We start from the raw sequence: 115,343 nt of genomic DNA on the forward strand, positions 1-115,343 counted from the left end.
GCCCCGTCCCCCTCCGTCTTCCCGCGCCCCGCCACCCCACCCTCTGGGTCCCCACCACACCCCCCCCCCCCCCCCCCCCCCCTTCCCCCCCGGGTTCCCCCCCCCCCCCCCCCCCCCCCCCCCCCCCGGCCGGGAAAGCCCCGAGGAGGAGCTGTCACGCCGCTCTGCGGCGTCGGCACAGTCTGGGTCGGCCGGCAGGAACTTGGCGAGAGTTGCATACCGTTGCAACCCTCTGGGGCGTGAGCCGTCCACCGGGGTGCGACAGGGGCGGCCGGGGGCTGCCGCGGCGTGCGCGGAGGACCCGGACGGGCCCGCCCGGGGGGCTCGCGCACGTTCTGGCACGTCCTGTTCCGCACGGGGAGGTTCCGGTGGCCGACACCGCTGGCAGCACGGTCGATGTGGCGCGCATCTCGGCCATGGACCCGCGGGACGCGACGCGCCTGCTGAAGGGCGTACGGGCGGCCGCGCTGGCCGGCGAGCGGCCTCCTGCCGAGCCGCGCCCGGAGATCGCCGCGTCGTGGCGGCGGATGCTGGCGTCGGGGGTGCACCCGGACCGGGACGCGCGGTCGCGGCTGCTGTCGGCGGCGGAGACCGAGGAGCGCCGGCAGGGCTCGCCGCTGCGGGAGGTGCTGCCGGTGCTGCGGGAGGGGCTGCTGCCGACGCTGGACACCGCCCTGCACATCATGGTCGTCGCCGACTCCGACGGGCGGCTGCTGTGGCGGGAGGGCGCGGCCCCGGTGCTGCGGGCGGCGGACCGGCTGGGCTTCGGGGTGGGGGCGGACTGGGCCGAGGCGGTCGTCGGCACGAACGGGGTGGGGACGGCGCTGGTGGCGCGGCGGCCGGTGCAGGTGTTCTCGGCGGAGCACTTCGTCTCCAGCCACCACGCGTGGACGTGCGCCGGGGCGCCGCTGCACGACCCGCGGGACGGGCGGCTGCTCGGCGTGGTCGACGTGAGCGGGCCGCTGGCGACGATGCACCCCGCGACGCTGGCCTGGGTGAGCGCGGTGGCCCGGCTCGCGGAGCGGGAGCTGCGGGTCCGGCACCTGGAGTCCCTGGAGCGGCTGCGGGCGGTGGCGGCGCCGCTGCTGGCCCGGCTGCCCGGGCGGGCGGTGGCGGTGGACCCGCACGGCTGGACCGCGGCGGTGACGGGGCCGGCGCCGGCGGAGCGGATCGCGCTGCCGAAGGGCTTCGGGGCGGGGCAGGCGTGGGTGCCGCAGCTGGGGCAGTGCGCGGTGGAGCCGCTGCCGGGCGGCTGGCTGCTGCGCGTCGCGGAGGCGCCCGCGGCGGGGGCCGGGGCGAGCCGGGTGGTGCTGGACCTCAGCCGGCCGCGGTCCTGGACGGCGACGGTGTACGGGGCGTCCGGCAGCTGGTCGCTGGACCTGACACCGCGCCACGCGGAGCTGCTGTTCCTGCTGGCGGAGAGCCCGCGGGGCAGGTCGGCGGCCGAGCTGGCGCAGGAGCTGTTCGGCGATCCGACGCGGACGGTGACGGTGCGGGCGGAGCTGTCGCGGATGCGGCGGCACCTGGCGGGGGTGCTGGCGCACCGGCCGTACCGGTTCGCGGAGGGCGTGGAGGTGGAGCTGGTGCGGCCCTCGGACCCCGCGGGACTGCTGCCGCACTCCGCGGCGCCGGCCGTGGCCCGGGCCCGCCTGGGCCCGGCGGCGCCGGGCATGGTTCCCTGACGTGCATGAGCACCATCACACTGACCACCTGGTCCCTGGAGATGACCTCCCCGGACGACCTCTCGCCCTCCGCCGTCCCGGGATCCGAGATAGCCGTCCGACGGGCGGAAGTCCCCTCGCCGGAGTTCAGCCGCTTCCTTTACACGGCGGTCGGCGGTGACATCCACTGGACGGACCGGCTGTCGATGACCCGCGCCGCGTGGTCGGAGCACCTGGGGCGGCCGGGCGTGGAGACCTGGGTGGCGTACGAGCGGGGGACGCCGGCCGGGTACGTGGAGCTGGACCCGCAGGACGACGGCGTGGTCGAGATCATGTACTTCGGGCTGCTGCCGGACTTCCGGGGCCGCCGCATCGGCGGGCACCTGCTCTCCGTGGGCGTGGCCGCCGCATGGTCGCTGGCCGAGCGCTGGCCGGACCGCGAGCCGACGCGCCGGGTGTGGGTGCACACGTGCAGCCAGGACGGGCCGACGGCCATGGACAACTACCTGCGGCGCGGGTTCAGGGTCTTCCGGACCGAGACGGAGGAGAAGGAGTACGCCCCGACGCCCGGCTCCTGGCCCGGGGCGTAGCACGCCGGGCGAAGCCGCCGTCCGCACCGGCCCCGGACGGCGGCACCCGCACGGCCGGCGCGGCGCGCCCGACGCACCGGCCACACGGGCCGGACGATCAGGCCCGCCGGAACCATGCGTCCCGCCCGTCACTCCCGCACGTGACCGCCGTCACGTCGTCCCGCGATGCGAGACCACTTCGTCCGCATCATGGACAGTGGTGGACTCCTCCAATCGCCGCATGACACGCTTCGGCCATGAATGGAGCTGGAACAGCCTTGGTGAGTCGGCGGCACGTCGACCTCGGCCGCATGTCCAGCGCCATCTGTCCGGCGAGCTGACGGAACCAGCCGACGCCGCACAGCGCGCACCGCACAGCGTCGTCGCGGTCGCGCCGCACACCGCCAGTCCCCTGAAGGCCCGACACCGCCCCGCACCCCGGCACAACCGGCGCGGGGCGGCGATCAGCCGCACCTGCTCAGTGTAGGCAACGTCACGGGGGCCGCGCCGCCGACTCCCCATGCCCTTTGCACCGAGCCGCCGAAGAAGGACGTACCGCCATGGCCGCCACCCCCGCAACACCCGCAGCCGCGCGCCGCAAGCCCGGCCGTCACCGCGGCGAGGGCCAGTGGGCCGTTGGACACCACACCCCCCTCAACGGCAACGAGCAGTTCAAGAAGGACGACGACGGTCTCAACGTGCGGACACGCATTGAGACGATCTACTCGAAGACCGGGTTCGACTCGATCGACCCCAACGACCTTCGCGGCCGCATGCGCTGGTGGGGCCTCTACACCCAGCGCAAGCCCGGGATCGACGGCGGCAAGACCGCGATCCTGGAACCGGAGGAGCTGGACGACAAGTTCTTCATGCTGCGCGTCCGCATCGACGGCGGCCGGCTGACCACCGAGCAGCTCCGCGTGATCGGCGAGATCTCCGAGGAGTTCGCCCGCGGCACCGCCGACCTCACCGACCGTCAGAACGTGCAGTACCACTGGATCCGCATCGAGGACGTACCGGAGATCTGGCGCCGCCTGGAGGCGGTCGGCCTGTCCACCACCGAGGCCTGCGGTGACACGCCCCGCGTCATCCTCGGCTCCCCGGTCGCCGGCATCGCCGAGGACGAGATCGTCGACGGCACCCCCGCCATCGAGGAGATCCAGCGGCGCATCGTCGGCAACAAGGACTTCTCCAACCTGCCCCGCAAGTTCAAGTCCGCGATCTCCGGCTCGCCGCTCCTCGACGTGGCGCACGAGATCAACGACGTCGCGTTCGTCGGAGTGCACCACCCCGAGCGCGGCCCCGGCTTCGACGTGTGGGTCGGCGGCGGCCTGTCCACCAACCCCAAGCTCGGCGTCCGCCTCGGCGCCTGGGTCTCCCTCGACGAGGTCCCGGACGTCTACGAGGGCGTCATCTCCATCTTCCGCGACTACGGCTACCGCCGGCTGCGCAACCGCGCCCGCCTGAAGTTCCTCGTCGCCGACTGGGGCGCGGAGAAGTTCCGCCGCGTCCTGGAGGACGAGTACCTGAAGCGCAAGCTGACCGACGGCCCCGCCCCGCAGGAGCCCGCCGGCCGGTGGCGCGACCACATGGGCGTGCACCGCCAGAAGGACGGACGCTTCTACATCGGCTTCGCCCCGCGCGTGGGCCGCGTCGACGGCGCCACCCTCACCAAGATCGCCGAGGTCGCCGAGCAGCACGGCTCGGGCCGGCTGCGCACCACCGCCGACCAGAAGATGATCCTGCTGGACATCGAGGAGGACCGGGTCGACTCGGCGGCCTCCGCTCTCGAGGCGCTCGACCTCCAGGTCACGCCCTCGCCGTTCCGGCGCGGCACGATGGCCTGCACCGGCATCGAGTTCTGCAAGCTCGCCATCGTCGAGACGAAGGCGCGCGGCGCCTCCCTGATCGACGAGCTGGAGCGCCGCCTGCCGGACTTCGACGAGCCGCTCACCATCAACATCAACGGCTGCCCCAACGCCTGCGCCCGCATCCAGGTCGCCGACATCGGCCTCAAGGGCCAGCTCGTCCTGGACGACGACGGCAACCAGGTCGAGGGCTACCAGGTCCACCTCGGCGGCGCCCTCGGCCTGCAGGCCGGCTTCGGCCGCAAGGTCCGCGGCCTGAAGGTCACCAAGGACGGACTGCCCGACTACGTCGAGCGGGTCGTCCGGCGCTTCCAGGAGCAGCGCGAGGACGGCGAGCGCTTCGCGACCTGGGTGGGGCGCGCGAGCGACGAGAGCCTGTCATGAGCGAGCGCGCCGCACCGTTCTTCTGCCCGTACTGCGGCGACGAGGACCTGTTCCCGAACGACCAAGGCCACGGCGCGTGGGAGTGCAGGTCCTGCAACCGGGCCTTCCAGCTGAAGTACCTCGGCCTGCTGTCCCGCGGGCTGCGGTCGCAACCCACGGGAGGGGAAGGGATATGACGGCCGACCAGGAGCCGCGCGCCGGACGCGACCTGAAGGCGCTCGCCGAGCAGGCCGGGCGGGACCTGGAGGACGCCTCCCCACTGGAGATCCTCCGCTGGGCCGCCGACACGTTCGGCCCGCGGTTCTGCGTGACGTCCTCCATGGAGGACGCCGTCGTCGCGCACCTCGCGTCCCGAGCGTTCCCCGGCGTGGACGTGGTCTTCCTCGACACCGGATACCACTTCGAGGAGACCATCGGCACCCGCGACGCCGTGGAGGCGGTGATGGACGTCAACGTCATCACCCTCACCCCCCGGCGGACGGTCGCCGAGCAGGACGCCGAGCACGGCCCGCGCCTGTACGAGCGCGACCCGGACCTGTGCTGCGCCCTGCGCAAGGTCAGGCCGCTGGAGGAGGGCCTGACGGCGTACGACGCGTGGGCGACCGGCCTGCGCCGCGACGAGTCCCCGACCCGGGCGGGCACCCCGGTGGTCGGCTGGGACGAGAGGCGGCGGAAGGTCAAGGTCTCCCCCATCGCGCGCTGGACGCAGGACGACGTGGACGCGTACGTCGCCGAGCACGGCGTGCTGACCAACCCCCTGCTGACGGACGGCTACACGTCCGTCGGCTGCGCCCCCTGCACCCGCCGCACCGCGGAGGGCGAGGACGCGCGGGCCGGCCGCTGGGCCGGCCGGGCCAAGACCGAGTGCGGACTGCACGGCTGATGACGGCGCAGACGACCCACGCACCGCAGACGACGCAGACGACGCAGACGACGCAGACGACGACGGAACCGGACGGGAAAGAGAACGGGATGAGCGTGACCGGCCAGGGAGCCACCGTGTGGCTGACCGGTCTGCCCAGCGCGGGCAAGACCACCATCGCCTACGCGCTCGCCGAGCGGCTGCGCGGCGAGGGCCACCGGGTGGAGGTCCTCGACGGCGACGAGATCCGCGAGTTCCTCTCCGCCGGCCTCGGCTTCGACCGCGCGGACCGCGACACCAACGTGCAGCGGATCGGCTTCGTCGCCGAACTCCTCGCGAGCAACGGCGTCAAGGCGCTGGTCCCCGTCATCGCCCCGTACGCCGACAGCCGCGAGGCCGTGCAGAAGCGCCACGCCGGCGCCGGTACCGCCTACCTGGAAGTGCACGTGGCCACCCCGGTCGAGGTGTGCTCCGTACGGGACGTGAAGGGCCTGTACGCCAAGCAGGCCGCGGGCGAGATCTCCGGGCTGACCGGCGTCGACGACCCGTACGAGGCCCCGCAGTCGCCGGACCTCCGCATCGAGTCGCACACCCAGTCCGTGCAGGAGTCGGCCGACGCCCTGTACGCGCTGCTCACCGAGAGGGGTCTGGCATGACCGCCACCGCCGCGCACCCGCACACCGAGTCGGACGCCGACGCGCCGTACGCGCTGTCGCACCTGGACTCCCTGGAGTCGGAGGCCGTGCACATCTTCCGCGAGGTGGCGGGCGAGTTCGAGAAGCCGGTGATCCTCTTCTCCGGCGGCAAGGACTCCATCGTCATGCTGCACCTGGCGCTGAAGGCGTTCGCGCCGGCGCCGGTGCCGTTCGCGCTGCTGCACGTCGACACCGGGCACAACTTCCCCGAGGTCATCGACTACCGCGACCGCACGGTCGCCGCGCACGGCCTGCGCCTCCACGTGGCGTCCGTGCAGGAGTACATCGACGCGGGGAAGCTGAAGGAGCGCCCGGACGGCACCCGCAACCCGCTGCAGACGGTCCCGCTGACGGACGCGATCCGGGAGCACCGCTTCGACGCCGTGTTCGGCGGCGGGCGCCGCGACGAGGAGAAGGCCCGCGCGAAGGAGCGGGTGTTCTCCCTGCGCGACGAGTTCTCCCAGTGGGACCCCCGCCGGCAGCGGCCGGAGCTGTGGCAGCTCTACAACGGCCGGCACGCCCCCGGCGAGCACGTCCGCGTGTTCCCGCTGTCCAACTGGACCGAGCTGGACGTGTGGCAGTACATCGCCCGCGAGGGCATCGAGCTGCCGGAGATCTACTTCGCGCACGAGCGCGAGGTGTTCGCCCGCAACGGCATGTGGCTGACGGCGGGCGGCTGGGGCGGCCCGAAGGACGGCGAGGCGGTGGAGAAGCGGCTGGTCCGCTACCGCACCGTCGGCGACATGTCCTGCACCGGCGCCGTCGACTCCGACGCCGACACGCTCGACGCGGTGATCGCCGAGATCGCCGTCTCCCGCCTCACCGAGCGGGGCGCGACCCGGGCCGACGACAAGCTCTCCGAGGCCGCGATGGAAGACCGCAAGCGCGAAGGGTACTTCTAGCCATGACCAGCACCACCGAGCAGCTCAGCGCGACGACGCTGCTGCGCTTCGCGACCGCGGGCTCCGTCGACGACGGCAAGTCCACCCTGGTCGGCCGCCTGCTGCACGACTCCAAGTCGGTCCTGGAGGACCAGCTGGAGGCCGTCGAGCGCGTGTCCGCCGACCGCGGGCAGGACACGCCCGACCTGGCGCTGCTGACCGACGGCCTGCGGGCCGAGCGGGAGCAGGGCATCACCATCGACGTGGCCTACCGCTACTTCGCGACCGCCCGGCGCCGGTTCATCCTGGCCGACACCCCCGGGCACGTGCAGTACACGCGGAACATGGTCACCGGCGCCTCGACCGCCGAGCTGGCCGTGGTCCTCGTCGACGCCCGCAACGGCGTCGTCGAGCAGACCCGCCGCCACGCCGCGGTCGCGGCCCTGCTGCGCGTCCCGCACGTGGTCCTGGCCGTGAACAAGATGGACCTCGTCGGCTACGAGGAGTCCGTCTTCGCGGCGATCGCCGAGGAGTTCACCGCGTACGCCTCCGAGCTGGGCGTCCCGGAGGTCACCGCGATCCCGATCTCCGCGCTGGCCGGGGACAACGTGGTGGAGCCGTCCGCCCACATGGACTGGTACGGCGGCCCGACGGTCCTGGAGCACCTGGAGACGGTCCCGGTCAGCCACGACCTGACCGCCTGCCCGGCGCGGTTCCCCGTCCAGTACGTGATCCGCCCGCAGACCGCCGAGCACCCCGACTACCGCGGCTACGCCGGCCAGATCGCCTCCGGCGTGCTGCGCGTCGGCGAGCCGGTGACGGTCCTGCCGTCGGGGCGGACGTCGGTCATCGAGGGCATCGACGCGCTCGGCGGGAGCGTCGACATCGCGTGGGCACCGCAGTCGGTGACGGTCCGCCTGAAGGACGACATCGACATCTCGCGCGGCGACCTGATCGCCCCGACCGCGACGGCCCCGGCGACCACGCAGGACGTCGAGGCGACCGTGTGCCACGTCGCGGACCAGCCGCTGGAGGTGGGCGCGCGGGTGCTGCTGAAGCACACCACCCGCACCGTGAAGGCGATCGTCAAGGAGATCCCCTCCCGCCTGGCCCTGGACGACCTGTCGCAGCACCCCGAGCCGGGGCGGCTCGTCGCCAACGACATCGGCCGCGTCGTCGTCCGCACGGCCGAGCCGCTCGCGCTCGACACGTACGCCGACTCGCGCCGGACGGGTTCGTTCCTGCTGATCGACCCGCAGGACGGCACCACCCTGGCGGCGGGCATGGCCGGCGAGTCCTTCGCCTCCCCCGCGGAGGCCGCCCCGGCCGCCGACGACGAGGGCTGGGACTTCTGACGTGCTCGGCGACATCTACTCGACCTTCGCGAAGGAGGGCGGCCGCGTGGGCAGCGGCGCCCTCGGCAGCGGCCAGGGAGGAGTGGCGCGATGTGCGCGATGACGTACGCGCACTGCCTGCGCGCCCCCTCCCCGCGTGACCGCCGCGAGCCCGACCCGGCCTCGCTCCACAGACGAAGACGTACGTCCTGAGACGACGTCACGAGAGGAAGCCCTCCCGTGCCTGCCACCACCCGCGCCACCGCCCGCAAGGCCCTGCGCCGCGGCCTCGCCGCCGCCTCCGCGCTGCCGCTGCTGATCGGCGCGCTCGCCTCCTGCGGCTACGGCTCCCAGGCCGAGGCCCCCGACGACCGGAAGGCGGGCGCCGCATCGGGATCCGGCGCGGCGCTGTCCGCCGCCGAGGTCCGCATCGGCTACTTCCCGAACCTGACGCACGCCACCGCGCTGGTCGGCCTCCAGGAGGGCCTGATCGCGAAGGAGCTCGGCGGCACGAAGCTCAAGGCCCAGGCGTTCAACGCGGGCCCGTCCGAGATCGAGGCGCTCAACGGCGGCTCCCTCGACATCGGGTTCATCGGCCCCTCGCCGTCGATCAACGGCTACGTCAAGTCCAAGGGGCAGAACCTGCGGATCGTCTCCGGCTCCGCCTCGGGCGGCGTGAAGCTCGTCGTGAACCCCGACCGGATCAAGACGCTCGACGACCTCAAGGGCAAGCGGATCGCCACCCCGCAGAAGGGGAACACGCAGGACGTCGCGTTCCTCAACTGGATCTCGGAGAAGGGCTGGAAGGTCGACCCGGAGTCCGGCAAGGGCGACGTGTCCGTCGTCCGCACCGACAACAAGGTGACTCCGGACGCCTTCAGGCAGGGCTCGATCGACGGCGCCTGGGTGCCCGAGCCGACCGCGTCCAAGCTGGTCTCCGACGGGGCGTCGGTCCTCCTCGACGAGACCGAGCTGTGGCCCGACAGGAAGTTCGTCATCACGAACGTGATCGTGTCGCAGAAGTTCCTCAAGGAGCACCCGGACGTCGTCGAGGCCGTGCTCAGGGGCACCGTCAGGACCAACGAGTGGATCAACGCCAACCCGGACAAGGCCAAGGCCTCCGCGAACGCGGCCCTGAAGGCGGAGACCGGCAGGGAACTGGACGCGAAGATCATCGACCCGGCGTGGAAGAGCATCCTCGCCACCGACGACCCGCTGGCCGGCACCCTCAAGGCGCAGGCCGAGGACGCCGTGGCGGCCGGGCTCATCCAGCAGCCCGAACTCGCCGGCATCTACGACCTGACGCTGCTGAACAAGGTCCTGAAGGAGTCAGGCAAGCCCGAGGTCTCCGACGCCGGCCTCGGCGCCAAGTAAGCCCGCAACGAACCCCCAGGAGGTGACGACCATGGCCACCACGCTTGCCACGGCCGCCGAGGGCGCCGTCGCGGCGGCCGCCCACGCCGCCCGGATCGAGCACGTCTCGAAGTCCTTCCCCGGCCCGGCCGGATCGCAGCTCGTGCTGGACGACATCAGCCTCGACGTCGCCCCCGGCGAATTCGTCACCATCCTGGGGGCCTCGGGCTGCGGCAAGTCCACCCTGCTCAACCTGGTCGCCGGCCTCGACCGGCCCACCTCCGGCAGCATCGAGACCGCCGGCCGGCCCGCCCTGATGTTCCAGGAGCACGCCCTCTTCCCCTGGCTGACCGCCGGGAAGAACATCGAACTCGCCCTGCGGCTGCGCGGCGTCCCCAGGTCCGACCGCAAGACGGAGGCCGAGCGCCTGCTGGAGCTGGTCCGCCTCGGCGGGGCGTACGGCAAGCGCGTCCACGAGCTGTCCGGCGGCATGCGCCAGCGCGTCGCCATGGCCCGCGCCCTCGCCCAGGACAGCCGGCTCCTCCTCATGGACGAGCCGTTCGCCGCCCTGGACGCCATCACCCGGGACGTCCTGCACGGCGAGCTGACCCGCATCTGGGAGGAGACCAGCCTCTCCGTCCTCTTCGTCACCCACAACGTGCGCGAGGCCGTGCGCCTGGCCCAGCGGGTCGTCCTGCTCTCCTCCCGCCCCGGCCGGGTCGCGAAGGAGTGGACCGTCGGCATCCCGCAGCCGCGCCGCATCGAGGACGCGGACGTCGCGGAACTGTCCCTTGAGATCACCGAGCACCTGCGTGGGGAGATCCGCCGCCATGGCCAGCACTGACACGAAGGCGAAGGCGGACGACCTCGCCGGCCTCGAAGCCGGGCTCGACGCGCTCGACGCCGTCGAGATCCGCCGCACCCCCGTCCGCGAGGTCCTGTTCCGCAAGGTGCTCCCGCCGGTCCTGGCCGTCACGCTGGTCCTGGCCGTCTGGCAGGTCCTCGTCTCGGCGGGCATCACCGACGAGGCCAAGCTGCCGCCGCTGTCCGCGGTCGGCGACAGCCTGGCCGACATGTGGCTCAAGGGCACCCTGTTCGAGGTCATCTGGACCTCCGTCTCCCGCGGCCTGCTCGGCTTCCTGCTGGCCCTGGCCATCGGCACCCCGCTCGGCCTGCTCGTGGCCCGGGTGAGGTTCGTGCGCGCCGCGATCGGGCCGATCCTGTCGGGCCTGCAGTCCCTGCCGTCCGTGGCGTGGGTGCCGCCGGCCGTGCTGTGGTTCGGCCTGAACGACGCCATGATGTTCACCGTCATCCTGCTCGGCGCCGTCCCGTCCATCGCCAACGGGCTCGTCGCCGGCGTCGACCAGGTGCCGCCGCTGTTCCTGCGGGCCGGCCGCACCCTCGGCGCGACCGGGTTCAAGGGCGTGTGGCACGTGGTGATGCCCGCCGCGCTGCCGGGCTACCTCGCCGGCCTGAAGCAGGGCTGGGCGTTCTCCTGGCGCTCCCTGATGGCCGCGGAGATCATCGCCTCCTCCCCCGACCTCGGCCTCGGCCTCGGCCAGCTGCTGGAGAACGGCCGCAACAACATCGACCTGCCCGGCGTGTTCCTCGCGATCATCCTGATCCTGGTCGTCGGCATCGCGATCGACCTCCTGGTCTTCAGCCCGGTCGAGCGGTGGGTGCTCCGCAGCCGCGGCCTGCTGGCGCGGAGCTGACCGGCATGCCCCCCGCCCCCGCCCTCCTCGTCATCGCCCACGGCAGCCGCGACCCGCGGCACGCGGCGACCGTGCACGCCCTCACCCGGCGCGTACGGGCGCTGCGGCCCGGGCTGCGCGTGGAGACCGCCTTCCTGGACTTCAACGCCCCCCGCGTCGAGCAGGTGCTGTCCGCGCTGCACGCCGACGGCGTCCGCGACGTCGTCGCGCTGCCGCTGCTGCTCACCCGCGCCTTCCACGCGAAGGCCGACATCCCGGCGGTGCTGTCCGAGGCGCAGGCGCGGCTGCCCGGGCAGACGGTGCGCGTCGCCGACGTCCTCGGACCCTCCCCGCTGCTGACGGCCGCGCTGGAGCGCCGGCTCGCGGAGGCGGGGATCTCGGCCGCGGACCGGGCCACCACCGCAGTGGTGCTCGCGTCCGCCGGCTCCTCGGACCCGGAGGCGATCGCAGTGATCGCTGAAATCGCGCGGGAGTGGCGGCACACCGGTTGGTGCGCCGTGCGGCCTGCGTTCGCCTCCGCCTCCCTTCCCCGTACGGAGGACGCCGTACGGGCCCTGCGCGCCGAGGGGGTGCGGCGCGTCGCGGTGGCGCCGTACGTGATCGCCCCGGGGCGGCTGCCGGACCGGATCGCGGCCGGCGCCGCCGCAGCCGGCGCGGACGTCCTGGCCGGCGTGCTCGGCGCGGCCCCCGAACTGGCACGCCTGCTGCTGGCCCGCTACGACGGGGCGGCCGCCGCCGACCGCCGACCGCGCGCGCTGTCGGCGTAGGCCGCCGCACGCGGGAATTCCGGGGCGGCGCGTCGCCGCTGCCGCGTAGGGTGGGGCCGCGGGCCCGCGCGCGGGGCCGCAGGGTGGGGGGTTGTGGCAGAGCGGGCTATTGCAGCCCGTGGTGCGGGAGGTCCCCCGCATCGCGGTCTAGCGGCCCCGGCAGCCGGACCTGGCGCCGGGCCCCGCGGGTTCGAATCCCGTCGGCCCCCCACCCGCACTCCTTCGCCTTCACCCGCGGGCGGCGGCCTCGTCGGCCAGGGCCGTCAGGTCGGCGATCGACATCGAGCCGGGCGGGAGGCCTTCCCGGGCGAAGATGTTCGCCGCGTGCCGCAGCGTCTCGTTGACGGGCGTCGGCACGCCGTGGAGACGGCCCAGCAGGCACACCTCGCCGTTGAGGTAGTCCGCCTCGATCGTCCCCGTCCCCCGGTACAGGGACTGCCACGACGATCCGCCGCGCGGCGCGTCCGGCTGCCGGACCCGGCCCTCGCGGGCCTCCGCCTCCTCCGCGTCGGAGGCGTACGGGATGCCCGCCGCCAGGAGGGCCTCCCGCCCCTCGCGCCGGGCCCGCAGCACCAGGGCGGCCTTGGCCGGGTCGGGCTCGGGGCCGGTCGTGGCCTGGACGGCGTTGCCGAGGTTGCCCAGCAGCTTGGCGTACTTCCACCGCATCACGTCCGCGGTGACGGGCGCCCCGAACCCCGCCCGCTCCAGGTCGGCGGAGATCCGCCGGGCCCGCTCGTCCGCGCCGCCGGCGGCGAGCCCGAGGTGCAGGACGCCGGTCAGCGGCTCGCACAGGGCGCTGACGGCGCCCGGCTCGGTGAAGGTGGCGGGCAGCCACACGCACACCCCGTACACGCGGGCGAAGCGCCGCAGGGCGAGGCGCTCGCTCTCGACGCCGTTCTGCGCGCACAGCACGGGCAGCCGCTGCGCGGCGGTGCCGCCGCCGGCGACCTCGGCGGCGCCCCAGGTGTCGAGGGCGGCGATCGCGTCCTGCGTCTTGACGGAGAGCAGCAGGACGTCGTCGGGGCGCAGGGCGCCGAGTTCGGCGGGGCCGGTCACGACGGGCAGCCGGTGCACCCGGGCCCCGTCCGCCGTGGTGAGCCGCAGGCCGTCCGCCGCGAGGGCCTCCGCGTGCGCGCCGCGCGCGACGAGGACGACCTCGCTGCCCGCTTCCGCGAGCCGTCCGCCGATGGTCGCGCCGATGGCACCGGCGCCGATGATGAGGTAGCGCATGACGGGGAAGCCTGGCACATCCGCCGGGCGCCGTGCGACGCGGTCCCCGGATCCCGCGGTTCCGGACTTCCGGCGGCGGACGGGAGGTTGACGCCGCAACCATCCATGTCGGCTGTGCGGCAAGGGGAGTTCCCGGCGCGCCGGGCCCGGGCGGCCGCCGTACGCTGGAAGTGCACGTGCGGCGCGGGGAGCCCCCGCCGGTGTGCGACCGGACCGTCCGCCTCGGGGCTGCGTCTTCTTCCCGGCAGGGTCCGGCAGGGCTTCCCACGTCCGAACTCCCCGTGCGAAGGGAGCCCGACGATGGCTGCCACGAACCACGCACCCGCCCCTCCCCGGCCGATGCACCCGGAGTCGGGGGTCGCCGCAGGCTACGATCCCGGGTTCCTGGCGGTGGCGGTGACGCCGCCGGAGCTGGACCCGTCGATCAAGGACGACGCGGTCCTGCTGGACGGCTCCGAGGTCGTCCCGTACACCCACTTCTCGCTGGCGCTGAGCCGTTCACGGCGGTTCGCGCGGTGGGTGGGGTGGAACATCGACGGCGGCAGCCTGAAGCGGCTGGACCGGCGCGGGATCCGCTTCCGCCTGGACCCGCGGCTGCCGGCGGCGGCGCAGGTGGACAACGATCTGTACCGGGATCGGGACGGCATGCCGAACCGGCTGGACCGCGGGCATGTGGCCCGCCGCGCCGACCTGGTGTGGGGGCCGCTGGAGGAGGCGCGGCAGGCGAACCGGGACTCGTTCTTCTACACCAACATCACGCCGCAGATGGACGACTTCAACCAGAGCCCGAGGGCCGGCGTCTGGGGCCGCCTGGAGGACGCGGTGTTCGAGGAGGTGGAGGTCGACGGACTGCGGGTGACCGCGTTCGGCGGGCCGGTGTTCCACGAGGACGACCGCCCCTTCCGCGGGGTGCGGATACCGCGCGAGTTCTGGAAGGTGCTCGCCTACTGCGACCGGGGCGCGCTGAAGGCGAAGGCGTTCCTGCTGACCCAGGACCTGGTGCTGACGGAGGCCCTCGACCTGGACGAGTTCCGGGTGTTCCAGGTCACGGTGGGCGAACTCCAGGACCGGACCGGGATCGGGTTCGGCGCGGCCCTGGCCGCCGCGGACAGCCTGGAGCTGCCGGAGTCGGCGGCGGTGCGGACCCCGCTGGAGGGCCTCGCCGACATCGACTGGAGCTGACCGGGCCCGACCGGCGGCGCGGATCAGCCGGACGCCGTCCCGGCGGAGGTCATCTCGACCAGCTTCACGACGGTGTTCCAGTTCCGGGTCGTCGCGTCGATGCCCTTGAGGAGGGCGGGCCGGGCGAGGGCCTCGGCGAGCTTGGAGCGCCCGAGCCCGTCGGGAGCGTACAGGTAGAGGACGCGGTCGCCGAGGCGGAACTCCTCGGGCAGGTGGGCCTCCCGGTCGATCCCGTCGAACCGGGAGGCGTCGGGCTGCTCCGACAGGAACACGGCGTGCAGCTGCCTGCCCTCCAGCTCCGCAGCCGGGAAGGGGCAGGCCTCTGCGACGGCGCGCAGCCGGGTGCCGTCGAGGACGAGGCAGGCCACCGCGAAGCCGAAGCGGGCCGCGAGGGCCCGCTCCAGCTCGCGGGCCAGTTCGCCGGGGTCGGTCCGCGCGCTGGTGAAGACCGCGTTCCCGCTCTGGAGGTAGGTGCGGACGCCGTCGTGGCCGAGTCCTTCGAGCACCTCGCGGAGTTCGGCCATGGGCACCTTGCGGCTGCCTCCGACGTTGACCCCGCGGAGCAGGGCGGCGTACCTCTTCGTCGTGGTCTTCGTCGTCCGGGTGGTCATCCCCGCACCATAGTCCCGATGAGGTCCGCGGCGCGCCGGGTGCCTCCTTCGGCGGCCATCTGCGCGCGGATCGCCTCGGCGCGGGCCGCGACCTCCGGGTCGGCGACGAGCGCGAGCACGGCCTCCCGCAGGGTGGCGGCGTCGGCCTCGTCCATCGGGACGTGCCGGGCGACGCCCAGCGACTGCAGCATGTCGGCGTTGCCGAACTGGTCGACGGCCTGCGGGACGGCGACCATGGGGGTCGCCGTGGCGAGGCCCTCCTGGCTGCCGCCCGCGCCGGCGTGGGTGATGAAGGCGTCGGCCTGCCGGAGGATGTCCAGCTGGGGCACCCAGCGGTGCACCTCGACGTTGGCGGGGATGTCGCCGAGGTCGGCGGGGTCGGTGAACCTGCCGATCTGGAGGACGACGTGCCAGTCGGGGAGGTCCCGGAAGGCCTCGATGCACTCCCGGTAGAAGCCGGGCTGCTTGGTGAACGCCGAGCCGAGCGACACGAGGAGCACCTTCCTGCCCGCGGCGGCCGCCGGGCGCTGCCAGGTGCCCTGGTCGGCGCGTTCGCCCTGGCAGGAGCCGACGAAGGTGTGGACGGCGGGGTCGACGCGGTCGGCGTGCGGCTGGAGGGCGCGCGGGATCAGGACGATGCTGCGGCGGGGCCGGCCGACGAACCGGTCGGGGTCCTCGTCGAAGCCGTTCTCGGCGAGCCAGGCGGAGAAGCGGGCGTAGTAGGCACGCCCGCGCTCGGAAGCGCGCAGCTCGGCGGTCATGGGGGCGGCCACCTCCTCCTCGTAGCCCTCCCAGGCGACGAGGTTCGGGGAGAGGGAGACGGCGGGGACGCCCCACCGGCGGGCGAGGACGGGCGCCGGGTAGGCGGTGATGTCGTGCAGGACCAGGTCGGGCTCGTCGCCTTCGAACGCGGCGGCGAGCTGGGGCAGGGCCTGGATCGCGTCGTCCAGGAAGGGCTCGACGTGGTCGATGAGCTCGGTGCCCCAGGCCTCGGGCTCGTCGTCGGTGGGGAGGGTGGAGGTCCACACGACGGGGGTGGCGCCGGTCTCGGCGACCTTCTCCGCGAAGGACGCGGGGACGGCGTAGCTGACGCGGTGGCCGCGTGCGACGAGCTCCCGGATCACCTCGATGCTGGGATTGACGTGCCCGTGGGCGGCGATGGAGAACATGGCGATGTGGGCGGGCTTCGCTGCGGTCATGCACCCCACCATAGCGAGACGAGACGTCTCGTTCAACTGTTGGGGCGCACGGCGCTCCCTGGCCGGGCGTGCGAGACTGGGCCGCCTGATCCGGCCGTACGGACGACGGCCGGCCGGGACGCGAGAAGGACGACGACACCGCATGGACGAGGCGCTGGCCCGGGACGTGTTGGAGGCGGCCGGGTTCACCGGGGGCGAGCCGGCCCTGCTGGCGCTCGGCGAGAACGCGGTCTTCCGCGCGGGCGACCTGGTGGTCAAGGTCGGCCGCGAGGCGGCCCTGCTGGAGCGGGCCGAGCGCGAACTCGCCGTGGCCGGCTGGCTGGAGCGGGCCGGGATCCCGGCCGTACGGGCGGCGGAGCCCGCGGCGCGGCTGGTCGCCGGCCACCCCGTCACGGTGTGGCACCGGCTGCCGGACGCGGACCGCCCGGCCGGCCCCGCCGACCTCGCGCGGCTGCTGCGGCAGCTCCACGCCCTGCCCGCGCCGCCCTTCGCGCTGCCCGGACGGGACCTGCTCGGCGGGGTCGAGCGGTGGCTGCGGCTCGCCGGGGACGCGGTCGACCCGGCGGACGCGGCCTACCTGCGGGCCCGCCGCGACGCGTACGCCGGCGAGGTGGCGGCGCTGACCCCCTGCCTGCCGCCGGGGCCGATCCACGGCGACGCCCTGCCGCGCAACGTGCACGCGGGCCCCGACGGCCCGGTCCTGGTCGACCTGGAGACCGTCTCCGCCGACCTGCGCGAGCACGACCTGGTCGTGATGGCCCTCTCCCGCGACCGGTACGGCCTCCCCGCGGCCGCCTACCGCGAGTTCACCGCCGCGTACGGGTGGGACGTACGCGACTGGGAGGGCTGCGCGGTCCTGCGCGGCGCCCGCGAGACGGCCAGTTGCGCATGGGTGGCCCAGCACGCCCCGGCCAACCCCCGCGCCCTGGCCGAGTTCCGCCACCGGGTGGCCTCCCTGCGGGACGGGGACACCGGCGCCCGCTGGCACGCCTTCTGATCCCGCGCCACCGGCGCCGCCGCGGGCCGGACCCCCGGCGTCAGGCCGGGGCGGGGACCGCGCCGCGCAGCGGCCAGGCCGGGTCGACCACCGCGTCCGGCGTGCCCTGGCGGCGCAGGTAGGACTGGAAGTCACGGGCCCAGCGCTCGTGCCAGGCGCCCTGCCGGGCGTGCAGCGCGTCCGGGCTGAGGGCGGCGACCTGCGGGTGCCGGGCGGCTATCGCCCGGGCCACCTGCACCGCCGCCAGCGCGTCGGCCCCGGCGTCGTGCGCACGGTCGAGCACGACCCCGTACACCGCGCAGGCGGCCTCCAGGGTCCGCTTGCCCCGGCGGTAGCGGTCCACCGCCCGGTCGATGGTGAGCGGGTCGACGACGGGCCCGGTCGCCGGGCCGCCGAGCCGCTCCGCCAGCGACGGCAGCCCGTACCTGGCCAGTTCGGCGGAGAGCAGGGTCAGGTCGAACGCGGCGTTGTAGGCGACGACGACGGCCCCCCGCCGCCAGTGGCCGACGAGGGCCTCGGCGACCTCCTCGGCGACCTCGCGCGCCGGGCGGCCCTCCGCGACGGCCCGCTCCGTGCTGATCCCGTGGATCGCCGCGGCCTGCTGCGGGATCGGTATGCCCGGGTCCGCGAGCCAGCAGCGCCGCCCGAGCACCTCGCCGGCCCGGACCTCGACGACCGCGGCCGTGACGATCCGGGACTCGCCGGGCTCCGTCCCGGTCGTCTCCAGGTCGAACCCGATCAGCACACCGCCGTGCCAGTCCCCCATGACGCGCCCCTCCCCCGCACCCGTACGCCCCCACGCGGCGGCGTCCCTCTTCGGTCAACGGCTTTCAGCCTGCCACGGGGGACTGACAGCTCACGACACCGGCCGCGAATCCTGCCAAATCGACTCGAACTCCTCCCGATACGTGGGGAAAAGTCCGCTTTCGGTGTCGCGTGCGGCGTCCGGTGCGCCGCCACCCCGCAAGACCAGCACCGGCGCCTCCATGCCGCGCGCCCGCCGCAGGTACGACTGCACGACGGCGATGCCGGAGCTCTCCCCCTCCACCAGGTAGGCCGTGAAGCGGGGGGTCTCGTCGAAGACGTGGATCTCGAACCGGGAGGGGTCCTTGAGCCCCGCCCGCACCCGCCTCACGTGCAGGATGTTCATCTCGACCGACCGGCTCAGCTCGCCCTTGCGCAGCCCCAGCTCGCGCTCGCGCCGCTTGACGGCGCTGCTCGCCGGGTTGAGGAAGAGCAGCCGGACCCGGCATCCCGCCTCGGTGAGCCGGACGAGTCTTCGGCCGGAGAAGTTCTGCACCAGCAGGTTGAGCCCTATGCCGATGGCGTCGAGCCGCCGCGCCCCGCCGAAGAGGTCCTCGGCGGGCAGCTGCCGCTGGAGCCGCACCCGGTCGGGGTGGACGGAGACCACGTCCGCGTACCGGTCGCCGACGAGGTCCTCCACCGCGTCGATGGGCAGCCGGTCCGCGGAGGGCGAGCCGGCCCCGCCGCCGAGGACCTCCAGCAGCCTGGCCGACGCCCGCTCGGCCTGCTCCAGCACCGCCCGCGACAGGGCCCGGTTGCGGGAGACGACGTTGCGCGTGACCTCCAGCTCGTCCAGCGCGAGCTCGATCTCGCGCCGGTCGTCGAAGAACGGCTCGAAGCAGGGCCAGTGCTGGACCATCAGCTCCCTGAGCTGCGGCAGCGTCAGGAAGCTGAGCACGTTGTCGTCGGCCGGGTCGAGCAGGTAGCCCTTGCGCCGGCTCACCTCGCGCACCGCCACCGCACGGTGCACCCACTCCTGGCCGGCCGGGCCGGCCGCGGCGACGACCCAGTCGTCCTCGCCGTGCACGGGCTCGTAGATGGGCCGCAGGACGGCCCCGACGACCGCCCGCAGCCGCTGCTCGATGAGGTTCAGCCAGATGTACGCCCGGCCCGCGCGCTGGGCCCGCGTACGGACCTCGCTCCACGCGTCGGCGCCCCAGTCCAGCTCTGCCCCGGCCCGGATGACGGCCGCCCCCGCCCCGGGCGCCGGCGCCGCCGGGGACACCGGGCCGGACTGCCCGCCCCCCGGCCCGCCGGGCCCGGCCGGCCCGCCCTGCCCGGCCCCCGCCGACCCACCCGGAACCCCACCCGGCACCCCGCCGGACGCACCCCCGGGTGCGCCTCCTGGGGCGTCCGCCGGGCCGCCCTCGTGACCGCTGTCACCAGGGGGCAGCTCCAGACCTCCCGAGCTCACCCGTGCACCGCCTTCTGCGTCTGGAACGCCCGTCTAAGTGATCACGGAAGACTACTCCGAGCGCGGCGCCCGGTGCAGCCCGATGACGCCCGACGGACCGTACACCGGTGATCGGTTGACCCATTATCGGATGCGCAGACAGTCCGCCGACCCGCATATCGCCCCGCGGGGTCACCCGTTCGGAGCAGTCGCAAGTCCCCGCCTCGGGGCCCTCTTTCGGGGAAGATCCAGGCAGTGACGCGGTCCACGCCGGATCAACCCCACACCTCCGTCCGTCACCGAGGGGAAGAGTCGTTGTCCATGCAGGTCTGGCCGGGACAGGCGTATCCGCTCGGAGCCACGTACGACGGCGCGGGCACCAACTTCGCGGTCTACTCCGAGGCGGCGCGGCGCATCGAGCTGTGCCTGCTCCACGACGACGGATCGGAGACCGCCGTCGAGCTCCGCGAGACCGACGCGTTCGTCCGGCACGCCTACCTGCCCGGCGTGATGCCGGGCCAGCGCTACGGCTTCCGGGTCCACGGGCCGTACGAGCCCGAGCACGGGCAGCGCTGCAACCCGGCCAAGCTGCTGCTGGACCCGTACGCGCGGGCCATCGCCGGGTGCGTCGACTGGGGCGAGGAGGTGTACGGCTACCACTTCGGCCGGCCCGACTCGCGCAACGACCTCGACTCCGGTCCGCACACCATGACCTCCGTCGTGGTGAACCCTTACTTCGACTGGGGCGACGACCGGCCGCCCCGGCACGACTACCACCGGACGGTGCTGTACGAGGCGCACGTCAAGGGGCTGACGATGCGCCACCCCGAGCTGCCGGAGGAGCTGCGCGGCACGTACGGGGCGCTCGCGCACCCGGCGGTCATCGGCCACCTGACCCGGCTCGGGGTGACGGCCCTGGAGCTGATGCCCGTACACCAGTACGTCCACGACCACCGCCTGGTCGACGACGGGCTGACGAACTACTGGGGCTACAACACCATCGGCTTCTTCGCCCCGCACAACGGCTACGCCTCCGGCGACCGCGGCCAGCAGGTGCTGGAGTTCAAGTCCGCGGTGCGCGCGCTGCACGAGGCGGGCATCGAGGTCATCCTCGACGTGGTCTACAACCACACGGCGGAGGGGAACCACCTGGGGCCGACGCTGTCGTTCCGCGGACTGGACAACGCCTCGTACTACCGGCTGGCGGACGACCCCCGGCACTACGTGGACACCACCGGCACCGGGAACTCGCTGCTGATGCGCTCGCCGCACGTCCTCCAGCTGATCATGGACTCGCTGCGGTACTGGGTCACCGAGATGCACGTGGACGGGTTCCGCTTCGACCTGGCGGCGACGCTGGCCCGGCAGTTCCACGAGGTGGACCGGCTGTCGTCGTTCTTCGACCTCGTCCAGCAGGACCCGGTGGTCAGCCAGGTGAAGCTGATCGCGGAGCCCTGGGACCTGGGAGAGGGCGGCTACCAGGTGGGCAACTTCCCGCCGCTGTGGACCGAGTGGAACGGCAAGTACCGGGACACGGTGCGGGACCTGTGGCGCGGCCAGCCGCGCACGCTGGCCGAGTTCGCGAGCCGGCTGACGGGCTCCTCCGACCTGTACCAGGACGACGGCCGGCGGCCGCTGGCGTCCATCAACTTCCACACCTGCCACGACGGCTTCACCCTGCACGACCTCGTCTCGTACAACGAGAAGCACAACGAGGCCAACCGGGAGGGCAACCAGGACGGCGAGGCGCACAACCGGTCCTGGAACTGCGGCGCCGAGGGCCCCACGCAGGACCCGGACGTCGTCCAGCTGCGGGAGCGGCAGATGCGCAACTTCACGGCCACCCTGATGCTGTCCCAGGGCGTCCCGATGCTCAGCCACGGGGACGAGTTCGCGCGCAGCCAGGGCGGCAACAACAACGCGTACTGCCAGGACAACGAGCTGGCGTGGGTGCCCTGGCCGGAGCCCGGCAAGCCGGCGCCCTCCCTGCTGGAGTTCACCCGGCGCATGGTGTGGCTGCGGCGCGACCACCCGGTGTTCCGGCGGCGCAGGTTCTTCCACGGCCGCCCCGTGGAGGGCACCCACGACGAGCTGTCCGACATCGCCTGGTTCACCCCGTGCGGGGAGCCGATGCGGGCCCGCGACTGGCAGGCGCAGCAGGCGCGCGCGCTGACGGTGTTCCTCAACGGGGAGGCGATCTCCGAGCCCGGCCCGCGGGGGGAGCGGATCACCGACGACTCGTTCCTGCTGATGTTCAACGCCGGAGCGGAGCGGCAGGAGTTCACGATCCCGGCCGGGCACGGCGCGCAGTGGCGGCTGGTCGTGGACACGGCGCGGCCGGAGGTGCAGCCGCCCGGCACCGGGCCGCAGTACGCGGCCGGCGACCGGGTGGCGCTGGTGGGGCGGTCGCTGGCGGTGCTTCAGCGGCCGGCGTAGCGGACCGGGGCGGTCGCGGGTGGCGTCGCGGCGGGCCGGGCCGGTCGGGCGTCCGGCCGGGGGCCGCCGGGGCGCGGGTGGCGCAGGCGGGGGGCGAGGGCGGCCGCCGCCCCGGCGGCGGGGGAGCCGCCGGTCGCAGCGACGAGCAGGAAGCGTTCCGGACACCGGTCGGCGCTGACGGGGTGTCACCCGGATGCACGGGGCCATGGCACGGAACCGGGGAAGCTGGGTACGTACGTTCTCATGAGCCGGCCTGAGAAGCAGTCGACCGTCCGATCCGGCGCCAGGGCGGGGGCCGTGCCCGCGGCGCCCTCCTCGACGTACCGCCTCCAGCTGTCCCCGGAGTCCCCGTTCGCCGCGGCGGCGGCCGCCGTGCCGCACATCGCCTCGCTCGGCGCCTCCCACCTGCACCTCTCCCCCGTCCTGGAGGCCGTCCCCGGCTCCCTGCACGGGTACGACGTCACCGACCACACCCGGGTGCGGGAGGAGCTCGGCGGGGAGGCCGGGCTGCGGGCCCTGGCCGCCACCGCCCGCGAGCACGGCCTCGGCCTCGTCCTGGACATCGTCCCCAACCACATGGCGGTGCCCTTCCCGCTGCGGCTGAACCGGCCGCTGTGGGAGGTGCTGCGGGAGGGGCCGCGGTCCCCGTCGGCCCGCTGGTTCGACATCGACTGGGAGGCGGGCGGCGGCAAGGTGCTGCTGCCTCTGCTCGACCGGCCGTTCGATCCGGCGGACTGCACGGTCGACGGCGAGGTGCTGCGCCACGGCGCGTGGGAGTTCCCGCTGCGCCCGGGGACGGCCGGGCTGCCGCTGCCCGAGCTGCTGGCGGAGCAGTGGTACCGGCCCGCCTTCTGGCGGGCGGCGCGCACCGAGCTCAACTACCGGCGGTTCTTCACCATCGCGCAGCTGATCGGGGTCCGGGTGGAGGACCCGGAGGTGTTCGCCGCCTCCCACGCGAAGGTGCTGGAGCTGGTGCGGGACGGGGTGGCGGCCGGTCTGCGGATCGACCACGTGGACGGGCTCGCCGACCCGGAGGGCTACCTGCGGCGGCTGCGCGCGGGTGTCGGCGGTGACTGCTGGGTGGTGGTGGAGAAGATCCTCGGCCGGCGGGAGCGGCTGCCTGCGGGCTGGCCCGTCGCGGGGACCACGGGCTACGACGCCCTCCACCGCGTCGACGGCGTGTTCGCCTGCCCGGACGGCACCGCCGAACTCGACCGGCGCTTCCGGGATGCGACGGGCCTGACGGGCTGGCGGGAGACGGCCCGCTCCTGCACGCGGGAGGTCCTGGAGGGCGACCTGGCCGCCGAGCTCGCGGCCCTGGAGCGGGCCGCGGGGCCGGAGCTCGCCCCGGCCGTGCGGGAGCTGCTGGTCGCCTACCCGGTCTACCGGCCCTACCCGGGCGACGGGCAGCTCGATCCGCGGGCCGCCGCGGAGGCGGCCCGGCAGGCCGGCGCCGCGGCGGTGGACGGCGTACGGGAGCTCATGCGGGCCGATCCGGCCTTCGCGGCGCGCTTCTCCCAGACGTCGGCGGCGCTGCGCGCCAAGTCGCTGGAGGACCGGGCGTTCTACCGGTACGCGCCGCTGCTGTCGGCGGCCGAGGTGGGGGCGGATCCCGGGCGGCCGGCCGTGTCCGCGGGGGAGTTCCACGCGTACTGCGCCGCGCTGGAGCGCGACTGGCCCCGTACGGGGACGGTGCTGTCCACGCACGACACGAAGCGGAGCGCGGACGTGCGGGCGCGGATCTCCGCCCTCTCCCAGGACCCGGGCCTGATGGGCCGGCCGGGCGGCGCGGACCCGCAGCTCGCGTGGGTGGCGCGGCAGACCGCCCTCGGGCTGGGCGAGGTGCCGGAGCGGGAGGAGCGGCTGTCCGGGGCGCTGCTGAAGGCGGTCCGGGAGGCGGCGCTGCGGACCAGCTGGACCGAGCCGGACGAGGCCTACGAGGAGGCGGTCGCCGCCTGCGTGCCGGAGGCGGAGGAGCTGCCGAAGGAGGCCGCGGAGGCGGCGCGGGCGAACCTGCTGGGGATGGCCCTGCTGCACCTGGCGATGCCGGGAGTCCCGGAGGTGTACCAGGGCGCGGAGTCGGAGTACCGGGCGCTGGTGGACCCGGACAACCGCCGGCCTGCCGTCTTCCCGCGGGAGGCACTGGCCCGGCTGGACGCGGGAGCCGCCCCGCGCGGCCAGGCGGAGGAGAAGCTGGCCCTGACGGCCGCCCTGCTGCGGCTGCGGCGGGACCGGCCCGCCCTGTTCACCGGGTACGCGCCGCTGGCCGCCCGGGGCCCGGCGGCCGCGCACTGCCTGGCGTTCGCCCGTACGGGTGGTCTGGTGGCGGCGGTGACCCGGCTCTCGCTGCGGCTGGCCCGCGCGGGCGGCTGGCGGGACACGGCGCTGCCGCTGCCGCCGGGGCGGTGGGTGCCGCTGCTGCCGCCGGCGGAGGCGGACGGGGAGGCGGCGTACGAGGGCGAGGTCCGCCTGGCGGACCTGCTGGCGGCCCGGCCGGTGGCGGCCCTGGTCCGCGCGGAAGGGACGGGCTGACGGGCGGCGGGGGCGCGGAGGGGTGGCAGCGGCGGAGGGGTGGCAGCGGCGGCGGGCGGGCAGCGGGCTCACGGCGGCCTTCCGGCGGCGAAGCTCTGGCCAATGCCCTGGCGTTGGCCAGGGCATCCCGTGAAGTACGGGCCCGGAGGAGCAGTAGCGGGCGTGCGCGGCGGGCATTGCATCTCAAGTGACCCACCTCCGTGACATGCGCTACCCCACACCGCGCGAACTCGCTCAGGCCGCCCGTGCACTGGCGGACGGACACCCCCGCCGGGCGCGGCTGCGCCGGGCCGGCTCCTCCCGGTCCGGGGAACCGCTCTGGCTGCTCTCCGTCCACCCCCGCGGCCTCGGCACCGCCCCGGACGGCGGCGAGGTCCTCGTCGTCGCCGGGGCCCACGCCAACGAGCCCGTCGGCGGCGCCACCGCCCTCGCCCTCGCCCGGCACCTGGCCGCCGGGCACCCGGCCCCCGGGACCGGGCTGCGGGCGGGCGGCGGCTGGCACTTCCTGCTGTGCGCCGACCCGGACGGCGCCGCCCTGCACCGCACCCCGCAGCCGCAGTCGGTACTCGACTACCACCGCGGCTTCTACCGTCCTCCGGGCCCCGAACAGCCCGAGTGGGCGCCGTCCCTGCTGCCCCCGGACCGGCTCCCGCCGGAGAGCCGGATCCTGACCGGGCTCATCGACGAACTCCGGCCGGTGCTCCAGGTCTCCCTGCACGCCACCGACCTCGGCGGCTCCTGGGTGCAGCTCACCCGCGACATACCGGGCCTGGCAGAGCCGTTCGCCAAGTCCGCCGCGGAGCTGCGGATCCCGGTCGAGACGGGCGCCTCGGACGCCGCCGGCTGGCCCTCCCCCGGCCCGGGCATCTTCGTCCTGCCGCCGGCGGGGCCGGACGCCCCGCGCTCCTTCCACCCCGAGGACACCCGGCTCAGCACCTGGTACCGGGTCCACCGGCACGCCGGCACCACCGCCGTCGTCGAAGTCCCCATGTGGGCCTCCGACCTCGTCGACGACCCGGCCCCGCACCCCGACCCGCGCGGCGCCCTGCGCATGCTGGCCGACCGCCTCTCCCGGGACGCCGCCCTGGTGGCCGCGGTCCGCCGCCGCTCCGGCGGCCCGCCCGCGGAGGACGGCCCGGGCGCGGCGGCCCTGCTGCGCGCCGTCGACTGGACGCTCGGCCTGATCCCCGGGATCACCGCCGAGTGGACGGGCCCCGCGTCCCCCTCCGACGCCAGCGCGGCCCGCATCCACAGCATCGACGCCTTCGGCCGCCGCCTCCCCCTGCGCGCCGCCGCGATGCTCCTGCGCGTCCTGCGCGGCCGCGGCCACCCCGCCGCCGCGGAACTGGACCGCCTGGTGACGGGCTGGTGCACCGACTTCGCGGCCCGCTTCCAGGCCCGCCCGCTCCCGATCCCCACGCAGGTGGAACACCAGTCCCGCACGGTCCTCACCACCTACGCCCACCTCCTCGACCCGCCCCGACCCGCCGACGGGTGATCGGCCGCCCCGTGCCTCCGCGTGCTGTTGGATGGCACCGCGGCCTCGGACGCGTACGCGCCGGGACGGCTCGAGAAGGAGACGGAATGACCGACGACCTGTCCGCGGTGGCGCGCTTCCTCTACGAGGCGGGCACGCTCAAGCACGCCCGACGCACGGGCTGGTGGATGGCCGGTGTCAGGGATCCGGAGAGCGTGGCGGAGCACTCGTGGCGGACCTCGCTGATCGCGTCGGTCATCGCGAGGCTGGAGGGCGCGGACCCGGCCCGGGCGGCGTTCCTCGCCGTCTGGCACGACACCCAGGAGAGCCGCACGGGGGACGTGAACCACCTCGGGAAGAGGTACGCCGCCGGCGCCGACCCGGAAGCCGTGACCGCCGACCAGACGGCCGGCATGCCCGAGGTCCTGGCGTCGGCCGTCCGGGACCTGGTCGCCGAGTACGAGGCGAAGGACTCCCCCGAGGCGCTGTGCGCCCGCGACGCCGACAAGCTGGAGTGCATGCTCCAGGGCGTCGAGTACAGGGCGCAGGGCCACGCGGCGGCCCAGCGCTGGATCGACAGCAGCCGAGCACGCCTCACGACGGGCACGGCCAGGCGGCTGGCCGGGGAGCTCCTCGCCCAGGACCCGCTCGACTGGCTCCGCACCGCGATGGGCGAGAAGGACCAGCCGGGGTGACTTCCCGGCCCCGTCGGCCTCCCCGGTCGCGGCACGGGGTCAGGACGACGAGAGGCGGAAGGACATGCGGCCGAATCCGATCTGGTCGCCGTCGCGGACGGCGATCGAGCCCGTCACCCTGCGGCCGTTGACGGTGGTGCCGTTGGACGAGCCGAGGTCGGTGAGGATCCACATGCCGTCGCGCAGGGACAGTTCGGCGTGGACGCGGGAGACGGTCTCGTCGGTGAGGCGCAGGCCGTTGCCCGGGTCGCGGCCGATGCGCAGCGGCTGGGCGCCCGGGTGGGGCAGCAGCAGCTTGGGGAGCCGTTCGGCGGTCCAGGCGCGCCTGACCCCGGCGGAGACGGCGGAGATGCGGCCCACCCAGCCGAACAGGCGCCGCGCCCAGGCGGTTTCGCCTTCGCGGCCGTCGAGGTCGGCGACGAGGACGGCGAGTTCCTCGGGGCGGCGGGCGACGAGGGCGAGCTCCATGCGGCGCAGGAACGTGTCGTGGGACAGCTTGCCCGCGGCCGCGCCCTCGCGGAGCTTGCCCAGGGCCCGGTCGCGCTCCGCGTCGGACAGGCGCGGCGCGGGGTAGGCGGGGAACTCGAAACTCGACGTCACAGGGTGATTGTCGGCCCGTCGGGGGCGGAGTGTCCAGAACGGGCCCGGCCACCCGGCGATGATGGGTGCGGCACATGGCACAGCACACGTTCCGGTACGCCGAAGACGAGGGGACCGCCCGTGCAGTTCGAGGTGTGGGCACCGCTGACAGACCGGGTCGCGCTGCGGCTCGGGCAGGCCGCACACGACATGGAGCGCGACCCGGACCGGCCCGGCTGGTGGGTGGTGCGGGCCCCGGCCGCCGACGGCGACCGGTACGGGTTCCGGTTGGGCGGCGATCCGGCGGTGCGGCCCGACCCGCGCGGCCGGCGCCTGCCGGACGGCCCGGACGGCCTGTCCGCGGTGGTCGACACCGCCGCCCTGAAGCCGCAGGCGCCGGGGCCCGGCACCCGCCTGCAGGACGCGGTCCTGTACGAGCTGCACGTCGGCACGTTCACCCCCGAAGGCACCTTCGACGCGGCGGCCGCCCGCCTCCCGCACCTGGTCCGGCTCGGTGTGACCCACGTCGAGCTGATGCCCGTCTGCCCGTTCCCCGGCCGGCACGGGTGGGGGTACGACGGGGTGGCTCCGTGGGCGGTGCACGAGCCGTACGGGGGCCCCGCCGGGCTGGCCCGGTTCGTGGACGCCGCCCACCGGGCCGGGCTGGGGGTCGTGCTGGACGTCGTCCACAACCACCTGGGGCCGTCGGGAAACCATCTGCCCGCCTTCGGGCCGTACTTCACGGACGCGCACCACACGCCGTGGGGCGCGGCGGTGAACCTGGACGGCCCCGGCTCCGACGAGGTCCGCGCCTACTTCCTCGGCAGTGCGCTGGCCTGGCTGCGGGACTACGGGATCGACGGGCTGCGCCTGGACGCCGTGCACGCGCTGGCCGACGGGCGGGCGCTGACGTTCCTGGAGGAGCTGTCCGCCGCGGTGGACGCGCTCGCCGAGGAGACGGGCCGGCCGCTGTTCCTGATCGCCGAGTCCGACGCCTGCGATCCTCGGACCACGACGCCCCGCGCGGCCGGCGGGCTCGGCCTGCACGCCCAGTGGAACGACGACTTCCACCATGCGCTGCACTGCGCCCTGACCGGCGAATCGCAGGGCTACTACGCGGATTTCGCGCGGGCGCCGCTCGCCGCGCTGGCCAAGGCGATGACGCGGGCGTTCTTCCACGACGGGACCTGGTCCTCTTTCCGGGGGCGCACGCACGGCCGGCCGGTGGACCGCCGCCGGACGCCCGCGCACCGGTTCCTCGGCTACGGGCAGACGCACGACCAGGTCGGCAACCGGGCCCAGGGCGACCGGCTCGCCGCGTCGGTCTCGCCGGGGCTGCTGGCGTGCGCGGCGGCGCTGGTGCTGGCCGGGCCGTTCGTGCCGATGCTGTTCATGGGCGAGGAGTGGGGTGCGGGCACGCCGTGGCAGTACTTCACCGACCATCGGGACCCGGAACTCGCCCGGGCCGTACGGGAGGGCAGGCGGCGGGAGTTCGCCGGCCACGGGTGGCGGCCCGAGGAGGTGCCGGACCCGCAGGACCCGGGCACCCGGGAGCGGTCCTGCCTGGACTGGGCGGAGCCGGAGCGGGAGCCGCACGCGCGGCTGCTGGCCTGGTACCGGACGCTGGTCGCGCTGCGGCGCGGGCATCCGGACCTGCGGGATCCGGACATGGCGGCGGTGCGGGTGGCGTACGACGAGGAGCGGCGCTGGCTGACGTTCCGCCGGGGCGACGTCCGGGTGGTGGTGAACCTGGCCGCGGAGCCCGCGACGGTCGCGCTGGGCCGGAACGGGGTGCGGGTCCTGGCCGCGTGGGAGGAGGTTCCGCATCCGGACGGGGAGGGGCGCGTCCACGTCCCGGCGGAGTCGGCGGTAGTCCTCGGCCCGTGACGCCGGCGCGGGGAGGGCGGCGGCGGGGAATTCGTGGCGGCCCGGGCCCGGCTCAGGCGGCCGCCGTGAGGCGTGCGGCCAGGGCGGCCGCGGCAGGGGCGGGCGTCCGGGGGGTGATCAGCTCGGTGCGGTGCACCAGCCGGGTGCCGGCCAGCGGTACGGCCGCGCCGGCCGCGCCCGCAGCGGCGGCTTCGGCCACGCGGCGCGGCAGCAGGGCCAGCCCGTGTCCGGCGGCCGCCAGGGCGCACAGGGCGTGCAGGTCGGTGCCGTCGTACCGCAGGGCGGGGGCGGTGCGGGCGGCCGCGGGCGGGGCGAGTCCGACGTGCGGGGCGTCGAGCCAGCGCGCGTCGGCCAGGTCGTCCAGCCGCAGCGCGGCCCGCCCGGCGAACGGGTGCCCGGCCGGGAGGAGGACGGCGAGCTGCTCCTCGGCGACGCCGGTGACGGCCAGCGGTGCCACGTCGGGCAGCCGCAGCGGGTCGCTGGGCGCGGCCGTGCCGTCGGTGAGGCCGAGGTCGCAGCCGCCGGTGGCGACGGCGGCCGGCACCGCGGCGGGTGGGACGACCCGCAGTTCGACGCCGGTGGCGGGCAGCGCGGCGAGCAGCGCCGGGCCGACGGCGAGCGGGGACGCGGCGAGGGTCAGGCGGTCGGGCGGGGCCGCCGCCAGCCGCCGGACGTCGGCGCGGGCGGCGTCGATCCGGAGCAGCAGCGGCGCGGCGTGTTCGAGGAGGCGGTGCCCGGCGGGGGTGGGGGCGACGGGGCGGCGGGTCAGCAGGCCGGTGCCAAGGTCGGCCTCCAGGGCGGCGATGTGCTGGGAGACGGCCGACTGGGTGTAGCCGAGTTCGCGGGCGGCGGCGGAGAAGGACGCCAGGCGGGCCACGGCGGCGAAGGTGCGGAGCAGGTGCGGATCCATGGCCATCAGCATTGCTTATCGATCATGCTGGAACAATCGTTGGCGCTGAACGGGGGATGGGCCCCAGGATGATCCGCATGACCACCGAGACACCCGCCCGCACCCCCCGCCACACCCGGCCCGCGCGCATCGCGCTCGTCGGCGACCGCTCCCCGCACGCCGAGTCCCACGTCCGGATTCCGCGCCTCCTCGACGCGCTCGCCTCCCGCGACGGGCTCGTACTCGACGCGTACTGGATCCCCACCTCCGACGCCGCGGCCGAGGCCGCCTCCGGCTCGCTCGCCCGCTTCGACGCGGTCTGGGTGCTGCCGGGCAGCCCGTACGCCAGCGAGGCCGGGGCGCTCGCCGCGATCCGGACCGCCCGGGAGGAGGGCATCCCCTTCCTCGGGACGTGCGGGGGCTTCCAGCACGCCCTGCTGGAGTTCGCCCGCTCGGTGTGCGGTCTGGCCGTCGGGCACGCGGAGAACGACCCCGCCGCCGACGACCTGCTGATCGCCCCGCTCGCCTGCTCGCTCGTCGGGCACGAGGGCCTGGTGCGGGCGGAGCCCGGCTCGCTGGCCGAGGCGGCGCTGGGCGCGGAGCGGAGCCTGGAGCGCTACCACTGCAGCTTCGGCCCGGACCCCCGCCACCTGCCGGTGCTCGCCGCGCACGGGCTGCGGCTGTCCGGGCACGACGAGGACGGGCAGCTGCGGATGGCGGAGCTGCCGGGGCACCCGTTCTTCCTGGCCACCCTGTTCCAGCCGGAGCTGTACGGCGACGGGACCCGCCCCCACCCGGTGGTGCAGGCCCTCGCCGCGGCGGCCGTGGCGCACGCCGGGGCCGCCGGCTGACGGGCGGCCCCCCGGCCGGCGGACCGCGGCGGACCGCATCGGACCGGAGGGACCGCGGCGGACCGCGGCGGCGGGCGGGGGCGGGCGGGCGCGTCGCGGGACCGCCCCGCTGATCGGCTATGCTGTGCGTGCACATCGAACGGGCGGCCCGCCGCCCGTCGTGGTGGGTGTAGCTCAGTTGGTAGAGCACCTGGTTGTGGTCCAGGTGGCCGCGGGTTCGAGTCCCGTCACTCACCCTTTCACCCTGTGGGGCGCGAGATCACTCGCGCCCCACAGGCATGTCCGCGCGGCTTCGGGCAGGTCAGCCGCGCAGGAAGTCCTCGACCTCTGTGACGAACGCCACCGGCGTCTCGTGCGGCGGGTAGTGCCCGGCGCCCGGCAGGGGCACCACCCGGCAGTCGGGGTACGCGGCCTGCCACGTGTCCCGCATCACGGCGGGCGTGAGCGCCAGGTCGTACTCCCCCACGAGCACCAGCACCGGGACGCCGTTCCCCTTCACCGCGGCCGACAGGTCCGCCGACCGCCAGCTCTCCAGGTAGGCGGCGAACGCCTCCGGGCGGGAGACGGCCATCGAGTGCGCGACCATCCGGTCCAGCCAGTGCCCGCTCGCCCGGTTGCCGGTGACCAGGTCGAGGATGGCGCGGCGGTTCTCCGGGCTGCGGGCGGCGCCCTGGAAGAGCGCGAGGGTGGTGTCGTCCATCACGTACGGCGCCGGCGGCACCGGGTTGACCCCGACCAGTTTCTCCACCCGGCCGGGGGCGCGGACCAGCACCTGCTGCATGGCCTTGCCGCCCATGGAGTGGCCCACCAGCGAGAACGTGTCCCAGCCGAGCCCGTCGGCGAGCGCGAGCACGTCCGCGGCGATCTCGTCGAGGTCGAAGCTGCCCTCGACGTCCCGGCGGTCGCCGTAGCCGCGGTAGTCGGGGAAGGCGTACGAGAAGCCCTCCGGATCGAAGTGGTCGAGCACCGAACCCCAGTTCGCGGAGGTGCCGAACCAGTCGTGCAGCACGATCGCGCGGACGGGTCCCGTGCCGATCCGGCGGTGGGCGATGGCCATGCGTTCTCCCTCGGTGAGGAGGCGGGCGGAACCGACGCCGTAGGTACTGCCCACCCGGCCCGCCCCCACACCGCGGGCCGGGGACCTGCCCGGGACCCGCCCGGGTGCGGGCCGTCGGGTACCGTCGCGCTCGTGTGCGGGAGGGCCCGCTCACCGTTCTTCGGAGGGAGTGTTCGTGGCGCGTCCGCTGGAGGGTGTCGTCTTCGCGCCCGTCGCCGACCAGGCGCCCGGGCAGGTCGGGCGGGAGACCCGGTTCACGTACCACGAGGAGGCGGGGCGGATCTGGGCCGAGTACGCCGGCGGGGACGTGGTGCGCGGGTTCCTCGTCGGCACGCGCACCGGCGACGTGCTCGACTTCCGGTACGTGCAGCTGCGGCCCGACGGGACGACGGCCTCCGGGCACTGCACCTCCGTGGTGACCGAACTGCCCGACGGGCGGCTGCGGTTGGAGGAGTCCTGGGAGTGGGAGTCCGGGCCCGGCGCCGGCACGAGCACGGTGGAGGAACCGCCGCCCGGCCCCGGCCCCGGCGCCGCGGGGCCGTAGTCGCCGTACTCAGGCGGCCCAGGGGCGGCCGCGGTCGCGAAGTGAGCATCCGTACTCAGGTCCGGGCCGCCGCCGGTTGCCATCGTGGCGGGCATGTTCACTTCGTTGCCTGATCCCCGACTCCGCGCGGGCATCACCGCCGTCGGCAGCATGCTGCCCGACGGGGTCCTGTCCTCGGACGCCCTCCAGGAGGAGCTGGCGCGCCGCAGCGGCCTGGCCCTGCCGCCGAGGCTGCTGACGCAGGCCACCGGGATCACCGCCCGGCGTGTCGCCGGCCCGGGCGTGTACGCGTCCACCCTCGCCGCGGGCGCGGCCCGCCGGGCCATGGACGCAGCCGGGCTGACCGCCCCGGACATCGACCTGCTGGTGTTCGCCTCCGCGACCCGCGACATGGCCGAGCCGGCCACCGCGCACATCGTGCAGGCGGAACTGGGCACCCGGGCACACGCCGTGGACGTCACCAACGCCTGCAACAGCTTCGTCAACGGCATCGACCTCGCCCGCTCGATGATCCTGGCCGGCCGGGCCCGGCGGGCCCTCGTCGTCACCGGGGAGACGCCGAGCCGGGCCGTGCAGTACGAGCCCGCCGGCCTCGCCGAACTGCGCGCCTCCTTCGCCGGGTACACGTTCGGCGACGCCGGCGCCGCCGTGGTCGTCGAGGCGGTGGAGCGGGGCGGGATCCTCGACGTCGACACCGAGACGCACTCGGAGCACTGGGAGGTCGGCGGGATACCGGGCGGCGGCTCGCGCCACCCGCGCGGGGACGCGTACACCTACTTCCGCGGCGACGGGAACGAGCTGCGCGGCGTCTTCGAGAAGGTCGGGACGGCGGTCATCGACCGGACGCTGCACCGCGCCGGCACCGACTGGGACGGCTTCGCGAAGGTGCTCGTCCACCAGGTGACGGTGCCGTACCTGGAGCGGTTCGCCGAACTGACCGGGGTGCCCGGGGAGAAGCTGGTCGTCACCGTGCCCGAGCTGGGGAACATCGCGAGCGCCACCCTCGGCGTGCAGCTGGACCGGGTGTTCGGAGGGCTGGCCTCCGGCGAGCGGGTGCTGTTCGTCGGGCTGGGCGGCGGCATCAGCATCATGACGATGGTCTGGGAGAAGTCGTGAGCGGGCACGGGATGTGGGTCGTGGTGCCGGCCCACCAGGAGGAGGCCCGGCTGGGCGCGACCCTGCGGGCGCTGGCCGCGCAGCGCGACCGGGACTTCACGCTGCTGGTCGTCGACAACGCCTCCACGGACGGCACGGGGGACGTCGCCCGGGCCTTCGCGGCGTCCGCGCCGTTCCCCGTGCACGTCGTCGAGGAGCCGGAGAAGGGCGTCGGGTCCGCCGTCGACAGCGGGTTCCGGTACGCGATCGGGCAGGGGGCGCGGCTGCTGGCCCGCACCGACGCCGACTGCCTGCCCCGGCCGGGGTGGACGGGCGCGGCGCGGGCCGCGCTGGCGGCCCGGCCGGGCCTGGTGTGCGGGCGGATCACCGCGCGGCGCGACGAGCACGGGCCGCTCGGCCGGGCCGGGTTCGCCGTACTCGTGGCGCTGGCCGCCCTGTTCGGGCGGCTGCGGCCGCAGCACGTGCGCCGCGGCGAGTTCCGGGCCCCGTACCGGATGCACGCCGGGAACAACATGGCCATCACCGCCGAGCTGTACCTGGCCGTCGGCGGGATGCCGCGCCGCCCCTCACCCACCGACCGGCTCTTCCTGAACGCCGTACGCCGCCACACCGACCGGATCAGCCGCTGCCGGTCGATGGTCGTGGAGAACTCCACGCGCCGCATCCGCGCGTACGGGATCGCCGGCACCGCCCGCTGGTACCTGGACAAGGGCAGCGGCCGCCACGGAACGGACCCCCGCTGATGCTCGACCGACTCGACCACGCGCTGCGCCGCCGGCCCGACCGGGCGGCCGTCCTCGCCTCGACCCGCGGCGGCGCGCCGCGGGTCCGGGCCACCTGCGGCGAACTCGCCGACCTCGCCGACGGATACGCGGCCGCCCTGCACGCGCGGGGACTGCGGGCCGGCGACACCGTCGGGGTCGCGGTGCGGCCCGGGCCGCGGGCTCTGGCGGTGCTGCTGGCGCTGTGGCGGCTCGGGCTGCGCGGCGCCGTCCTCGACCCGGGGGCCGGGCCGGAGGTGCTGCGCGCCCGGCTGGCGCTGGCCCGGCCGTCGCTGGTGCTGGCCGACGCGGCGGCGCAGGCCGCCGCCGGGTGGGCGCGGCCGCTGGCCCGGCGGGCGGCGCTCGCCCTGCCCGATCTGGCGGCGCTGGGCTGCCCGGTGGCGACCGTCGGGCCGCGACTGCCGTGGTGCGCGCCCGCGCTGGAGCGGGCGGCACGGCGGGCCGGGCTGCCCGCGGCGGGTGCGGCGCCCGTCGGGGACGACGCCGACGCGGTCATCGTGTTCACCTCCGGGACCACCTCGCGGCCGCGGGCCGTGGTGCACACGCGGGCGAGCCTCGCGGCCGGGATGGAGACGGTCGAGGGGCTGTTCACCGCCGCCGGGGAGGCGTCGCAGCGGCCGGTGCTCGGCGGGACGTTCTTCGTGCTGGTGCCCGCGCTCACACGGGGCGCGCCGGTCGCCCTGCCGGCGCGCTCCGCGCGGGTCCTGGCCCGGCAGCTGCACCGGCTGCGCCCCGCGGACACCTACCTGACGCCGCCGCGGCTGCGGGAGGCGCTCGGCGCGGGCGCCCGCTTCCACGGGCGGGTGTGGACGGGCTCGGCGCCCGCCGGCGCCGAACTGCTGGGCCGCGTGCGGGAGGCGGGCGCGGCGCAGGCCTGGGGCGTGTACGCGCTGACCGAGCTGTTCCCGGCGGCGGCCGTCGAGGCCCGGGAGAAGGCCGCGTTCGACGGGCCCGGCGACCTGGTCGGCGCGCCGCTGCCGGGTGTCCTGGCCAAGCCGGACCAGGACGGGCAGCTGCTGCTCTCCGGACACTCGGCCCGGCACCGCTACCTGGGCGAGGAGCCCGACCCGTGGGTGCGTACGGGGGACCGGGCGCGGCTGGACGCGGCGGGCCGGATCGTGCTGGAGGGAAGGATCAAGGACATGGTGCTGCGGCGCGCCGAGAACATCTACCCGGGCCTGTACGAGCCCTCGCTGCACGTGCCCGGCGTCGAGCTGGCGGTGCTGGTGGGGGTGCCGGCGGGCGGCGGGCCGGAGACGGCGGGCGACGAGCGGCTCGTCGCGGTCGTCCAGCCGCGGCGCGGCACGGACCTGCAGGGGTTGCGGGCGGCACTGTCCGGGCCGCTGCGCCGGATGGGCACGGCCCGCCCGGACGCGGTCCTCTTCGCGGAGGTGCCGCTGGCGGGCCGCTCCCGCAAACCGGACCGCACAGCGGCCGCCGCCCTGGCGGCAGCCCGCCTGGAGGCCGCCCGATGACGACCCGCGACGCGCCTCGCGGCACGGCATGCCCGCCGAGCGCGAAGACCTCCGCCCCGGCGGAGCCGGACGGTACGGCGCCGGGCGCGACAGCAGCGGCCGACGGTATGGCACCGGGGCCCGCCCGGGCGCGGGACACCGTTTCCGGGAGGGCGTCCGCGGCGCCGGACGGTACGGCGTCGACGCGTGTGGGAACGGGCCGTACGGCGCCTGCGCATGCGGCGGCCGACAGGCAGGCACCCGCGCCGGCGACGACGGGCCCGGCGGCGCCGGGGCCGACGGCGGGCGGCGCAGCCGCGGCGCCGACGGCAGCGGGCGGTACTCCGCCGAGCCACGCGGCACCGGGCCACGCCCCGAAGACCCGTACAGCACCGGAACGGGCGACAGCGCGGCGCGTGGCGGCAGGGGCGGCCACGGCGAGACCCGCGACGGCGGGCGGCGCAGCCGCGGCGCCGACGGCAGCGGGCGGTACTCCGCCGAGCCACGCGGCACCGGGCCACGCCCCGAAGACCCGTACGGCACCGGAACGGGTGACGGCGCGGCGCGTGGCGGCAGTCGATACGGCGCCGGCGGGTGGGGTGACGGGCGGCATGGCGGCGGCTGCGACCGCCGGCGGTGGCGCGGCGCCTGCGGCGGCCGGCAGTGCCGCGATGGCGTGGCGGCGGGATCGGCGGGTGTACCTGCGCAGCCATCCGGTGCTGTTCGCGCTGCTCGCGGCCACACGCGGGCGCGGGGTGCGCCGGCTCGGGCGGACCCTGCTCGTCCACGACGCCGACGCCTACCGGGAGGCGCTGACGCGCATCCCGCTGGACCGCACCGCCGCCGGGACCACCGGCGCGGCGGCGCGCGAGGCGCTCGCGGGCGCGGGCGGCGGCGTGCTGTTCGACCAGGAGGGCAGCGGCCACCGTGCCGACCGGCGGGACCTGGCCGACGGGCTCGGCGCGGCCGGGGTCGAGCGGCTGCGCGCGCTGTGGCGGCCGCTGCTGGCGGAGCGGCTCGCGCCGCTCCGCCGAGGCGGTGAGGTCGAGCTGGTGGCGCTGGCCGCCGAGTTGTCCGGCTCGGCGGTGTGCGCGCTGCTCGGCTCCGCCGCGGACCCGTCGGCGGTGGCCCGTGCGGCCGCGGCCGCGGCGGCGGCCTCGGTACGCGGGCACCTGCCGGGCCTGCCGCGCCCCGGGGCGAAGGCGGCGGCGGCCCGGACCGCGCGGGAGCTGCGGGAGATGCTGGCCGGGAGCGGCGGCGGCGACGGCGCCCTGGCGGCGATGCTGGCGGTGGCGGCGGTGAACACCACGGTCGCCGCGCTGCCGAGGGCGGTCGCCTGGTGCGCCGACGCCGGCCTGTGGGGGCAGGCCGGCGACCCGGAGTTGCTGCCGCGGCTCGCCGACGAGCTGCTGCGGGTCACCGCGGCCTCGCCGGTGCTGCCGCGGGCGGCAGCCGCCGACGGCACGGCCGGCGGCTGCCCGGTGCGGGCCGGCGACCGTCTGCTGCTGGTGGCCCGGCACGCGGCCGGCGCACACCGGCGCGGCCCCGACGCCCTCGACCCGGCCCCGCCGGCCGAGGCGCGGCTGGTGTTCGGGGCGGGGCCGCACGCCTGCCCGGGTGCGCGGCTGGCCCGTGCCCAACTGGCCGACGTGCTGGCCGCGCTGGCCCCGTACCGGCCGGTCGTGGTGCGGGCCCGCGCGGACCGGCGGGCCGCGCTGCCCGGCTGGCGGGTCCTGACCGTCCGGGCGGGTGCCGTATGAGCGCCTTCGCCGGGGTCGCGGGGCTGCGCGTCGCCGTGACGGGGGCGAGCGGCTTCTGCGGCGGGCACGTCGCCCGCGCCGCCGCGGCGGCCGGCGCGGACGTGGTGTGCGTGGGGCGCAGGCCCGGGCCCGTCGGGGAGCACCGCTTCTGGGACGCGGCCCGGGAGGTGCCGGACCTGACCGGCGCGGACCTCGTCGTGCACTGCGCGGCGGCGGTCGGCGACCCGGCCCCCGGCTCGCCCGCGGAGGCGGAGATGCGGGCGGTGAACGTGGACGGCACCGAGCGGCTCGCGTCCGCGGCCGGCGGTAGGCCCGTGGTGTGGGTGAGCAGCGCGAGCGTGTACGACCCGCGCCGGGACCGCAGCCGGGTCCGGGAGGACCACCCGCGGGCCGGCCACCTGAACGCGTACGGCCGCACCAAGGCGGCGGGCGAGGCGCTGGCCCTGGCCGCGGGGGCGGTGGTGCTGCGCCCGCGCGCCGTGTACGGGCCCGGCGACACCACCCTGCTGCCGCGGATCCTGTCCCGGGTCCGGGCGGGCACCCTGCTGCTGCCGGGGCCGGACGTCCCGCTCAGCCTGACGGCGGTGGAGAACCTGGCCGGTGCCGCGCTCACCGCCGCGGGCTGGGCCCCGGGGGCGTACAACGTGGCGGACGCGGCCCCGTACGGGCGGGACGACGCGGTACGCCGGGTCCTGCGCGCGCACGGCGTCCGGGCCCGGATCCGCCACCTGCCGCGGGCGGCGGCCCGTACGGCGGCGCGCGCGGCGGAGGCCCTCGCGTCGGCGACCGGCCGCGAACCGGCTCTGAGCCGCTACGCGGTGGACCAACTGGCGCACCCGGTGGTCCTGGACCTCACCCGCGCCCGGGCCCAGGGCTGGAACCCGCACCGCACCCTGGACGACTACCTGGCGTCCCTGCGTACGCGTTGAACACCATCCGGCCGGCCAACGGGGCCCGTGCGGCCGGGGTTGACGCAGCACCCCCCCGCGACCGGGCCCGTGCAAACGCGGGCGGCATCACGGCGACCGCACCGCCCGGCCGGTCCCCGCGGGCAGCGGGCGGCCCGCGCCGTACGGGGACGCGCCCCGTCCGGTCCTGCTGCCCGTCACGCGGGCGGGGGCACTCCCCCGCGCCGCCGGTGGGGCTGGCCGCGTCGGCGTGCCACCGGGGGTGTGCGGCCGCCCGCCCGGCATACGGGGCGGCTTCGGCACGGGCGTCGTGGCCGCGCGGTCCGGCTGCAGGCGCGTGTGCCCGCCGCGCGGGGCGTCACGGGCGGCCGGGGCCGCCGGCCCGGCGGCGGTCGGGCCGCGCAGCGCCCCGCACCGGCCGGCGGGGCTCGGTTCCCCCGCGCCTCAGCCACGCCGGCCGGCGTTCGTGTCCCCCGCGTTCCCCCGCGGGCGGCGTCAGGCGTCCGCCTCGGCCAGGCGGCGGCGCAGGCTCAGCGGCCGCATGTCCGTCCACACCCGGCCGATGTGGTCCAGGCACTCCTGCCGGGTGCCGGTCGTGCCCTCGGCGTGCCAGCCGGCGGGGAGTTCCCGGTCCGCCCGCCAGATGGAGTACTGCTCCTCGTCGTTGTGCACGACCAGGTAGCGGCCGTCGTCGGTCTCGCTCATCGCCTGGGTCCTCCCGCTCTCGATCGGTCGGCCCCCACCCTGCCCCGCCTGCCGGGCCTGCCATAGGGACAAACGCGCAGAAGGACGGGCGGCCGGTGCTGCCGCTCCTTCCCTGGCGGCCTGCCTGCCGGCGGCGGCAGTGTTCCGGGCAGCCGGAGCAGGCCGCAGGGGCTGCCGGACCGGCAGGCAGAGGCCGGACAGGCCGGAAGGAGCTCCGCCCATGTCGGACACACCGCACCACGTGTACCTGCCCGCCGGCGGGTGGCGGCTGTGGGAGCACTTCGCGCTCCGCGGCCCCGGTTTCCCCGCCGAGGGGGTACTGCGCACGGCTCCGCCCGGACTGGCGTACGCCGCCGACAAGTTCGGGCCGGGCGACGCGCTGGCCGGCCCGGAGTGGGACGGCTTCGCCGAGGCCTTCGACGCCGCGGCCGTCCGCACGTCCGGGCTGTTGCAGGAGATCGCCGCGGACCCGCGTTTCCGGGCGGCGCTGGCCTGGCAGAACCCGGCCGTGCTGCGCACCGGCATCGCGCCGTTCCTGGCGTGGACGCCGAGCGTGCAGGGCCGCACGAGCATGCCCCGCCAGCGGGAGGAGCTCGTCGCCCACTACTGGCAGCGGTTCTGCGTGAAGAACGACACCATCGGCTTCTTCGGGCCCGTCGGCTGGGGCCGCTGGGATCCCGCGGCGGAGGGTGTGCGGGTCGATCCCGGACCGGGGGGCCTGATCGCCGGGTCCCGTGTGTACTTCGCCAGTTGGGCGGTCGACGCGCTCGCCCGGTCGCTGGACTCCGATCCGGCGCTGCGGGCGTGGATCCCGCCGCGGCGGGTGTCGTTCGTCCGCGCCGACGGCGACCGCGTGCACGTCCCGGGCCGTCCCCCGCAGCCCGTCGGCGGCACCGAGCGCGCCGTCCTGGACCTGTGCGACGGGACCAGGCCGGTCGCCGTGATCGCGCAGGAGCTCGGCATACCGGTGGCGGAGGCGACCGAGGCCGTACGGTGGCTTCAGGGCAGGCGGTGGGTGCACTGGCGGCTGGAGGTCCCCACCGGCACGTACCCGGAGCGGGAGCTGCGGGCGGTCCTGGAGCGGATCGGGGACCCGGCGCTGCGGGAGCCGGCGCTGGCGAAGCTGGCCGTGCTGGAGCGCGGGCGGGACGCCGTGCAGGCCGCCGGCACCGACGCCGACGCGCTGACCGCGGCGGTCACCGCGCTGGAGGCGGACTTCGCGGCGCTCACCGCGACCGCCGCCCAGCGGTCCAAAGGCGAGCGGACGGCGCCCTGCCGGGGCCTGGTCTACTCCGACTGCCGGCGCGCGGCGACCGCCTCCCTGCCCGCCGCGCTGCTCGCGGAGCTGACGCCCCTCGCCCAGTGCCTGACCTCGGCCCGCTGGCTGACCAACCGGTTCGCCGACCGGGTCCGCGCCCGGCTGCGCGCCGTGTACGAGCGGCTCGGCGCCGACGGCAGCCGGGTCGACCTGGGGCGGATGTGGCTGGCCTGCCTGCCGTCCCCGTACCCGGAGGCCGACCGGGACCTGGACGCCGTCCAGGCGGAGCTGCGCGCCAGGTGGGCCCGCGTCCTGGACGCCCCGGAGGGGGCGCGGCGGGTGCGCGTGTCGTCGGAGGCGATCGCCGCCCGGGTGCGGGAGGAGTTCGAGGAGCCCGGCGCCGGCTGGTCGCTGGCCCGCTACTTCAGCCCGGACGTGCTGCTGCTCGCCGAGGACGCGGACGCGGTGGCGCGCGGCGACTTCGGGATGGTGCTCGGCGAGATGCACTGCGCCCTCAACACGCTGGGCGCCTCCCTCTTCGTCCACCAGCACCCCGACCGGGACGAGTTGGTCGCCGAGACGACCCGGGACTTCCCCGGGCCGCGGCTGCTGCCGATGCTGCCGAAGGAGCTGCCGCTGAAGTGGTCGGCGCGCAGCAGGCCGTCCCTGGACCGGCCGCAGGACTACCTGGTGTCCCTGGTCGACGACACCGGCGACCCGTACCGGCCGCGGTCGGTGGCGTGCGCGGACGTCGCGGTGGAGGACCGGGAGGGCCGGCTCGTCGCGGTGCTGCCCGACGGGGCCGTCTTCGACCTGCTCGACGCGTACGCCAACACGCTCACGCAGCGGGTCATGGACCGGTTCACGCTCCGCCCGGAGGGCGACCACACGCCGCGGATCACCATCGACCGGATGGTGGTGGCGCGCGAGACGTGGTCCTTCGCCGCCGGCGGGCTCGGCTTCGCAGGCGACACGTCGGAGGCGCGCCGGTTCGTACGGGCCCGGCAGTGGCAGCGGGAGCACGACCTGCCGCGGTTCGTGTTCGTGGTGTCCCCGGCCGAACCCCGGCCGTTCTACGTGGACTTCGAGAGCCCCGTGTACCTCAACATCCTGGCGAAGGCCGTGCGGCGGCTGGCGCGCAAGGACCCCGCCGCGAAGCTGAAGGTGAGCGAGATGCTGCCGACGCCGGAGCAGGCGTGGCTGACCGACGACCGGGGCGCCGCCTACACCTCCGAGCTGCGGTTCGTCGCCGTCGACCGGACGGCCGTCGAGCAGGCCGCCGGGCAGGGTTCCGGGCAGGCCGCCGCCGGGGCCGGGGCGGGTGCCTGATGCGGACCTTCGTCGACGACATCGCCGGCCACGCCCTGCGCGACCCGGGCCGGATCGCCGTCACCACCCCGTCCGGGGACGTCACGTACGGGGAACTCGCAGCCCGCATCGACGGGTTGGCGGCGCTGCTGAGAGAGCGGGGCGCCGGGCCGGAGACGGTCTGCGCGGTGGCGGTGGAGCGCGGCGTGGACGCCGTGGCCGCGCCGGCCGCCGTCCTGCGCGCGGGGGCGGCGTTCCTGGGCCTGGACCCGGAGCAGCCGCCCGCGCGGCTGGCCGCGCTCGCACGCAGCGGCGGCGCCGAACTGCTGGTCGCGACACGGGCGTCGGCCGGGCGGCTCGCCGGCCTGCCGGTGCCCGGACCGCCGGTGCTGCTGGACGCGCCGCACCCGCCGGACGGGCGGCCTCCGCGTGCACGGGCCGTGCCGGAAGCACCGGGCGCGCCCGTCGCCGAGCGGTCGCTGGCGTACGTCAGCCACACCTCCGGCAGCACCGGCGAGCCCTCCGCCGTCCTGGTCGAGCACCGCGGCCTGGACTCCTACCTGCGGTTCGTCGTCCGCGACTACGGCCTCGGCCCCGACACGACGGCCCTCCAGACCGCGCCCCTCGGCTACGACGCCTCCATCCGGGACACCTTCGCCCCGCTGCTGGCGGGCGGCCGCCTGGTGGTGCTGCCGCGGTCCGCGCTGCTGCGGCCCGAGGAGTTCGGCGCCGCGGTGCGCCGGTACGGGGTGACGGCGCTGCTCAGCACCACCCCGTCCTTCCTGTCCTTCCTCGCCGGGCAGCCGGATGCGGCCGGACTGCTGCACGGGGTGCGGCTGGTGGTGTCGAGCGGCGAGTCGCTGCGGCCGTTCCTGGCCGCGGGCGGGCGGTCCCTGGTGCGGGGCGCGCTGGTGAACCAGTACGGGCCCACCGAGTGCACCATGACCTCGACCCGCCACGCCGTCCCGGCCGTCCCCGACACCGTCGCCGACGTGGTGGGCGCGCCGATCGACGGGGTGCTCGTACGGCTCCTGGACGCGGGCATGCGCCCGGTGGCCGACGGGGCCGTCGGCGAGGTGTACATCGGCGGCGCCGGTGTGGCCCGGGGCTACCGCGGGCAGCCGGCGCGGACCGCGGAGCGGTTCGTGCCCGACCCGCTCGGCCCGCCCGGCGCGCGGCTGTACCGCACCGGCGACCTGGCGGTCCGGGGCCCGGACGGGCTGGAGTTCCACGGCCGCGCCGACCGGCAGGTCAAGATCCGCGGCTACCGCGTCGACCCCGCGGAGGTCGAGGGGGTGCTGCTGGCCCATCACGGGGTGACCGGGGCGGTCGTCACCCCGGACACCGACGCGCAGGGCCGGGTCTTCCTCGTCGCGCACGTCACGGGCGATCTGGCGGGCGTGGCGGACGGGGCGCTGCGCGCCCACCTGGGGGCCGTGCTGCCGCCGCACCTGATGCCCCGCAGGTTCGCCCGGCTGGAGGAGCTGCCGACGACACGCGGCGGGAAGGCCGACCGGCTGGCCCTGGCGCGGTCCGGGGGCCGGCCGTGACCACCGCACCCGCCGGGCGCCCCGGCGTGCTGCCCCCGCCCCTCGGGCCCGGCGCACCGGATGCCGCAGCCCCCGCACGGGCCGATGTGGAGGCGGCCGCCGCGCGGATCGCCGGGCACGTGCGGCGCACGCCGCTGCTGCCGGGTCCGCGGATGCTGCTGAAGGCGGAACACCTCCAGTACGGCGGCTCGTTCAAGCTGCGGGGCGCCCTGAACGCCGTCCTCGCGCTCGGTGCCCGCCGCATCGTCGCGGGCTCCTCCGGCAACCACGGCATCGCCCTGGCCCGGCTCGCGGCCTCCCTCGGCGCCGAGGTGACGGTGGTGCTGGCCGGCGGCGCGCACCCCGCGAAGGCGGGGCTGATCGCCGCGCTGGGCGGCCGGACGGTGTCCGTGCCGGGCGGTGTCGCCGACCGGGACCGGCGGGCGCGGGAGCTGGCGCGGGAGACCGGGGCGGTCCTCGTCCCGTCGTCCGACCACCGGCTCGTCGTCGCCGGGCAGGGCACCGTCGGCCTGGAGGTCCTGTCCGACGTGCCCGACGCCGACACCGTGTACGTGCCGACGGGCGGCGGCGGGCTGCTCGCCGGGGTGTGCCTCGCCGCGCAGGGGCACCCGGTGCGCGTGGTGGGCGTCGAGCCCGCCTGCACCGCCCGGTACGCCCGCTCGCTGGCCGCGGGGCGGCCGCTCCGGCTGGGCCCCAGCAGGACCGTCGCGGACGGGCTGCGCGGACAGCAGCCGGGCGCGGTGACGTACCCGGTGGTCCGCGACCGGGTCGACGACATGGTCGCCGTGTCCGACGCGGAGATCCTGGCCGCGGCCGCCCTGCTGCGGCGCGGCGGCGTCGACGCCGAGCCCAGCGGCGCCGTGGCCCTGGCCGGGGCGCTGCGGGCGGGCCGCCGCCATGGCCCCGGCCGGTGCGTGGCGATCGTCTCGGGCGGCAACACCGCGGCGGTCCTGGCGGCGGCGGCCGCCGCCGCGGGCCGGCCGGCGGGCGGTTGACCGCCCCGGCTTGCCCGGCCTTCCGCCTGCCGTCTTTCCGCCTGCGTTCCTTCCCGTACCCCTCCCGGCACGTCCGTACGTGCCCCCGTTCTCCTTCCCTTCGTCGTCCGTCCCATCGACCTCTGCCTCAGGAGCCCCTCGTGACCGTGACCGAGAACCCGACCGCCGCCCTCGCCGCCACCGCCCTGACCGAGCTCGTCGTCGCCGTCTACCGGGAGACCCTCGGCGTGCCCGAGCTCGACGGGCAGAGCGACTTCTACGAGTGGGGCGGCGACTCGCTGGCCGCCTTCCGCATCACCGCCCGGCTGGAGGAGGCGCTGGGCGTCGAGGTGCCCGTGGCGCTGGTGTTCGCCTACCCGACGCCCGCGGACCTCGCCGATGTCGTCCGCAGCGACTTCGCACAGGCGTAGGGGCGGGCCGTGACCGACTCCTTCGTGCCCGGCGGCCGCTGGCGGCTGTGGGAGCAGTTCGCGCTGCGCGGCGCCGGATTCCCGGCCCGCGGCGTGCTGCGGCTGGCGCCGGCGGGGCTCGCCGAGGCCGCCGACAAGTTCGCTCCGGACGAGCCGCTGGACGGGCGGCGGTGGGACGAGTTCGCCGGGCTGTTCGGGCAGGCGCAGGTCGACACCGCCTCCGCACTCCAGGACATCGCCCGGATGCCCGCCTTCCGCGAGGCGCTCGCCTGGCAGAACCGGCCCGTGCTGGACTCGGGGATCACGCCGTTCCTGGCGTGGACGCCGACCGTACGGGGCCGTACGAGCATGCCCCGCCAGCGGGAGGAGCTCGTCGCGCACTACTGGCAGCGGTTCTGCGTCAAGAACGACACCATCGGCTTCTTCGGTCCCGTCGGCTGGGGCCGCTGGGACCGCGACCCCGGGGCGGCGGCGGTCCGCACCGACCCCGGACCGGGCGGCCTCGTCGCCGAATCCCGTGTCTACTTCGCCAGTTGGGCCGTCGACGCGCTCGCCGCGGTGCTGGACGCCGATCCGGCGCTGCGCGAGTGGGCGGCCCCGCGGCGCGTGCCCTTCGTACGCCCGACGGGCGACGGCGGGGTCGCCGTGCCGGGGCGGCCCGTGCAGGCGCCCGGCGGGGCGGCCTGCGCCGTCCTCGACCTGTGCGACGGCGTGCGGACGGCCCGGGAGATCCGGGCCGCGCTGCCCGGCGTCGACGTGACGGCCGCCCTGGAGGACCTGGTGGCCCGCCGCTGGGTGGTGTGGCGGCTGGAGGTGCCGGCCGGCGCGCGCCCCGAACGGGACCTGCGGGCCTGGCTGGAGCGTGTCGGCGACCCCGGGCTGCGGGACGCCGGGCTCGGCGCGCTCGACGAGCTGGAGCGCGGCCGGGACCGCGTGGCGGCGGCCCGGGGGCCGGAGGAGCTGGTGGCGGCGCTGGCCGCGCTGGAGCAGCGGTTCACCTCGCTGACGGAGGCCGCCGCCGTGCGGGAGAAGTCGGCCGGTACGGCGCCCTGCCGGGCCCTGGTGTACTCCGACAGCCGCCGCGCGGCGACGGCGGTCCTCGGGCCCGCCGTGCACGGGGCGCTCGCTCCGCTCGACCCGCTGCTGGCCAGCGCGGGCTGGCTCACGGCGCGGCTCGCCGAGGCCGTGATGGGCCGGGCCCGCGAGGTGTACGGGCGGCTCGCCGCGCGGGGGCCGGTCGACCTGGCCGCGTTCTGGTTCGCCTGCATGCCGGTCCTGCACGGTGCGGCGCGCGAGGAGGCCGAGGCGCTGGGACGGGAGTTCCGGCGACGCTGGCAGGCGGTCCTCGCCGCGGCCGCCCCCGACGGCGCCCCCGACGCCGCCGACGGCACCGGCTCCGGCGCGAGCCGGGTGCGGCTGCCGCTGGAGGAGGTGGCCCGGCAGGTCGCCGAGCGGTTCGGCGGCCCCGGCGGGACGGGCGGCGGCTGGGACGCGGCCCGCTGCCTCAGCCCCGACATCATGATCGCGGCGTCCGGCCCGGAAGCCGCCGCGCGCGGCGACTTCGAGCTGGTGCTCGGCGAACTGCACGTCGCCGCGAACACGCTGGGGGCGTCCCTCTTCGTGCACCAGCACCCCGACCCGGCCCGGCTGCTCGCCGAGACCGACCGCGACCATCCGGGCCCGCGGCTGCTGCCGCTGCTGCCGAAGGAGCACCGCTCGCGGCTGTCGGCGCGGATCCGCAACGCGCTCGTCCGGCCCGAGGACCACTACGTCGCCCTCGTCGACTTCACCGCCGACCCGGCGCGGCCCCGCACGGTCCTGAGCGCGGACGTGGCGGTGGTCGAGCGGGCCGGCGGCGAGCTGGCGGTCGTCCTGCCCGACGGGGCCGAGTTCCCCGCCGTCGAGGTGTTCTCGCACGTCCTGACGACACTCGCGATGGACCTCTTCCGGCTCGTCCCGGACGACGCCCGGCACTCCCCGCGCGTCACCGTCGACCGGCTCGTCGTGGCCCGCGAGACGTGGCGGATGACGGCGGCGGAGCTGGACTTCGCCGAGGAGAAGGACGAGGCCCGCCGGTTCGTGCGGGCGCGGCGCGGACGTGCGGAGGCCGGCCTGCCGCGGTTCGCGTTCGCGGTCCTGCCGACCGAGACCCGACCGTTCTACGTGGACTTCGACAGTCCCGTCTACGTCAACATCCTCGCCAAGGCCGTCCGCAGGATGGCCCGCAAGGACCCGGACGGCCGGGTGGTGTTCACCGAGATGCTGCCGGGCCCCGACCAGGCCTGGCTGACCGACGACCGCGGCGAGGCGTACACGAGCGAGCTGCGGTTCGTGGCGGTGGACGGCCGCTGACGGGCCGGCCTCGCAAGGCGGCGGCTCGTTCGGCGGAGCATCAGCCGGGCGGGGCCGCCGCCTTGCGTGTTCTTCCCCCGCGGCTGCGTGCACGGCTGCGTCTTCTTCCCTACTGGCGGCCCCGCCCGGCCAGCAGGGTGGGGGAAAACACCGCTTGGAGGCCCACAGTGAAGGTTGTCGCAGCGCACGGCGGGGCGAGGCAGCACGGCACCGGTGCCGGCAGCCCCGCCGGCGGGAGTGGCGGGGTGTCGTACGCGCAGCGCAGGCTGTGGTTCCTCGACCAGCTCTCCGGCGGCTCCGCCGAATCCCTCCTGCCGCTGGCCCTGCGGATCCGCGGCCCCCTCGACACGGCCGCGCTGGAGCGCTCGCTGGCCGGGATCGTCCACCGCCACGAGGTGCTGCGCACCCGGTTCACCGCGGCCGGCGGCGAACCCGTGGCGTGCGTGGACGCGCCCGGCGCCGGCGTGCTGCGGCACATGGCGGCCGCCGGCCCGGAGGAGGTGTTCGCGCAGGAGCTGACCCGCCCCCTCGACCTGGCCCGCGAGCACCCGCTGCGGGCCGTCCTGGCCAGGCTGGGGGACGGGGACCACCTGCTCCTGCTCGTCGTCCACCACATCGCCGTCGACGGCTGGTCGTGGGACGTGCTGCTGGACGAGCTGGACGCCGGATACCGCGGCGAGCCCGTCCCGGCGCCGCCGCTGCAGTACGCGGACGTCGCCCGCGCCGAGGCCGGCCGGCTGGCCGGACCGCGCATGGAGCGGCTCCTCGCGTACTGGCGGGACCGGCTCGCGGGGGTGGCGCCGCTCGCGCTGCCCGCGGACCGGCCGCGGCCCGCCTTCTGGGACGGCTCCGGCGACGTGGTCCGCTTCGAGCTGCCCGCCGGCCTGGTCGCCGCCGTCGACCGGGTGGCCCGCGTCCACCGGGCGACCCGCTACATGGTGCTCCTCGCCGCGTACCAGGCGCTGCTGGGCCGCCACTCGGGCCGTACGGACATCGCCGTGTGCACCACCCTCGCCGACCGGGGCCGGGCCGATACGGCCCGCCTGATCGGCCCGTTCGTCAACACCATCGTGCTGCGCACCGACCTGGGGGGCGGGCCGGCGTTCGGGGAGCTGCTGGAGCGGGTCCGGGCGGGTGCGCTGCGGGACTTCTCCCACGCCGAGGCCCCCTTCGACCGGGTCGTCGGCGCGGTGGCCGGCGAGCGGGACCTGTCGCGGCACCCCCTCGCGCAGGCCTCCTTCACCCTGCTCAACACGGCTCCGGCGCCGGCCCGGCTGGCCGGCCTGGACGTGGAGACGGTCCGGGCGCCGCTGGCCGGCACCCCGCTGGACGTGTTCCTCGACCTGAGCCTGCGCGCGGACGGCGCCGTAGCCGCCCGCCTCCAGTTCTCCACCGCCCTCTTCGACCGGGACTCGATGCAGCGGTTCGCGGACGACTACACCGCCCTGCTGCGCGCCGCCACCGAGGCGCCCGGCAGCCCGCTCGCCGCGCTCACCGCGGGCCTGGAGCCGCTGCCCGGGCGGGAGCGCCGCCGGCTGCTGGAGGCGGCCGTCCGGCCGGGCGGCCCGGCGGCCGCCGCCGCGCCGCCGGTGCCCGAGCCGTTCGCGGTGTCCGGGCCGGCCGGCGCGCCCGCCCTCGTGTGCGGGGACGAGACGCTCACGTACGGCGGACTGGACGCGCTGTCCGGCCGTATCGCCGCCGCCCTCGCCGGGTCGGGCGTACGGCCGGGCAGCCCGGTCGGGGTGTTCCTGCGGCGCGGTGTCCGCTCGGTGGCCGCGATGGCCGCCGTGTGGCGGGCCGGCGGGGTGTACGTGCCGATGGATCCGGCGCTGCCCGCGGAGCGGCTGCGGTTCATGGCCGCGGAGGCCGGCGTCGTGTGCCTGCTCGCGGACGCGGACACCGGCGAGCGGGCGGCCGGGCTCGGGCCGCGGGTCCTCGCCGTGGAGGACGCCGAGCGCGGCGTGGGCCCCGGGCCCGGCGCGGATCCGGTGGGCGCCCCGCGGCACGTGCCGGGCCCGCGCGAGTTGGCGTACGTCGTGTTCACGTCGGGCTCGACGGGCCGCCCGAAGGCCGTCGGCGTCGAGCACGGCGCCATGGCCGCGCACGCGGCGGCCGCGCGCGCCGAGTTCGGGATCACGGCCGCCGACCGGGTCCTCGCGTTCTCCTCCTTCTCCTTCGACGCCTCCCTGGACCAGCTGCTGACGGCGCTGGGCTGCGGGGCCTGCCTGGTCGTGCGGCCCGACGAGCAGTGGCTGCCCGCGCGGGTCCCGGAGCTGGTCGAGCGGCACGGCGTCACCGTCCTGAACCTGCCGCCCACCTACTGGGGCGAGGTGGCGTTCGCCCTCACCGACCGCTCGGCGGCCGCGCTGGCCGGCCTGCGGCTGCTGGTCCTCGGCGGGGAGGCAGTCCCGGCGGGGGCGCTGGCCGCCTGGCTGGCGCGGGCCCCGCACGTACGGGTGGTCAACGCGTACGGGCCGACCGAGACGACCGTCACCGCCGCCACGCACGACGTGGACCCGGGTGCCGACCCGGCGCTGGTGCCGATCGGCCGACCGCTGGGCGGGCGGCGGGTGTACGTGGTGGACGGGCGGGACGAGCTCGTCGGCGACGGCGTGCCGGGCGAGCTGCTGATCGGCGGGCCGGAGCTGGCCCGCGGCTACCTGGGGCAGTCGGCCCTGACCGCCGAGCGGTTCACCCCCGACCCGTACGGCGCCCCCGGCAGCCGCGTCTACCGCACCGGCGACCTCGTCCGCCGACTCCCCACCGGGGAACTGGACTTCACGGGCCGGACCGACGACCAGGTCAAGATCCGCGGGTTCCGCGTCGAGCTCGGCGAGGTCGAGGCGGTGCTGGCCCGCTGCCCGGGTGTGGCTGCCGCCGCGGCCGCCGTCGGCACCGACGCGCAGGGCGGGGCGAGCCTCACCGGATACGTGGTGCCCGCACCGGACGCCGGCCCGGACGCGGTCGCGCCGGCCGCGCTGCGCGCGTTCTGCGCGGAGCGGCTGCCGCAGCACGCGGTGCCCGCCGTGTTCGCCGTGCTCGACGCGCTGCCCGCGGGCCCCACCGGGAAGCTCGACCGGGCGGCGCTGCCGGCCGCGGACCCCGGCCGGGACGGCCGGGCCGCCGCCGCGACCGCGTACGCGGCGCCCCGGAACGCGGCCGAGCGGGCCGTCGCCGACATCTGGGCGGAGGTCCTCGGCGTCGAACGGGTCGGCATCGACGACGGGTTCTTCGACCTGGGCGGCCACTCGCTGCTCGCCACGATGGCCGTGTCGCGGATCGCGGAGCGGCTGGGCCGCGAGGTCGAGCTGCGCACCCTGTTCGAGAACCCGCGGATCCGCGAGTTCGGGCCGCTCGTGGCGGCGGCCCGGCAGGCGGGCTGCGCCGCGGTCGTGCCCGTGGACCGCTCCGGGCCGCTGCCGCTGTCGTTCGCCCAGGAGCGCATGTGGTTCCTGGACCGGATGTCGGGCGTCGGCGACGAGTACGTCCTGTGGTACTCGTGGCGGATCCGCGGCGGCCTCGAACGGGCCGCCTGGCAGGCCGCCCTCGACGACGTCGCGGCCCGCCACGAGGCGCTGCGGACGGCGCTGGTGGAGCTGGACGGCCGGCCCGTGCAGCTGGTCCGGCCGCCGGCGGGGGTGCCGCTGCTGTGGCGGCCGGCACCGGCCGGCGGCGGGGCGGGCGGCCCGGACGGGGACGGCGCCCGGCTGGACGCCGTCCGCGAGGAGGCCGCCGCGTACGCCACACAGCGCTTCGACCTGGCCGAGCCGCCGCTGCTGCGCGCCGGGGTGTGGGAGCTGGGCCCGCGCGACCACGTCGCGGTCGTCGCCTTCCACCACGCCGCCACCGACGGCTGGTCCAAGGACATCGTCATCGGCGAGCTGTCCGCCGCGTACGCGGCCCGCCGGGCCGGGCAGGAGCCCGACCTGCCGCCGGTGCCGGTGCAGTACGGGGACTTCGCGGTCTGGCAGCGCGAGCGGATGGCCGGCGGGGAACCGGAGCGGCAGCTCGGCTACTGGGAGCGGGCCCTGGCCGGCCTGCCCGCGCTGGAGCTGCCCACGGACCGGCCGCGTCCGGCGGGCTGGTCGGGCCGGGGCGCCGCGGTGGAGGTCGACCTGCCGCCGGAGCTGGCGGCCGGGGTCGGGGAGCTGGCCCGGCGGCACGGCGCAAGCCGGTTCATGGTGCTGCTGGCGGTGCTGCAGGTCGTGCTGGGCCGCTGGTCGGGGCAGCAGGACGTGGCTGTCGGCACGCCCGTCGCCGGCCGCGGGCAGGTGGAGCTGGAGCGGCTCGTGGGACTGCTGGTGAACACGGTGGTGCTGCGGGGCGACCTGTCCGGGGAGCCGTCGTTCGAGGAGTACCTCGGGCGGGTCCGGGACGCGGTGCTGGGCGCCTTCGAGCACCAGGAGGTGCCGTTCGAGCGGCTGGTGGAGCGGCTGCGCCCGGAGCGGGACCCCTCGCGCAACCCGCTGTTCCAGGTGATGTTCGACGTGCAGGAGAGCGCCGCGGGCGGGCCGCGGGCCGACGGGCTGGAGGTCGGGCACTTCCCGCTGCCGTGGCGGTCCGCCAAGTTCGACCTGACGGCCACCTTCCTGCTCTACCCCGACCGCTTCGCGCTCAACGTGGAGTACGCGAGCGACCTGTTCGACGCCGCCACCGCCACCCGGTTCGCCGGGCACGTCCGCCGCGCCCTGGAATCGGCGCTCGCCGACCCGGCCCGCCCGGTGTCCCGGCTGGACCTCCTCGCCCCGCAGGAGCGCGCCCTGCTCACCGCCCCCGCCTCCGCGCCCGGCGCGGAGCCGGACGCCCCGCCGTTCGCGGTGTCCGGCGAACCGTCGGCGGTCGCGCTGGCCGGCGGCGGGCGGTCCCTGACGTACGGCGCCCTCGACGGCCTGACCGGCGGCCTGGCCCTGGAGCTGGCCGCGGCGGGAGCGGGGCCCGAGGTGCCCGTCGGGGTGTGCATGCGGCGCGGCACCGACTGGGTGGCCGCGATGGCGGCCGTGTGGCGGGCCGGCGGGGTGTACGTGCCGCTGGACCCGGGCCTGCCCGAGGACCGCCTGCGGTACATGGTCGAACAGGCCCGTGTGCGCTGCGTCGTCACCGACGCCGCGACCGCCGGCCGTGCGGGCGCCCTGGGCCGGCCGCTGGTCCGCGTGGACGCCGTCCGGCCGGCCCCCGACGCGCCCCGGCACCGGCCCGGGCCGCGGGAACTGGCCTGCGCGTTCTTCACGTCCGGGTCCACCGGGCGGCCCAAGGCGGTCGGCGTCGAGCACGGAGCGCTCGGCGCGCACGTCCGCACCGCCCGCGAACGGTTCGGGATCACCGCCGCGGACCGGGTGCTGAACTTCGCGTCGTTCTCCTTCGACGCCTCCCTGGAGCAGGTCCTGCCGGCGCTGTCCGCCGGCGCGGCGGTCGTCGTCCGGCCCGACGAGGTGTGGTCGGTGGAGGAACTCGCCGCGCAGGTCCGCGCCGAGGGCGTCACCGTCATGGAACTGACCCCCTCCTACTGGGAGGAGGTCGCCGCACGCCTCGACACCGTCGCCGGGCACCTGAAGGGGCTGCGGCTCGCCGTCACCGGCGGCGAGGCCCTGCCGTCGGCGCCGCTGGCCCACTGGTTCTCGTACCTGCCGCACGTGCCGGTCCACAACACGTACGGGCCGACCGAGACCGTCGTCTCGGCCACCTCCCGCCTGGTCACCGGCCCGGTGGAGGGCCGCGTCCCGATCGGGGCGCCGTGGGGCGGCCGCCGGGCGTACGTCGTCGACGCGCACGGGGAACCGGTCCCGGTCGGCGTGCCCGGCGAGCTGCTGATCGGCGGACCGGAGCTGGCCCGCGGCTACCTCGGCCGGCCGGCCCTGACCGCCGAGCGGTTCACCCCCGACCCGTACGGCGCCCCCGGCAGCCGCGTCTACCGCACCGGCGACCTCGTCCGCCGACTCCCCACCGGGGAACTGGACTTCCTCGGCCGGACGGACGACCAGGTCAAGATCCGCGGGTTCCGCATCGAACTCGGCGAGGTCCGGGCCGTCCTGGAGGAGCACCCGGGCGTGCACGCGGCGGCCGTCCTGGTCCGCGAACTGCGCGGCGAGCGCACGCTCGTCGGCTACGCCGCCGGCCCCGGCCTGGACGGCGGGGCGCTGGCCGCGCACTGCCGGAGCCGGCTGCCCGGCTACATGGTGCCTGCGGCGGTGGTCGTCCTCGACGCCCTCCCCCGCACCGTGCAGGGCAAGCTCGACACGGCCGCCCTGCCCGACCCGGCTCCGCCGGCACCGGCGGAGCCGGTGGCGCCCCGCACCCCGACCGAGGTGGTCACGGCGCAGATCTGGTCGGAGGTGCTGGGCCTGCCCGAAGTGGGCATCCGGGATGACTTCTTCGCCCTCGGCGGCCACTCGCTGCGCGCCGTGGCCGTCGCCTCCCGCCTGCGCGCCGCGTTCGACTGCCCGGTCTCGGTGCGCGACCTGTTCGACCACCCGACGGTGGAACGCCTCGCCGCCGAGGTGGAACGCCAACTGGTCGAGCAGATCGCCGCGATGAGCGAGGACGAGATCGACCTGTCCCTGACCCTCGACTACTGACCCCGGTGGGGCCGTCGGCCCCGCCCCCGCCCGGCACCCCGCCCGGCCCCCATCGGGCCACCACGGCCACCGACCACCGCACCGCCCCCGCCCGCGCCGGCGCCCGGCCCCGGCCCTCCGGCCCCGGGCCGGCGGCTCGGCGCCTCCCTCCACGAGCGGCGTCGCCGCCGGCCGGACACGTCATCCGGCGGCGGCGCAGCCCCTCCGCACTGCACGAGATTGGACGGCACCTCCCATGACGACTTCGCAGGCCGAGTCCTCCCCCGCCGCGTCCGGCGGGCTCTCCGCCGCGGCCCGTGCACTCCTCGAACGCCGCCTGCGCGGCAAGGCGGGGGCGGCCGTCCCGGTCGGGATCCCCCGGCTGGAGCCGCGCCCCGACAGCGCGCCGCTGTCCGCCGCCCAGCAGCGCCTGTACTTCCTCGACCGGCTCGAACCGGGCAGCACCGAGTACCTGGTGCCGGCGGCCTGGCGGTTCGCCGGCCCGCTGGACGCGGACGCGCTCGCGGCCGCCGTCGGGGACCTCGTCGAGCGGCACGAGCAGCTCCGCACCGTGTTCACGGAGACCGAGGGCGTCCCCAGGCAGCAGGTTCTGCCGCCGGGCAGCGTCCGCCTCGCGACCGTCGACCTCCCTTCCCACGCCGAGGGCGCCGACCGCGAGTCCGCGGTCGCGGCGGCCGTGCACGAGGCGGCGGTGCGGCCCTTCGACCTCGCCGCCGGGCCCGCCTTCCGGGCGACCCTCCTGCGGGTCGCCGCCGAAGACCACGTCCTCGTCCTCGCCCTGCACCACATCGTCTGCGACGGCTGGTCCCTCGACCTGCTCCTGCGCGACCTGCGGGCCCTCTACCGGGCCCGCACCGGCGGCGCGCCGGCCCCCGCCGCCGACCCGGACGCCGTCGGCTACCTCGACTACGCGGTCTGGCAGCGCGGCCGCGACGAGAGCGCCGACCTCGCCTACTGGCGCGACACCCTCGCCGGACTGGCCCCGCTCGAACTGCCCACCGACCGGCCCCGCCCCGCGACGCGCACCCACACCGCGGCCGTGCACACGCGGGAGCTGCCCCGCGAACTGGCCGCCGCCCTCGACGAGGTGGGCCGCCGGGCCGACACCACCCCGTACATGACCGTCCTGGCCGCGTTCCAGGCGGCGCTCGGCTTCCACAGCGGCCAGGACGACATCGCCGTCGGCACCGTCACCGCGAACCGCGACCGCCCGGAGACCGAGGGGCTCGTCGGGTTCTTCGTGAACACCCTCGTCATCCGCACCGGCCTCGGCGGCGACCCCACGACCGGCGACCTGCTGGCGCGTACCAGGGAGAGCGTCCTCGGCGCCCTCTCGCACCAGGGCCTGCCCTTCGAGCGGGTCGTCGAGGAGCTGCGCCCCGACCGGGACCTGTCCCGCAACCCTCTCGTCCAGGTGCTGTTCACGCACACGCCGGGCGGGCAGGAGGGCCCTTACGCCCTCGGCGCCACGGCCGGCACGCCGGTCCCCGTCGACCTGGCCACAGCCAAGTTCGACCTGACGCTGGACCTGTACGAGGACGCCGGCGCGGGCCGGGCCGCGCTGCGGTTCGTGTACCGGCCCGACCTGTTCGACGAGGAGTCCGTGGCCCGGCTCGCCGCGCACACCGAGGCCGTCCTGAAGGCCTTCACCCGCGGTCCCGCGATCCCGCTCGCGGCGGTCGGACTCCTCACCCGCGAGGAGACCGCCGAGCTCCTCGGCCCCGACGGGCCGGCCAACCGGGCCCCGCGGGACGAGCCCGCCCGGCCCGCGCCGCGCCCGGTCCCCGAGCGGTTCGCCGAGCACGCGCGGCGCGCGCCCGGGGCGGTCGCCGTGCGGGGCGGCGGCCGGGTCCTGACCTACGGCGAGCTCGACGCGGCGGCCACCGCGCTGGCCCGGCGGCTGCGGGCGGCGGGGGTGGGCCCGGACTCGCCGGTCGGCGTGTGCCTGGCCCGCTCCGTCGACCTGGCCGTCGCGCTGCTCGGGGTGTGGCGGGCGGGGGCCGCCTATCTGCCGCTGGACCCGGCGCACCCGCAGGCGCGGCGGGCGTTCACGGTCGCGGACGCGGGCGTGCGGTGGGTCGTCGCCGACGAGACGGGCCGGGCGGCCGTCGAGGGCCTGGGCGTCGAGGTGGTCGCGCTGCCCGACCCCGGCGACCCGGCGGCAGCGGACACCGCCCCCGCGGACCCGGCTGCCGTCGCCCCCGGCCCGGACAGCCTCGCCTACGTCATCTACACCTCCGGCTCCACCGGCCGCCCCAAGGGCGTGGAGGTCACCCACGGGAACGCCGCCTGGCTGTTCGACGCAGCGGACCGGCACTTCTCCTTCGGGCCCGGCGACGTGTGGACCCTCGCCCACTCCCCCGCCTTCGACTTCTCCGTCTGGGAGCTGTGGGGCCCGCTGGCCTCCGGCGGCAGCGTGGTCGTCCTGACCGAGGAGGAGGTCCGCGACCCCGCCGCCGTGCACGCGGCCCTCCGCGACCACCGGGTCACCGTCCTCAGCCAGACGCCCGCCGCGTTCAAGGGCCTGCGTGCGCACATGGCCGACCAGGGCCGCACCTTCGCCGAACTCGCCGTGCACACCGTCGTCTTCGGCGGTGACGCCTTCGACGCCCGCGACTACCGCGACTGGTTCGCCGCCCCCGAGGGCGAGCGGCCCGCGCTGGTCAACATGTACGGCATCACCGAGACCACCGTGCACGTCACCCACCGCACGATCACCGCGGCGGACACGGTCGCGCCGGTGTACTCGCCGATCGGCCGCCCCCTCGCCGGGCAGCACGGCTACGTCCTCGACCGGTCCGGCCGGCTGGCCCCCCGCGGGACGGTCGGCGAGCTGTACGTCGCGGGCGGCGGCGTCGCCCGCGGCTACCTGGGCCGGCCCGCGCTGACCGCCGAGCGCTTCACGCCCGACCCGTTCGGGCCCGCCGGAAGCCGCATGTACCGCACCGGCGACCTCGTACGGGTCCTGCCCGACGGGCAGTTGGCGTACGTGGGGCGCGCCGACCACCAGGTGAAGATCCGCGGCTTCCGCATCGAGCCCGGCGAGATCGAGACGGCCCTGCGCGCCCTGCCGGGCGTACGGGACGCCGCGGTCGTGGCCCGGCCCGACGGGCACGGCGGGGCCCGGCTCGCCGCCCACGTCGTCCTGGCCGAGGGCAGGCCCCTGGACGCGCCGGACCTGCGGGCCCGGCTCGGGCTGGCGCTGCCGTCGTACATGGTGCCCGCGCTGTTCGTGCGGCACGAGGCGCTGCCCGTCACCGCGAACGGCAAGGTCGACCGGGCGGCGCTCACCGCGGCCGCTGTGGCCGGCGCCGCGCCCGCCGCCGGCTTCGAGCCGCCGGCCGGGGCGGCCGAGGAGGCGCTGGCCGCGGTCTGGGCGGAGGTGCTGGGCACGGAGCGGGTCGGCCGCACCGCGAACTTCTTCGACCTCGGCGGGGACTCCATCCTGGCCCTGCGGGTGGTCGGGCGGGCCCGCACGGCCGGCCTCGCGCTGAGCGTGGCGGACGTGTTCCGGGCCCGCACCCTCGCCGACCTGGCCCGCCTCGCGGTGCCGGTGCAGGGCGCGGGGCCGGCCGAGACGGCGCCGTTCTCGCTGCTGGACCCGGCCGACGCGGCACGGCTGCCCGAGGGGCTGGAGGACGCGTACCCGCTGACCCTGCTCCAGGCGGGGATGCTGCACGAGATGCTGGCCGACCCGGAGCGGGGCGCCTACCACAACGTCACCACCCTGAAGATCACCGTTCAGGAGGGCTTCGACCCGGAGGCCTTCCAGGCGGCGGCCGACGCGGTCGTGCAGGCCCACGGCATCCTGCGCTCCTCCGTCGACCTGGTCTCCTTCGGCGAGCCGCTCCAGCTGGTGCACCGCACCGCCCGCCTGCCCGTCGGCGTCACCGACCTGCGGGGCCTCGGCCCGCAGGAGCAGCGGGCCGAGCTCGACGCCTTCGCTGAGGCGGAGTTCGCCCGCCGCTTCGACCTGGCCGCCCCGCCGCTGGTCCGCATCCACCTGCACCGGACCGGCGACAGCGAGCTGATGCTGACCCTCACCGACTGCCACGTGGTGCTGGACGGCTGGAGCCTGACCTCCCTGGTCGCCGACCTCCTCGACCTGCACCGGCAGGCCGTCGCGCAGGGCCGCGCCCCGTCCCTGCCGCCCGCGCCCCGGTTCGCCGAGTACGTCGCCCTGGAGCGGGCCGCGTCCGAGGACGCGGCGGCCCTGGACCACTGGCAGGCGGCCCTCGCCGACCTGAGGCCGGTCCGGTTCCGGCGGCAGGAGCCCGATCCGGGGGCCCCGGCGGCCGCCGTGCACGAGGCGGTCCGCTCCCTGGGCCGGCTCGCCGGGCCGCTCGGGCGGCTCGCCAGGCGGGCGGGGGTGCCGCGGCGCACCGTCCTGCTGACGGCGTTCCACCATGCGATGGGCCTGTTCGCGGAGCGGGACGCCGCCGCGGCCGGGCACTCGGTCGGCCTGGTGGTGAACGGCCGGCCGGAGCTGCCGGACGCGGACCGGATGCGCGGACTGTTCCTGAACACCGTGCCGTTCGGCGTGGCGCGGCCGGCGGGCAGCTGGCTGGAGTACGTGCGTGCGGTGTTCGCCGCCGAGCAGGAGATGATGCCGCACCGGCGGGTCCCGCTGTTCCGGCTCCAGCAGCTGCGGCCCGGCGAGCCCGGCCTGGTCGAGGCCGTGTTCAACTACGTCAACTTCCACCGCCTGTCCGGCGACACGTGGGACGGGTCGTCGGAGATCTCCCGGACGTTGTTCCCGCTGGTGGTCAACGCGAGCGTGGAGGCGTTCGCCCTCGACGCCGACTCGGCGTACGTGGCGCCGGAGACCGCGGAGCAGCTCGCCGACCTGCTGTGCGCGGTGCTGGAGGCGATGGTCGCCGACCCGGGGGCGGCGGTGGCGCCGCCCGCCCTCACCGGGGCCGCCCGGGAACGCGTCCTCGGCGAGTGGGCGCACGGCCCGGCCGCGGCCAGCACCCCGCTCGCCTTCCACGAGCTGGTCGCACGGCACGCGGCGGGCACCCCGGACGCGGTCGCCGTCGCCCACTCCGGCGGGGAGCTGTCGTACGCGGCGCTGGACGCGTCGGCGACGGCGCTGGCGCACCGGCTGCGCGGCCTCGGCGTCGGGCCGGAGACCCTGGTCGGGATCTGCACGGAGCGGGGGCCGGACCTGGTGCGTGCCGTGCTCGGCGTGCTGAAGGCGGGCGGGGCGTTCCTCCCGCTGGACCCGCAGCACCCGGCCGAGCGGCTGGCGTTCATCGCCGGGGACAGCGGGATGCGGGTGCTGCTCGCGCAGTCCGCGACGGCGGACGCCGTCCCGTTCGACGGGCCGCGGCTCCTCCTGGACGCCCCGGACGGCGCACCCGGCACCCCGTCCGCCGCCGGGCTGCCGGCCGCGGACCCCGACGGCACCGCGTACGTCATCTACACCTCCGGCTCGACGGGCACCCCCAAGGGCGTCGCCCTCACCCACCGCAACCTGGCCAACATGGTGGAGGCCCAGCGGGACGTCTTCGCCCCGCAGCCCTCCGACCGGGTGCTGCAGTTCGCGTCCATCGGCTTCGACGCCTGCGTGTACGAGCTGGCGTGGGCGCTGGCGAACGGGGCCCGCCTGTGCACCCCGCCGAAGGAGGCGCTGCGGCCCGGCCCGGACCTGTCGGCGACGCTCCTCGGGCACGGCGTCACCGGCACCGTCCTGCCGCCGTCCGCCCTCGCCGTGCTCGGCGAGGACCGCTACCCGGACCTGCGGGTCCTCCAGGTGGCGGGCGAGCCGTGCCCGGCAGGGCTGGCCCGGACCTGGGCGCGCGGCCGCCGCTTCCTGAACGTGTACGGGCTCACCGAGACCTCCGTGTGGAACCTGCACGCCCGCCTGGCACCGGACGGGCGGCGGCCCCCGGTCGGCCGGCCCGTCCGCAACTCCCGGGTGCACGTCCTCGACGAGCACCTCCAGCCGGTGCCGGTGGGCGTGCCGGGCGAGATCTGCATCGGCGGCCTGCCCGTGGGCCGCGGCTATGTGGGCCGGCCCGCCGCGACCGCCGCCGCGTTCGTCCCCGACCCGTACGGGGCGCCCGGCGAGCGGCTGTGCCGCACCGGCGACATCGGCATGCTGCGGCCCGACGGCTCCGTCGAGCTGTTCGGCCGCCGCGACAGCCAGGTCAAACTGCGCGGCTTCCGCATCGAGCTGGGCGAGGTGGAGCACGCGCTGCGCGCCCTGCCCGGGGTGCGGCAGGCGGCGGTCCTGCTGCGCGGCGACCTGCCGGGCGAGCCGGCGCTCGTCGCGTACGTGGTGCCGGGGCCGGGGGCCGCGCCGTCCGCGGAGGCGCTCCGGCAGGGGCTGCGGGCCTCCGTGCCGGGCTACATGGTGCCCGCCCTGTTCGTCTTCCTCGACGGCTTCCCCGTCAACCGCAGCGGCAAGGTCGACCGGCGGGCGCTGCCCCTGCCGGCGGGGGGCGCCCTGCACCGCGACGCCCCGTACGCCGCCCCGCGCACCCGAACCGAGCGGCTGCTGGCCGAGGTGTGGCAGGCGGTCCTCGGCCTGCCGGAGGTCGGCGTCCACGACGACTTCTTCCGGATCGGCGGAAGCTCCCTGTCGACGGTCCGGGTCGGCGCCCGCGCGGCCGCCCTCGGCCTGCCCGTCACCGTGCGGGACCTGGTCGAGCTGCCGACGATCGCCGAGCTCGCCGCCCGCATCGACACGGCGGGGACGGCCGCCCCCGCCCGGGAGCCGGCCTCCGCGGTCCGGCTGCGCGACGGCTCCGGCACCCCCCTGTGGTGCGTCCACCCCACGGGCGGCAGCGCCGCCTGGTACGTGCCCCTGGCCCGCGCCCTGCCGGCGGGCTCCCCGGTGATGGCCTTCCAGGCGCGCGGCCTGCTCGGCGGAGTCGACGCCACCACGGTGGGCGGCATCGCCGCCGACTACGCGGCCGAGCTGGCCGCCTCCGGCGGGAGCGGCCCGTACCACCTGCTCGGCTGGTCCATGGGCGCCAACCTGGCCCTGGAGGTCGCCACGCAGCTGCACGGCGCCGGCCGCGCCGTCGACCCGCTGGTGCTCATCGAGCCGTACCTGCCGAACCCCGGCTCCCGCGGCCGCCTCGCGAAGGTCGGCGGCGACCTGCGGGAGGCGCTGCGGCTGCGCGACCGGCTGCGCGCGCTCCCGCCGTCGGCGGAACGCGACCGGACCGCCGCCGAGCTGACGGCCGCCCTGCTGGGCGCCGGGATGAGCCCCACGGAGGCCGGGCTCGCGCAGGACGCCCCGGTCGAGGTGTGGCACTCGCTGCTCACCGCGCTCGCCGGCTACGAGCCGCGCCCCTACCCGGGCCGCGTCCACCTCGTGCTGAGCGGCCTCTCCGCCGGGCTGCCCGAGGACGAGCCGATGCCCGGCCTGGACGTCGGCCGCCGCGCCTACGTCGACCGGTGGCGGGCGCTGGCCCGCGGCGGCCTGACCGTGCACGTCGCCGACGGCGACCACATGTCCCTGATGTCCGAGCCGCTGGCCGCCAGGACCGCGGCGCTGCTGACCACGATCCGCGCGGAGGCCCGCCGATGACGACGATGACCACCACGACACCCGCCGCGGCGCCCCGGCCGGGAGGCTTCACCGAGCGCTACCTACTAGACCCGGCCGTCAACGCCCGCCCCTACGGCTATCTGAACGCCCTGCGCGACCACGACCCGGTGTACTGGAGCGCCATGCACCGCGCCTGGCTCGTCACCGGGCACGCGCCGCTGATGCACTGCCTGCGCGACCCGGCCGTCTCCGCCGAGCGGGTGGGGCCGCTGATGGACGCCGTCCCCGAGGGCGCCCGGGAGGACGCCGAGCGGGCCTTCGCGATCCTGTCGCGCTGGATGGTCTTCAACGACCCGCCGCAGCACCGGCGGCTGCGGCAGGTGTTCCAGGAGCAGTTCGCCGCCCGCGCGATCGGCCGCTACCGGACGTTCGTGGAGCGCGCCACCCGCGCCGTCCTGGCCCGGCGCGCCGTCCCCGGGAGCAGCGGCGACCTCCTCGCCGACGTCGCCCGGCCGCTGCCCGCGCTGGTCTTCGCCCGCTGGCTGGGCGTCCCGCAGGCGCACGGCCCGTCCTTCTGGTACTGGAACGCCCGCGTCGGCGACCTCGTCCTGGGTGCCGCGCAGGAGGAGCGGGAGTACCGCACCTCCCTGCGGTCGCTGGTCAGCCTGGACGACTACCTCGCGGGCCTGGTCCGCGAGCGCCGGGCCGATCCGCAGGACGACCTGATCAGCCAGGTCCTGGCCGGCGGCCGGATCGGCGGCACGGTCACCGAGGAGGAGTTCGTCGGGATGCTCACCCAGATGGCGTTCGCCGGCGGGGAGACCACGAGCAACCTGATCGCGAACACGGTCCTCGCCCTGCTGGAGCACCCGGAGGAGCTGGCGGCCGTCCGGCAGGACCCGTCTCGGGTGGCGATGGCGGTGGAGGAGGGCCTCCGCTGGGACGGCCCGTCGAAGATGTCGATACGCACCGCCGCCCGCGACTTCGACCTCGACGGCCGGGGCGTCCGGGCCGGCGACCGGATGTTCCTGGTGACGGCCGCCGCCAACCGGGACCCGGAGCGCTTCGCCGACCCCGACCGGTTCAGCGTCCTGCGCGGCAGCGCCTCGCACCTCGGCTTCGGCTTCGGCGCGCACTTCTGCATCGGGGCCGCGCTGGCCCGGCTGATCGCGGTCGCCGTCGTCGACGTCCTCGTACGCGACTACCCCGGCCTGGCCCTCGCCGGCGACCGGCCGCCCGCCTGGCAGCCGTCCCTCCTCAACCGCGCGCTGACGGCCCTGCCCGTCCGCTACTGACCCGCTCCCCCGCACTGCGAAAGGTCGACCATGGCTTCCACTCTGGCGGACGCGGGGGCGCGGCTGCGCGCCCCGGCCCGGCTGCCCTCGTTCCGCCTGCTGTGGCTGGGGCAGTCGCTGTCCCTGCTCGGCGACGGCTTCAGCTACATCGCGTTCTCCTGGATCACCCTCGGGCTGACCGGGTCGACGCTCGCCCTCGGCTCCGTCCTCGCCTTCCAGGCGGTGCCGCGGGCGCTGCTGACCCTGGTCGGGGGCTCCCTCAGCGACAAGTGGTCCCCGCGGACGCTGATGGTGCTCTCCGGCTGGGCGCGGGCCGTCCTGATGGCGGGCGTCGGCGTGGCCGGGCTGACGGGGACGCTGACGCTGTGGATGCTGTGCTGCGCCGCCGCCGCGTTCGGCTCGGTGGACGCGTTCTTCCAGCCGGCCCGCGCGTCGATCCTGCCGTCCGTGGTCGACGCGGAGCTGCTGGCGCCGGCGAACGCGCTGCTCGCCGTCGGCACGAAGGTCGCGGCCGTGCTGGGGCCGGCGGTCGGCGGCATGGTGGTCGCCTTCAGCGACGCCTCGGTGGCCTTCCTCGTCGACGCGGTGTGCTTCGCGCTGTGCGCGCTGTGCGTGGCGGGCGTCCGCCCCCGGCCCCGCCCGGCGCCGGAGGAGAAGGCGGTGGACGGGCCGGACGCGGCCGCGCCGGCCGCGCAGGACGCGGAGGACCGGCCTGCCGTGCCCGAGGCGGCCGGGGACGCGCTGGGGGCGCGCATCCGGGCCGGGCTGCGGTATGCGTTCGCGGATCCCCGGATCCGGACGATCCTGGTGGTGGACGCGGCGGTGACGTTCTGCCAGGCGGGCCCGTTCACGGTCGGGTTCGCCACCCTCGCGAAGGTGGACCTGGAGGGCGGCTCGGCCACCCTGGGGCTGCTGAACGCGGCGCTGGCGGGCGGGGCGATGCTCGGCACCCTGGCGGGCGGCGCGGTCGGCGGGCGGCCCCGGGTCGGCCTGCTGATCGCGGCGCTGGCCGGGTGGCTCGCGCTCGGCACCGGCCTGCTGGCGGTGGTGGACTCGGCGGCGGGCGCCGTGGCCGCGGTCCTCGCGATGGGCTTCGGGATGGGCTTCCAGGGGGTGTTCGGGCTGAGCTGGATCCAGCGCAACATCCACGGCTCGGTCCTCAGCAGGGTCATCGCCGTCGACATGGTCATCGGGTACGCGGTCGCCCCGCTGTCCCTGGTGGCGTGCGGGGCGCTGGCCGCGTCGGGCACCTCGCCGATGTTCGCGCTGACGGCGGTGGTGCTGGTGCTGACCGCGGCGGGGATCCTCGCCTCGAAGCCCGTCCGTGCGATGCGCTGACGGCGGCCCGGCTCCCGGCCCGTGCTCAGGGGCGGGCGGGGAGCCGGGCCGGGCCGGAGAGGGCGGCGGACAGCTCGCACAGGCCGGCCCGGGTGGGCCGGCCCGTCTTCGCGGCGAGGGCGGCGATGTGCTTCTCCACCGTCCGGGGCGAGATGTACAGGCGGTCCGCGATGTCCTTGTTGCCGAGGCGGTCCGCGAGGAGCTGGAGGACCTCGTACTCGCGGACGGTGACGCCCAGGGAGCGCAGCTCCTCCGGGATCCGGGCGGAGCCGGTGCGCCGCTGGTGGACGGGGGCGCCCATGCGGCGCAGCCCGGCCCGGCAGGCGCCCGCGACGGCGGTGACGCCGCCCTGGTGGAAGTGCTGTTCGGCGCGGCGCAGCCAGGCCACCGGCTCGCCCCAGCCGTCCTCGTGCGCGGCGTCGGCGACGAGCCGGAGCCCGAGGTGGAGGGCGGTGGCGTACGGCTCGGCGGTGCGGGCGGCCTCGGCGACGGCGGCGCCGGCCTCCTGCGGGCGGCCCTCGCGGCCCATCAGGACGGCGCCGGCGAGGAGGACGAACTGCCGGTTCCACCGCATGCGGCCGGGCGCGGTGGCGGCGATCTCCTCGTACGCGGGCCGGCCGGCCGTCCCGGACAGGACGTCGAGGAGCAGGCCGATGCCGTAGCGGCCGGCGAGGTAGTAGGTGGTGGGGTTGGAGTCCTCCAGCTCGGCGGCGGCCCGCAGTTCGCGTACCGCGCCGGGCCGGTCCTCCTCCATCAGGGCGCAGAAGGCGCCGGCGAGGCCGCGGGTGAGGGGCTCCTCCTGGGAGCCGGCGCCGTCCCACTCGGCGAAGGCGGCGAGGGCCTGCTCCATGGCGGGGCGGTCGCCGCGGTGGGCGGCGAGCGCGGCCCGGGCCATCAGCACGTACCGGGCGGCGGGCGCGAGGCGCAGGCGCCGTACGACGGCCAGGCACTCCTCGGCGGCCTGCGCGGCCTCGGCGAAGCGGGCGCGCAGGACCGCGTCGAGGATCATGATGCCGTCGACGGTGTGGACGATGGTGGCGGAGCCGAGGCGCTGGGCCTCGGCGCGGGCGGCGAGGAGGGGGCCGGTGTCGCCGCCGGTGAGCCAGTTGTTGCCGCCGATGCGGGTGAGGGCGTACATGCGCTGGAGGGGCAGCCGGTGCCGCTCGGCGGTGTGCAGGGCCGATTCGAGGAGGGCGGTGGCCTCGTCGAAGTCGCGTTCGCGGGCGAGAGTGGCGAGGAGTTCCAAGGCCTGGCAGGCGACGGTGGCGAGGCTGTGGCGCTCGGCGGCGCGGAGGGCGGAGTCGGCGAGCTTCTCGGCGAGCTGGGTGCGGTCGGGGCCGGGGGTGTCGAGCGCGAGGTAGGCGGCGGCGACGTCCACGGAGGCCGCGGTGCGCTCGTCGGGTTGGCGGGCCAGGAGCGATCTGGCCCGCGCTATCTGTCTGTTGCCGTCCTCCCAGCGGCCCGCAGTGTGGGCGACCTTGGCGAGGCGGGTGTGGAGGGCGGCGAGGCGCGGGGCGTCGAGGCCGCTGCCGCCGAGGGTGTGCAGGTGCTCCGCGAAGCCGAAGGCCTGGTCGAAGTCGCCGGCTTCGGCGAGGGCGGGCAGCAGGGCTTCCAGGGCGTCGGTGCGGGCGGCGGCGTCCCGGGTGCCGGCGAGAAGGCGTTCGGCGCGGCCGAGGAGGGTGACGGCGGAGCCGATGGCGCCGGCCGCGAGGGCGCGCCGGCCGGCGTCGGTGAACAACCGCCCGGCCTCGGCGTCGTCGCCGGACTGCGAGCGGAGCTGTGCGACGAGGGGGCACCAGTCGCCGTCGAGGTCGGGGTGGAGGGCCTGGACGGCGTCGGCGGCCAGGCCTGACATGGCCGCCCGGTTGGCGGGCGTCAGCTGGGTGAGGAGTGCCTCGGCGGTGAGCGAGTGGCGGAAGGCGTACCAGTCGGGGGCGGGCTCGTCGGGGACGACGAGCTGGGCGGCGACACCCGCGTGGAGGTGGCTGAGCAGGTCGCGGTCGCCGGTGCCGGTCATCCGCTGGAGCACGGACAGCGGGAAGCGCCGCCCGATGACGGCGGCAGCGGACAGCAGGGTCAGGCCCTGCGGGCCGAGGCGGTCGATGCGGCGCAGGATGCCGCGGGCGAGGGCGGTCGAGACGTCGCTGCGCAGGTCGCCGACGACCCGCCAGCCGTCGTCGCCGGGGACGAGGGCGCCCGAGCCGACCATGCCCTGGAGGAGCTCCTCGACGAGGAACGGGCTGCCGGCGCTGTCGTCCCACAGCCGGTCCAGCGCGGCCTCGGGGACGAGGGCGGGGTCGGTTTCGAGCTGCGAGGCGATGACGGCGCGGACCTCGGGGCGGGTGAGCGGGGCGAGTTCGAGCACGGTGCCGGTGCCGCGGCGGCGTGCGGCCTCCGCCATGTCGAGGGCGTCGCAGGGCTCCGTGCGGATCGTCGCGAGGAGGACGACGTTGGTGTACTCCAGGTTGTCGACGAGGTACTCGACGACGGCGAGGGTCTCGGGGTCGGCGTCGTGCAGGTCCTCCAGGAGCAGGAGCTGCCCGTGCTCGCGGCCGGTGGCGAGGAGCAGCCGCAGCACCGCCTCCCCGAGGACGACCATCGAACCGGTCGTGCCGGCGGCCGCGTCGGCCCAGTCCGGGATGATCCGGCCGAGCGCGGGCCGGTACGGGCCGAGCGGCAGGTCGTCCAGCGGGAGCCCGCCCCGGAAGAGCGACATGAGTGCTTCGGTGAGTGGCCGGAAAGGGACGGTGGGGCCGGTGGTGCTGCTCCGGCCCCGGAGCGTGCGCATGCCCGATCCGAAGGCGGTGCCGACGGCTTCGGCGGCGAGCCGGGACTTGCCGATCCCGGCCTCGCCGACGAGGAAGACGACGCCGCCGCGCCCTTCGCCCGCGTCGGCCAACGCCTGCTTGATCTCCCGCAGCTGCGGGTCACGACCGACGAGGTGACGCGAACGGGAGCGCATGAACCGCAATCTAGTTGATGGCAACGGCGCGATGTGCGGCGAATGCTGGCCGTTTCACGAGCGGAACGGGCGCCTGCCCGACCGCATCCGGTCACCAGGTGGCGTTGGGACCGGACACGCTCGTGTCCATCGCGCTGAGCGTGATCACGATGCCGCTCGTGAGCACCGCGCCGGCCAGGGCCCGGGCCCGGGCGCACGCCCTGTTCCGCCCCGACAGGGTGATGCCGCCGGCCGGGTCCTCGGCGTGCGCCCCGGCGGCGGGAGCGACGGCGGCCGCCTCGGCGGCGGAGGCGGACTCGGCGTGGGCCTGGGGCTTCTGCATGGTGGTGGGTACCTTTCCCGTTGCCTGGGGGTGGGGGTGGTGCCGGCGGTGTCATCGGTGCGACTGGTGCGGGCGGTACAGGTGGTGTGGTGGTGCGCGGTGGTGCGGGTGGGTCAGCAGGCCGGGCGGCCGGCCCCCCGGCCCGGTGTGGCCGGCCCGGCGGGCTCCAGCAGCAGGACGGAGGGGACGGCCTGCGGGAATCCCAGCCGCAGCAGGCCGTACCCGATCCCGGACAGCCCGGTGAGGAACCCGGGCGAGGGGACGTGGTCGGGGGTGCCGCAGCGCCGGCCGCGGTCCTCCAGCCGGGCCAGCGCCTCCCCGGCGCGGCGCCCGAGCGCGGTCGCCGAGTCGGCGTGCCCGCGGCGGGCCAGCAGGGCGAGCAGCTCCAGCGGGCCGAGGAGGCCCTGGCGCAGGCTCAGGTCGGGGCACTCGGAAGGGGTTCCGAGGAGGGCCGAGCACCGGTCGAGCGCCGCGTCGGGCAGCGGTACGCCAAGCGGGGCCGGGGTGTCGGCGGCGGCCAGCGCGGTGCCCGTGAGGCCCGCGTACCAGCCGGGGCCGTCGGGGCGGCGCAGCGCCTCCCCGACCGCGGGGCGCAGCAGGGCGCGGCCCGCGGTCGCGTACGGGTCGTCACCGGAGCCGGCCGCGGCGGAGTGGCGCAGCAGCGCCCAGCCGATCCCGGCGTCGCCGCGGGCGAACCCCGGGCCGGCCCCGGGCCCGTCCGGCCGCTTCCTGAGTTCCGCGAGGAGCCGGTCGGCGAGGCGGTCGGCCGTCGCGGCCGCCCGGTGCGCGCCCGGCAGGCCGGGGGTGCGCCGGACGGCGACGGCGGCGGCCAGGGCTCCGGCGAGGCCGTCGGCCAGGCCGGCGGGCAGGTCACCGCCGCCGGCCGGGGCTGCGCGTTCCAGGGCGTCGAGGGCGTCGGGGAGGCAGTCCGCGAGCCCGTCGCCCAGCAGCGGGGCCAGGCGGGCCAGGGCGTAGGCGATGCCGCCGATGCCGTCCAGGGCGCCGGGCCCGACCGCGGCGGCCAGGTCGGCGTCGCGGGCCAGGACGGAGACCAGCGCGGGCAGCGGCCGCACCGCCTGCCGGGCCAGCTCGGTGTACCGCCCGGCCCCGGTCAGGGCGCCGAGCTGGGCCAGGAAGAGGGCGACGCCGGGGTACCCCTGGGCGAGGCCGCCGCCCATCGGCAGGACGGCCCAGTGGTCCCCGGAGACCTGTTCCAGGCCGAGCCAGTTGGCGCGGCCGGCGCCGTGCACCGCGCGGCCGGCCAGTTCGTCGGCGAGGCCGCAGGCGGCGGCCAGCAGCCGCGACCGGTCCGGCGGCGCGGCCGGGGCGGGCGGCCCGGCGGGCCCGGCGGCCGGCGGGCGGGCGGGGGCGCCGGCCGGGCGGGCCGCGGTGACGGCGAGCGTCGCCGAGATGATCCACTCCTGGTCGTGGCGGTCCACCTCGCCCATCGCCGCGATCTTCTCCCGTACGGTGCGCAGGCCCGGCGCGGGCAGCACCCCGTCGATCCGGGTCCCGCGGGAGGTCTCCAGCCAGGTGTGCGCGGGGTGGTGGAAGAAGAGGGGGACGTCCCCGCACCACAGGTCGGCGGTCTCGTCCTCGACGAGCCTGCGGCGAACCGGGTCGTGTGCGGACTCCGTCCGCAGGACGGCGAACACGGCGTCGCGGTCCAGGGCGTCGCCCAGCACGTCCGGGTGGGTGGACTCGTCCAGCAGGGTGGTGTAGAGCCGGGTCGAGCGGGCGATGAGCCGCCCCGGGCCGGACGCCCACCGGTCGAGCAGCCCGCCGAGGAGTTCGGCCCGGTGCCCGGTGACGGCGTCGTACCCCGCGCGGAAGCCCTCCATCAGCGCCGCCCGGTGCACGGCGTGTCCGGCGCTGCGGCTCTGCGGCGCGGGCCGGTTCAGTCCGGCGGCGGTGGCGACGGGGCCGCGCGCCAGCCGCATCCGGTCCGTCCCGGCGGCCTCCCAGTGCAGGCCGTCGCTGGGGTAGGCGCCGCCGTCCCCGCCGCCGAGGGCGGAGATGTCCATGGCGCCGTGGTCGCCGATGAGCAGGCTGGGCAGCAGGCAGGTGCGGTTCACCGAGGCGGCCAGGGCGTCGGCGGCCGGGTCGCTGCCGCAGGTGACGGCCTCGGGCAGGCCGGAGTGCAGCAGCGTCTCGGCGTCGACCAGGACCGGCTGGTCGCCGCAGGCGACGACGTTCTCGTAGTGCATGTCCGCGCCGTCGACCGCGTACAGGAGCGCGAGGAGGGCGCCCTGGCGGCGGTAGAAGCGGTCGAACTCGGTGGGGGTGGTGCACCAGCGGTGCCCGATGAACTCCAGCCAGCCGTAGCCGGCGCCGTGCACCGTGCGGGGCGTGCGCAGGCCGAGTCCGGGCACCTTGCCGTTGGCCCATTCCACGGCCCGGTCCAGCAGCAGGTGCTGGGCGAGGGGGCGCGGCTTGTAGACGACGGATGCGCCGCCCGCGAAGTGCAGCAGGGCGACGGAGCGGCCCTGCTGGTGGGCGTCGCCCCGCCCGAGGTCGACGCGGGCCAGGGCGCCCGGGTCGGCTCCGCCGAGCAGTCCGGCGACGATCAGCGGCCGGTCGGCGGCGAAGCGGTCCAGCAGCTCGGCGGCGGCCGCGGCGGCGTGCGCGCAGGTCTGGCCGAGTATCCGGGCCAGGACCGGGTGGCGGGCGAGGAGTTCCGCGAGCCCCTGCCGGGTGCCCAGCCGGGCGGTGAAGGACGCGAACCGGTCCTGGGGCGTCGCCCCGGCCAGCAGGCCGGCGGTGCGGGCCCGGTGGAGTTCGCGGACGAGGGTGCGGGCCGCCTGCCGGACCAGCCGGTCCCCCAGCGACTCCTCGAACGCGGCCCGGAACACGGCCAGTTCACCGGGGCCGGGCACGGCCCCGGTGCGGGCCGCGGCCTCCGCCCAGGCGGGGCCGACGAAGGGTGCAAGCACCGGCAGGAACACCGCGGCCCCGCCGGCTTCCCGGTCCGCCCGGGGGGCGCGGCCCGGGGTGCCGTCCGCGTCCGCGGGCAGGGAGGCCACCACCTGCTCGGCGTACCGCGCCCAGGCCGGGGCGTCCCCGGCGCGGGCGGCCAGCCGGGCGGGCTCCTCCGCCGCGAGGGCGTACGCCGCCTCCTCCGCCACCCCGAGGGACGCCAGCCGGGATGCGAAGCCCGCCGCGTCCCCGAGGGACCAGGAGGCGGGCCGGGTGCTCGGGGCGCCGGCCGGTGCGGGTGCGGGGGCTCCGGGGGCGGCGAGCCGCTCCCGGAGGTTCAGGGCCCGGGCCCACCAGGCGGGGTCGAGGCCCCCGGCCCGGTCTGCTGCGGCGGCGGTGGTGGCGGTGTCGGTCACGGGAAGAAACCTCGCAGAGGCGGGGCGCGCGCACATGGGGGCCGTGCCCCCATATTCCGGGGAGCCGTCCGCCCGCCCTGCGCATGCACCGCCCGTACGGGGCGCCGCGGCGGGCCCGGCCCGGGGGGGGCAGAGGCGGCGTACCGACTCCGTGCACCCGTGCACCCGTCCGACCGGGGCCGGTCCGACCTGCGGCGCTGCGGCCTTCACAGGATCCGCACCTTCCGCCGCCGTCCTCCACGAATGTGGGGGCCCCGGCCCGATGCCGTTCCCGGCGGGCCGGCCGCAGCCTGGGTGCAGTGCCCCTTTCCGCCGCCCGGCACCCCGGGCGGCGGGTGATCAACGGAGGAACAGGTGGGAGAACCCGTCCCTGTCGACGTCGTCGCGTTCGACCCCGTGCTGGAAGCCGGAACGAAGAGCACCCTGTTCGCCTGCCCCGAGCTCGCCCCGGCGGCGCGGGGCCGCGAGCCGCGGGTCGTGGTCATGACCGTGGACCGGGTCGGCCGACCGGAGCTGGACGTGCTGCGCACCGTCCGCGACGCCCCGTCCCGCCCCGATGTCGTCCTCGTGGCGGGCGAACTGGACCCCGAGGGCGCCCTGCACGCGATAGCGGCCGGGGCCCGCGGGTTGCTGCGCCGACGCGAGGCGGACGCCTCCGCGCTGGCCCGGGCCGTCCTGGCGGCCTCCCGGGGGGACTGCACGCTGCCGCCCGACCTCCTGGACCGGCTGCTGGAACGCCCCGGCGGGCACGGCGCCGCCACCGCCGCGGCCGGCCCGGCCGCGGACCGCTGGGCGGCACCCGGCCTGAGCGAGCGGGAACGCAGCGTGCTGCGCCTGGTCGCCGACGGCCACGAGACGAACGAGATCGCCAAGCAGCTGTGCTACTCCCCGCGGACGGTGACGACCGTCGTCCACGACATCACCCAGCGCTTCCGCCTCCGCAACCGCGCCCACGCGGTCGCCTACGCCCTCCGGGTGGGCCTCCTGTGAGCCCCGTCGCGGAACTCTCCCGCCCGCTGCCCGCGCCGACCGGGTCCGCCGGGGCCCCGGCGGACCGGGGGGACCTGCTGCGCCTCGCCGGTGACGGCCGCATGCCGTACCCGGCCCTGGTCCGCCTGCTCGGGGCGGCCGCCGCGCCGTCCGCGGAGTCCGCCGCCGCACCGGCGGCCCGCCCGGCGGGGGCGGACGTCCCGCGGCTGACGGCCCGGCAGACCGCGGTCCTCACGCTGATGGCGGAGGGCCACGGCAACGCGGTCATCGCCCGTACCCTGTCCTGCTCGGAGCACACGGTGAAGAACGTGGTGTACGAGCTGATGGCCCGCCTCCAGGCACGCAACCGCGCCCACGCGGTGGCCCGCGCGGTCCGCCACAGCCTGATCTGACCGACGCTCAGCCCCGCTCGACGGGGTGGGATGCGCTCCGTTTCGACGACGCGGCCGAGGTGCGACCCGCCACGGGCGCCGAGCACCTCGGCGTGGACCCCGCCACGCTCGGCGAGCGGGTTCCGAGGTTCAGGCGACGGTGTATTCGGTGTCCCCGAAGTCCGCGACAACCCTCAGCCGACCGCCGAGCGCCTCCACGTAGGACCGAAGAGTGGCGACCTCGGTCCGGTCGGCGTCACCGTGCTCGATGGCCGACACCCGCGGCGCCGACACCCCCATGGTTTTGGCGACGTCTTTCTGGCTCAGAGATTGTTCCTGCCTGATCTCTGCGAGCCGGCAGGCCCGGACCTCGGCCATCAACCGGTCCATGGCCGCCTGCTTCTCTTCCTGGGACCGCACCCGCAGCCCGGCGGCCTCCCGGCGCTCGCGGGCCTTGCGCTTGGTCTCCTCCCAGCTCACTGTGCTCATTCGTACTCCCTGGAGTCGAGTTCGGCGAGATGCTCTTTGTAGCGCTTCTCTGCAAGTGGAATGTTCGCGTCGTACCAGCGCTGCCAGTTGCCCGCCTTGTCGCCGACAACCAGCAGAACCGCCCTGCGCACCGGGTCGAACGCAAACAGAATCCGGATCTCGCTCGTCCCGGACGAACCAGGCCGCAGCTCCTTCATGTGGTGCTGCTCTGCGTCCTTGATCCGGTCCACGAGCGGACGGCCCAAAGTGGGGCCGTGCATCGACAAGGCGTCGATGGCATCCTCTACCTGCTCGGCACTTTCCCAGTCCGTTTCGACCAGCTCGTCGAACCACGTCGCCACTTCCGCGACGAGGATCACTTTCCATTGACCTATGGGCGCGAAGTTAACGCAAGCGTTAACTTTTCGGGCTCAGATGCCCGCTACATCACTCGTGTGGGGATGCCGGCCCAGCGGCGTGGGTCTCAGTCCCCGGCCGGGACCAGGCGCAGGGAGATCGAGTTGATGCAGTAGCGCTGGTCGGTGGGGGTGGGGTAGCCCTCGCCCTCGAAGACGTGCCCGAGGTGCGAGCCGCAGCGGGCGCAGAGGACCTCGGTGCGGACCATGCCGTGCGAGGTGTCCGCGCGCAGCTCGACGGCGTCGGAGTCCTTCGGGTCGTAGAAGGACGGCCAGCCGCAGTGGGAGGGGAACTTCTCGGTGGAGCGGAAGAGCTCGGCGCCGCAGCCGCGGCAGGTGTAGACACCGGCCGTGGTGGTGTCGGTGTACTCGCCGCGGAACGCCGGCTCGGTGCCGGCCAGGCGCAGCACCTGGTACTCGGACGGCGTCAGCTCCGCCTGCCACTGCTCGTCCGTCTTCTCGACCTCGTACGCCATGACTCTTCCGCTCCCTCGTCCGGCCCGTGGGCCCTGTCTGCCCGGCTCAGCCCGCCAGGCGGGCGAGGATCGCCGGTCCCAGGTCCGTGACGTCTCCCGCGCCCATGGTGAGAACGAGATCGCCGGGCTTGGCCATTCCCGCGATCACGTCGGCGACGGCGTCCTTGTCGTGTTCGGCGGTGGTGTCGGCGCCGGCGGCGCGGGCGGCCGCGATGATGATCTCGCTGGTGACGCCGGGGATCGGGTCCTCGCGGGCCGGGTAGATGTCGAGGACCACCGAGGAGTCGGCGAGGGCGAGGGCCTGGCCCATCTCCTTGCCGAGTTCCTGGGTGCGGGAGAAGAGGTGCGGCTGGAAGACGACGAGGATCCGGGAGTCGCCGGCGGCGCCGCGGATGGCCTCCAGGTCGGCGGCCATCTCGGTGGGGTGGTGGGCGTAGGAGTCGATGACCTGCACGCCGGCGGCCTCGCCCTTGAGCTGGAGGCGGCGCTTGACGCCCGTGTACTTGCCGAGGGCGGCGGCGAGGTCGTCGGCGGGGATGCCGAGGGCGGCGCCGGCGGCGAGGGCGGCGACGGCGTTGTGCGCGTAGTGCCGTCCGGGGACGGAGACGGTGAAGGTGAGGGTGCGGCCGTCGAGGCGGACGGTGACCTCACTGGCGAGGCCGCGCGGGGTGATGTCCTCGATGCGGACGTCGGCGTCCTGCTCCTCGCCGTAGGTGACGACGGTGAGGCCGTCGCGGCCGCGGACGCGGGCGGCGATCTCGGCGGCGCCGGCCTGCCCGTGCGCGACGACGAGGGTGCCGCCGGGCACGATCCGGCCGACGAACGTCTCGAAGGACTCGTAGATCTCGTCCATGGAGGCGTAGTTCGCGTGGTGGTCGAGTTCCGCGTTGAGAATGATCGCGACCTGCGGGGCGTACTTGTGGAAGCTGCGGTCGCTCTCGTCGGCCTCGGCGACGAAGATGTCGCCGGTGCCGTGGTGGGCGTTGGAGCCGGGGGCGTCCAGGTCGCCGCCGATGGCGTACGAGGGGTCGAGGCCGAGGGCCGAGAGGGAGACGGCCAGCATGGAGGTGGTGGTCGTCTTGCCGTGGGTGCCGGCGACGGCGATCGGCCGCAGGCCGTCCATGAGGGCGGCGAGGGCGTCGGAGCGGTGCACGACGGGGATGCCCAGCTCGGCGGCGCGGGCCAGCTCGGGGTTGTCGGCGCGGATGGCGCTGGAGACGACGACGCCGGTGGCGTCGTCGGCGAGGTGGGCGGCGGCGTGCCCGAGGTGGACGGTCGCGCCGTGCGCGCGCAGGGCCTGGGCGGTGTCGGAGTCGCGGGCGTCGCTGCCGGCGACGGCGGCGCCGCGCTGGGCGAGGATCTTCGCGATGCCGGACATCCCGGCGCCGCCGATGCCGATGAAGTGCGGGCGTTCCATGGCGTTCGGCAGGCCGGGCTGCGGCGTCATACGGCTTCTCCCCAAAGTGCGGGCGGATCGGGTGCGCCGGGCGGCCCGGCCCCGGAGGTGCGGGGGGACCGTCCCGGCGCGAACGTGTCGGACGCCAGCCTATTCGTTGTGGGCGAAGAGCTTGAGCACCGGAACCCCGACCTTGTGGCGGGCGCGGGAGGCCCAGTCCCGGTGGAAGAACTCCTCGACGAAGTGCGGGGCGGTCAGGACGATCACCTCGTCGGCGCCCTTCTCCTCGACGACGTCCTTCAGCTTGTCGAGGGGATGGTCCTCGACGATCTCGCCGACGGCGGTGGCGCCCTTTCTGCGCAGGGCCTCCAGGGAGTGGGCGAGGGCCTGCTCGGCGGGCCCGAGGGCGGCCGCGCCCTCGGGCTCGTCGGCCTCGTGGAGCGCCTCGGGCAGCTCGCCGAGCGCGACGTCGTCGATGGCGCGCAGCAGGCGGTCCTGGTCGCCCCTCGGCTGCATGAGCACGATGAAGGAGACCGGGTCGTCCCCGTGCAGGGTGGTGACGAAGTCCACGTCGACGGCGGTCAGCGGCTGCTCGATCATCAAAACGCTCGTGAACACGGACGCCCTCTCCTTCATGGGCGGCGGCGGCAGGCCGCGGCCCTGCGGAAACCATCCTGCCCCGCTGTCTCGCGGGGCGGCGCAGATATATGTGCCCACCGGGAGCTAAGCGGAACGAGGAATTCCGCCCGTTGTCAGATCCGACGGTAGCTCGTGAAGAGGAACCCGGCCTCCTCCAGCACGAGGGCGGGCGCGAACCGGTGCGGGACGGCCACGGAGGGCCCTCCGGCGATCCGCTGGGCGCTCCCCGCCGTCAGCATCGGCGACACCGTCAGGCACAGCTCGTCCAGCACCCCCGACGCCACGAACTGGCCCAGCAGCCGCGGCCCGCCCTCGGTGAGCTGGCGGCGCAGCCCGCGGGCGGCGAGCTCGCGGACCGCGCGGGCCGGGTCCACGGCCGTCCCGTCGCCCGCCACGACGACCTCGACGCCCGCCCGCTCGGCCTCCGCCACCCGTTCGGCCGGAGCCCCGGCACCCGTCACGACGAGTGTCGGCACCAGCGGCGAGGAGAACAGCGGCAGCGAGAAGTCCAGGTCCATCCCCGCGGTCACCACGGCGATCGCCGGAGCCGGCCCCTGCCCGGCCGCCGCCCGGCGGGCCGCGAACGCCTCACGGGCGCGGGCCGGCCGGTACCCCTCCTGGCGAACCGTTTCGGCTCCGGCGACGACCACGTCGGCCAGGGCCCGCAGCGTCCCGAAGATCCGCATGTCGGTCTCGCCGGAGATCGGCTGGGAGCGCCCGTCGTGCTGGGCCGCCCCGTCGAGCGTGGAGACCATGTTGGCCCTCAGCCAGTGCCCGTCCGGCCCGATCGGCGGATACGCGTACGCCTCCGCGAGCTCGTCCAGCGACCACTCTCGGTCACCGGCCTCGGCCGCGGGCCCGGCGGAGTCCGCGGGGCGGGATGTCTGATCGGTCACAGGGAACAGGCGTCGCATCGGTGCAGTGTGCCACGCCCCGTAGAGTTAAGAGCTGTGTCAACATCACTCTCCGCCGCCGGTTCCACCCACGGGCGCCCCCCGGCCGCCGACGCCGGCCCGCAGGCCCTCTGCGCACGGGAGCCCCGCGTCCCCGCCGAGCGGCTGGTGGCCGAGATGGTGCCGCCGCCGCGGTTCGACGCGGTGCGCTTCGACACGTACAACCCGGACCCCGCCCAGCCCAGCCAGGCCCAGGCCGTCGAGGTCCTCGGCGGCTTCGCCGCCGGCCTGGGCGGCGCGCACGCCAGCGGCTCCGGCAAGCGGCGCTGGTTCGCCCGCGCGCCGAAGGCCGCCGCACCCTCCGGCCCCCGCGGGGTCTACCTCGACGGCGGCTACGGCGTCGGCAAGACGCACCTGCTGGCCTCCCTGTGGCACGCCACCCCCGCCGAGCCCGCCCTGAAGGCCTTCGGCACCTTCGTGGAGCTGACCAACCTGGTCGGCGCGCTCGGCTTCCAGCAGACCGTGCAGACCCTCGGCGGACACCGGCTGCTCTGCATCGACGAGTTCGAACTCGACGACCCGGGCGACACCGTCCTGGTGTCCTCCCTGCTCAGCCGCCTGGTCGAGCAGGGCGTGGCCCTGGCCGCCACCTCCAACACGCTGCCCGGCAAGCTCGGCGAGGGCCGCTTCGCCGCCGCGGACTTCCTGCGCGAGATCCAGGGCCTGTCGGCGCACTTCCGGCCCCTGCGCATCGACGGCCAGGACTACCGTCACCGCGGCCTGCCGGAAGCCCCCGCCCCCTTCACCGACGAGCAGGTCGCCAAGGCCGCGTACGCGACCGACGGCGCGAGCCTCGACGACTTCCCCGGGCTGCTGGAACACCTGGCGAAGGTCCACCCCAGCCGGTACGGCGCCCTCACCGACGGCATCACCGCCGTCTGCCTCACCGACGTGGTCCCCGTGCCCGACCAGTCGACGGCGCTGCGCCTGGTGGTCCTCGCGGACCGGCTCTACGACCGCGAGATACCCGTGCTGGCATCCGGCGTCCCGTTCGACCGGCTGTTCAGCGACGACATGCTGAACGGCGGGTACCGCAAGAAGTACTTCCGCGCCATCTCCCGGCTCACCGCGCTGGCGCGCGACGCGAAACCCCTGGTGTCCCAGTAGGTTTGGGGACGCCGGGCGCCGACGAGGCACCCGGCCGTTCCCCCATCCGCGAAGGGATACAGAGAACATGGCCACCACGCGCCACGCACACACCGTCTGGGAAGGCAACCTCCTGGAGGGCAAGGGCACCGTCACCCTCGACTCCTCGGGTCTCGGCTCCTACGACGTCTCCTGGCCCGCCCGGGCCGAGGCCCCGAACGGCAAGACCAGCCCGGAGGAGCTGATCGCGGCCGCGCACTCCAGCTGCTTCTCGATGGCCCTCTCGCACGCCCTGGCCGGCAAGGGCACCCCGCCCACCCGCCTGGAGACCAAGGCCGACGTCACGTTCCAGCCCGGCGAGGGCATCACCGGCATTCACCTGAGCGTGGAGGGCGAGGTTCCCGGCCTGGACGCGGAAGGCTTCGAGGCGGCCGCACAGGACGCCAAGAAGAACTGCCCGGTGAGCCAGGCCCTGACGGGCACCACCATCACGCTGAGCGCGAAGCTGGCCTGACGGCGGCCGACCGCCGGGGCGCGGGGCGCGGTCGCCCGGGTGCGGCTCGTATGGGTGCGGCTCGTATGGGTGTACGAGCCTGATGGGTACGGGCCCCCTGACAGCCGGGAGCGAGGAGGCGGGAACACCGCCCCCGGCTCCCGGTCGGCCAGGACGGACGTCCCCCGTTCGCGGGCTGCCGGGCAGGCGGCTACAGGTGCACCCCGCCCCGGGGTCGGAAAGCCCGGGGCGGGCGGTCCACCGCACCCCGACGCCCGGGGTGCACCGACGGCGGGGGCGGGGAGGGCGGAAGTCGGCGACTCGGGGTCGGATCGTGCCGGGGGTGTCCCGGCAGCCCATTGTCCTTCCGGCGCGGGCCGCCCTGTAAAGGGCGCGCCCGTTGGGCGCGTCGCTGCGCGATGGCCCTTGCGGGCCACCCTTGACAGGACGACCCGCCCCGGAATGCCAACAAGCTGCCGGGAAGCCCCCAGGGGAACGGCCTGGAGGTACCCGGGCCTACAAGCCGGATCAGGGAGCCTCGTCTCCCGCTCCGGTGGCCCCTTTCGTCCCACCGGCATCAGCAGACCCATCGGCAGGAGCCCAACCGGCCCTGACCGCACGGAACACCGTCCAGAGCATCATCCGGAGACAGAAGCGCCCCAGATCGCTACGCGCTCCTGCTTTCTCAGCGTCCGGCGGCCGTCCGGGGCGGGGAGACGCGCCTGTTCCGGCCGCTCGTCCGCCGCCGGGCGATGACAACGGCGTGGGCGGACCGGTGGTGTTCAGTCCTGCGTGGAGATGCAGAACGGGTGGCCTGCGGGGTCCAGCAGGACCCTCCGCTCGTCGGGGTGCGGTTGGACAGGGGGTTCCACGGCGCCCAGCGCCAGCATCCGTGCGTGGGCGGCGTCCAGGTCGTCGACGCCCAGTTCCATGTGGGCCTGCTTGCCCTGGGACGGGTCAGGCCAGGTCGGACGACGGTAGTCGGCCACCCGGATGAAGCCCAGACCGGGTGCCCCCTCGCGGCCGAGCAGGACGAAGTCGTCGCTGGAGTAGATGACGGGCAAGCCCAGCGCGGTGCCGTAGAAGCGGGCCAGTTCGGCTGGGTCCGGGCAGTCGAAGTCGACGGACAGCAAGCGGATCGCGGGTCCGGCTGCGGGTTCGGTACTCATGGGGCGGACGTTATGACGAGACCAGGACAGTTCCGGTCCTGGTCATGCGGAAGACTGCGGGACGTGATCAGCACCTCTGCCCGCCTGCTGCGACTGGCATCGCTGCTCTCCACTCGACCGACGTGGACCTGCCGCGAGCTGGCCGAGCGCATGGGCGTCACCGACCGCACGGTCCGGCGGGACATAGCCCGGCTGCGGGAACTCGGCTACGGCATCGAGTCCGACCCCGGGCCCTGGGGCGGCTACCGCCTCGGCGGCGGCACCCGGCTGCCACCGCTGATCCTCGACGACGAGGAAGCGCTGGCCGTGGCCGTTGCGCTGCGAGAAGCCGCGCTCAGCGGCGTCTTGGGCAGCGACCAGGCCGCACTGTCGGCGCTGTTGAAACTCCGGCAGGTCCTCCCGCCCCGGATCGCGGACCGGCTGGGCGAAATGGATGCGATCTTCGTGCACACTCCCAGGCCCGAGGAACCCCAGATCCCGCCCGGCGTGCTGCCGGACCTGGCCGCCGCCTGCCGTCGCGGCGAGCGCACCCGTCTTTCGTACCGGGACCATGCGGGGAACGCCACTGTCCGGGACATCGACCCCTACCGCCTGGTGCACACAGGCCGCCGCTGGTACTTCGTCGCCCGGGACGTGGCCCGGGACCGGTGGCGGACTTTCCGGGCCGACCGGGTGGTCCACGTACAGCCGACCGGACATCCCGTCGAACTCGTCGACCCGCCCGACCCGGCGCTCCTCGTGTCCCGTTCCATCGCGGGGGTCGTGTACCCGCTCTATGTCACAGTCCGACTGGCGCACCCCATGGACCAGGCGCTACGGCTGATCCCACCCACCATCGGCACCCATCAGCCGGACGGCCCCGATGCCACCATCGTCGAGATCGGCGGCAACGACGCCGACCAGCTCGCCACCTACCTCCTCGGCCTGGGCACCACGCTACGGATCCTGTCACCCGACCACGTGAGAGAGGCGCTGCTGCGCCGTACCCGAGACCTGTGCGAGGACAACCGGGGGAGTCAGCCCCGGTAGCGGGCGCTGCGCCGGATACGAGGCCCCTCCACGTCCGACGGCCGACAGCCGCCGAGCAGAGGGTGCCCCTGTAGCGATCTGACGCGTCCCCCGGCCCCTGATTGCCGCCGGACGCCGAGCCGGGGGCGCCCACGCAGCGATCTCACGCGCTCATGCCTCCGGATGATGCTCTGGACGGCTTTTCCCGGCGCGAGAGCATCACCCGGCCGCCGTCGGGGCTGCTGATGCCGGTGGGGCGAGAGGGGCCACCGGAGCGGGAGACGGGGCTCCCTGATCCGGCTTGTAGGCCCCGGTACCTCCAGGCCGTTCCCCTGGGGGCGTCCCGGCAGAAAAAAATGCCTCCGGGGCGGGTCGGTCGGTCAAGGGTGGCCCGCAAGGGCCATCGCACCGCGACGCGCCCAACGGGCGCGCCCTTGAGGGACCGGCCCGCCCCGGACACCATCAACTGCCGGGGACACCCCCAGTCGCATCTCCGATGCCAGCCGGTCGGCTCCCGCCGAACCCCACCCCCGCCGTCGCCCCTCCGCCCCCGACCAAGCGGCTCCCCCACACCCCACCCCGCCCTCGGCGCCCCCGACCCCGCCCGTGCAGCTCCCCCCCCACCTCCCCCACCCCCCGCACCCCCCGCACCCCCCGCCAGAGTGACCGCCCCGGCCGGGCCGACCCCACCCCGCCGGGTCGGGCTGTGGGACGTGGTACCACGGGCGCGTCACCTCCCACCTCCCGCCGCCCGCTCCGGGGAGCCGCCCCATGTCCGTCAGCCGTCGCAGTCTGCTCGCCGCCGCGGGTGTCAGCTTCACCGGAGCGCTCGGCGCGCTGTTCGCCGCGGGGCCGCGGGCCGCCGCCGCCAGGCGGGCCGGCGGGTACGGGCCGCTGCTGCCCGATCCTCACGGTCTGCTCGACCTGCCCGCCGGCTTCGCCTACCGGGTCCTGTCCCGCGCCGGGGAGCCGCTGCGGTCCGGGGAGGGGCCCGTACCGGGCAACTGCGACGGCATGGCCGCCTTCGCCGGGACCTCCGGCGCCGTGCGCCTGGTCCGCAACCACGAGAACGGGCCCGCCGCCGCCCTGCGTGTCCCCGCCGTCGCCGGCCTCGTCTACGACCCCGCCGCGCGCGGCGGCTGCACGGTCCTCGACGTCACCGCGGACGGCCGGGTGACCGCCGAGCGGGTCGCCCTCGCCGGGACCGCCGTCAACTGCGCGGGCGGCCGCACCCCGTGGGACACCTGGCTGAGCTGCGAGGAGACCGAGGACCGCGCCGGCACCTCCGGGTACGCCGAGGACCACGGCTTCGTCTTCGAGGTCGACCCCGCCGACCCGCTGCGCTCCGGCGCCGTCCCGCTGACGCAGATGGGCCGGTTCGCGCACGAGGCCGTCGCCGTCGACCCGGCCACCGGCATCGTGTACGAGACCGAGGACGCCTTCGTCGAGCCGTTCGGCCTCTTCTACCGCTTCCTGCCGGCCCGGCCGCTCGGCGGCCCCGGCTCCCTGCGGGCCGGCGGAACCCTCCAGGCGCTGCGCGTGCGCGGGGTGCCGGACCTGTCCGCGGTGGACGAGCCCGGCACCGAACTCCCGGCCGAGTGGGTTCCCGTACCGGACCCGGCGGCGGCCGGCACCCCGATCCGGTTCCAGGACTTCGGCCCCGGCGGCATCACGCACGCGCAGAAGCTGGAGGGCTGCTACTGGGGCGGCGGCGGGGTCCACTTCGTGTCCAGCTTCGCCCGCAGCGCCGAGGGCTCGGCCGCCGACCACCACGGCCAGGTGTGGTTCCACGACCCGCGGCGCGCCGTGATCCGCCTGGAGGTGCTGTTCGGGCCGGCCGCCGGCACCGCCCTGCCCGGCGACTCCCCCGACAACATCTGCCTGGCCCCGGGTGGCGGGCTGATGGTGTGCGAGGACGGCGGCGGCGCCCAGTACGTCTTCGGGGTCACCCGCGGCGGCGAGGTCTACCCGGTGGCCCGCAACGCCGACGACATCGGCCGTCCCGGCGCGCCGGAGTGGGCCGAGTTCGCCGGGGTCACGTTCTCTCCCGACGGGCGCACCATGTACGTCAACGCCTACACCCCGGGGACGACCTTCGCCGTGACCGGCCCGTGGCGCTGACCCGGCCGGCCTCGGGGCCGCCCGCGGAGCCCTCGCGGCCGCGTCCGATGTGGTGGACGATCGGAGGGGGCGAGCGGACCGGGAGCTGGTGGCGGTGGCCGGGAAGAGCGGCGGCAGGAGCCGCGGGCACGAAGGCGGCAAGCCCTCGACCGCAGTGCGCGACGTGCTGCGCGTCCCCGCCGGGGGGCCCGTCGACCTCGCCGCGCAGCCTTCCGACGCGATCCCGGCGGGCCCGCGCGACAAAGCAGCCGGGCGGGCCGCCGTCGAGGCCCTGGCCGAGCCGCTCGCCGCGTACCAGGAGCGGCTGTACGCGGCCGCCACGGCGGGCGACCGGCGGCGGCTCCTGCTGGTCCTGCAGGGCATGCACGCGAGCGGCAAGGGCGGCACCGTCAAGCACGTGATCGGCCTGTTCAACCCGGCGGGCTGCCGGGTGAAGGCCTTCAAGGCCCCCACCCCGGCGGAGCGCAGCCGCCCCTTCCTCTGGCGGATCGCCAAGGCCCTCCCGCACCCCGGCGAGATCGGCGTCTTCGACCGCTCGCACTACGAGGACGTCCTGATCGGCCGGGTCCGCGGCCTCGCCCCGCCCGAGGAGCTGGAGCGCCGCCACGCGGAGATCAACCGTTTCGAGGAGTCCCTCGCGGCCGACGGCACCACCGTCGTGAAGGTCTTCCTCCACCTGGGCTACGAGGAGCAGCGCGCGCGGCTGCTGGAGCGCCTCGACGACCCGGCCAAGCACTGGAAGTTCGATCCGGGCGACATCGAGGAGCGGGCGCTGTGGCCCGCGTACCGGGAGGCGTACGAGGCGGTGCTGGGGCGCTGCTCGACCGCGTCGGCGCCGTGGTACGTCGTGCCCGCCGACCGGAAGTGGTACCGCGACTGGGCCGTCGGCGCGCTGCTGCTGGAGCACCTGGAGGAGATGGATCCGCGCTGTCCGCGGGCGGATTTCGACATCGAGGAGTGCCGAACGCGGCTGCTGAGGAGCTGAGCCGCGGCGCGGCCGGGCGAATCACCCCACCGACCCCGTGGTGCGACCATGCACCAATCAGATCGTCATATATTTTGCGGGCGTGACCCTTTCTGTGCGCAATGCGGCGGCCGTGGCCGCCCTCGGCGCCGCCCTGTGCGCCGCCCTTTCCGGCTGCGGGGGCGACGGCGCCGCGTCCGGTGCCGCCGGGCAGGCCCGTCTGGGCACGCCCTCAGCCCCGCCCGCAGCCTCCTCCCCCGCCTCTCCGCCCGCGGCGGCCCCCGCCGCTCCCGCCGTCGGCCACGGCCCCGGCAAGGCACCCACCCTGGCGCCGGGCCCGAACGGCCTGACCCCCGTCTTCGAACGGGCCCGGCAGCAGACCGAGAAGACCGTCGCCCTGACCTTCGACGCCGACATGACCGCCGACCAGGGCCCGCGCGCCGCGGCCGGGGAGCGCTTCGACAACCCCGGCCTCATCAGCACCCTGAAGGCCCTCAACGTGCCCTCGACCGTCTTCATGACCGGACGCTGGGCCGAGGAGTACCCCGACCAGGCCAAGGCCATCGGCACCGACCCCGTCTTCGAGGTCGCCAACCACTCCTACAGCCACCACGCCTTCACCTCCCCCTGCTACGGGCTGCCCGCCCTCGACGGCGCAGCCGCCCGCGCCGACGTCGACCGGGCCTTCGCCGCCTTCCGCAAGGCCGGCGCCGTCAACACCGTCCCCTACTTCCGCTTCCCCGGCGGCTGCCACGACGAGCGGGCCCTGCGCGCCCTGGCCGGCGCCGGCGTGACGGCCGTGCAGTGGGACGTGGTCAGCGGCGACGCCTTCGCCAAGGACCCGGACGCGGTGGCCGCCCAGGTCCTCGCCGGGGTCAAGCCCGGCTCCGTGGTTGTCATGCACTGCACGCGCAGCGCCGCCCCCGTCACCGAGGAGGCCGTCCGCAAGATCGTTCCGGAACTCCGCAAGCGCGGCTACCGCTTCGTGAAGGTCTCCGAACTCGTGGGCACCTGACCCGGCGCGGGCCCCGCACCCGACCCGGCTCCCGACCCCCCGGCCGGGGCCGCGCCGCCCTCAGGCCGCGGACCCGGCCGCCTCGGTGACCTCGCTGGGCCGGACGATGACGAAGCCCTCCCCCCGGAGCTCCAGCTGCACGGCCTCGCCGGAGCCGCCGCGCAGCATCGAGCCGACCGACTGGGAGCGGTGCAGGCCCGTCTGCAGCTGCGCGCTCCAGCCGACCACCGCGTCCGTGTCCACGTACACCGGGGAGGCGGCGGTGACGGGAATGGCGATCGGGGCGCCGTCGCACACGACGGCGAGCTTTCCGGTCCCGGTGAAGAGGCTGTTGAAGAGGCCGCCGCCGGTCATCCCGGCGCCCTTCACCATCCTGATCTCGTACGAGAGGGAGGAGTCGAAGCAGAGCACGTTGCGGCCGTTGACGGTCAGGGCGTCGCCCGGCTCGAACTCGACGATGAAGCAGTTGCCGGCCCGGTGCGCGAACCATGCCTCGCCCCGGCCGCGGACGGACATCAGCGGCAGGCCCTCGCCGGTGACGGCCCGCTTGAGCATCCCGCCGATGCCCTGCCCCTTGCGCTCGAACCGCAGGTCGCCGCGGAAGGCGACCATCGACCCCTGCCGGGCGAGCATCTCGCCGTCGACGGCGTACCGCACCGACTTGGCGTTCTGCAGGGCCATGCCGGGGGCGGCGGCCGGGCGGACGAGGACATCGGAGGAGAACAGGTCGCTCTTCATGTACAGATCATCGCTGGGCACCCACCCCCGCGGCCTCCTCCTCGGGGCGGAGCCTGGCATCCTTGGCGGGATGAGCAGCCAGCACACGCATCCTCCTGCAGACGTACCCGCGGTCGGCGCCGACAGCCCCTTCCGGCAGGGGCGCCTGCCCCGCGACGAGGCACCGCAGTTCGTCCTACCGCTGGTCGTCCGGATCGAGAAGGCCGAACCGCCGGCCAGGACCGACGCCCTGGAGACGGCCGCCCGCGCCGTGCTGGTCCTGCTGGCGGACGAGCGGGCGCGCGGCGGCGGCGAATGGGCCGCCGCCGTCCGCGACTGGCAGGACGCGCGGATCCGCAAGGTGGTCCGCCGGGCCCGCGGCGCGGAGTGGCGCAAGGCGTGCGCACTGCCCGGCATCACCGTCCACGGCGGCACCGCGCAGGTACGGGTCTTCCCGCCGGTCCCGCTGGACGGCTGGCCCAAGGAACTCGCCAAGCTCCAGGTCTCGGGCACCGACCTCGACGACCCCGCCCCCGTGCCGGCCGCCACCGGCGGAGTGCCGGTGCTGTGGCTCAACCCGGACCTGGAGATGTCCGCCGGCAAGGCCATGGCCCAGGCCGGGCACGCCGCGCAGCTCGCCTGGTGGGGCCTGACCGCCGCCGAGCGCACCGCCTGGCAGGAGTCCGGCTTCCACCTGGAGGTCCGCACCGCCAACCGCGACCGCTGGCCGGCCCTCACGACCGGCGGCCTCCCGGTGGTCCGCGACGCGGGCTTCACGGAGATCGCCCCCGGCTCCGCCACGGTCACCGCCGACCACCCGGCCCTCCGCTCCCGCCTCTGACGGGGGGCTCGCGCCTAGGCACGGGCCGAACCGCCGTGCTCCCGCTCCGCCTTCGCCGCCTTCGCACACGCGGCTTGCGTAGGCTGGGCGGGTGATACGTACCGTAGTGCTGGACGTGGGCGAGACGCTCACGCGGGACGACCGCTACTGGGCCTCGTGGGCCGACTGGCTCCGTGTGCCCCGGCACACCGTGTCCGCGCTCGTGGGCGCGGTCGTCGTCGCCGGACGGGACAACGCGGACGCGATCCGGCTCATCAAGCCCGGCGTGGACATCGCTGCGGAGTACGCCGCCCGGGAGGCCGCCGGCTACGGGGAGCAGCTCGACGAGGGCGACCTGTACGAGGACGTCCGGCCCGCCCTGGCAGCACTGCGGGCCGCCGGAACCCGGGTCGTCATCGCGGGGAACCAGACCGTGCGCGCCGGGGAGCTGCTACGCGCACTCGCACTGCCCGCGGACCTCGTGGTCACCTCCGGCGAGTGGGGCGTCGCCAAGCCGGACCCCGCGTTCTTCGCGCGCGTGCGGGAGGTGTCGGGGGCTGCGGCCGCCGAGACGCTGTACGTCGGCGACCACCCGGCGAACGATGTCTTCCCCGCCCACCGGGCCGGGTTGAGGACCGCGCACCTGCGCCGCGGGCCGTGGGGCCTGTGGTGGGCGGACGACCCCGCAGTCCGGGTGACCGCCGACTGGTCCGTCGCCTCGCTGCACGACCTCCTCGCCCTCGTTGGGGAGTAAGCGGTCCCAGTCGGCCCCTGGACGCGTACGGTGCCAGCATGGCCGACCACATCGGGCAGCACGTCGCCGCGCGTCGCCGGACCCGACGCATGACGCAGGCCGGTCTGGCCCGCGCCTCGCACGTCTCCCTCGCCATGGTGAAGAGCATCGAGCGGGGTGCCCGGACACCGAGTCCGGCGCTGTTGGAAGCGCTTGCCTCCGCGCTCGACGTGGACGCCTCGCGGCTCGACCCCCGGTTCGCCGGAACGCGCCATCGCGTGCACGACGCGCTGCCCGCCATCTCAGCCTCCATCGCCGGGTACGACGTCCCTCTCGATCCTCCTGCGCGCCCGCTCGCCGAACTCACGGAAGCGGTGGCCGCCGCGACTGGATGGCGGCTCGCCGCCCAGTACGGGCGGATCGCCGGCGCGGCACCCGGACTGCTCGCCGATGCGCTCGCCCACCTGCATGCCGCGCACGGCTCGGGCCGCGCGGGGGCCGCTCGTCTTCTCGTCGCCGCAGCCCGGGCGGCCGACGCCGTGGCCTACAAGTTCGGCGCGCACGACCTGTCCGCCAGGCTGATCGACCTGATGCGGTGGGCCGCCGCTCAGACCGGTGACCCCCACATCGTTGCGATGGCCGAGTACGTGCGAGCCGAGACCTTCCTCGCCGCCCGAGCGCACCGGGCGGGCCAGGCCGTTCTGGAGCGAGCCCTGGACACCGGTCTGGGCCCGGGTGCGGTGCGCACCGCAGCGGTCCGCGGGGCCCTCCACATGCGCGCGGCCGTGGTCGCGGCGCGCGCGGAGGACCCGGAAACCGCCCACTCCCATCTGCGGGCGGCCGAGCGGCTCGCCGTGGGGCTGCCCGAAGGGGTCTACTTGGGCACCGCCTTCGGGCCGGCGAGTGTGCGAATCCACGAAGTCGCCGTGGCCGTCAGCCTCGGGCGGGACCACATCGGCCGGGCCCTCGACCTCGCACGCGCCTGGCAGCCGGGAGGCGAGATTCCCGAGGAGCGCCGATCCGGCTTCCACGTGGAGCTTGCACGGGCGCAGCTCTGGGCGGGCCGACCGGACGCCGCATTCCAGTCGCTGCAGGCAGCGCGGAGGTTGGCACCCCAGCATGTGCGCGAGCACCCGTGGGCCCGGGAGGACGTCCGGACGATCCGAAGGGTCAAGCGCGCGGACGCCGAGTCCCTGTCCGCGTTCGCGGAGTGGATCGGCGCCGTCTGAAACCCCCCGGGCCGGGCTACAGGCTGTATCCCTTGCGCTCCTTGCCGGCCCTCATCCTCTGGGTGTCCGAACCGGACGAGCAGACGGAGGGGCAGTGGACGTGAGGACCGAGGCCGTGAAGAGCGACCCGGGTGGGTGTGCCGTGGCGCCGCTACCGGAGTCGTTCCACGACCTCACGATCGAGCAGGCCCGCGGCTACGCGTGCGTCGCCTGCGGTGAGCGGCTCGGATCCGGCCGGGTCTACCGAGGTGTGGTCGAGGGGCGCGACGGCGGGTACCTCCTCGACGCGGATGTCTGGGCGTGCGGGCCGGCGGCCGGGCGGTGACCGCGGCGGGAGGGATCTGCGCGCGCTGCCAGCGCCCGCTCGGCCCCGACTTCGACACGGTCATCCCGGACTCCGCCTCCGGCGCCCGCCCCGCGCAGCGCCTGCACCCGGTCGGCACCCCGGCCTGCCGCCCCGCAGCCCGGGAAGGGCGAGATGACCGAGCGGACCTCGGCAGGTCCCGCCTCGCACGGCCCTGAGGCCACAGCCCGGGCGGAACCTCAAATGTTGCTCTGAACGTCACCTTCGCTGGGTTGGCGTCGTGTGGGCGGGGCCATCAATCCGGCACACGGGCCGGTACGCCGGGCCGACGAGCGGGGGGAGGGGCATGGAACCCATGGTGCACCTGGGAGTGGGCATCGGGTGGCGACCGGAGATCGCGGATGCGGTCGAGCGGTTGCCCGGGCTGGACTGGGTCGAGGTCGTCGCCGAGAACGTCTGCCCCGGCCACCTGCCGGAGCCGCTGCGGCGGCTCCTCGACCGCGGTGTGCGCGTCGTCCCGCACGGGGTCTCGCTCGGCCTCGGCGGTGCGGAGCCGCCCGACGCGGGCCGGCTGGCCGCGCTCGCGGAGCGGGCGGTGGCGTTGGGGGCGCCGCTGGTCACCGAGCACATCGCCTTCGTGCGGACCGGCTCACCGGCGCTGGAGGCCGGGCACCTGCTGCCCGTGCAGCGGACCCGGGACGCCCTCGACGTGCTGTGCGCGAACGTGCGGATCGCGCAGGAGGCGCTGCCCGTGCCGCTGGCGCTGGAGAACATCGCGGCGCTCGTGCGCTGGCCGGGCGAGGAGCTGACGGAGGCGCAGTTCCTGGCGGAGCTGGTCGAGCGGACGGGTGTCCGGCTGCTCATCGACGTGGCGAACCTGCACACGAACCGGATCAACCGCGGGGAGGACCCCGCCGCGGTGCTCGCCGCGATCCCGCCGGAGGCGCTGGCGTACGTGCACGTCGCGGGCGGTGTGGAGCGGGACGGCGTGTGGCACGACACGCACGCCCATCCCGTGCCGCCGGCCGTGCTCGGCATCCTGGCGGACCTCGCGGGCCGGATGCGGCCGGCCGGGGTGCTGCTGGAGCGCGACGACGCCTTCCCGCCGGAGGCGGAGCTGGCCGCCGAGCTGGCCGCGATCCGGTCCACCGTGGAGGCCGCCGCAGCCCCCGCCGTCACCGGCTCCCCGGCCGGTGCCGCCCCGGCGGCCGCGGCCGGGGGTTCCGGCGGGCTCGAAGCCGCGCGGGCCCGGGTGGGGTTGGAGCAGGCCGCGCTGTTGTCCGCGCTCGTGGCCGGGACGCCCGTGCCCGAGGGGTTCGACCGGCAGCGGGTCCGCGTACAGGCCCGTGCGCTGGCGGGCAAGCGGGCGGACATCGTCGCGAAGATCGCGCCCGAGCTGCCGGAACTGCTGGGCGGGCGGAAGGCGTTCCGGGAGGCGTTCCTCGGGTACGCCCGCCACCGGCCCCTGCCCGGCGGCTACCGGCGGGACGCGCTCGACTTCGCCGAGCACCTGCTGGTCCGCGACCTGCCCGCCGACCCCGCCGCGCGGCGCCGGCTCACCGCCTGGTGGCGGGACCGCGCGGGGCCCAAGCCGCCGGGGCGCATCGTGCGCTGGGCCCGCGCCCTGGCAGGGAGGGCGGCGTGAACGGTTCCGCCGTCGTCCCGCTCGCCGTCGCCGCCGCGGTCGCCGTCTCCAGTGCGCTGCTGGTGTGGGCGCTGCTGCGCACCCGGCCCCGTACCGGCGGGGAGCAGCCCCGGCTGCTGGACCTGTCGGAGGCGGCGTTCCTGACCGGCGGGCCGGGCGGGGTCGTCGACACCGCGCTCGCCGCGCTCCTCGCGGACGGCCGCCTGGCCGCCGGCGGCCCCGGCATCGTCGAGGCGCGGCCCGGCGCCCCGGCCGCCGACGCCGCCGAGCGGGCGGTGCTCCGCGCCTGCGGGCAGGCACCGTCGGGCTGGCTGTACCAGGTGCGGTACGCCGCCATGCGCGAGCCGGCCGTGCAGGAGGTCGGGGACGGGCTGGCGGCCCGCGGGCTGCTCACCGTGCCCGGCCGGGGGCGCGGCGTACGGCGGTGGGGGGTGGTGCAGGCCGCGCTGTGCGGGGTCCTGTTCGTGCTGTCGCTGCCGCTGACGGTGTTCACGCTCGCGGTGGCGAGCGGCGGCGGGATGCCGGCCGGGGTGCTGGCGGCGGTGTCGCTGCCGCTCGCACTGCTGGTCGGCGCCGTCGCCGGGGCGGTCTGCGCGTCGCGGGCGGCACGGCGCGTCACCCCGCAGGGGCGGCGGGCGCTCGGGGCGATGCGCGCCCTGTACGTGGGGGACGGCAGCCCGCGGGCGCAGATCGCGCTGTTCGGGCTGCGCACGCTGCGGGACCCGTACCTCGGGCCGCTGCTGGTCCCGGCGGCCCGGCGGACGCGGCTGGCCGCCGCCCAGCACCGGGCGCAGTCCGGCAGGTCGGGCCGGCCGGGCAGCGGCGGAGGCGGCGGAGGCGGCGGGCACGACGGCTGCGGGTCGTCCGGCGCGGAGGCGCTGCCGGTCGTGTGGTGCGCGGGGTCCGCCGACTCCGGCGGTTCGGGGTGCGGGAGTTCGGGCGGATCGAGCTGCTCCGGCTCGTCCGGCTCCGGCTGCTCCGGCTCGTCCGGGTCGAGCTGCTCGTCCGGGTCCAGCTGTTCCTCGGGGTCGAGCTGTTCCAGCAGCTCTTCTTCCTCCTGAGGCCGGCCCCGCCGCATCCGGAGCCCGCGCCGGTGTCGCTGGACCACCGGGCGGAAGCGCCCCGGGCACCTGGCCCGGGGCGCTTCCGCCGGCAGTCTGAACTTCCGGTGCGGGGTCTCCGGCTGCGTCGTTTCGGGGGCAGGGCCTCCCCAGCCGGAGGAGGTCGTTCCTCCGTGCTGTTCCCCCCGGGGGAGGTATCAGGCGAGCCCGGCGACCAGGTCGGCGACGGACTTGCGGCGCCCGGTGAAGAAGGGGACCTCTTCACGGACGTGCATACGGGCCTCGGAGGCGCGCAGGTGGCGCATCAGGTCGACGATGCGGTGCAGTTCGTCCGCCTCGAAGGCCAGCAGCCACTCGTAGTCGCCCAGCGAGAAGGAGGCGACGGTGTTGGCGCGGACGTCCGGGTAGCCGCGCGCCATCTTGCCGTGGTCGGCGAGCATCCGGCGCCGGTCCTCGTCGGGCAGCAGGTACCAGTCGTAGCTGCGCACGAAGGGGTAGACGCTGACGTAGTCGCGGGCGACCTCGTCGGCGAGGAACGCCGGGATGTGCGACTTGTTGAACTCGGCCGGGCGGTGCAGGGCCATGTTCGACCACACCGGCTCCAGCGCGCGGCCCAGCCTGGTGCGCCGGAACAGGTTGTACGCGGTCTGCAGCTCGTCGGCCGTCTCCGCGTGCCACCAGATCATGAGGTCGGCGTCGGCGCGCAGCCCGGAGAGGTCGTAGGTGCCGCGGACGGTGATGTCCTTGGCGGCCAGCTGGTCGAACAGCTCCTGGACCTCGTCCGCGTAGCCGGTCCGGTCCTCGGGGAGCACGTCCTTCAGCTTGAAGACGGACCACAGGGTGTAGCGGATGACCTCGTTGAGGTCCTTCGCCTTCTTCCCCGCGTTGGGGATCTTCTCTGGTGCAGTCATGCGTCCATTGTCCCGTGTGCCGATCAGTGCTCGGAGCCAGGGGTGCCCAACGCGGCGGCGACCGCGTCGGCGGCCTTCGCCGCGCCGGCGATGCAGGCGGGGATGCCGACGCCGTCGTAGAGGGCGCCGCACACGGCGAGGCCGGGCAGCGCGCCGACCGCGGCGCGGATACGGGCGACCCGGTCGAGGTGGCCGACCGGGTACTGCGGCAGCCCGCCGTCCCAGCGGGTGACGGTCGAGGCGACGGGACGGGCGGTGAGGCCGACGGCCTCGCCGAGGTCGCGCAGCGAGACGCCGACGAGTTCGGCGTCCTCGCGGGCCAGGTCGGCCTCGTCGCCGTGGCGGCCCACGGAGGTGCGCAGCAGGAAGAGGTCGGGGTCGGTGCCGGCCCAGGCCCACTTGCTGCTGGAGAAGGTGGACGCCTTGATCGTCTTTCCGTCGACGGGCGGTACGAGGAACCCGCTGGCCGTCCCGCCGGTGATCGCGTCGGGCAGCTCCGAGCGGCGGAACGCCATGGTGACGAGGGCCATAGACGCGTACTCCACCGCACGCAGCTCGGCGGCGGCCGCCGGGGCGGTGTCCTGGAGCAGCCGTGCGGCGGGGCCGGCCGGCACGGCGAGGACGACGGCGTCGGCGTCGACGGGTCCGGCGGCGGTGACGGCCCGCCAGCCGCCGGGGGTGCGCAGGAGTTCGCGGACCTCGGCGCCGGTGGTGATCTCGGCGCCGGCGGCCCGGCAGGCGTCGGCGACGGCGGCCGGGAGGCGGCCGATGCCGCCGTCGATGCCGGCGAAGACGGGCCCGCCCTTCCCCGGCTGGGCCGCGGCCCGGCGCTGGAGGTCGCGTACGGCCTCGCCGAGCGAGTCGTGCGTACGGGCGGCCTCGTAGAGCTGCGGGACGGCGGCACGCAGGGAGATGCGGTAGGCGTCGCCGGCGTACACGCCGCCGAGGAGGGGTTCGACGAGCCGGTCGACGACCTCGCGGCCGAGGCGGGCCGCGACGTACGCGCCGACGGCGACGTCCTCGCCGATCTCGGCGGGCGGCAGGTCGCGTTCGGCGCCGATCCTGGCCAGGCCCTCGGCGGACAGGACGCCGGAGGCGGCCAGCGGTGCCGTGTCGCCGGGGACGCCCATGACGTGTCCGGTGGGCATGGGGCGCAGCGCGCCGCGCGTCCACAGGTGGGCGGTGGTGGTGGCGGGCGGCTGGAGCGCCGGGCCGAGGCCGACGGCGCGGGCGAGGTCGAGGGCTTCCGGCCGGCGGGCCAGCACGGATTCGGCGCCGAGGTCGACGGGGGCGCCGGCGAGTTCTCCGGCGTACAGCTTGCCGCCGAGGCGCTGCCCGGCCTCCAGCAGGGTGACGTGCAGTCCGGCGGCGAGGAGCCGGTGGGCTGCGGCGAGGCCGGCGATGCCGCCGCCGATGACGAGGGCCCGGCGGCGGGGGGCCGTGCCGGGGGCGCCGGGCGCGCCGTCGCCGTGGGTGCCGTCGTCCGTACGCGTGTCCGCTTCGTGCATGGACACATGCTCTCAGACCGGGTCGCGGGGCCGCGCCGAGGCCGGACCGTGACCGCATCGGGACCGTCCCGGGACCGGCGGGGCGAAACCCGCGGGCCGGGAGCGCGCGTCGAAACGGCACGAGGCAGACGACCCCCGGGGGGACCGCAGTGCGAGCACGCTCCAGTTCGACCACCACCATCACGCGCACGACGGGGACGGGGCCGCGCGCCGCGGCCGTGCTGGCCGGGCTGGCCCTGGCGGGCTCGCTGGCGCTCACCGGCTGCGGCGCCGACGGCGGGGCGGCCGGCTCCGCGGCCGCCGACAGGGCCGCGGTGGCGCCGGCCCCCGGCGGGGAGGGCCGTGCGGGCGCCGGGGCGGCCGCCCCGCCTGCGGAGGGCGCGGCGAAGGCGCCGGGCGCGCCGGCCCCGGCCGCGGTCCGGCCGCATGTGATCAGGACGGGCTCGCTGTCGATCGAGACGCGCGACGCCGGGAAGGTGCTGGCGTCGGCGCGGGCGGCCGCGGAGGGGGCCGGGGGGTTCGTCGGCAGCGAGTCGACGCGGCGCGGCAAGGACGGCCGGATGACGTCGACCATGACGCTGCGGGTGCCCTCCGAGCGGTTCGACGCGGTGCTCGGAGCCCTGGAGGGCAGCGGGAAGCTCCTGGGCCGGAAGGTGGAGGCGCAGGACGTGACGGAGAAGGTCGCGGACGTCGACAGCCGCGTCCGCTCGCAGCAGGCCAGCGTCGCGCGGGTGCGGGAGATGATGGAGCGGGCCACGGCCCTCGGGGACGTGGTGATGCTGGAGGGCGAGCTGAGCAAGCGGCAGTCGGACCTGGAGTCCCTGCTGGCGCAGCAGACCGCGCTGAAGGACCGGACCTCGCTCGGCACGATCACCGTGGAGGTGTCGGAGCCGGAGGCCGCGGCGGCGCCGGAGGAGGACGGCAGGCCGTCGGTCGGGGGTGCGCTGCGCACCGGCTGGGAGGCGTTCGCGGACGTCGTGGCGTACGCCGTCGTCGCGGTGGCGCTGGTGCTGCCGTTCGCGGCGGCGGGCGCGGCCGGCGTGCTGGGCTTCCGGTTCCTGCGCCGGCTGCGGCGGCGGGGCGGCGCCCCGGCCGGTAGGGCCGGCGCGGCCGCGCCGGAGGCCCCGGCTGCACCAAAGGCCCCGGAGGCCCCGGAGGCCCCGCTCAACCCGGCTGCCCCCGCTTCCCCGGAGGCCCCTGCGGGCCCGGAGGACGCCGCCGCCGCGGCCGCGCCCCCGGCCGTCCCGCCGGCGCGGGGCGGGAGCGACCCGGCGCAGCCGCCCCGCGTCTCGGGCTGAGCACCGTCCCCCCGTAGCGTGTCCTCCACGTGATCGCAGTGGAGGACGGTGCGGACGATGGCGGTGGAACGGCTGGTGGTCGTCGGCGGCGACGCGGCGGGGATGTCCGCCGCGTCGCAGGCCCGGCGGCTGAAGGGCCCTGCGGAGCTGGAGATCACGGCCTTCGAGCGGGGCCGCTTCACCTCGTACTCGGCGTGCGGGATCCCGTACTGGATCGGCGGCGCCGTCACCGAGAGGGACGCCCTGATCGCCCGCACCCCCGAGGAGCACCGCGCCCGCGGCATCGACCTGCGCACCCGTACGGAGGTGCTGGAGCTGGACCTCGGCCGGAGCCGCGTCCGCACCCGCGACCTCGACTCGGGCGCCGCGTCCTGGACCGGCTACGACAAGCTCGTCCTGGCGACGGGCGCACGCCCGGTCCGGCCGCGGATGCCCGGCATCGGCGCCCACGGCGTCCACGGGGTGCAGACCCTCGACGACGGGCAGCGGCTGATGGACGGCCTGGAGCGGCCCGGCGGCCGCCGGGCCGTCGTCGTCGGCGCCGGCTACATCGGCGTGGAGATGGCGGAGGCCCTGCTGCACCGGGGCTTCGAGGTCACCGTCCTGCACCGCGGCGAGCAGCCGATGTCCACCCTCGACCCCGACATGGGCGGCCTGGTGAACACGGCGATGAACCGGATGGGCATCAGGACGGTCTCCCGCGCCGACGTGGCGGAAGTCCTGACGGACGGCGACGGCCGGGCCTGCGGGGTCCGCACCGCGTCGGGGGACGCGTACCCGGCGGACGTGGTGGTCCTCGGCATCGGCGTGGAGCCGCGGACCGGCCTGGCCCGTGCGGCGGGGCTGCCGCTCGGCACGTCGGGCGGCCTGCTGACGGACCTGTCGATGCGGGTCCGCGGGTACGGCAACATCTGGGCGGGCGGCGACTGCGTGGAGGTGCTGGACCTGGTCGCGGGCCGCCACCGGCACGTCCCGCTCGGCACCCACGCGAACAAGCACGGGCAGGTGATCGGCTCGGGTGTCGGCGGCGGCTACGCCACCTTCCCCGGGGTGGTGGGCACGGCGGTCAGCAAGGTCTGCGACCTGGAGATCGCGCGGACGGGGCTGCGCGAGGCGGACGCCCTGGAGGCGGGGCTGCAGTTCGTCACGGCGACGGTCGCCTCGACGACGACGGCCGGCTACTACCCGGCGGCCGCCGGGATGACGGTCAAGATGCTGGCGGAGCGGCGGACGGGACGGCTGCTCGGGGTGCAGATCGTCGGCGGGGCCGGGTCCGCGAAGCGGGTGGACGTCGCGGCGGTCGCGCTGACGGCGGGCATGACCGTGGAGCAGGTCGTCGCCCTGGACCTGGGGTACGCGCCGCCGTTCTCCCCGGTGTGGGACCCGGTCCTGGTGGCGGCCCGCAAGGCGGTCGCCGCGGTCCGCTCGGCCGGCGTGTGACCGCCGCGGACCCCGGGGGCGCCGCCGCGGCGGCGGCCCCGGGGTCCGGCGGGTCAGCGCGCCGTGCGGGTGTGGACGTGGTCGACGAGGCGGGTCAGGGCGTCGGGGTCGGTCGTCGGCAGGACGCCGTGGCCGAGGTTGAAGACGTGGCCCTCCAGCCCGGCGGCGGCCGCGAGGACCTCGTCGGTCTTGGCCCGGACGGCCTCGGGGGTGGAGAAGAGGACCGCCGGGTCGAGGTTGCCCTGGAGCGCCTTGCCGGGGCCGACGCGCCGCGCGGCCTCGTCCAGCGGGATGCGCCAGTCGACGCCGACGACGTCGGCGCCGGCCTCGCCCATCAGGCCGAGCAGCTCACCGGTGCCCACGCCGAAGTGGATGCGCGGGACGCCGTAGGAGGCGACGGAGTCGAAGACCTTCGCCGAGGCCGGCATGACCGAGCGCCGGTAGTCCGCCGGGGCGAGCGCGCCGACCCAGGAGTCGAAGAGCTGGACGGCGGAGGCGCCCGCCTCGATCTGCACCTTCAGGAAGGCCGAGGTGATCTCCGCGAGGCGGTCCAGCAGGTCGGCCCACAGCTGCGGGTCGCCGTACATGAGCGCCTTGGTGTGCTCGTGGTTGCGGGAGGGGCCGCCCTCGACGAGGTAGCTCGCGAGGGTGAAAGGAGCGCCGGCGAAGCCGATCAACGGGGTGGCGCCGAGTTCACCCGTGAGCATGCCGATCGCCTCGGTGACGTACGGCACGTCCTCCGGGGTGAGGTCGCGCAGCTGTGCGAGGTCCTCGCGGCGGCGGATCGGCTGGGCGACGACCGGCCCGATGCCGGGCTTGATGTCGAGGTCGACGCCGATGGCCTTGAGCGGGACCACGATGTCGGAGAAGAAGATCGCGGCGTCCACCTTGTGGCGGCGCACCGGCTGCAGCGTGATCTCGGTGACCAGGTCGGGCCGCATGCAGGACTCCAGCATGGCGGTGCCCTCGCGGACCTTGCGGTACTCGGGGAGGGAGCGCCCGGCCTGCCGCATGAACCACACCGGGGTGTGCGGCACCGGCTCGCGGCGGCACGCCTTCAGGAAGGCGGAATCGTACGTCTGGCTCGGCTGGCCCGTGGGGCGGTCGTTGGCGCTCACGCCGCAAATCTTCGCACGTGTGCAGAAGTGGCCGTCATGGCGCGGGTGTCCCTGCGCCGCACGGGCCCTCGTTCCGCCTAGTCTTCCGGGCATGGCTGCGGCTCAGGGACGATTTTCAGATGGCGCCGACGGTATGGACAGCGGGAAGGAGAGCTCCGTCCCGCTCCCGTTCCGGCGGGCGGTCGAGGGGTTGAAGAAGGCGCGCCTGCGGCCGGGGATCGAGATCGACCCGGTCAGACCGCCGCAGCGGCTGGCGCCGTACGCGTACGCGCTGGAGGCGGCCGCCGTCGAGGGCGAGGAGGACCTCGCCGACGGGCGGCTCATCCTGCTGCACGACCCGGCCGGGCACGAGGCCTGGCGGGGGACGTTCCGGCTGGTGACGCTGGTGCGCGCGGAGCTGGAGCCGGAGATGGCGGCCGACCCGCTGCTGCCGGACGTGTGCTGGTCCTGGCTGACCGGGGCGCTGGAGGCGCGCGGGCTGTCGTTCGGCGAGGCGAGCGGCACCGTGACGATGGCGGGCTCGCACTACTTCGGCGGGCTCGCCGAGCGGCGGCCGGCGACGCAGATCGAGATCCGGGCGTCCTGGACGCCGCGCGAGGGGGTGGGCGGGGTGCCGGACACCCCGGGCCACCTGGCGGCGTGGTGCGAGCTGCTGTGCCAGGTCGCGGGGATGCCGCCGCTGGGCCCCGGCGAGGCCGGGCCGGGCGTGGTCTCCCTGCCACAGCGGCGGGGTCCGCACCACCCGTAGCGGTGGCTCCGTACGGCGGCACCCGCCACCCGCCCGGCGGCGCCCGGCGAGGGCTGCCGCGGCGGGAACGGCTGATCGAAAGGCCGCGGCATCCGTGCGGGAGCACGGCACGGTTTGCGGGCTTCTGATCACCGAGTGATCGATCGTGCGTCCGAATTGCCCGAATTGTTACTCACCAAATCGTGATCATTCCCTAAAGCCGGGCGGGTGACGTGCCGAAGGAACCAGTGACCATCCGCACGGTTCGCACCGGCTTCCTTCCCCGAGCCGGCCCGTCCCGCCACTCCCCCAGGAGGCCTAGGTGTCCGTTCTTCTCGAGCAGCCCGCAAGCCTGGTCGCCTACCGCCCGAACAAGCCGACGGCCATGGTCGTCGTGGCCGACCCGCGCGTCCGTTCCACCGTGACCCGCCATCTGTGGGCCCTCGGAGTACGCGATGTGATCGAGGCGTCGTCCATCGCGGAGGCCCGCCCCCGCGTCAGCAGTCCGCGCGACATCTGCGTGGCCGACGTGCACCTGCCGGACGGCTCCGGCCTGACCCTGCTCTCCGAGACCCGTGCCGCGGGCTGGCCGAACGGCCTGGCCCTCTCGGCGGCCGACGACATCGGCGCCGTCCGCAACGCCCTCGCGGGCGGCGTCAAGGGGTACGTCGTCACCGGCACGCGGACCAACATCGGACTCCCCGCCCGCCCGGGCGCCGCCCCCATCGGCGCCGCCGCCGCCCGCATGCACCGCCGCCCCCCGGGTGCCCCGAGCCACCCGGGCGGCTACCGCGAGCTCTCCGGCCGCGAGGTGGAGGTCCTCCGCCTGGTCGCCGAGGGCCAGTCGAACAAGGCCATCGGCGTCTCGATGGGCCTGTCCGCCCTCACCGTGAAGTCCCACCTGGCCCGCATCGCCCGCAAGCTGGGCACCGGCGACCGCGCCGGGATGGTCGCCGTGGCCCTGCGGACGGGGATCATCCACTGATCCCGGCCCGGCGGCCCCCGGCGGCCCCGGCACCGGGGCCGCGCCGGGAGGACCGCGGGGAACCGCGGGGGAACGCAGGCCCCCTGCCCGAGGCCCCCACCGTGCCCGTCGCCGGAACGTTCCGGCGACGGGCGCGCCGTATCCGCGGATACCCTTGAGCGGTGACCGACGCCCAAGAGACCGCAGCAGACCTGCGCACCACCACCGGGGGCGGCCCCCCGGACGACGTCGACAAGGCGCCGATTCCGTTGCTCGAACCCCGCGAGGGGATCCCGCCGGTGGTCGCCGACGAACACGCCCTCGCCCGGGTGGTCGCGGCCTTCGCCGCGGGCACCGGCCCCGTCGCCGTCGACGCCGAACGCGCCTCCGGATACCGCTACGGCCAGCGCGCCTACCTCGTGCAGCTGCGCCGCGAAGGCGCGGGGTCCGCGCTCGTCGACCCGGTCGGCTGTCCCGACCTGTCCGCGCTCGGCCGGGCCCTGGACGGCACGGAGTGGATCCTCCACGCGGCGACCCAGGACCTGCCGTGCCTGCGCGACATAGGCATGGAGCCCACCTCCCTGTTCGACACCGAACTCGCCGGCCGGCTCGCGGGCTTCCCCCGCGTCGGGCTGGGCGCGATGGTCGAGAGCGTGCTCGGCTACGCGCTGGAGAAGGGCCACTCCGCCGTCGACTGGTCCACCCGCCCGCTCCCCGAGCCGTGGCTGCGCTACGCCGCGCTCGACGTCGAGCTGCTGGTGGACCTGCGGGACGCGCTGGAGGCGGAGCTGGACCGGCAGGGCAAACTGGAATGGGCCCGCCAGGAGTTCGACGCGATCGCCTCCGCCCCGCCCGCCCCGCCGCGCAAGGACCCCTGGCGCCGCACCTCCGGCATGCACAAGGTGCGCCGGCGCCGCCAGATGGCGGTCGTGCGGGAGCTGTGGGAGTCGCGCGACCGGATCGCCCAGCGGCGCGACGTCTCGCCCGGCAAGGTGCTGAGCGACGCCGCGATCGTCGAGGCCGCGCTCGCCCTGCCGGCCCACGTGCACGCCCTGTCGGCCCTGCCCGGCTTCGGGCAGCGGATGGGCCGCCGCCAGCTGGAGCAGTGGATGGCCGCGGTGGACCGGGCCAGGGCCCTGCCCGAGGCCGAGCTGCCGCAGCCCGGGGCCGCCTCGGCCGGTCCGCCGCCGCCCCGGTCCTGGGCCGACAAGGACCCGGCCGCCGCGGCCCGGCTGTCCGCGGCCCGCGCGGCGGTGTCGGCGCTCGCCGAGCGGCTGAACCTGCCCCAGGAGAACCTGATCACCCCGGACACGGTGCGCCGGCTGTGCTGGGAGCCGCCGAAGCGGCTCGGCGGGGACACGGTGGCCGAGGCCCTGGCCGGCCACGGCGCCCGCCCGTGGCAGATCGAGCAGGTCACCCCGGTACTGGTCACGGCCCTGGCCGCGACCGCCTGAGGCGCGTACGCCGCCCTTCGAAGGAGCCCCCGGCCCCCCGGCCGGGGGCTCCTTCGCGTCCGCGGCCGGCCGACCGGCCGGGGCGGCTGCGCGGCCCCGGCCCGCCGCTGCGGGACCATGGCGTACCGCCGGGGGACGCGGCCGTGAGCCCCGGCGCGGTGTGACGTTCGCCGCTCCTCGGCGCGGGGGTGTCCACACCGGTTACCCGCAAGTAGCATGGCGGGTGAGCGGGCGCTCAGCCGTTGGCCGGGCCGCCCCCGCGCAGCAGTGCCATCCCGCACCTGGAGGAGAGCCAACGTGCCTCGTACCGTCAGGGACGTCGTCTTCGTCGACGGCGTCCGCACCCCGTTCGGCAAGGCGGGCCCGAAGGGCATCTACCACGAGACCCGCGCCGACGACCTCGTCGTGAAGGCGATCCGGGAGCTGCTGCGCCGCAACCCGGACCTGGACCCCAAGAAGATCGACGAGGTGGCCATCGCCGCCACCACGCAGATCGGCGACCAGGGCCTGACGATCGGCCGCACGGCCGGCATCCTCGCGGGCCTGCCGCAGTCCGTCCCGGGCTACTCCATCGACCGCATGTGCGCCGGCGCGCTGACCGCCGTGACCGCCGTCGCGGGCGGTGTGGCCTTCGGTGCGTACGATGTCGCCATCGCCGGCGGTGTCGAGCACATGGGCCGCCACCCGATGGGCGAGGGCGTCGACCCGAACCCGCGCTTCGTCTCCGAGAAGCTGGTCGACGAGTCCGCCCTGTTCATGGGCATGACCGCCGAGAACCTGCACGACCGGTACCCGACGATCACCAAGCTCCGCGCCGACGAGTACGCCGTGCGCTCGCAGGAGAAGGCCGCCAAGGCGTACGCCGACGGCAAGATCCAGCAGGACCTGGTCCCGATCTCGGTGCGCAACACCAACCCCGAGGTCGGCGAGACCGGCTGGGGCCTCGTCACCTCCGACGAGCCGATGCGCCCGGGCACCACGCTGGAGAACCTGGCGAACCTGAAGACCCCGTTCCGTACGCACGGCCGGGTCACCGCGGGCAACGCCGCCGGCCTCAACGACGGCGCCACCGCCGCGGTCATCGCGTCCGAGGACTTCGCCCGGGAGAACAACCTCCCGGTCAAGATGCGCCTCGTGTCGTACGCCTTCGCCGGCGTCGAGCCGGAGGTCATGGGCTACGGCCCGATCCCGGCCACCGAGAAGGCCCTGGCCCAGGCCGGCCTGTCCATCGGGGACATCGGCCTGTTCGAGATCAACGAGGCCTTCGCCGTCCAGGTCCTCGCGTTCCTGGAGCACTACGGCATCGCCGACGACGACGCCCGCGTGAACCAGTACGGCGGCGCCATCGCGTTCGGCCACCCGCTGGCCTCCTCCGGCGTCCGCCTCATGACGCAGCTGGCCCGCCAGTTCGAGGAGCAGCCGCACGTCCGCTACGGCCTGACCACCATGTGCGTGGGCTTCGGCATGGGCGCGACGGTCATCTGGGAGAACCCGCACTTCGCCGAGGGAGAGTCCAAGTGAGCACCACCGCTGAGCTCCTGAAGGGCGCGGCCGAGCTGTTCCCGGACGAGGTCGTCACCTCGGCGCACGTCCGCCACCTGGAACTGCCGTTCGGCGCGGGGCGCTTCGCGCTCATCACGCTGGACAACGGCTTCGACCACACCAAGCCGACGACCTTCGGCCCGCAGTCGCTGGCCAACCTGAACGCGGCGATCGACCAGGTCGAGCAGGAGGCCCTGGCCGGCTCCATCGTCGGCGCGGGCATCACCGGCAAGCCGTTCATCTTCGCGGTCGGCGCCGACCTCAAGGGCGTCGAGCTGCTGAAGGGCCACGACGAGGCGCTGGCCATCGGCAAGGGCGGGCACGACGTCTTCAAGCGCCTGTCGGCGCTGGCCGTGCCCACGTTCGCGTACTACAACGGCGCGGCGATGGGCGGCGGCGTCGAGGTCGGCCTGCACTGCACCTACCGCACGGTGTCGAAGGCCATCCCGGCCTTCTCGCTGCCCGAGGTCTTCCTCGGCCTGGTCCCCGGCTGGGGCGGCTGCGCCATCCTGCCGAACCTGATCGGTGCCGAGCGCGCCGTCTCGGTGATCATCGAGAACTCGCTGAACCAGAACCGCCAGCTCAAGGGCAGGCAGGTCTTCGAGCTCGGCATCGCCGACGCGATCTTCGAGGGCGCCGACTTCCTGGAGCAGTCGCTGCTGTGGACCGCGAAGGTCCTCACCGGCGAGACCGAGGTCGTCCGCGCCGAGGTCGACCGCGGCGAGGCGTGGGACGCGGCCGTGGCCAAGGGCCGCTTCATCGCCGACTCCAAGGTGCACGGCGCTGCCCCGGCCGCGTACCGCGCCCTGGAGATCATCGAGGCGGCCAAGGACGGCGACCTGCAGAAGGGCTTCGACGCCGAGGACAAGGCGCTGGCCGACCTCATCATGGGCGGCGAGCTGCGCTCGGGCATCTACGCCTTCAACCTGGTCCAGAAGCGCGGCAAGCGCCCGGCCGGCGCCCCGGACAAGAGCCTGGCGCGCCCGGTGACCAAGGTCGGCGTCGTCGGCGCGGGCCTGATGGCCTCGCAGCTGGCGCTGCTGTTCCTGCGCCGCCTGGAGGTGCCGGTGGTCCTCACCGACATCGACCAGGAGCGCGTGGACCGGGGTGTGGGCTACGTCCACGCCGAGATCGAGAAGCTGCTGGGCAAGGGCCGGATCAACCAGGACAAGGCCAACCGCCTCAAGGCGCTGGTGACCGGTGTCCTGGACAAGGCCGAGGGCTTCGCGGACGCGGACTTCATCATCGAGGCCGTGTTCGAGGAGATGTCCGTCAAGCAGAAGGTGTTCGCGGAGGTCGAGGCGGTCGCCCCGGCGCACGCGATCCTCGCGACGAACACCTCCTCGCTGTCGGTGTCGGAGATGGCCTCCAAGCTGCGGCACCCGGAGCGCGTGGTCGGCTTCCACTTCTTCAACCCGGTCGCGATCCTCCCGCTGCTGGAGATCGTCCGCGGTGAGAAGACCGACGACGCCTCGCTGGCCACGGCCTTCGGTGTCGCCAAGAAGCTGAAGAAGACCGCGGTCCTCACCAAGGACGCCCCGGCGTTCGTCGTGAACCGCATCCTGACCCGCTTCATGGGCGAGATCCAGAACGTCATCGACGAGGGCACCCCGGTCGTCACGGCGGAGAAGGCCATCGAGCCGCTCGGCCTGCCGATGTCCCCGCTGGTGCTGCTGGAGCTCGTCGGCCCGGCGATCGGCCTGCACGTGTCCGAGACGCTGAACCGCTCCTTCCCGGAGCGCTTCAAGGTCTCCCCCAACCTGAAGGCGGTCGTCGAGGCCGGCAAGCGGGGCTTCTACGTGTACGACTCCGGCAAGCCGGAGCTGGACCCGGAGGTCGCCGCCCTCCTGGTGCAGGGCGACTCGGTGCTGACCGAGGAGCAGGTGCGGACGCGCGTCCTGGACGCGGTGGCGCAGGAGATCGGCCTGATGCTGGAGGAGGGTGTCGTGGCCGAGGCCCAGGACATCGACCTCTGCCTCATCACGGGCGCCGGCTGGCCCTTCCACCTGGGCGGCATCACGCCGTACCTGGACCGCGAGGGCGTCTCGGAGCGTGTGAACGGCAAGCGGTTCCTGGCTCCGGGCGTGGCGAGCGTGCCGACGGCCTGAACCGCCGCGCGGCGGCCTGACGCCGTGTGAGCACCGCGGGCGCCCGTCCCCCCGTCCGGGGGCGGGCGTCCGCCGCGTCCGGCCGGGGGTTTCGGCGGGGCGCACCGCCTGGGCTGGCAGAATACGGATCGTGGCGCAGGACAAGAGGGTTTTCAGCCGCCGGAGCGTGCTCTTCGGGGGCGGCGCGGCGGCCGCCGCGGTGACCGCGGGCGGCGCGGCCTGGGCACTGCGCCCCGGTCAGGAGTCCGGGTCCGCGTTCGGGTTCGGCTTCGGGTCGGGCTGGCGGGGCGGCTCGCAGCCGGTGGTGGGCGCCTTCGACATGCGCACGGGTGCGGAGGTCCTCGCGCCGTCGGCGCTGTTCAACTCGACGGGCCCGCAGTCGTTCGCGTTCGACGACACGAACGGGCAGGTGTTCACGCTCCAGACCGTGCAGGGCGGCCTCCTCCTCGACGGGGAGGAGGAGCCGGTCGGGTACGGGGACCGGAAGTCGGCGGGCGATATGTGCCTGACCAGGATGACCGGTTCGGGCAGTGTGCTCGGGCACATGTATCTCCGGGGCTTCGGCCACGGAATTTCCTTCGGTGTGGAGCCGACGGGTCCGCGTACCTACATATGGCTCGAAGGGCGGGCCGATCCGGAGAGCGGGTATGGCCGTACGGTGGTGCGGGTGCCGTTCAAGGACGGTGCGGTGCTGAACAGTTCCGATGAATCGGTTCGGCATTTCGACCCGGTGCCCGGGTCCACCGATGTGTGCCCGGCCCTGGACCTGGCGGGCGGGCGGGTGCTGGTGAGCCATCAGGAGGGCGGCCTGCACCGGTTCTCCGTGTACGGTCTGGACGACTTCCTCGCGGGGCGGTTCACGCCCGCCCAGACGATCAAGGCGGGCGTGCAGGTCAAGGAAGAGGAATGGTTCCAGGGCTGTGCGCTGCACGGCGATTACGTGTACGTACTGACCGGCAAGCCGTACACCGGGAAAAACGGAAGCAATCCGAGGAAGTCGGGCGGCAACACGTACGTGTCCGCGATCGACGTGCGGACGGGGCGGCCGCAGGGGCGCCACCACGTGACCGTGGCGCCGGACCTGACCTACCGGGAGCCCGAGGGGATGGCCGTCCGCCAGGCGGCTTCGGAGCCCGCTTTGTGCCTGGGATTTTCCGTGAAGGCGAACGACCGGCGCGAGCTGACGGTGTACGGCTTCACCGCTTGAGCGGGACCGCGGCGGATGTGCCGCGGCATATTCGCAGGCCCTGCCGGTAATCATTGGCCCGTGGTTCACGGCACGTTCTGGAGCCGTCCATACGGCTGCTTATACTACTGCGACACTTCACGCGATTCTTATACCTCCATGGGGGAGGCTCCGCATCCATGGGCTCCAAGCGGCTGCGCGCCGTACTCGGCGTTCTGATCACCACTGGGCTCATCCTCAGCTTCCTGGGCATGCTGGTCGCGGTCGCGTTCGTCTCCCTTCCGCTCTTCGTCGGCTGCGCCGCACTGAGCTACGTCGCCGACCTGATGCTCCACAACACCGAGTCGCCGACCCTGGAGCGGCTGCGCGACTCCCGCTTCGGCCTCACCATGCGCTTCCTGATCCGGCAGTTCCTGCTGCTGGGCCTGTGCGGCGCGATCGCCGACATCGAGTCGTTCGTGGCGCAGATGACCACCATCGGCCTGCTCCTGCTGTTCATCCTCCAGCTTGCCTACGGCGCCCTGCTCAAGCACGTCCGCAAGATGCGCAACGAGCTGCCGTTCACCACCCGCGGACTGGACCTGGAGGCGCTCGGCATCCGCCGCATGCCCCACCCGTTCCTGGTGGACAAGCACGTCCGCAAGACCCTGCACCTGGACATCCCGCTGGTCGCCGGCTCGCTGGCCACCATCGCGACGGACGACTGGCGCTGGGTCACGTACGGCATGATCACCACCGTCTTCCTCGCCTACTTCTTCCTGCTGGTGCTCGTGCCCGACGCGCGCAACGCGCTGAAGCTCCCGACCACCGACGAGGCCATCGACGAGCTCAACCACCAGCTGGCCGAATACCGCCCCCAGGTCGCGCTGTACTTCACCTTCGCCGCCATCTCCAAAGACTTCATGTACCAGGTGAACATGTGGCTGGAGTCGCTGGAGGCCCTGGACCTGCGCCCCATCATCGTGCTGCGCGAGCGGGCCACCCTGCGGTACCTGGACGCGACACCGGTGCCGGTCATCTGCATCCCCAAGGCCGACAACCTCGCCCGCATCGAGATGCCCGAGCTGCGCGTCGCCCTCTACCCGGGCAACGCCGGCAAGAACGTCCACATGCTCCAGCGCGCCGAGGTCAAGCACGTCTTCATCGGCCACGGCGACAGCGACAAGCTCGCCAGCAGCAACCGCGTCAGCAAGGTCTTCGACGAGATCTGGGTGGCCGGCCGGGCCGGCCGCGACCGCTACGAGCGCATCAAGCACGCCGTCTCCCCGAACCAGATCGTCGAGGTCGGCCGCCCCCAGCTGATGCCCCTGCACCGCTGGACCGGCCGCGTCTCCGGCCCCGTGCCCACCGTCATCTACGCCCCCACCTGGGAGGGCTGGACCGACGACGCCTGCTACACCTCCGTCATCCCGGCCGGCGAGAAGCTCATCAAGGCGCTGCTCGCGTACGACCGCGAGATCCGCATCATCTACAAGCCGCACCCGCTCACCGGCTCGCGCTCCGCCGAGGCCGCCGCCGCGCACCGCCGCGTCATCGCCCTCCTGGAGGAGGACAACGCCCGGCGCTTCGGCCGCAACATGACCGACTCCAAGGCCGCCGCGAAGAAGCTCGCCCGGATCGACAAGCGGATCGCCGAGCTGTCCGAGCGCGGCGTCCGCTCCAAGTACCCCGACCTCACCGAGGAGGAGCGGACCGCCCGCATCCGGCGCAGCCGCAACCAGGCCGGCGCCCTGTACTGGAGCGCGCTCCCCGACGCCGCGCACCACGTGGTGACCGAGCGGATCCCCGCCCTCTACGACTGCTTCAACCAATCGGACCTGCTCATCGGCGACATGTCGAGCGTCGTCTCGGACTTCGTCGCGACGCTCAAGCCGTACGCCATCTTCAACCTGGAGGGCCTGCCCGACCAGGACTTCCGCAACGAGCAGCGCACCGCGTACGCCTCGTACCTGCTGGACGCCGACTGCAACGGGCTGACCGAGGCCATCGAGGCGACGCTGCACCCGGACCAGGACCTGATGGCGCCCTACCGCGAGCAGCTGAAGGAGTACCTCCTGGGCGGCGAGTACCCGCCGTCCATCGTCCGCTTCAACGCGGCCGCCAACGACCTCTACCGGCGGGGACTGCTCGACTTCCCCGTCGAGCAACCCGACGAGGCGGCCTTCCCCGTGTAGCCGGCTCGCGCCCGCCCCTCCCCCGCACGCCCCCGCGTGCCCCGCTGTGCCGCACCCCCAGTCCAGGAAGCAGGAGACCGTTGTCCTCCCATCCCGCCCCCCGCCGCACCATCGCCGTCGTACTCGCCGGGGGGACCGGCCAGCGCATCGGGCTCGACATACCCAAGCAGCTCCTCAAGATCGCCGGAAAGTCGATCCTGGAGCACACCCTCCACATCTTCGAGAACGCACCGGACGTCGACGAGGTCGTCCTCCTGATGACCCCGGCGTACGTGGAGGACGCCCGCCGCATCGTGGAGAAGGCCCGCCTCGCCAAGGTGACCGGCGTGCTGGCCGGCGGCGCGACCCGCAGCGAGACCACCCGCATCGCCATCCGGGCCGCCTCCGAGCGGCTCGCCGACGGCGAGGACTGCAACCTCCTCTTCCACGACGCGGTCCGCCCGCTGCTGTCGCAGCGCGTGGTCCGCGAGTGCGTCGAGTCCCTGGAGCGGTACCAGGCCGTCGACGTCGCCATCCCCTCCTCCGACACCGTCATCGTCACCCGCACCCACGGCGACGACGGCGAGTTCATCACCGAGGTCCCCGACCGCGCGCGCCTGCGCCGCGGCCAGACCCCGCAGGGCTTCCGCCTCTCCACGATCGCCGCCGCCTACGAGCGCGCGGCGGCCGACCCGTTCTTCCAGGCGACCGACGACTGCTCCGTCGTCGTCAAGTACCTGCCGGACGTCCCCGTCCACGTGGTGGCGGGCGACGACTACAACATGAAGGTGACGCAGCCCGTCGACGTCTTCATCGCCGACAAGCTGTTCCAGCTCGCCTCGCACGCCGCGCCCGCTCAGGCCGGCGAGGCCGCCTACCGCGAGCAGCTGGCCGGCAAGACGATGGTGGTCTTCGGCGGCTCGTACGGCATCGGCGCCGACATCGCGCGGATCGCCGAGGGCTTCGGCGCCCGCGTCTTCGCGATGGGCCGCTCCACCACCGGCACCCACGTGGAGAACCCCGGCCACGTCGAGGAGGCCCTGGCGGGGGCCTACGCCGAGACGGGCCGCGTCGACTTCGTCGTCAACACCGCGGGCGTCCTCCGCGTCGGCCGCCTCGCCGACGCCGACGACGCCACCGTCCGCGAGGCCCTGGAGGTCAACTACCTGGCGCCGGTGAACATCGCCCGCAGCGCCTACAAGTACCTCAGCGAGACCGGGGGCCAGCTGCTGCTGTTCACCTCCAGCAGCTACACCCGGGGCCGCGCCGAGTACAGCCTGTACTCCTCGACGAAGGCGGCCATGGTCAACCTGACCCAGGCCCTCGCCGACGAGTGGGCCGAGGACGGCATCCGCGTCAACTGCGTCAACCCGGAGCGCACCGCCACCCCGATGCGCACGAAGGCGTTCGGCCAGGAGCCGGAGGGGTCGCTGCTGACCTCCGAGTCGGTGGCGCTGACCTCCCTCGACGTCCTCGTCTCCGAGATGACCGGCCATGTGATCGACGTCCGCAGGCAGGACCCGACCTCCGCCCCGGCGGCGCAGCGCTCCGGGTTCGAGGCGGCGCTCGCGGACGTGCTGATCCGGACCACGGGGGACCAGGGGGTCTAGCCTTGATGTACGCACCCGAGCAGCAGCAGCCGGCCAGGCTGCCCCGGATCTATGTGGCGGGCGGCTCCGACACGGCCGGCCGCCCGTACGGCAGTCTCCCCATGGCGGGTTGGGCGCAGGCGCTCCCCCTCTTCCTCACCGATGCGGTGGAGGTCGTCGACTGCTCCCATCTGCGGGCCAGTTCGAAGAGCTTCCGGGAGAGCGGCCGGCTCCACTGGATCCTGGAGGACATGGCCGCAGGCGACTACCTGCTGTTCTCCTTCGGCCAGCACGACACCAAGCCGGACCCCGAGGGTCACACCGAGCCGTTCTCCACGTTCACCGAGCACCTGGCCGCGTACGTGCACGGCGCGCGCGAGCGGCAGGGCCACCCCGTGGTGGTGCTCGGCCACGAGCGGCGGCGGATCGACCGGCACGGCAACGCCGGCCGCGTCCTCGGCGACTATCCGCTCGCCGCCCGGCAGCTCGCCGACGACGAGCACGTGCCGGTCGTCGACCTGTACGGGCAGAGCCTGCAGTGGTGGGAGGAGCTCGGAGCGGAAGCGTCCAAGGGCGTCTTCACCCACCTGCGCCTGGGGGAACCCCGGCAGCAGGACGTGTCCGACGGGGACAACGTGCACGTACGGGCCGAGGGTGCGATCGAGTGCGCCCGCTTCGTGGCGCGCAGCCTGCTGGAGCAGGGCGTCATCCCGGCCCACTGGGGGCGCGGCCTCGACCGCACCCGCTTCGACTACGACGAGATGGGCTGGCTGGACGAGGAGACGTTCCGCCGGCGCACGGCGTCCCGAGTGTCCACCTTCCCCGGCGCATAAGGAGTCCGGCCCGTGAACCACCTCCTGTGCCGCGGCCGGGCCCTCGGCGAGGACCCCGCCCCGGGCGCCGTGTACGCGGCGCTGTACAGCTCGGCCGACCCCCGCCGCGGCGTGGCGCCCGGCGAGACGTTCCAGCTCGGCCTGTCCGTGGCGCCCGACGGGGGCGCCCCGCGCGGCTGCGCCTACCTGCTCCAGGCGCCGCTCGCCGAATCCGCCGAGATCGTCGGCGTGCAGGGGCTGGAGTTCTTCCCGCGGCAGCGCTGGTTCCGGCTGCGGGCCGAGGCCGGCGAGAACGCGGCCGGCGTGCTGCACCTGCGCGTCCGCGACACCGCGGCCGAGCCGCGCATCCGCCCGCAGATCATGGTCGGCGTACCGGATGCGACGGGCCGCCGGACGACCCGCACCGCGCGGCTCGACGCGGAGGCGCTGCCGCTGCTCCGGCCCGCCGCCCGCGGGCTGCGGCTGACGGCCGAGCCGGGCGGCTCCGGATCGGTGAACGTGCTGTCCGCGTGCCCTCCCGGGTGCACGGCCGTGACCGTGACGGCGCCTCGGAACGGCGACGCCCAGCTGTCCTACGACGGCTGGGTCACCTACACGCCGGCCCCCGGCTTCACCGGCTACGACCGTTTCGCGTACACGGTCGCGACCCCGGCCGGCGAGAAGCTGAGCTCGCACGTCAACGTCTTCACCGGCCCGCTCGACGCCGTGCCGGGGGCGTTCCCCGCGCACCCGTCGGAGGTCGCCTTCCGGCCCTGGCAGTGGCCCGAGCTGACCGGCGAGATGCCGTGGCCCCGCACCGCACCGTCCGCGACCGACCGATGAGGAACCCCGCAGCATGAACAGCGCCGTCGTGCACCCCGCCGACATCAAGGACGTCTCCGTCGCGGTCCGGGTGAGCAACCAGGCGGCGGCGCTCGACGCCTGCCTCGCCTCGCTCTTCGTCCAGACGATCGGAACGGACCGGCTGGAGGTCATCGGCGTCGACGACGGGTCGACGGACGAGAGCGGGTCGGTCCTGGCCCGGGCCGCCCACCAGTACCCGTCGTTCGTCCGGGTCGGTCAGGTGACGCAGGGCCTCAGCCCGGCGGCGGCCCGCAACTGGGCGCTCAGCCAGGTCCGCGGCCGGTACGTGATCTTCCTGGAGGCCGCGGACCGGCTGGCCCCGGACGCCCTGGAGCGGATGGTCGCGGCGGCCGACGCGAACGAGGCGGACATCGTCCTCGGCAAGCTGGAGAGCTCCGGCCGGCACACCGTCCCGACCGCCATGTTCCGCAAGAGCCAGGCGTACACCGACGCGTACTCCTCGCGCGTGTACTGGTCGCTGACCCCGGACAAGCTCTTCCGGACCAGCCTGCTGCACCGGCGCCGGCTGTCCTTCCCCACCGACATGCCGATCGGCGACGACCAGGTCTTCACCGCCGGGGCGTTCATCGGGGCGGACAACGTCTCCGTCGTCGGCGATGCGACCTGCGTGGTCAAGGGCCCGGCCCCGGCGAACCGGGCGTCACTGGCCGACCGCGTCACCCTGGCCTCCCGGATGCTGGCGCTGGTCGCCTCGCAGGTGCCCGAGGGCCCGCGCCGGGACCGGCTCCAGTCGCGGCACCTGGAGGTGGAGCTCGGCAAGGCCACCGCCACGGCGCTGCTGTCCGCCGCCGATGCGGCGGAGCGGGACCGGACGCTGTGGGAGGCGGCCGAGGTGCTGCGCACGCAGGCCACCCCGGGCGCGCTGGCGCTGCTGCCGCGGATGATCGCGGTCCGCTTCGCCTTGCTGGCGCAGGGCCGGTTCGCCGAGGCGCAGCGGATGGCGGCGTTCGAGGCGGACAAGGACCGGCCGGGGGTCCGCAAGACCGTCGAGGGCGGGCGGGTCTTCACCACCCTGCCGTTCTTCCGCGACCCGCAGGTCGGGCTGCCGGACGAGCTGTTCGACATCACCGCCGACATGACCGTCAGCCACCAACTGCAGAAGGCCCGCTGGGACGGCGCGATGCTGCTCCTGGACGGCTACGCCTTCTTCGAGCAGCTGTCGACGAAGGACCGTGCGACGCGCGTCCTGCTGCGCGAGCGGTTCACCGGCGCGCAGGAGAGCCACGCGGTGACGGCCCGCCGGGACGACACGCTGACCAACGCCAAGGGCAAGACGCGCGCCATGGGCCGCTTCTCGGCGCGGGTCAACCTGGCGCAGACCTCCAGCGGCTGGCCGCTCCCGCCGGGCACCTGGGACCTGTTCCTGTCGGTGAGCTTCGAGGGGGTCACCCAGGAGGTGCGGCTCGGTACGCGGCGGGCGCCCGACCTGGACTCCACCGCGCGGATGCCGGTGCGCATCGCCGACGCACCGGGCGCGCAGGGCATGGAGCTGGCCGCCACCCCGTACTACGCGGAGGACGGGGGCCTCACCGTCGAGGTCGCGCAGCGGATGCCGCTGCCGGGGCGCGCCTGACGCGTACGGGCCCGGCCGCCGTCCGGCGGCCGGGGCGCGCCGCCTTCCTGGCTGCGGGTCAGGCCAGGTACTCCCACGGGCCGAAGGCGAGCCCCCCGGCGGCGGTGTCCTGCCGGGTGCACATCGGTGCGCCCTCCTCGTCGAAGGCGGCGACGACGACGCGCCCGGCCGTGTCGACCGCGACCTGCGGGGCGCGGGCGCCGTGGCCGCCGAGGGAGGCCCACCAGGTGCCGTAGCCCTCGTTCTCGGTGACGTAGGCGGTGACCTCGACGTCCCCGTCGGCGCCGATCTGCGCCAGGACCGTGCAGTCGTAGCCGCCGAGCACGGCGCGGGCGACGCCGGGCGCGCCCCGGCCGCCGGCGCCGCCGAGGCCCATCAGGCCGCCCTGGACGCCCTGGCGGGGGGCCCGCCAGGCGACGAGCGAGCCGTCGCCGGGGTAGCGCCAGAAGTACGTGGCCCGGCGCGGGCCCGTCTCGCAGACGGCGGCGCTTCCGGGGACGACCGGCGTCGGGATCCTGTCGGCGAGCCCGAACCGGCCCTGGCCGATCCCGGTCCAGCGGTCCGCGTGGGCCTGGCCGGGCGCGAGCATCTCCAGGTCGCCGCCGGCAGGCATGAGCGGGGTCACGTCCCCGCGGTAGGGCTGTCCGGACACCGGCTTCCACCCGCCCCAGGCGCCCTCCGCGTTGCGGCTGCGCCGCAGGATGCCCGAGTGCCGCAGCGAGACGATGACGTGGGTGGAGCCGGAGCGCTGGTTCACGGCGATGCGGGGCGGCCCGGACAGGCTGTCGTCGTCGGGGCCGCCGCGCAGCCCGGGGGTGCCGAGGCCTCGCCAGTCCATCATTCCGCGGCCCGACTGGAACTGCGTGGAGACGATCACCTCGGGGCTGCCGGAGCCGCCTTCGGCAGAGCGCAGGGCGGCGAAGTGCACGTACCCCTCGCGGCTGCGGGCCATGGCGGCCGGGCCGGCCCAGCCCTCGACCTCGAAGGGCTCCGGTCCGGCCCAGCCGGTCCGGGGGGCTGCGGCCTCGGTCCAGCGGAGCAGGCCGCGCGGGGTGCACGCGTAGGCGGTCAGGCGGCCGTCGCCGCCGGCGAACAGCCAGTTCCCGACGGGCGGGGAGGAGCCGTGGGGGCCCTGACCGCCCTTGGGCGCGCCCTGCGCACCGCGAGCCGAAGAGGCAGTCCGGTCACTGCCTTTGCCTCGGATCACGCAGCTGTCCACCCTTCTGACGAATATGTCCGTTTTGGGGCCGGGGGTGTTCACCCGAGAGAACCAGCCACTCGAAAGCGTGTCTTATGATGCACCCCATTCGATGATAGAAGGGCACTGCCTCCATGACCGACCGCCCCTCGGCCACCCCCGCCCCTTCCCGGCGCAAGCCGCGGCGCGGCGGCAAGCGCGTCCTGCGGATCGTACTGCTGGCGCTGGCGGTGCTCGTCCTGGCGGCCGGCGGCGCCGGCTGGTGGGCGTACAGCCACCTCAACGGCAACATCGACAGCGTCGACCTCGACCAGGCGATCGGCGACGACCGCCCGAAGAAGGTCGTGCCGGGCGCCCAGAACATCCTCGTCCTCGGCTCCGACTCGCGCGCCGGCGCCAACGGCGACCTCGACCACGGCGACGTGGCCGGCGCCCGCTCCGACACCGCGATGCTGATCCACGTCCCCGAGGGCCGGGCGAAGGCCACCGCGGTGAGCATCCCCCGCGACACCCTCATATCCCGACCCGAGTGCAGGAAGGCCGACGGCAAGACCCTCGCACCCGCCGAGCGGGTCATGTTCAACTCCGTCTACACGCTCGCCGGGCCGGCCTGCGTGGTCAAGACCGTCGAGCAGCTGTCCGGGATCCGCGTCGACCACTTCGTCGAGGTCGACTTCGCCGGATTCAAAGGCCTGGTCGACGCGCTCGGCGGCGTCACCGTCACCCTGGACCAGCCGATGAGCGGCGCCAAGGGAGGCCTGAAGCTCGACCCGGGCACCCACCGCCTCGACGGCGAGCAGTCCCTGAAGTTCGTCCGCACGCGCTACGGCTACGGCGACGGCAGCGACCTCGGGCGCATAGGCCTCCAGCAGCAGTTCATGATCGCCATGCTGTCGGAGATGAAGAAGCAGGACGCCCTCGGCAACCCGGCCCGCCTGTACAAGCTCGCCGACGCCGGCACCAAGTCCCTCACCACCGACTCCGAACTCGCCTCGCTGACGGCTCTCGCCGACTTCGCGCAGAGCATGAAGGGCGTGAACCCGGAGACGATGGAGACCATCATGCTCCCGGTCGCCTACGACAAGGTCGACCCCAACCGGGTCGTCGTCGCCCAGCCGCAGGCCGGGATGCTGTGGGAGGCGCTGCGCAACGACCAGAAGATCCCGGCGGAGGCGAAGAAGTCCCCCGCGACCGGCTCCAAGGGCTGACGCGCTGGCCGTGTGCGGCCGGTTCCGGGACCGGCCGCACCCGCGGCGAGCGTGCCCAGCAGGAGCAGGCCTACCTGACGACGGCCACCTGCGGGGAGGACGAGCTCCAGAGGTTCTACATCTACCGCGACGTACCCGCAGCTGACGGCCCCACCCCGTAAGCGCGGCCCCGCACGTGAACCCCCGGCCTCCCGGTTCAGTGCGGGGCCCTCCGCGTCTCTACCCCTAGCCCAGCCTCGGGGACCGGTGCCCTTGGCCGAACGTCCCACAGCCCTGAAGTGAGGAGGGCTTCGTGGATGTCCTCGCGGATCTCCCAGCGGCATCCGCAGACCTCGATGTACACAGCGGTCACACGTGCTCGGACCGGCTCCTGTCGCAAGGCCCAAGCGGCATGCGGCCCGCGCTGCGGCTACTTCTCGCGCAGTTGAAGGCGAAAACGCGGGCAGGAGTCCGGGTCCTTGTTGTCGTAGATGAACGTCCGCTTGGCATCGATGCCGATGGACAGCAAGTCGATGGTGTGCGGGGTGGGCATATCCGGTTTCGGCGGGTCGAAGTGCAGGCGCAGCAGGGGATGCTTCGCCGAGCCTGAGGGGTGGTCGATCTCCCAGGTGCCGGTACCGCTGAATGAGGGGCCCAGCTCGTCGCGGAAGGAATCGCCTGTCGGCCAGTTCTCCACCGTGAGCGTGCCACCGCTCCGGCCCGGCCGGGCGGTCAGCGTCAGGCGCGTCCCCTTGGCCTCCTGGGAGCCTTCGTAGCTGCCTTCCAGCTCGGCTGTGTTCGCTGCGGTGGCTTCCTCCGGGACGCAGCGCTCGAAGAGGCCGTCTCCGCCGGAGGCCCCGCATGCGGTGAGAGGCCAGGTGAGGAGCAAAAGGGCTGTTGCGGCCCGGATGCGGGGGTTCATCGTGTCGCTACTACGTTCCCGCAGCCGGCAGCGCGGACGAACCGACGGCACCTGCGGGGCCGACCACGCCTTCCTCGCCCTCCGGCGCCTGGACCCAAAAGCCCAAGCGCCGGCCTGACCTTCTACCAAGTCCTCCAGACTCTGCAGAACCTGCTGCTGTTCCGGACCGGCGCATACCCCACCTGCCACCGAGACTTACCGCCTCCGGCCCGGACAGACGACCACCCACCCGGCTCAACCTAGTACTTGGCGTCCTGGCCCACCTTGGCCAGGCGGCTGTTGCGGCGCCCGTAGACGAAGTAGACGACGATGCCGACGG

90 protein-coding genes and 1 tRNA gene (1 of these 91 cut by a window edge) are annotated in these 115,343 nt (G+C 75.5%); 65 read left to right on the forward strand and 26 right to left on the reverse strand.

Annotated features, from left to right (window positions below):
* Positions 1–416: 416 nt before the first annotated feature.
* The 13 genes from ACZ462_RS08480 (at position 417) to ACZ462_RS08540 (ending at position 12,089) form a co-directional block, all read left to right on the forward strand.
* Positions 417–1,682, forward strand: a complete 1,266-nt coding sequence (locus tag ACZ462_RS08480; protein WP_467806767.1) for a GAF domain-containing protein — start codon at positions 417–419, stop codon at positions 1,680–1,682.
* Between the two features lie 5 nt (positions 1,683–1,687).
* On the forward strand, positions 1,688–2,251 hold the full coding sequence (locus ACZ462_RS08485) for a GNAT family N-acetyltransferase (RefSeq protein ID WP_467806746.1): 564 nt from the start codon (positions 1,688–1,690) through the stop codon (positions 2,249–2,251).
* 236 nt (positions 2,252–2,487) lie between these two features.
* Positions 2,488–2,571, forward strand: coding sequence for a putative leader peptide (locus ACZ462_RS08490; protein WP_312845914.1), 84 nt, complete (start codon positions 2,488–2,490; stop codon positions 2,569–2,571).
* 219 nt (positions 2,572–2,790) lie between these two features.
* Positions 2,791–4,482 (forward strand): nitrite/sulfite reductase, encoded by a 1,692-nt coding sequence (locus tag ACZ462_RS08495; protein WP_467806745.1) that lies wholly within the window; start codon positions 2,791–2,793, stop codon positions 4,480–4,482.
* Complete coding sequence (locus ACZ462_RS08500; RefSeq protein ID WP_467806744.1) at positions 4,479–4,658, forward strand: hypothetical protein; 180 nt, start codon at positions 4,479–4,481, stop codon at positions 4,656–4,658. The genes ACZ462_RS08495 and ACZ462_RS08500 overlap by 4 nt, the downstream gene beginning before the upstream one ends.
* Positions 4,655–5,365, forward strand: a complete 711-nt coding sequence (locus ACZ462_RS08505; RefSeq protein WP_467806743.1) for a phosphoadenylyl-sulfate reductase — start codon at positions 4,655–4,657, stop codon at positions 5,363–5,365. Before ACZ462_RS08500 ends, ACZ462_RS08505 begins: the two co-directional genes overlap by 4 nt.
* Positions 5,366–5,454: 89 nt before the next feature.
* A complete protein-coding gene (gene cysC, locus ACZ462_RS08510; RefSeq protein ID WP_467806765.1) occupies positions 5,455–6,000 on the forward strand; it encodes an adenylyl-sulfate kinase in 546 nt (181 codons plus the stop codon).
* On the forward strand, positions 5,997–6,941 hold the full coding sequence (gene cysD / locus ACZ462_RS08515; protein WP_467806742.1) for a sulfate adenylyltransferase subunit CysD: 945 nt from the start codon (positions 5,997–5,999) through the stop codon (positions 6,939–6,941). Before cysC ends, cysD begins: the two co-directional genes overlap by 4 nt.
* 2 nt (positions 6,942–6,943) lie before the next feature.
* Positions 6,944–8,275 (forward strand): sulfate adenylyltransferase subunit 1, encoded by a 1,332-nt coding sequence (locus tag ACZ462_RS08520; RefSeq protein ID WP_467806740.1) that lies wholly within the window; start codon positions 6,944–6,946, stop codon positions 8,273–8,275.
* A 219-nt stretch (positions 8,276–8,494) separates the two neighbouring features.
* On the forward strand, positions 8,495–9,628 hold the full coding sequence (locus tag ACZ462_RS08525) for an ABC transporter substrate-binding protein (protein ID WP_467806738.1): 1,134 nt from the start codon (positions 8,495–8,497) through the stop codon (positions 9,626–9,628).
* 31 nt (positions 9,629–9,659) lie between these two features.
* Positions 9,660–10,451 (forward strand): ABC transporter ATP-binding protein, encoded by a 792-nt coding sequence (locus ACZ462_RS08530; protein WP_467806737.1) that lies wholly within the window; start codon positions 9,660–9,662, stop codon positions 10,449–10,451.
* Entirely contained in the window at positions 10,438–11,322 is an 885-nt protein-coding gene (locus ACZ462_RS08535) for an ABC transporter permease (RefSeq protein WP_467806735.1), read from the forward strand. Before ACZ462_RS08530 ends, ACZ462_RS08535 begins: the two co-directional genes overlap by 14 nt.
* Positions 11,323–11,327: 5 nt before the next feature.
* Complete coding sequence (locus tag ACZ462_RS08540) at positions 11,328–12,089, forward strand: sirohydrochlorin chelatase (RefSeq protein WP_467806733.1); 762 nt, start codon at positions 11,328–11,330, stop codon at positions 12,087–12,089.
* A gap of 228 nt (positions 12,090–12,317) precedes the next feature.
* On the opposite strand, the gene ACZ462_RS08545 is transcribed toward ACZ462_RS08540, so the two are convergent.
* Positions 12,318–13,319 carry a ketopantoate reductase family protein gene (locus ACZ462_RS08545; protein WP_467806732.1) on the reverse strand — a complete coding sequence of 334 codons (1,002 nt, stop codon included), beginning with the start codon at positions 13,317–13,319 and terminating at the stop codon, positions 12,318–12,320.
* A 300-nt stretch (positions 13,320–13,619) separates the two neighbouring features.
* Between ACZ462_RS08545 and ACZ462_RS08550 the strand changes: the two genes are divergently transcribed.
* Positions 13,620–14,501, forward strand: coding sequence for a DNA/RNA non-specific endonuclease (locus ACZ462_RS08550; protein ID WP_467806731.1), 882 nt, complete (start codon positions 13,620–13,622; stop codon positions 14,499–14,501).
* A gap of 23 nt (positions 14,502–14,524) precedes the next feature.
* On the opposite strand, the gene ACZ462_RS08555 is transcribed toward ACZ462_RS08550, so the two are convergent.
* Positions 14,525–15,112, reverse strand: coding sequence for a DUF1697 domain-containing protein (locus ACZ462_RS08555; RefSeq protein ID WP_467806730.1), 588 nt, complete (start codon positions 15,110–15,112; stop codon positions 14,525–14,527).
* A complete protein-coding gene (gene mgt / locus ACZ462_RS08560) occupies positions 15,109–16,323 on the reverse strand; it encodes a macrolide-inactivating glycosyltransferase (protein ID WP_467806729.1) in 1,215 nt (404 codons plus the stop codon). Before mgt ends, ACZ462_RS08555 begins: the two co-directional genes overlap by 4 nt.
* A 130-nt stretch (positions 16,324–16,453) precedes the next feature.
* Here mgt and ACZ462_RS08565 point away from each other — a divergent pair, with 130 nt between their 5' ends.
* A complete protein-coding gene (locus ACZ462_RS08565) occupies positions 16,454–17,308 on the forward strand; it encodes a phosphotransferase enzyme family protein (protein WP_467806727.1) in 855 nt (284 codons plus the stop codon).
* Between the two features lie 40 nt (positions 17,309–17,348).
* On the opposite strand, the gene ACZ462_RS08570 is transcribed toward ACZ462_RS08565, so the two are convergent.
* Together ACZ462_RS08570 and ACZ462_RS08575 are read right to left on the reverse strand one after the other, a co-directional pair.
* On the reverse strand, positions 17,349–18,074 hold the full coding sequence (locus ACZ462_RS08570; protein ID WP_467806726.1) for an exonuclease domain-containing protein: 726 nt from the start codon (positions 18,072–18,074) through the stop codon (positions 17,349–17,351).
* Positions 18,075–18,164: 90 nt separating this feature from the next.
* Entirely contained in the window at positions 18,165–19,526 is a 1,362-nt protein-coding gene (locus ACZ462_RS08575; RefSeq protein ID WP_467806724.1) for an SAV2148 family HEPN domain-containing protein, read from the reverse strand.
* Between the two features lie 300 nt (positions 19,527–19,826).
* Here ACZ462_RS08575 and glgX point away from each other — a divergent pair, with 300 nt between their 5' ends.
* The 4 genes from glgX (at position 19,827) to ACZ462_RS08595 (ending at position 26,645) form a co-directional block, all read left to right on the forward strand.
* Entirely contained in the window at positions 19,827–21,941 is a 2,115-nt protein-coding gene (glgX, locus tag ACZ462_RS08580) for a glycogen debranching protein GlgX (RefSeq protein ID WP_467806723.1), read from the forward strand.
* A 243-nt stretch (positions 21,942–22,184) separates the two neighbouring features.
* Entirely contained in the window at positions 22,185–24,473 is a 2,289-nt protein-coding gene (gene treY, locus ACZ462_RS08585; protein ID WP_467806722.1) for a malto-oligosyltrehalose synthase, read from the forward strand.
* A 187-nt stretch (positions 24,474–24,660) separates the two neighbouring features.
* Positions 24,661–25,971 carry a M14 family zinc carboxypeptidase gene (locus ACZ462_RS08590; RefSeq protein WP_467806721.1) on the forward strand — a complete coding sequence of 437 codons (1,311 nt, stop codon included), beginning with the start codon at positions 24,661–24,663 and terminating at the stop codon, positions 25,969–25,971.
* Positions 25,972–26,057: 86 nt separating this feature from the next.
* Entirely contained in the window at positions 26,058–26,645 is a 588-nt protein-coding gene (locus tag ACZ462_RS08595; RefSeq protein ID WP_467806719.1) for an HD domain-containing protein, read from the forward strand.
* A gap of 39 nt (positions 26,646–26,684) precedes the next feature.
* On the opposite strand, the gene ACZ462_RS08600 is transcribed toward ACZ462_RS08595, so the two are convergent.
* Positions 26,685–27,245, reverse strand: a complete 561-nt coding sequence (locus ACZ462_RS08600; RefSeq protein WP_467806718.1) for a DUF1707 and FHA domain-containing protein — start codon at positions 27,243–27,245, stop codon at positions 26,685–26,687.
* Between the two features lie 120 nt (positions 27,246–27,365).
* Here ACZ462_RS08600 and treZ point away from each other — a divergent pair, with 120 nt between their 5' ends.
* Positions 27,366–29,111 (forward strand): malto-oligosyltrehalose trehalohydrolase, encoded by a 1,746-nt coding sequence (treZ, locus tag ACZ462_RS08605; protein WP_467806717.1) that lies wholly within the window; start codon positions 27,366–27,368, stop codon positions 29,109–29,111.
* A 52-nt stretch (positions 29,112–29,163) separates the two neighbouring features.
* Here treZ and ACZ462_RS08610 read toward each other — a convergent pair whose 3' ends face one another.
* The gene (locus ACZ462_RS08610) at positions 29,164–30,021 is read right to left on the reverse strand and encodes a LysR family transcriptional regulator (protein WP_467806764.1); all 858 of its coding nucleotides are present in this window, start codon (positions 30,019–30,021) and stop codon (positions 29,164–29,166) included.
* A gap of 77 nt (positions 30,022–30,098) precedes the next feature.
* Here ACZ462_RS08610 and ACZ462_RS08615 point away from each other — a divergent pair, with 77 nt between their 5' ends.
* Together ACZ462_RS08615 and ACZ462_RS08620 are read left to right on the forward strand one after the other, a co-directional pair.
* The gene (locus tag ACZ462_RS08615) at positions 30,099–30,851 is read left to right on the forward strand and encodes a CTP synthase C-terminal region-related (seleno)protein (RefSeq protein ID WP_467806716.1); all 753 of its coding nucleotides are present in this window, start codon (positions 30,099–30,101) and stop codon (positions 30,849–30,851) included.
* Between the two features lie 163 nt (positions 30,852–31,014).
* Positions 31,015–31,087, forward strand: a tRNA-His gene (locus ACZ462_RS08620).
* Positions 31,088–31,152: 65 nt separating this feature from the next.
* Here the strand turns inward: ACZ462_RS08620 and ACZ462_RS08625 are convergent.
* Positions 31,153–31,908, reverse strand: a complete 756-nt coding sequence (locus tag ACZ462_RS08625; protein ID WP_467806714.1) for an alpha/beta fold hydrolase — start codon at positions 31,906–31,908, stop codon at positions 31,153–31,155.
* A gap of 175 nt (positions 31,909–32,083) precedes the next feature.
* Between ACZ462_RS08625 and ACZ462_RS08630 the strand changes: the two genes are divergently transcribed.
* From ACZ462_RS08630 to ACZ462_RS08655, 6 genes are all read left to right on the forward strand, one after another.
* Positions 32,084–32,452 (forward strand): avidin-fold protein, encoded by a 369-nt coding sequence (locus tag ACZ462_RS08630; RefSeq protein ID WP_467806712.1) that lies wholly within the window; start codon positions 32,084–32,086, stop codon positions 32,450–32,452.
* 105 nt (positions 32,453–32,557) lie between these two features.
* Positions 32,558–33,568 (forward strand): 3-oxoacyl-ACP synthase III family protein, encoded by a 1,011-nt coding sequence (locus tag ACZ462_RS08635; RefSeq protein ID WP_467806711.1) that lies wholly within the window; start codon positions 32,558–32,560, stop codon positions 33,566–33,568.
* The gene (locus ACZ462_RS08640; RefSeq protein WP_467806710.1) at positions 33,565–34,311 is read left to right on the forward strand and encodes a glycosyltransferase family 2 protein; all 747 of its coding nucleotides are present in this window, start codon (positions 33,565–33,567) and stop codon (positions 34,309–34,311) included. Before ACZ462_RS08635 ends, ACZ462_RS08640 begins: the two co-directional genes overlap by 4 nt.
* Positions 34,311–35,825, forward strand: coding sequence for a class I adenylate-forming enzyme family protein (locus ACZ462_RS08645; protein ID WP_467806709.1), 1,515 nt, complete (start codon positions 34,311–34,313; stop codon positions 35,823–35,825). Before ACZ462_RS08640 ends, ACZ462_RS08645 begins: the two co-directional genes overlap by 1 nt.
* Before the next feature lie 590 nt (positions 35,826–36,415).
* Positions 36,416–37,564 carry a cytochrome P450 gene (locus ACZ462_RS08650; protein WP_467806708.1) on the forward strand — a complete coding sequence of 383 codons (1,149 nt, stop codon included), beginning with the start codon at positions 36,416–36,418 and terminating at the stop codon, positions 37,562–37,564.
* Complete coding sequence (locus ACZ462_RS08655) at positions 37,561–38,493, forward strand: NAD-dependent epimerase/dehydratase family protein (protein ID WP_467806706.1); 933 nt, start codon at positions 37,561–37,563, stop codon at positions 38,491–38,493. Before ACZ462_RS08650 ends, ACZ462_RS08655 begins: the two co-directional genes overlap by 4 nt.
* A 474-nt stretch (positions 38,494–38,967) precedes the next feature.
* Here ACZ462_RS08655 and ACZ462_RS08660 read toward each other — a convergent pair whose 3' ends face one another.
* Positions 38,968–39,177 carry an MbtH family protein gene (locus tag ACZ462_RS08660; protein ID WP_467806705.1) on the reverse strand — a complete coding sequence of 70 codons (210 nt, stop codon included), beginning with the start codon at positions 39,175–39,177 and terminating at the stop codon, positions 38,968–38,970.
* Between the two features lie 220 nt (positions 39,178–39,397).
* Between ACZ462_RS08660 and ACZ462_RS08665 the strand changes: the two genes are divergently transcribed.
* The 9 genes from ACZ462_RS08665 to ACZ462_RS08705 all read left to right on the forward strand — a co-directional run bounded on the left by ACZ462_RS08665 (position 39,398) and on the right by ACZ462_RS08705 (position 63,759).
* Entirely contained in the window at positions 39,398–41,764 is a 2,367-nt protein-coding gene (locus ACZ462_RS08665; RefSeq protein ID WP_467806703.1) for a lantibiotic dehydratase, read from the forward strand.
* Positions 41,764–43,293 (forward strand): amino acid adenylation domain-containing protein, encoded by a 1,530-nt coding sequence (locus ACZ462_RS08670; protein WP_467806702.1) that lies wholly within the window; start codon positions 41,764–41,766, stop codon positions 43,291–43,293. The genes ACZ462_RS08665 and ACZ462_RS08670 overlap by 1 nt, the downstream gene beginning before the upstream one ends.
* Positions 43,290–44,288: a threonine ammonia-lyase gene (locus ACZ462_RS08675; RefSeq protein WP_467806701.1), complete on the forward strand. Its 999-nt coding sequence runs from the start codon at positions 43,290–43,292 to the stop codon at positions 44,286–44,288. Before ACZ462_RS08670 ends, ACZ462_RS08675 begins: the two co-directional genes overlap by 4 nt.
* Before the next feature lie 140 nt (positions 44,289–44,428).
* Positions 44,429–44,698 (forward strand): acyl carrier protein, encoded by a 270-nt coding sequence (locus tag ACZ462_RS08680; RefSeq protein WP_467806700.1) that lies wholly within the window; start codon positions 44,429–44,431, stop codon positions 44,696–44,698.
* Positions 44,699–44,707: 9 nt separating this feature from the next.
* Entirely contained in the window at positions 44,708–47,050 is a 2,343-nt protein-coding gene (locus ACZ462_RS08685; RefSeq protein WP_467806698.1) for a lantibiotic dehydratase, read from the forward strand.
* Between the two features lie 167 nt (positions 47,051–47,217).
* Positions 47,218–53,622 carry an amino acid adenylation domain-containing protein gene (locus tag ACZ462_RS08690; protein WP_467806697.1) on the forward strand — a complete coding sequence of 2,135 codons (6,405 nt, stop codon included), beginning with the start codon at positions 47,218–47,220 and terminating at the stop codon, positions 53,620–53,622.
* A 235-nt stretch (positions 53,623–53,857) separates the two neighbouring features.
* A complete protein-coding gene (locus ACZ462_RS08695; RefSeq protein WP_467806695.1) occupies positions 53,858–61,165 on the forward strand; it encodes an amino acid adenylation domain-containing protein in 7,308 nt (2,435 codons plus the stop codon).
* A complete protein-coding gene (locus ACZ462_RS08700; protein ID WP_467806694.1) occupies positions 61,162–62,421 on the forward strand; it encodes a cytochrome P450 in 1,260 nt (419 codons plus the stop codon). Before ACZ462_RS08695 ends, ACZ462_RS08700 begins: the two co-directional genes overlap by 4 nt.
* 30 nt (positions 62,422–62,451) lie before the next feature.
* On the forward strand, positions 62,452–63,759 hold the full coding sequence (locus ACZ462_RS08705; protein WP_467806692.1) for an MFS transporter: 1,308 nt from the start codon (positions 62,452–62,454) through the stop codon (positions 63,757–63,759).
* A gap of 25 nt (positions 63,760–63,784) precedes the next feature.
* Here the strand turns inward: ACZ462_RS08705 and ACZ462_RS08710 are convergent, their stop codons facing one another.
* The 3 genes from ACZ462_RS08710 to ACZ462_RS08720 form a co-directional block, all read right to left on the reverse strand.
* On the reverse strand, positions 63,785–66,721 hold the full coding sequence (locus tag ACZ462_RS08710; protein WP_467806691.1) for a helix-turn-helix transcriptional regulator: 2,937 nt from the start codon (positions 66,719–66,721) through the stop codon (positions 63,785–63,787).
* Positions 66,722–66,812: 91 nt separating this feature from the next.
* Positions 66,813–67,043 carry a hypothetical protein gene (locus ACZ462_RS08715; protein WP_467806690.1) on the reverse strand — a complete coding sequence of 77 codons (231 nt, stop codon included), beginning with the start codon at positions 67,041–67,043 and terminating at the stop codon, positions 66,813–66,815.
* 113 nt (positions 67,044–67,156) lie between these two features.
* On the reverse strand, positions 67,157–70,375 hold the full coding sequence (locus ACZ462_RS08720) for a type 2 lanthipeptide synthetase LanM family protein (protein ID WP_467806689.1): 3,219 nt from the start codon (positions 70,373–70,375) through the stop codon (positions 67,157–67,159).
* Positions 70,376–70,729: 354 nt separating this feature from the next.
* Between ACZ462_RS08720 and ACZ462_RS08725 the strand changes: the two genes are divergently transcribed.
* Together ACZ462_RS08725 and ACZ462_RS08730 are read left to right on the forward strand one after the other, a co-directional pair.
* Positions 70,730–71,365 (forward strand): helix-turn-helix transcriptional regulator, encoded by a 636-nt coding sequence (locus ACZ462_RS08725; protein ID WP_467806688.1) that lies wholly within the window; start codon positions 70,730–70,732, stop codon positions 71,363–71,365.
* Entirely contained in the window at positions 71,362–71,757 is a 396-nt protein-coding gene (locus ACZ462_RS08730; protein ID WP_467806687.1) for a helix-turn-helix transcriptional regulator, read from the forward strand. Before ACZ462_RS08725 ends, ACZ462_RS08730 begins: the two co-directional genes overlap by 4 nt.
* Before the next feature lie 129 nt (positions 71,758–71,886).
* Here the strand turns inward: ACZ462_RS08730 and ACZ462_RS08735 are convergent, their stop codons facing one another.
* The 6 genes from ACZ462_RS08735 to ACZ462_RS08760 form a co-directional block, all read right to left on the reverse strand.
* On the reverse strand, positions 71,887–72,225 hold the full coding sequence (locus ACZ462_RS08735; RefSeq protein WP_189809371.1) for an XRE family transcriptional regulator: 339 nt from the start codon (positions 72,223–72,225) through the stop codon (positions 71,887–71,889).
* Positions 72,222–72,584: a type II toxin-antitoxin system RelE/ParE family toxin gene (locus tag ACZ462_RS08740; RefSeq protein WP_467806686.1), complete on the reverse strand. Its 363-nt coding sequence runs from the start codon at positions 72,582–72,584 to the stop codon at positions 72,222–72,224. Before ACZ462_RS08740 ends, ACZ462_RS08735 begins: the two co-directional genes overlap by 4 nt.
* A gap of 104 nt (positions 72,585–72,688) precedes the next feature.
* Complete coding sequence (gene msrB / locus ACZ462_RS08745; protein ID WP_467806685.1) at positions 72,689–73,096, reverse strand: peptide-methionine (R)-S-oxide reductase MsrB; 408 nt, start codon at positions 73,094–73,096, stop codon at positions 72,689–72,691.
* Between the two features lie 46 nt (positions 73,097–73,142).
* Positions 73,143–74,543, reverse strand: a complete 1,401-nt coding sequence (murC, locus tag ACZ462_RS08750; RefSeq protein ID WP_467806683.1) for a UDP-N-acetylmuramate--L-alanine ligase — start codon at positions 74,541–74,543, stop codon at positions 73,143–73,145.
* A gap of 99 nt (positions 74,544–74,642) precedes the next feature.
* Positions 74,643–75,110, reverse strand: a complete 468-nt coding sequence (locus ACZ462_RS08755) for an indole-3-glycerol phosphate synthase (protein ID WP_467806682.1) — start codon at positions 75,108–75,110, stop codon at positions 74,643–74,645.
* Between the two features lie 134 nt (positions 75,111–75,244).
* Entirely contained in the window at positions 75,245–76,045 is an 801-nt protein-coding gene (locus ACZ462_RS08760; RefSeq protein WP_467806681.1) for a pyrimidine reductase family protein, read from the reverse strand.
* A 144-nt stretch (positions 76,046–76,189) separates the two neighbouring features.
* Between ACZ462_RS08760 and zapE the strand changes: the two genes are divergently transcribed.
* Together zapE and ACZ462_RS08770 are read left to right on the forward strand one after the other, a co-directional pair.
* Complete coding sequence (gene zapE / locus ACZ462_RS08765; RefSeq protein WP_467806761.1) at positions 76,190–77,191, forward strand: cell division protein ZapE; 1,002 nt, start codon at positions 76,190–76,192, stop codon at positions 77,189–77,191.
* A 67-nt stretch (positions 77,192–77,258) separates the two neighbouring features.
* Positions 77,259–77,684: an OsmC family protein gene (locus tag ACZ462_RS08770; RefSeq protein WP_467806680.1), complete on the forward strand. Its 426-nt coding sequence runs from the start codon at positions 77,259–77,261 to the stop codon at positions 77,682–77,684.
* 761 nt (positions 77,685–78,445) lie between these two features.
* On the opposite strand, the gene ACZ462_RS08775 is transcribed toward ACZ462_RS08770, so the two are convergent.
* Positions 78,446–78,832 (reverse strand): VOC family protein, encoded by a 387-nt coding sequence (locus tag ACZ462_RS08775; protein WP_467806679.1) that lies wholly within the window; start codon positions 78,830–78,832, stop codon positions 78,446–78,448.
* A gap of 63 nt (positions 78,833–78,895) precedes the next feature.
* Here ACZ462_RS08775 and ACZ462_RS08780 point away from each other — a divergent pair, with 63 nt between their 5' ends.
* From ACZ462_RS08780 to ACZ462_RS08795, 4 genes are all read left to right on the forward strand, one after another.
* Positions 78,896–79,861, forward strand: coding sequence for a helix-turn-helix transcriptional regulator (locus ACZ462_RS08780; protein WP_467806677.1), 966 nt, complete (start codon positions 78,896–78,898; stop codon positions 79,859–79,861).
* Positions 79,862–80,611: 750 nt separating this feature from the next.
* Positions 80,612–81,961, forward strand: a complete 1,350-nt coding sequence (locus tag ACZ462_RS08785; RefSeq protein WP_467806676.1) for an alkaline phosphatase PhoX — start codon at positions 80,612–80,614, stop codon at positions 81,959–81,961.
* Between the two features lie 94 nt (positions 81,962–82,055).
* A complete protein-coding gene (locus tag ACZ462_RS08790; RefSeq protein WP_467806675.1) occupies positions 82,056–82,946 on the forward strand; it encodes a PPK2 family polyphosphate kinase in 891 nt (296 codons plus the stop codon).
* 82 nt (positions 82,947–83,028) lie between these two features.
* The gene (locus ACZ462_RS08795; RefSeq protein ID WP_467806674.1) at positions 83,029–83,940 is read left to right on the forward strand and encodes a polysaccharide deacetylase family protein; all 912 of its coding nucleotides are present in this window, start codon (positions 83,029–83,031) and stop codon (positions 83,938–83,940) included.
* Between the two features lie 60 nt (positions 83,941–84,000).
* Here ACZ462_RS08795 and ACZ462_RS08800 read toward each other — a convergent pair whose 3' ends face one another.
* Positions 84,001–84,678 carry an AIM24 family protein gene (locus tag ACZ462_RS08800; RefSeq protein WP_467806672.1) on the reverse strand — a complete coding sequence of 226 codons (678 nt, stop codon included), beginning with the start codon at positions 84,676–84,678 and terminating at the stop codon, positions 84,001–84,003.
* Positions 84,679–84,748: 70 nt separating this feature from the next.
* On the opposite strand from ACZ462_RS08800, the gene ACZ462_RS08805 reads away from it, so the two are divergent.
* From ACZ462_RS08805 to ACZ462_RS08830, 6 genes are all read left to right on the forward strand, one after another.
* Positions 84,749–85,498: an aminoacyl-tRNA hydrolase gene (locus tag ACZ462_RS08805; protein ID WP_467806671.1), complete on the forward strand. Its 750-nt coding sequence runs from the start codon at positions 84,749–84,751 to the stop codon at positions 85,496–85,498.
* A 91-nt stretch (positions 85,499–85,589) separates the two neighbouring features.
* A complete protein-coding gene (locus ACZ462_RS08810) occupies positions 85,590–86,231 on the forward strand; it encodes an HAD family hydrolase (protein ID WP_467806669.1) in 642 nt (213 codons plus the stop codon).
* 38 nt (positions 86,232–86,269) lie between these two features.
* Positions 86,270–87,439 carry a helix-turn-helix domain-containing protein gene (locus ACZ462_RS08815; RefSeq protein WP_467806668.1) on the forward strand — a complete coding sequence of 390 codons (1,170 nt, stop codon included), beginning with the start codon at positions 86,270–86,272 and terminating at the stop codon, positions 87,437–87,439.
* 142 nt (positions 87,440–87,581) lie between these two features.
* On the forward strand, positions 87,582–87,764 hold the full coding sequence (locus ACZ462_RS08820) for a hypothetical protein (RefSeq protein WP_467806667.1): 183 nt from the start codon (positions 87,582–87,584) through the stop codon (positions 87,762–87,764).
* 334 nt (positions 87,765–88,098) lie between these two features.
* Positions 88,099–89,388: an MbnB/TglH/ChrH family RiPP precursor modification enzyme gene (locus ACZ462_RS08825; protein ID WP_467806760.1), complete on the forward strand. Its 1,290-nt coding sequence runs from the start codon at positions 88,099–88,101 to the stop codon at positions 89,386–89,388.
* On the forward strand, positions 89,385–90,449 hold the full coding sequence (locus ACZ462_RS08830) for a TIGR04222 domain-containing membrane protein (protein ID WP_467806665.1): 1,065 nt from the start codon (positions 89,385–89,387) through the stop codon (positions 90,447–90,449). Before ACZ462_RS08825 ends, ACZ462_RS08830 begins: the two co-directional genes overlap by 4 nt.
* A 197-nt stretch (positions 90,450–90,646) precedes the next feature.
* Here the strand turns inward: ACZ462_RS08830 and hemQ are convergent, their stop codons facing one another.
* Both hemQ and hemG read right to left on the reverse strand, forming a co-directional pair.
* Positions 90,647–91,360 carry a hydrogen peroxide-dependent heme synthase gene (hemQ, locus tag ACZ462_RS08835; protein ID WP_467806664.1) on the reverse strand — a complete coding sequence of 238 codons (714 nt, stop codon included), beginning with the start codon at positions 91,358–91,360 and terminating at the stop codon, positions 90,647–90,649.
* A gap of 23 nt (positions 91,361–91,383) precedes the next feature.
* The gene (gene hemG, locus ACZ462_RS08840; protein ID WP_467806663.1) at positions 91,384–92,868 is read right to left on the reverse strand and encodes a protoporphyrinogen oxidase; all 1,485 of its coding nucleotides are present in this window, start codon (positions 92,866–92,868) and stop codon (positions 91,384–91,386) included.
* A gap of 149 nt (positions 92,869–93,017) precedes the next feature.
* Between hemG and ACZ462_RS08845 the strand changes: the two genes are divergently transcribed.
* Together ACZ462_RS08845 and ACZ462_RS08850 are read left to right on the forward strand one after the other, a co-directional pair.
* Positions 93,018–94,166, forward strand: coding sequence for a DUF4349 domain-containing protein (locus ACZ462_RS08845; protein WP_467806662.1), 1,149 nt, complete (start codon positions 93,018–93,020; stop codon positions 94,164–94,166).
* Between the two features lie 57 nt (positions 94,167–94,223).
* Positions 94,224–95,606: an FAD-dependent oxidoreductase gene (locus ACZ462_RS08850; protein WP_467882778.1), complete on the forward strand. Its 1,383-nt coding sequence runs from the start codon at positions 94,224–94,226 to the stop codon at positions 95,604–95,606.
* A 53-nt stretch (positions 95,607–95,659) separates the two neighbouring features.
* On the opposite strand, the gene hemE is transcribed toward ACZ462_RS08850, so the two are convergent.
* Positions 95,660–96,724: a uroporphyrinogen decarboxylase gene (gene hemE, locus ACZ462_RS08855; protein WP_344330834.1), complete on the reverse strand. Its 1,065-nt coding sequence runs from the start codon at positions 96,722–96,724 to the stop codon at positions 95,660–95,662.
* A gap of 91 nt (positions 96,725–96,815) precedes the next feature.
* Here hemE and ACZ462_RS08860 point away from each other — a divergent pair, with 91 nt between their 5' ends.
* The 11 genes from ACZ462_RS08860 (at position 96,816) to ACZ462_RS08910 (ending at position 111,717) form a co-directional block, all read left to right on the forward strand.
* Entirely contained in the window at positions 96,816–97,472 is a 657-nt protein-coding gene (locus ACZ462_RS08860; protein ID WP_467809792.1) for a DUF3000 domain-containing protein, read from the forward strand.
* Between the two features lie 301 nt (positions 97,473–97,773).
* On the forward strand, positions 97,774–98,436 hold the full coding sequence (locus tag ACZ462_RS08865; protein WP_467809793.1) for a helix-turn-helix transcriptional regulator: 663 nt from the start codon (positions 97,774–97,776) through the stop codon (positions 98,434–98,436).
* A 161-nt stretch (positions 98,437–98,597) separates the two neighbouring features.
* Positions 98,598–99,869 (forward strand): HRDC domain-containing protein, encoded by a 1,272-nt coding sequence (locus ACZ462_RS08870; RefSeq protein ID WP_467809794.1) that lies wholly within the window; start codon positions 98,598–98,600, stop codon positions 99,867–99,869.
* A gap of 297 nt (positions 99,870–100,166) precedes the next feature.
* Positions 100,167–101,390: a thiolase family protein gene (locus tag ACZ462_RS08875; protein ID WP_467809795.1), complete on the forward strand. Its 1,224-nt coding sequence runs from the start codon at positions 100,167–100,169 to the stop codon at positions 101,388–101,390.
* Positions 101,387–103,519 (forward strand): 3-hydroxyacyl-CoA dehydrogenase NAD-binding domain-containing protein, encoded by a 2,133-nt coding sequence (locus tag ACZ462_RS08880; protein WP_467809797.1) that lies wholly within the window; start codon positions 101,387–101,389, stop codon positions 103,517–103,519. The genes ACZ462_RS08875 and ACZ462_RS08880 overlap by 4 nt, the downstream gene beginning before the upstream one ends.
* Positions 103,520–103,649: 130 nt before the next feature.
* Positions 103,650–104,726, forward strand: a complete 1,077-nt coding sequence (locus ACZ462_RS08885) for a phage baseplate protein (protein WP_467809798.1) — start codon at positions 103,650–103,652, stop codon at positions 104,724–104,726.
* Positions 104,727–104,884: 158 nt separating this feature from the next.
* The gene (locus tag ACZ462_RS08890) at positions 104,885–106,879 is read left to right on the forward strand and encodes a hypothetical protein (RefSeq protein WP_467809799.1); all 1,995 of its coding nucleotides are present in this window, start codon (positions 104,885–104,887) and stop codon (positions 106,877–106,879) included.
* Between the two features lie 80 nt (positions 106,880–106,959).
* Entirely contained in the window at positions 106,960–108,468 is a 1,509-nt protein-coding gene (locus ACZ462_RS08895) for an SDR family NAD(P)-dependent oxidoreductase (protein ID WP_467809801.1), read from the forward strand.
* Between the two features lie 5 nt (positions 108,469–108,473).
* A complete protein-coding gene (locus ACZ462_RS08900) occupies positions 108,474–109,280 on the forward strand; it encodes an SGNH/GDSL hydrolase family protein (protein WP_467882674.1) in 807 nt (268 codons plus the stop codon).
* Positions 109,281–109,292: 12 nt separating this feature from the next.
* A complete protein-coding gene (locus tag ACZ462_RS08905) occupies positions 109,293–110,102 on the forward strand; it encodes an Ig-like domain-containing protein (RefSeq protein ID WP_467809803.1) in 810 nt (269 codons plus the stop codon).
* A gap of 13 nt (positions 110,103–110,115) precedes the next feature.
* Complete coding sequence (locus ACZ462_RS08910; RefSeq protein ID WP_467809804.1) at positions 110,116–111,717, forward strand: glycosyltransferase family 2 protein; 1,602 nt, start codon at positions 110,116–110,118, stop codon at positions 111,715–111,717.
* 58 nt (positions 111,718–111,775) lie between these two features.
* On the opposite strand, the gene ACZ462_RS08915 is transcribed toward ACZ462_RS08910, so the two are convergent.
* Positions 111,776–112,924: a hypothetical protein gene (locus ACZ462_RS08915; RefSeq protein WP_467804409.1), complete on the reverse strand. Its 1,149-nt coding sequence runs from the start codon at positions 112,922–112,924 to the stop codon at positions 111,776–111,778.
* Between the two features lie 125 nt (positions 112,925–113,049).
* Between ACZ462_RS08915 and ACZ462_RS08920 the strand changes: the two genes are divergently transcribed.
* On the forward strand, positions 113,050–114,123 hold the full coding sequence (locus ACZ462_RS08920) for an LCP family protein (RefSeq protein ID WP_467804410.1): 1,074 nt from the start codon (positions 113,050–113,052) through the stop codon (positions 114,121–114,123).
* A 409-nt stretch (positions 114,124–114,532) separates the two neighbouring features.
* Here the strand turns inward: ACZ462_RS08920 and ACZ462_RS08925 are convergent, their stop codons facing one another.
* Together ACZ462_RS08925 and ACZ462_RS08930 are read right to left on the reverse strand one after the other, a co-directional pair.
* Entirely contained in the window at positions 114,533–115,024 is a 492-nt protein-coding gene (locus ACZ462_RS08925; protein WP_467804411.1) for a hypothetical protein, read from the reverse strand.
* A 239-nt stretch (positions 115,025–115,263) separates the two neighbouring features.
* Positions 115,264–115,343, reverse strand: partial view of an amino acid permease gene (locus ACZ462_RS08930; protein ID WP_467804412.1) — the 3' portion only. 1,417 nt of this gene lie beyond the right edge of the window; 80 of the gene's 1,497 nt are visible here — the last part of the coding sequence; the start codon falls outside the window, past its right edge — the gene reads right to left on this strand; the stop codon is at positions 115,264–115,266.

It is taken from the genome of Streptomyces sp. NPDC031121, from assembly GCF_055570615.1.

Bases quoted from the DNA above. Each gene is read 5' to 3' on its own strand.
- ACZ462_RS08650 (WP_467806708.1), top strand. From the start codon at position 36,416: ATGGCGGCGGCTGCGACCGCCGGCGGTGGCGCGGCGCCTGCGGCGGCC.
- treY (WP_467806722.1), top strand. From the start codon at position 22,185: ATGAGCCGGCCTGAGAAGCAGTCGACCGTCCGATCCGGCGCCAGGGCG.
- cysC (WP_467806765.1), top strand. From the start codon at position 5,455: ATGAGCGTGACCGGCCAGGGAGCCACCGTGTGGCTGACCGGTCTGCCC.
- ACZ462_RS08700 (WP_467806694.1), top strand. From the start codon at position 61,162: ATGACGACGATGACCACCACGACACCCGCCGCGGCGCCCCGGCCGGGA.
- ACZ462_RS08890 (WP_467809799.1), top strand. From the start codon at position 104,885: ATGGGCTCCAAGCGGCTGCGCGCCGTACTCGGCGTTCTGATCACCACT.
- ACZ462_RS08815 (WP_467806668.1), top strand. From the start codon at position 86,270: ATGGCCGACCACATCGGGCAGCACGTCGCCGCGCGTCGCCGGACCCGA.
- cysD (WP_467806742.1), top strand. From the start codon at position 5,997: ATGACCGCCACCGCCGCGCACCCGCACACCGAGTCGGACGCCGACGCG.
- ACZ462_RS08505 (WP_467806743.1), top strand. From the start codon at position 4,655: ATGACGGCCGACCAGGAGCCGCGCGCCGGACGCGACCTGAAGGCGCTC.
- ACZ462_RS08800 (WP_467806672.1), bottom strand. From the start codon at position 84,678: ATGAAGAGCGACCTGTTCTCCTCCGATGTCCTCGTCCGCCCGGCCGCC.
- hemG (WP_467806663.1), bottom strand. From the start codon at position 92,868: ATGCACGAAGCGGACACGCGTACGGACGACGGCACCCACGGCGACGGC.
- glgX (WP_467806723.1), top strand. From the start codon at position 19,827: ATGCAGGTCTGGCCGGGACAGGCGTATCCGCTCGGAGCCACGTACGAC.
- ACZ462_RS08610 (WP_467806764.1), bottom strand. From the start codon at position 30,021: ATGGATCCGCACCTGCTCCGCACCTTCGCCGCCGTGGCCCGCCTGGCG.
- ACZ462_RS08775 (WP_467806679.1), bottom strand. From the start codon at position 78,832: ATGAGTACCGAACCCGCAGCCGGACCCGCGATCCGCTTGCTGTCCGTC.
- msrB (WP_467806685.1), bottom strand. From the start codon at position 73,096: ATGGCGTACGAGGTCGAGAAGACGGACGAGCAGTGGCAGGCGGAGCTG.
- ACZ462_RS08770 (WP_467806680.1), top strand. From the start codon at position 77,259: ATGGCCACCACGCGCCACGCACACACCGTCTGGGAAGGCAACCTCCTG.
- ACZ462_RS08900 (WP_467882674.1), top strand. From the start codon at position 108,474: ATGTACGCACCCGAGCAGCAGCAGCCGGCCAGGCTGCCCCGGATCTAT.
- ACZ462_RS08695 (WP_467806695.1), top strand. From the start codon at position 53,858: ATGACGACTTCGCAGGCCGAGTCCTCCCCCGCCGCGTCCGGCGGGCTC.
- ACZ462_RS08850 (WP_467882778.1), top strand. From the start codon at position 94,224: ATGGCGGTGGAACGGCTGGTGGTCGTCGGCGGCGACGCGGCGGGGATG.
- ACZ462_RS08615 (WP_467806716.1), top strand. From the start codon at position 30,099: ATGACCACCGAGACACCCGCCCGCACCCCCCGCCACACCCGGCCCGCG.
- ACZ462_RS08670 (WP_467806702.1), top strand. From the start codon at position 41,764: ATGCGGACCTTCGTCGACGACATCGCCGGCCACGCCCTGCGCGACCCG.
- ACZ462_RS08735 (WP_189809371.1), bottom strand. From the start codon at position 72,225: ATGAGCACAGTGAGCTGGGAGGAGACCAAGCGCAAGGCCCGCGAGCGC.
- ACZ462_RS08860 (WP_467809792.1), top strand. From the start codon at position 96,816: ATGGCTGCGGCTCAGGGACGATTTTCAGATGGCGCCGACGGTATGGAC.
- ACZ462_RS08490 (WP_312845914.1), top strand. From the start codon at position 2,488: ATGAATGGAGCTGGAACAGCCTTGGTGAGTCGGCGGCACGTCGACCTC.
- ACZ462_RS08910 (WP_467809804.1), top strand. From the start codon at position 110,116: ATGAACAGCGCCGTCGTGCACCCCGCCGACATCAAGGACGTCTCCGTC.
- ACZ462_RS08500 (WP_467806744.1), top strand. From the start codon at position 4,479: ATGAGCGAGCGCGCCGCACCGTTCTTCTGCCCGTACTGCGGCGACGAG.
- ACZ462_RS08710 (WP_467806691.1), bottom strand. From the start codon at position 66,721: ATGCGCTCCCGTTCGCGTCACCTCGTCGGTCGTGACCCGCAGCTGCGG.
- ACZ462_RS08530 (WP_467806737.1), top strand. From the start codon at position 9,660: ATGGCCACCACGCTTGCCACGGCCGCCGAGGGCGCCGTCGCGGCGGCC.
- ACZ462_RS08760 (WP_467806681.1), bottom strand. From the start codon at position 76,045: ATGCGACGCCTGTTCCCTGTGACCGATCAGACATCCCGCCCCGCGGAC.
- ACZ462_RS08545 (WP_467806732.1), bottom strand. From the start codon at position 13,319: ATGCGCTACCTCATCATCGGCGCCGGTGCCATCGGCGCGACCATCGGC.
- ACZ462_RS08645 (WP_467806709.1), top strand. From the start codon at position 34,311: ATGCTCGACCGACTCGACCACGCGCTGCGCCGCCGGCCCGACCGGGCG.
- murC (WP_467806683.1), bottom strand. From the start codon at position 74,543: ATGACGCCGCAGCCCGGCCTGCCGAACGCCATGGAACGCCCGCACTTC.
- ACZ462_RS08550 (WP_467806731.1), top strand. From the start codon at position 13,620: ATGGCTGCCACGAACCACGCACCCGCCCCTCCCCGGCCGATGCACCCG.
- ACZ462_RS08570 (WP_467806726.1), bottom strand. From the start codon at position 18,074: ATGGGGGACTGGCACGGCGGTGTGCTGATCGGGTTCGACCTGGAGACG.
- ACZ462_RS08925 (WP_467804411.1), bottom strand. From the start codon at position 115,024: ATGAACCCCCGCATCCGGGCCGCAACAGCCCTTTTGCTCCTCACCTGG.
- ACZ462_RS08660 (WP_467806705.1), bottom strand. From the start codon at position 39,177: ATGAGCGAGACCGACGACGGCCGCTACCTGGTCGTGCACAACGACGAG.
- ACZ462_RS08595 (WP_467806719.1), top strand. From the start codon at position 26,058: ATGACCGACGACCTGTCCGCGGTGGCGCGCTTCCTCTACGAGGCGGGC.
- ACZ462_RS08535 (WP_467806735.1), top strand. From the start codon at position 10,438: ATGGCCAGCACTGACACGAAGGCGAAGGCGGACGACCTCGCCGGCCTC.
- ACZ462_RS08565 (WP_467806727.1), top strand. From the start codon at position 16,454: ATGGACGAGGCGCTGGCCCGGGACGTGTTGGAGGCGGCCGGGTTCACC.
- ACZ462_RS08495 (WP_467806745.1), top strand. From the start codon at position 2,791: ATGGCCGCCACCCCCGCAACACCCGCAGCCGCGCGCCGCAAGCCCGGC.
- hemQ (WP_467806664.1), bottom strand. From the start codon at position 91,360: ATGACTGCACCAGAGAAGATCCCCAACGCGGGGAAGAAGGCGAAGGAC.
- ACZ462_RS08655 (WP_467806706.1), top strand. From the start codon at position 37,561: ATGAGCGCCTTCGCCGGGGTCGCGGGGCTGCGCGTCGCCGTGACGGGG.
- ACZ462_RS08540 (WP_467806733.1), top strand. From the start codon at position 11,328: ATGCCCCCCGCCCCCGCCCTCCTCGTCATCGCCCACGGCAGCCGCGAC.
- mgt (WP_467806729.1), bottom strand. From the start codon at position 16,323: ATGGTGGGGTGCATGACCGCAGCGAAGCCCGCCCACATCGCCATGTTC.
- ACZ462_RS08705 (WP_467806692.1), top strand. From the start codon at position 62,452: ATGGCTTCCACTCTGGCGGACGCGGGGGCGCGGCTGCGCGCCCCGGCC.
- ACZ462_RS08665 (WP_467806703.1), top strand. From the start codon at position 39,398: ATGTCGGACACACCGCACCACGTGTACCTGCCCGCCGGCGGGTGGCGG.
- ACZ462_RS08825 (WP_467806760.1), top strand. From the start codon at position 88,099: ATGGTGCACCTGGGAGTGGGCATCGGGTGGCGACCGGAGATCGCGGAT.
- ACZ462_RS08920 (WP_467804410.1), top strand. From the start codon at position 113,050: ATGACCGACCGCCCCTCGGCCACCCCCGCCCCTTCCCGGCGCAAGCCG.
- ACZ462_RS08715 (WP_467806690.1), bottom strand. From the start codon at position 67,043: ATGCAGAAGCCCCAGGCCCACGCCGAGTCCGCCTCCGCCGCCGAGGCG.
- ACZ462_RS08555 (WP_467806730.1), bottom strand. From the start codon at position 15,112: ATGACCACCCGGACGACGAAGACCACGACGAAGAGGTACGCCGCCCTG.
- ACZ462_RS08520 (WP_467806740.1), top strand. From the start codon at position 6,944: ATGACCAGCACCACCGAGCAGCTCAGCGCGACGACGCTGCTGCGCTTC.
- ACZ462_RS08785 (WP_467806676.1), top strand. From the start codon at position 80,612: ATGTCCGTCAGCCGTCGCAGTCTGCTCGCCGCCGCGGGTGTCAGCTTC.
- ACZ462_RS08805 (WP_467806671.1), top strand. From the start codon at position 84,749: ATGAGCAGCCAGCACACGCATCCTCCTGCAGACGTACCCGCGGTCGGC.
- ACZ462_RS08480 (WP_467806767.1), top strand. From the start codon at position 417: ATGGACCCGCGGGACGCGACGCGCCTGCTGAAGGGCGTACGGGCGGCC.
- ACZ462_RS08625 (WP_467806714.1), bottom strand. From the start codon at position 31,908: ATGGCCATCGCCCACCGCCGGATCGGCACGGGACCCGTCCGCGCGATC.
- ACZ462_RS08485 (WP_467806746.1), top strand. From the start codon at position 1,688: ATGAGCACCATCACACTGACCACCTGGTCCCTGGAGATGACCTCCCCG.